Source organism: Salinivibrio sharmensis, assembly GCF_001995985.1.
In the GTDB taxonomy this organism is placed as follows: domain Bacteria; phylum Pseudomonadota; class Gammaproteobacteria; order Enterobacterales; family Vibrionaceae; genus Salinivibrio; species Salinivibrio sharmensis.
Window position 1 is genome coordinate 1 of the sequence record NZ_MUFC01000001.1, and the last position, 115,343, is coordinate 115,343.

Annotated in this window: 103 protein-coding genes, 8 tRNA genes and 1 pseudogene (1 of these 112 running past the window's edge); 34 read left to right on the forward strand and 78 right to left on the reverse strand. The window is 50.9% G+C overall.

Annotated features, from left to right (window positions below):
- Nucleotides 1-181, forward strand: a 181-nt coding sequence (locus BZG74_RS15785; RefSeq protein WP_235605682.1) for a hypothetical protein, incomplete at its 5' end; no start/stop codon positions are given.
- An 88-nt stretch (nucleotides 182-269) separates the two neighbouring features.
- A complete protein-coding gene (locus BZG74_RS00010) occupies nucleotides 270-980 on the forward strand; it encodes a hypothetical protein (RefSeq protein ID WP_201247338.1) in 711 nt (236 codons plus the stop codon).
- Here the strand turns inward: BZG74_RS00010 and BZG74_RS00015 are convergent.
- Nucleotides 958-1,863 carry a DNA adenine methylase gene (locus BZG74_RS00015; RefSeq protein WP_077770824.1) on the reverse strand — a complete coding sequence of 302 codons (906 nt, stop codon included), beginning with the start codon at nucleotides 1,861-1,863 and terminating at the stop codon, nucleotides 958-960. The genes BZG74_RS00010 and BZG74_RS00015 overlap by 23 nt on opposite strands.
- A 121-nt stretch (nucleotides 1,864-1,984) precedes the next feature.
- Nucleotides 1,985-2,185 (reverse strand): annotated as a pseudogene (locus BZG74_RS15725) (magnesium chelatase domain-containing protein); the annotation flags it as partial.
- Nucleotides 2,186-2,676: 491 nt separating this feature from the next.
- Between BZG74_RS15725 and ilvG the strand changes: the two are divergent.
- Genes ilvG through ilvA form a run of 5 tightly spaced genes read left to right on the forward strand, consistent with a single transcriptional unit; the run spans nucleotide 2,677 to nucleotide 8,958 of the window.
- The gene (ilvG, locus tag BZG74_RS00025) at nucleotides 2,677-4,323 is read left to right on the forward strand and encodes an acetolactate synthase 2 catalytic subunit (protein WP_077770825.1); all 1,647 of its coding nucleotides are present in this window, start codon (nucleotides 2,677-2,679) and stop codon (nucleotides 4,321-4,323) included.
- Entirely contained in the window at nucleotides 4,320-4,577 is a 258-nt protein-coding gene (gene ilvM, locus BZG74_RS00030; protein WP_077770826.1) for an acetolactate synthase 2 small subunit, read from the forward strand. The genes ilvG and ilvM overlap by 4 nt, the downstream gene beginning before the upstream one ends.
- A gap of 18 nt (nucleotides 4,578-4,595) precedes the next feature.
- Nucleotides 4,596-5,537 carry a branched-chain-amino-acid transaminase gene (gene ilvE / locus BZG74_RS00035; protein WP_077770827.1) on the forward strand — a complete coding sequence of 314 codons (942 nt, stop codon included), beginning with the start codon at nucleotides 4,596-4,598 and terminating at the stop codon, nucleotides 5,535-5,537.
- Nucleotides 5,538-5,554: 17 nt separating this feature from the next.
- Nucleotides 5,555-7,396: a dihydroxy-acid dehydratase gene (gene ilvD / locus BZG74_RS00040; protein ID WP_077770828.1), complete on the forward strand. Its 1,842-nt coding sequence runs from the start codon at nucleotides 5,555-5,557 to the stop codon at nucleotides 7,394-7,396.
- Between the two features lie 2 nt (nucleotides 7,397-7,398).
- Entirely contained in the window at nucleotides 7,399-8,958 is a 1,560-nt protein-coding gene (ilvA, locus tag BZG74_RS00045) for a threonine ammonia-lyase, biosynthetic (RefSeq protein WP_077770829.1), read from the forward strand.
- 48 nt (nucleotides 8,959-9,006) lie between these two features.
- On the opposite strand, the gene BZG74_RS00050 is transcribed toward ilvA, so the two are convergent.
- The 35 genes from BZG74_RS00050 to BZG74_RS00220 all read right to left on the reverse strand — a co-directional run bounded on the left by BZG74_RS00050 (nucleotide 9,007) and on the right by BZG74_RS00220 (nucleotide 35,108).
- Nucleotides 9,007-9,378 carry a helix-turn-helix domain-containing protein gene (locus tag BZG74_RS00050; protein WP_077770830.1) on the reverse strand — a complete coding sequence of 124 codons (372 nt, stop codon included), beginning with the start codon at nucleotides 9,376-9,378 and terminating at the stop codon, nucleotides 9,007-9,009.
- Nucleotides 9,379-9,564: 186 nt separating this feature from the next.
- Nucleotides 9,565-9,936, reverse strand: a complete 372-nt coding sequence (locus BZG74_RS00055) for a helix-turn-helix transcriptional regulator (protein WP_021022741.1) — start codon at nucleotides 9,934-9,936, stop codon at nucleotides 9,565-9,567.
- Nucleotides 9,937-10,215: 279 nt separating this feature from the next.
- Nucleotides 10,216-12,054: a glutamine--fructose-6-phosphate transaminase (isomerizing) gene (gene glmS / locus BZG74_RS00060; protein WP_077770831.1), complete on the reverse strand. Its 1,839-nt coding sequence runs from the start codon at nucleotides 12,052-12,054 to the stop codon at nucleotides 10,216-10,218.
- Nucleotides 12,055-12,075: 21 nt separating this feature from the next.
- Entirely contained in the window at nucleotides 12,076-12,840 is a 765-nt protein-coding gene (locus BZG74_RS00065) for a DeoR/GlpR family DNA-binding transcription regulator (RefSeq protein WP_077770832.1), read from the reverse strand.
- A gap of 152 nt (nucleotides 12,841-12,992) precedes the next feature.
- A tRNA-Leu gene (locus BZG74_RS00070) sits at nucleotides 12,993-13,077 on the reverse strand.
- Between the two features lie 45 nt (nucleotides 13,078-13,122).
- Nucleotides 13,123-13,209 (reverse strand) — tRNA-Leu (locus BZG74_RS00075).
- 41 nt (nucleotides 13,210-13,250) lie between these two features.
- Nucleotides 13,251-13,327 (reverse strand) — tRNA-Met (locus BZG74_RS00080).
- Nucleotides 13,328-13,336: 9 nt separating this feature from the next.
- Nucleotides 13,337-13,411: transfer RNA gene (locus BZG74_RS00085), tRNA-Gln, on the reverse strand.
- A 35-nt stretch (nucleotides 13,412-13,446) separates the two neighbouring features.
- Nucleotides 13,447-13,531, reverse strand: a tRNA-Leu gene (locus tag BZG74_RS00090).
- A 42-nt stretch (nucleotides 13,532-13,573) separates the two neighbouring features.
- Nucleotides 13,574-13,650, reverse strand: a tRNA-Arg gene (locus BZG74_RS00095).
- A gap of 2 nt (nucleotides 13,651-13,652) precedes the next feature.
- Nucleotides 13,653-13,727: transfer RNA gene (locus BZG74_RS00100), tRNA-Gln, on the reverse strand.
- Between the two features lie 118 nt (nucleotides 13,728-13,845).
- Nucleotides 13,846-15,204 carry a bifunctional UDP-N-acetylglucosamine diphosphorylase/glucosamine-1-phosphate N-acetyltransferase GlmU gene (glmU, locus tag BZG74_RS00105; RefSeq protein WP_077770833.1) on the reverse strand — a complete coding sequence of 453 codons (1,359 nt, stop codon included), beginning with the start codon at nucleotides 15,202-15,204 and terminating at the stop codon, nucleotides 13,846-13,848.
- Between the two features lie 155 nt (nucleotides 15,205-15,359).
- Complete coding sequence (locus BZG74_RS00110; protein ID WP_046074864.1) at nucleotides 15,360-15,782, reverse strand: F0F1 ATP synthase subunit epsilon; 423 nt, start codon at nucleotides 15,780-15,782, stop codon at nucleotides 15,360-15,362.
- A gap of 19 nt (nucleotides 15,783-15,801) precedes the next feature.
- Nucleotides 15,802-17,205 (reverse strand): F0F1 ATP synthase subunit beta, encoded by a 1,404-nt coding sequence (atpD, locus tag BZG74_RS00115; protein WP_077770834.1) that lies wholly within the window; start codon nucleotides 17,203-17,205, stop codon nucleotides 15,802-15,804.
- Nucleotides 17,206-17,241: 36 nt separating this feature from the next.
- Nucleotides 17,242-18,108 carry a F0F1 ATP synthase subunit gamma gene (gene atpG / locus BZG74_RS00120; protein ID WP_077770835.1) on the reverse strand — a complete coding sequence of 289 codons (867 nt, stop codon included), beginning with the start codon at nucleotides 18,106-18,108 and terminating at the stop codon, nucleotides 17,242-17,244.
- Nucleotides 18,109-18,154: 46 nt separating this feature from the next.
- Complete coding sequence (gene atpA / locus BZG74_RS00125) at nucleotides 18,155-19,696, reverse strand: F0F1 ATP synthase subunit alpha (protein ID WP_077579390.1); 1,542 nt, start codon at nucleotides 19,694-19,696, stop codon at nucleotides 18,155-18,157.
- 16 nt (nucleotides 19,697-19,712) lie between these two features.
- Complete coding sequence (gene atpH, locus BZG74_RS00130) at nucleotides 19,713-20,246, reverse strand: F0F1 ATP synthase subunit delta (RefSeq protein WP_077770836.1); 534 nt, start codon at nucleotides 20,244-20,246, stop codon at nucleotides 19,713-19,715.
- Between the two features lie 15 nt (nucleotides 20,247-20,261).
- Nucleotides 20,262-20,732 (reverse strand): F0F1 ATP synthase subunit B, encoded by a 471-nt coding sequence (gene atpF, locus BZG74_RS00135; protein WP_046074859.1) that lies wholly within the window; start codon nucleotides 20,730-20,732, stop codon nucleotides 20,262-20,264.
- 52 nt (nucleotides 20,733-20,784) lie between these two features.
- A complete protein-coding gene (gene atpE, locus BZG74_RS00140) occupies nucleotides 20,785-21,036 on the reverse strand; it encodes a F0F1 ATP synthase subunit C (protein WP_025672872.1) in 252 nt (83 codons plus the stop codon).
- 70 nt (nucleotides 21,037-21,106) lie between these two features.
- Entirely contained in the window at nucleotides 21,107-21,895 is a 789-nt protein-coding gene (atpB, locus tag BZG74_RS00145) for a F0F1 ATP synthase subunit A (protein ID WP_046074858.1), read from the reverse strand.
- 8 nt (nucleotides 21,896-21,903) lie between these two features.
- Entirely contained in the window at nucleotides 21,904-22,293 is a 390-nt protein-coding gene (locus BZG74_RS00150) for a F0F1 ATP synthase subunit I (RefSeq protein ID WP_077770837.1), read from the reverse strand.
- Between the two features lie 180 nt (nucleotides 22,294-22,473).
- A complete protein-coding gene (locus BZG74_RS00155; RefSeq protein ID WP_077770838.1) occupies nucleotides 22,474-23,364 on the reverse strand; it encodes a ParB/RepB/Spo0J family partition protein in 891 nt (296 codons plus the stop codon).
- An 8-nt stretch (nucleotides 23,365-23,372) separates the two neighbouring features.
- Nucleotides 23,373-24,170 (reverse strand): ParA family protein, encoded by a 798-nt coding sequence (locus BZG74_RS00160; RefSeq protein WP_046074855.1) that lies wholly within the window; start codon nucleotides 24,168-24,170, stop codon nucleotides 23,373-23,375.
- Between the two features lie 13 nt (nucleotides 24,171-24,183).
- Entirely contained in the window at nucleotides 24,184-24,810 is a 627-nt protein-coding gene (gene rsmG / locus BZG74_RS00165) for a 16S rRNA (guanine(527)-N(7))-methyltransferase RsmG (RefSeq protein WP_077770839.1), read from the reverse strand.
- Nucleotides 24,811-26,700, reverse strand: coding sequence for a tRNA uridine-5-carboxymethylaminomethyl(34) synthesis enzyme MnmG (gene mnmG, locus BZG74_RS00170; RefSeq protein WP_077771111.1), 1,890 nt, complete (start codon nucleotides 26,698-26,700; stop codon nucleotides 24,811-24,813).
- Between the two features lie 393 nt (nucleotides 26,701-27,093).
- Nucleotides 27,094-27,546 (reverse strand): FMN-binding protein MioC, encoded by a 453-nt coding sequence (gene mioC, locus BZG74_RS00175; protein WP_077770840.1) that lies wholly within the window; start codon nucleotides 27,544-27,546, stop codon nucleotides 27,094-27,096.
- 66 nt (nucleotides 27,547-27,612) lie between these two features.
- Nucleotides 27,613-28,713, reverse strand: coding sequence for a GGDEF domain-containing protein (locus BZG74_RS00180; RefSeq protein ID WP_077770841.1), 1,101 nt, complete (start codon nucleotides 28,711-28,713; stop codon nucleotides 27,613-27,615).
- A gap of 150 nt (nucleotides 28,714-28,863) precedes the next feature.
- A complete protein-coding gene (gene mnmE, locus BZG74_RS00185) occupies nucleotides 28,864-30,228 on the reverse strand; it encodes a tRNA uridine-5-carboxymethylaminomethyl(34) synthesis GTPase MnmE (protein WP_077770842.1) in 1,365 nt (454 codons plus the stop codon).
- A 98-nt stretch (nucleotides 30,229-30,326) separates the two neighbouring features.
- Entirely contained in the window at nucleotides 30,327-31,940 is a 1,614-nt protein-coding gene (yidC, locus tag BZG74_RS00190; RefSeq protein ID WP_077770843.1) for a membrane protein insertase YidC, read from the reverse strand.
- 2 nt (nucleotides 31,941-31,942) lie between these two features.
- On the reverse strand, nucleotides 31,943-32,203 hold the full coding sequence (yidD, locus tag BZG74_RS00195; protein WP_077456636.1) for a membrane protein insertion efficiency factor YidD: 261 nt from the start codon (nucleotides 32,201-32,203) through the stop codon (nucleotides 31,943-31,945).
- Nucleotides 32,155-32,526, reverse strand: coding sequence for a ribonuclease P protein component (gene rnpA, locus BZG74_RS00200; RefSeq protein ID WP_046074850.1), 372 nt, complete (start codon nucleotides 32,524-32,526; stop codon nucleotides 32,155-32,157). The genes yidD and rnpA overlap by 49 nt, the downstream gene beginning before the upstream one ends.
- A 13-nt stretch (nucleotides 32,527-32,539) precedes the next feature.
- Entirely contained in the window at nucleotides 32,540-32,674 is a 135-nt protein-coding gene (gene rpmH, locus BZG74_RS00205) for a 50S ribosomal protein L34 (RefSeq protein ID WP_025672864.1), read from the reverse strand.
- Nucleotides 32,675-32,883: 209 nt separating this feature from the next.
- On the reverse strand, nucleotides 32,884-33,630 hold the full coding sequence (locus BZG74_RS00210; RefSeq protein ID WP_077770844.1) for an amino acid ABC transporter ATP-binding protein: 747 nt from the start codon (nucleotides 33,628-33,630) through the stop codon (nucleotides 32,884-32,886).
- Nucleotides 33,627-34,298: an amino acid ABC transporter permease gene (locus BZG74_RS00215; RefSeq protein ID WP_077770845.1), complete on the reverse strand. Its 672-nt coding sequence runs from the start codon at nucleotides 34,296-34,298 to the stop codon at nucleotides 33,627-33,629. The genes BZG74_RS00210 and BZG74_RS00215 overlap by 4 nt, the downstream gene beginning before the upstream one ends.
- A 57-nt stretch (nucleotides 34,299-34,355) precedes the next feature.
- Nucleotides 34,356-35,108: an amino acid ABC transporter substrate-binding protein gene (locus BZG74_RS00220; RefSeq protein WP_077770846.1), complete on the reverse strand. Its 753-nt coding sequence runs from the start codon at nucleotides 35,106-35,108 to the stop codon at nucleotides 34,356-34,358.
- A gap of 367 nt (nucleotides 35,109-35,475) precedes the next feature.
- On the opposite strand from BZG74_RS00220, the gene dnaA reads away from it, so the two are divergent.
- From dnaA to gyrB, 4 genes are read left to right on the forward strand one after another with little or no spacing between them, the layout of a single operon-like run.
- On the forward strand, nucleotides 35,476-36,873 hold the full coding sequence (gene dnaA / locus BZG74_RS00225; protein WP_046074846.1) for a chromosomal replication initiator protein DnaA: 1,398 nt from the start codon (nucleotides 35,476-35,478) through the stop codon (nucleotides 36,871-36,873).
- 2 nt (nucleotides 36,874-36,875) lie between these two features.
- Nucleotides 36,876-37,976 carry a DNA polymerase III subunit beta gene (gene dnaN / locus BZG74_RS00230; protein ID WP_077770847.1) on the forward strand — a complete coding sequence of 367 codons (1,101 nt, stop codon included), beginning with the start codon at nucleotides 36,876-36,878 and terminating at the stop codon, nucleotides 37,974-37,976.
- A 3-nt stretch (nucleotides 37,977-37,979) separates the two neighbouring features.
- Nucleotides 37,980-39,059 (forward strand): DNA replication/repair protein RecF, encoded by a 1,080-nt coding sequence (recF, locus tag BZG74_RS00235; protein ID WP_077770848.1) that lies wholly within the window; start codon nucleotides 37,980-37,982, stop codon nucleotides 39,057-39,059.
- An 18-nt stretch (nucleotides 39,060-39,077) separates the two neighbouring features.
- The gene (gyrB, locus tag BZG74_RS00240) at nucleotides 39,078-41,495 is read left to right on the forward strand and encodes a DNA topoisomerase (ATP-hydrolyzing) subunit B (RefSeq protein ID WP_077770849.1); all 2,418 of its coding nucleotides are present in this window, start codon (nucleotides 39,078-39,080) and stop codon (nucleotides 41,493-41,495) included.
- Nucleotides 41,496-41,599: 104 nt separating this feature from the next.
- Here gyrB and BZG74_RS00245 read toward each other — a convergent pair whose 3' ends face one another.
- Genes BZG74_RS00245 through BZG74_RS15945 form a run of 3 tightly spaced genes read right to left on the reverse strand, consistent with a single transcriptional unit; the run spans nucleotide 41,600 to nucleotide 43,230 of the window.
- A complete protein-coding gene (locus tag BZG74_RS00245; protein WP_077600520.1) occupies nucleotides 41,600-41,791 on the reverse strand; it encodes a transposase in 192 nt (63 codons plus the stop codon).
- Nucleotides 41,792-41,798: 7 nt separating this feature from the next.
- On the reverse strand, nucleotides 41,799-43,013 hold the full coding sequence (locus tag BZG74_RS00250; RefSeq protein ID WP_077771112.1) for an ISL3 family transposase: 1,215 nt from the start codon (nucleotides 43,011-43,013) through the stop codon (nucleotides 41,799-41,801).
- Entirely contained in the window at nucleotides 42,955-43,230 is a 276-nt protein-coding gene (locus BZG74_RS15945) for a transposase family protein (protein ID WP_077770851.1), read from the reverse strand. The genes BZG74_RS00250 and BZG74_RS15945 overlap by 59 nt, the downstream gene beginning before the upstream one ends.
- A 128-nt stretch (nucleotides 43,231-43,358) precedes the next feature.
- Between BZG74_RS15945 and BZG74_RS00260 the strand changes: the two genes are divergently transcribed.
- On the forward strand, nucleotides 43,359-43,805 hold the full coding sequence (locus BZG74_RS00260; RefSeq protein WP_077770852.1) for a phage integrase N-terminal SAM-like domain-containing protein: 447 nt from the start codon (nucleotides 43,359-43,361) through the stop codon (nucleotides 43,803-43,805).
- Nucleotides 43,806-44,000: 195 nt separating this feature from the next.
- On the opposite strand, the gene BZG74_RS00265 is transcribed toward BZG74_RS00260, so the two are convergent.
- The 4 genes from BZG74_RS00265 to BZG74_RS00280 all read right to left on the reverse strand — a co-directional run bounded on the left by BZG74_RS00265 (nucleotide 44,001) and on the right by BZG74_RS00280 (nucleotide 48,798).
- Nucleotides 44,001-44,091 (reverse strand) — tRNA-Ser (locus tag BZG74_RS00265).
- A 139-nt stretch (nucleotides 44,092-44,230) separates the two neighbouring features.
- Entirely contained in the window at nucleotides 44,231-45,433 is a 1,203-nt protein-coding gene (gene fabV / locus BZG74_RS00270; RefSeq protein ID WP_077770853.1) for an enoyl-ACP reductase FabV, read from the reverse strand.
- A 211-nt stretch (nucleotides 45,434-45,644) separates the two neighbouring features.
- Nucleotides 45,645-47,945 (reverse strand): acyl-CoA dehydrogenase, encoded by a 2,301-nt coding sequence (locus BZG74_RS00275; protein WP_077770854.1) that lies wholly within the window; start codon nucleotides 47,943-47,945, stop codon nucleotides 45,645-45,647.
- A gap of 166 nt (nucleotides 47,946-48,111) precedes the next feature.
- On the reverse strand, nucleotides 48,112-48,798 hold the full coding sequence (locus BZG74_RS00280) for a TetR/AcrR family transcriptional regulator (RefSeq protein WP_077770855.1): 687 nt from the start codon (nucleotides 48,796-48,798) through the stop codon (nucleotides 48,112-48,114).
- Nucleotides 48,799-49,296: 498 nt separating this feature from the next.
- Here BZG74_RS00280 and BZG74_RS00285 point away from each other — a divergent pair, with 498 nt between their 5' ends.
- Nucleotides 49,297-52,011 (forward strand): DUF2339 domain-containing protein, encoded by a 2,715-nt coding sequence (locus BZG74_RS00285; protein ID WP_077770856.1) that lies wholly within the window; start codon nucleotides 49,297-49,299, stop codon nucleotides 52,009-52,011.
- A 316-nt stretch (nucleotides 52,012-52,327) separates the two neighbouring features.
- On the opposite strand, the gene BZG74_RS00290 is transcribed toward BZG74_RS00285, so the two are convergent.
- Nucleotides 52,328-53,182, reverse strand: coding sequence for an NAD(P)H-binding protein (locus BZG74_RS00290; RefSeq protein ID WP_077770857.1), 855 nt, complete (start codon nucleotides 53,180-53,182; stop codon nucleotides 52,328-52,330).
- 324 nt (nucleotides 53,183-53,506) lie between these two features.
- Between BZG74_RS00290 and BZG74_RS00295 the strand changes: the two genes are divergently transcribed.
- Nucleotides 53,507-54,361 carry a MurR/RpiR family transcriptional regulator gene (locus BZG74_RS00295; protein ID WP_046073477.1) on the forward strand — a complete coding sequence of 285 codons (855 nt, stop codon included), beginning with the start codon at nucleotides 53,507-53,509 and terminating at the stop codon, nucleotides 54,359-54,361.
- A 158-nt stretch (nucleotides 54,362-54,519) separates the two neighbouring features.
- Complete coding sequence (gene pyk, locus BZG74_RS00300) at nucleotides 54,520-55,965, forward strand: pyruvate kinase (RefSeq protein WP_077770858.1); 1,446 nt, start codon at nucleotides 54,520-54,522, stop codon at nucleotides 55,963-55,965.
- 131 nt (nucleotides 55,966-56,096) lie between these two features.
- Here the strand turns inward: pyk and BZG74_RS00305 are convergent, their stop codons facing one another.
- From BZG74_RS00305 to pspA, 7 genes are all read right to left on the reverse strand, one after another.
- On the reverse strand, nucleotides 56,097-56,720 hold the full coding sequence (locus tag BZG74_RS00305) for a GNAT family N-acetyltransferase (protein WP_235605683.1): 624 nt from the start codon (nucleotides 56,718-56,720) through the stop codon (nucleotides 56,097-56,099).
- Nucleotides 56,701-58,242 carry a transcriptional regulator TyrR gene (gene tyrR / locus BZG74_RS00310; RefSeq protein ID WP_077770860.1) on the reverse strand — a complete coding sequence of 514 codons (1,542 nt, stop codon included), beginning with the start codon at nucleotides 58,240-58,242 and terminating at the stop codon, nucleotides 56,701-56,703. Before tyrR ends, BZG74_RS00305 begins: the two co-directional genes overlap by 20 nt.
- 317 nt (nucleotides 58,243-58,559) lie before the next feature.
- The gene (locus BZG74_RS00315; RefSeq protein ID WP_077770861.1) at nucleotides 58,560-59,582 is read right to left on the reverse strand and encodes a YcjF family protein; all 1,023 of its coding nucleotides are present in this window, start codon (nucleotides 59,580-59,582) and stop codon (nucleotides 58,560-58,562) included.
- Between the two features lie 11 nt (nucleotides 59,583-59,593).
- Nucleotides 59,594-60,985 (reverse strand): YcjX family GTP-binding protein, encoded by a 1,392-nt coding sequence (locus BZG74_RS00320; protein ID WP_077770862.1) that lies wholly within the window; start codon nucleotides 60,983-60,985, stop codon nucleotides 59,594-59,596.
- A 50-nt stretch (nucleotides 60,986-61,035) separates the two neighbouring features.
- Entirely contained in the window at nucleotides 61,036-61,425 is a 390-nt protein-coding gene (gene pspC / locus BZG74_RS00325; RefSeq protein WP_077770863.1) for an envelope stress response membrane protein PspC, read from the reverse strand.
- A complete protein-coding gene (gene pspB, locus BZG74_RS00330) occupies nucleotides 61,422-61,652 on the reverse strand; it encodes an envelope stress response membrane protein PspB (RefSeq protein ID WP_077770864.1) in 231 nt (76 codons plus the stop codon). Before pspB ends, pspC begins: the two co-directional genes overlap by 4 nt.
- Before the next feature lie 21 nt (nucleotides 61,653-61,673).
- Entirely contained in the window at nucleotides 61,674-62,342 is a 669-nt protein-coding gene (pspA, locus tag BZG74_RS00335) for a phage shock protein PspA (protein ID WP_077770865.1), read from the reverse strand.
- Nucleotides 62,343-62,550: 208 nt separating this feature from the next.
- Between pspA and pspF the strand changes: the two genes are divergently transcribed.
- From pspF to BZG74_RS00365, 6 genes are all read left to right on the forward strand, one after another.
- The gene (gene pspF / locus BZG74_RS00340; protein ID WP_077771113.1) at nucleotides 62,551-63,564 is read left to right on the forward strand and encodes a phage shock protein operon transcriptional activator; all 1,014 of its coding nucleotides are present in this window, start codon (nucleotides 62,551-62,553) and stop codon (nucleotides 63,562-63,564) included.
- 124 nt (nucleotides 63,565-63,688) lie between these two features.
- On the forward strand, nucleotides 63,689-65,308 hold the full coding sequence (sapA, locus tag BZG74_RS00345) for an ABC transporter substrate-binding protein SapA (protein ID WP_077770866.1): 1,620 nt from the start codon (nucleotides 63,689-63,691) through the stop codon (nucleotides 65,306-65,308).
- A 3-nt stretch (nucleotides 65,309-65,311) separates the two neighbouring features.
- Complete coding sequence (locus tag BZG74_RS00350; protein ID WP_077770867.1) at nucleotides 65,312-66,274, forward strand: ABC transporter permease; 963 nt, start codon at nucleotides 65,312-65,314, stop codon at nucleotides 66,272-66,274.
- Nucleotides 66,261-67,148, forward strand: coding sequence for a putrescine export ABC transporter permease SapC (gene sapC, locus BZG74_RS00355; protein ID WP_077770868.1), 888 nt, complete (start codon nucleotides 66,261-66,263; stop codon nucleotides 67,146-67,148). Before BZG74_RS00350 ends, sapC begins: the two co-directional genes overlap by 14 nt.
- Nucleotides 67,148-68,155: a peptide ABC transporter ATP-binding protein gene (locus BZG74_RS00360; protein ID WP_077770869.1), complete on the forward strand. Its 1,008-nt coding sequence runs from the start codon at nucleotides 67,148-67,150 to the stop codon at nucleotides 68,153-68,155. Before sapC ends, BZG74_RS00360 begins: the two co-directional genes overlap by 1 nt.
- A complete protein-coding gene (locus tag BZG74_RS00365) occupies nucleotides 68,139-68,954 on the forward strand; it encodes a peptide ABC transporter ATP-binding protein (RefSeq protein WP_077770870.1) in 816 nt (271 codons plus the stop codon). The genes BZG74_RS00360 and BZG74_RS00365 overlap by 17 nt, the downstream gene beginning before the upstream one ends.
- Nucleotides 68,955-69,014: 60 nt before the next feature.
- Here the strand turns inward: BZG74_RS00365 and pyrF are convergent, their stop codons facing one another.
- The 9 genes from pyrF to gyrA all read right to left on the reverse strand — a co-directional run bounded on the left by pyrF (nucleotide 69,015) and on the right by gyrA (nucleotide 80,089).
- A complete protein-coding gene (gene pyrF, locus BZG74_RS00370) occupies nucleotides 69,015-69,713 on the reverse strand; it encodes an orotidine-5'-phosphate decarboxylase (RefSeq protein ID WP_077770871.1) in 699 nt (232 codons plus the stop codon).
- 88 nt (nucleotides 69,714-69,801) lie between these two features.
- The gene (lapB, locus tag BZG74_RS00375) at nucleotides 69,802-70,971 is read right to left on the reverse strand and encodes a lipopolysaccharide assembly protein LapB (RefSeq protein ID WP_077770872.1); all 1,170 of its coding nucleotides are present in this window, start codon (nucleotides 70,969-70,971) and stop codon (nucleotides 69,802-69,804) included.
- Nucleotides 70,972-70,974: 3 nt separating this feature from the next.
- A complete protein-coding gene (locus tag BZG74_RS00380; RefSeq protein WP_077770873.1) occupies nucleotides 70,975-71,262 on the reverse strand; it encodes a LapA family protein in 288 nt (95 codons plus the stop codon).
- 290 nt (nucleotides 71,263-71,552) lie between these two features.
- Nucleotides 71,553-71,837: an integration host factor subunit beta gene (ihfB, locus tag BZG74_RS00385; RefSeq protein ID WP_046073494.1), complete on the reverse strand. Its 285-nt coding sequence runs from the start codon at nucleotides 71,835-71,837 to the stop codon at nucleotides 71,553-71,555.
- A 72-nt stretch (nucleotides 71,838-71,909) separates the two neighbouring features.
- Complete coding sequence (gene rpsA / locus BZG74_RS00390; protein WP_069361506.1) at nucleotides 71,910-73,580, reverse strand: 30S ribosomal protein S1; 1,671 nt, start codon at nucleotides 73,578-73,580, stop codon at nucleotides 71,910-71,912.
- A gap of 102 nt (nucleotides 73,581-73,682) precedes the next feature.
- A complete protein-coding gene (cmk, locus tag BZG74_RS00395; RefSeq protein WP_077599353.1) occupies nucleotides 73,683-74,366 on the reverse strand; it encodes a (d)CMP kinase in 684 nt (227 codons plus the stop codon).
- A gap of 198 nt (nucleotides 74,367-74,564) precedes the next feature.
- Nucleotides 74,565-75,851, reverse strand: a complete 1,287-nt coding sequence (gene aroA / locus BZG74_RS00400) for a 3-phosphoshikimate 1-carboxyvinyltransferase (RefSeq protein ID WP_077770874.1) — start codon at nucleotides 75,849-75,851, stop codon at nucleotides 74,565-74,567.
- Nucleotides 75,852-76,115: 264 nt separating this feature from the next.
- On the reverse strand, nucleotides 76,116-77,198 hold the full coding sequence (gene serC / locus BZG74_RS00405; protein ID WP_077770875.1) for a 3-phosphoserine/phosphohydroxythreonine transaminase: 1,083 nt from the start codon (nucleotides 77,196-77,198) through the stop codon (nucleotides 76,116-76,118).
- A 215-nt stretch (nucleotides 77,199-77,413) separates the two neighbouring features.
- The gene (gene gyrA, locus BZG74_RS00410) at nucleotides 77,414-80,089 is read right to left on the reverse strand and encodes a DNA topoisomerase (ATP-hydrolyzing) subunit A (RefSeq protein ID WP_077770876.1); all 2,676 of its coding nucleotides are present in this window, start codon (nucleotides 80,087-80,089) and stop codon (nucleotides 77,414-77,416) included.
- Nucleotides 80,090-80,718: 629 nt separating this feature from the next.
- On the opposite strand from gyrA, the gene ubiG reads away from it, so the two are divergent.
- From ubiG to yfaE, 5 genes are all read left to right on the forward strand, one after another.
- Nucleotides 80,719-81,429, forward strand: a complete 711-nt coding sequence (gene ubiG, locus BZG74_RS00415) for a bifunctional 2-polyprenyl-6-hydroxyphenol methylase/3-demethylubiquinol 3-O-methyltransferase UbiG (protein WP_077770877.1) — start codon at nucleotides 80,719-80,721, stop codon at nucleotides 81,427-81,429.
- A gap of 23 nt (nucleotides 81,430-81,452) precedes the next feature.
- Nucleotides 81,453-82,109, forward strand: a complete 657-nt coding sequence (gph, locus tag BZG74_RS00420) for a phosphoglycolate phosphatase (protein WP_077770878.1) — start codon at nucleotides 81,453-81,455, stop codon at nucleotides 82,107-82,109.
- 396 nt (nucleotides 82,110-82,505) lie between these two features.
- A complete protein-coding gene (nrdA, locus tag BZG74_RS00425) occupies nucleotides 82,506-84,794 on the forward strand; it encodes a class 1a ribonucleoside-diphosphate reductase subunit alpha (RefSeq protein ID WP_077770879.1) in 2,289 nt (762 codons plus the stop codon).
- Nucleotides 84,795-84,843: 49 nt separating this feature from the next.
- Entirely contained in the window at nucleotides 84,844-85,977 is a 1,134-nt protein-coding gene (gene nrdB / locus BZG74_RS00430; protein WP_077770880.1) for a class Ia ribonucleoside-diphosphate reductase subunit beta, read from the forward strand.
- Nucleotides 85,974-86,264 (forward strand): class I ribonucleotide reductase maintenance protein YfaE, encoded by a 291-nt coding sequence (yfaE, locus tag BZG74_RS00435; RefSeq protein ID WP_077770881.1) that lies wholly within the window; start codon nucleotides 85,974-85,976, stop codon nucleotides 86,262-86,264. The genes nrdB and yfaE overlap by 4 nt, the downstream gene beginning before the upstream one ends.
- Nucleotides 86,265-86,295: 31 nt before the next feature.
- Here the strand turns inward: yfaE and BZG74_RS00440 are convergent, their stop codons facing one another.
- Entirely contained in the window at nucleotides 86,296-87,549 is a 1,254-nt protein-coding gene (locus BZG74_RS00440) for a CinA family nicotinamide mononucleotide deamidase-related protein (protein ID WP_235605684.1), read from the reverse strand.
- Nucleotides 87,550-87,775: 226 nt separating this feature from the next.
- Here BZG74_RS00440 and tyrP point away from each other — a divergent pair, with 226 nt between their 5' ends.
- On the forward strand, nucleotides 87,776-88,948 hold the full coding sequence (gene tyrP / locus BZG74_RS00445) for a tyrosine transporter TyrP (RefSeq protein WP_077770882.1): 1,173 nt from the start codon (nucleotides 87,776-87,778) through the stop codon (nucleotides 88,946-88,948).
- 73 nt (nucleotides 88,949-89,021) lie between these two features.
- On the opposite strand, the gene BZG74_RS00450 is transcribed toward tyrP, so the two are convergent.
- The 3 genes from BZG74_RS00450 to cysB form a co-directional block, all read right to left on the reverse strand.
- On the reverse strand, nucleotides 89,022-89,762 hold the full coding sequence (locus tag BZG74_RS00450) for a sulfite exporter TauE/SafE family protein (protein WP_316243039.1): 741 nt from the start codon (nucleotides 89,760-89,762) through the stop codon (nucleotides 89,022-89,024).
- A 118-nt stretch (nucleotides 89,763-89,880) separates the two neighbouring features.
- Complete coding sequence (locus BZG74_RS00455) at nucleotides 89,881-91,083, reverse strand: methyltransferase (protein ID WP_077770884.1); 1,203 nt, start codon at nucleotides 91,081-91,083, stop codon at nucleotides 89,881-89,883.
- Nucleotides 91,084-91,157: 74 nt separating this feature from the next.
- Complete coding sequence (gene cysB, locus BZG74_RS00460) at nucleotides 91,158-92,135, reverse strand: HTH-type transcriptional regulator CysB (RefSeq protein ID WP_077770885.1); 978 nt, start codon at nucleotides 92,133-92,135, stop codon at nucleotides 91,158-91,160.
- Between the two features lie 367 nt (nucleotides 92,136-92,502).
- Here cysB and BZG74_RS00465 point away from each other — a divergent pair, with 367 nt between their 5' ends.
- Nucleotides 92,503-93,261: a DNA repair protein gene (locus BZG74_RS00465; RefSeq protein WP_077770886.1), complete on the forward strand. Its 759-nt coding sequence runs from the start codon at nucleotides 92,503-92,505 to the stop codon at nucleotides 93,259-93,261.
- A gap of 88 nt (nucleotides 93,262-93,349) precedes the next feature.
- Here the strand turns inward: BZG74_RS00465 and BZG74_RS00470 are convergent, their stop codons facing one another.
- From BZG74_RS00470 to BZG74_RS00480, 3 genes are all read right to left on the reverse strand, one after another.
- Complete coding sequence (locus BZG74_RS00470) at nucleotides 93,350-93,838, reverse strand: low molecular weight protein-tyrosine-phosphatase (protein WP_077770887.1); 489 nt, start codon at nucleotides 93,836-93,838, stop codon at nucleotides 93,350-93,352.
- Between the two features lie 104 nt (nucleotides 93,839-93,942).
- Complete coding sequence (locus BZG74_RS00475) at nucleotides 93,943-94,245, reverse strand: Dabb family protein (RefSeq protein WP_077770888.1); 303 nt, start codon at nucleotides 94,243-94,245, stop codon at nucleotides 93,943-93,945.
- Nucleotides 94,246-94,260: 15 nt separating this feature from the next.
- Nucleotides 94,261-95,007: a dienelactone hydrolase family protein gene (locus tag BZG74_RS00480; protein ID WP_201247339.1), complete on the reverse strand. Its 747-nt coding sequence runs from the start codon at nucleotides 95,005-95,007 to the stop codon at nucleotides 94,261-94,263.
- Nucleotides 95,008-95,117: 110 nt separating this feature from the next.
- Here BZG74_RS00480 and cobO point away from each other — a divergent pair, with 110 nt between their 5' ends.
- Nucleotides 95,118-95,708 carry a cob(I)yrinic acid a,c-diamide adenosyltransferase gene (gene cobO / locus BZG74_RS00485; protein ID WP_077770890.1) on the forward strand — a complete coding sequence of 197 codons (591 nt, stop codon included), beginning with the start codon at nucleotides 95,118-95,120 and terminating at the stop codon, nucleotides 95,706-95,708.
- 48 nt (nucleotides 95,709-95,756) lie between these two features.
- Here cobO and BZG74_RS00490 read toward each other — a convergent pair whose 3' ends face one another.
- The 5 genes from BZG74_RS00490 to apbC all read right to left on the reverse strand — a co-directional run bounded on the left by BZG74_RS00490 (nucleotide 95,757) and on the right by apbC (nucleotide 101,754).
- A complete protein-coding gene (locus BZG74_RS00490) occupies nucleotides 95,757-96,836 on the reverse strand; it encodes a metal-dependent hydrolase (RefSeq protein ID WP_077770891.1) in 1,080 nt (359 codons plus the stop codon).
- A gap of 52 nt (nucleotides 96,837-96,888) precedes the next feature.
- A complete protein-coding gene (locus BZG74_RS00495) occupies nucleotides 96,889-99,027 on the reverse strand; it encodes an AsmA family protein (RefSeq protein WP_077770892.1) in 2,139 nt (712 codons plus the stop codon).
- A 124-nt stretch (nucleotides 99,028-99,151) separates the two neighbouring features.
- The gene (dcd, locus tag BZG74_RS00500) at nucleotides 99,152-99,739 is read right to left on the reverse strand and encodes a dCTP deaminase (protein ID WP_077770893.1); all 588 of its coding nucleotides are present in this window, start codon (nucleotides 99,737-99,739) and stop codon (nucleotides 99,152-99,154) included.
- Between the two features lie 110 nt (nucleotides 99,740-99,849).
- Nucleotides 99,850-100,494: a uridine kinase gene (udk, locus tag BZG74_RS00505; RefSeq protein WP_077770894.1), complete on the reverse strand. Its 645-nt coding sequence runs from the start codon at nucleotides 100,492-100,494 to the stop codon at nucleotides 99,850-99,852.
- 141 nt (nucleotides 100,495-100,635) lie between these two features.
- Nucleotides 100,636-101,754 (reverse strand): iron-sulfur cluster carrier protein ApbC, encoded by a 1,119-nt coding sequence (gene apbC / locus BZG74_RS00510; RefSeq protein ID WP_077770895.1) that lies wholly within the window; start codon nucleotides 101,752-101,754, stop codon nucleotides 100,636-100,638.
- 157 nt (nucleotides 101,755-101,911) lie between these two features.
- Between apbC and metG the strand changes: the two genes are divergently transcribed.
- Both metG and BZG74_RS00520 read left to right on the forward strand, forming a co-directional pair.
- Complete coding sequence (metG, locus tag BZG74_RS00515; RefSeq protein ID WP_077770896.1) at nucleotides 101,912-103,948, forward strand: methionine--tRNA ligase; 2,037 nt, start codon at nucleotides 101,912-101,914, stop codon at nucleotides 103,946-103,948.
- A 233-nt stretch (nucleotides 103,949-104,181) separates the two neighbouring features.
- The gene (locus BZG74_RS00520; RefSeq protein ID WP_077770897.1) at nucleotides 104,182-104,967 is read left to right on the forward strand and encodes a hypothetical protein; all 786 of its coding nucleotides are present in this window, start codon (nucleotides 104,182-104,184) and stop codon (nucleotides 104,965-104,967) included.
- Nucleotides 104,968-105,010: 43 nt separating this feature from the next.
- Here BZG74_RS00520 and serS read toward each other — a convergent pair whose 3' ends face one another.
- From serS to lrp, 5 genes are all read right to left on the reverse strand, one after another.
- Nucleotides 105,011-106,297 (reverse strand): serine--tRNA ligase, encoded by a 1,287-nt coding sequence (serS, locus tag BZG74_RS00525; RefSeq protein WP_077770898.1) that lies wholly within the window; start codon nucleotides 106,295-106,297, stop codon nucleotides 105,011-105,013.
- 188 nt (nucleotides 106,298-106,485) lie between these two features.
- Entirely contained in the window at nucleotides 106,486-107,748 is a 1,263-nt protein-coding gene (locus BZG74_RS00530; protein ID WP_316243040.1) for a replication-associated recombination protein A, read from the reverse strand.
- Nucleotides 107,749-107,819: 71 nt separating this feature from the next.
- Nucleotides 107,820-108,449: an outer membrane lipoprotein chaperone LolA gene (gene lolA, locus BZG74_RS00535; RefSeq protein WP_077771115.1), complete on the reverse strand. Its 630-nt coding sequence runs from the start codon at nucleotides 108,447-108,449 to the stop codon at nucleotides 107,820-107,822.
- A gap of 16 nt (nucleotides 108,450-108,465) precedes the next feature.
- Nucleotides 108,466-111,222 carry a DNA translocase FtsK gene (locus BZG74_RS00540; protein WP_077771116.1) on the reverse strand — a complete coding sequence of 919 codons (2,757 nt, stop codon included), beginning with the start codon at nucleotides 111,220-111,222 and terminating at the stop codon, nucleotides 108,466-108,468.
- A 233-nt stretch (nucleotides 111,223-111,455) separates the two neighbouring features.
- Nucleotides 111,456-111,950, reverse strand: a complete 495-nt coding sequence (lrp, locus tag BZG74_RS00545; protein WP_046073519.1) for a leucine-responsive transcriptional regulator Lrp — start codon at nucleotides 111,948-111,950, stop codon at nucleotides 111,456-111,458.
- Nucleotides 111,951-112,116: 166 nt separating this feature from the next.
- Between lrp and ald the strand changes: the two genes are divergently transcribed.
- The 3 genes from ald to cydD form a co-directional block, all read left to right on the forward strand.
- Entirely contained in the window at nucleotides 112,117-113,241 is a 1,125-nt protein-coding gene (gene ald / locus BZG74_RS00550; protein WP_077770900.1) for an alanine dehydrogenase, read from the forward strand.
- 119 nt (nucleotides 113,242-113,360) lie between these two features.
- Nucleotides 113,361-114,323 (forward strand): thioredoxin-disulfide reductase, encoded by a 963-nt coding sequence (gene trxB, locus BZG74_RS00555; RefSeq protein WP_077770901.1) that lies wholly within the window; start codon nucleotides 113,361-113,363, stop codon nucleotides 114,321-114,323.
- A 77-nt stretch (nucleotides 114,324-114,400) separates the two neighbouring features.
- A protein-coding gene (gene cydD / locus BZG74_RS00560) for a heme ABC transporter permease/ATP-binding protein CydD (protein ID WP_077770902.1) crosses the window boundary here: on the forward strand, nucleotides 114,401-115,343 show its 5' portion. It continues 827 nt past the right edge of the window; 943 of the gene's 1,770 nt are visible here — the first part of the coding sequence; it begins with the start codon at nucleotides 114,401-114,403; its stop codon lies off the right edge, out of view.

Here is a 115,343-nt window from a genome sequence, read left to right on the forward strand (position 1 = left end):
AGATAACAAAAGCAATAAACTAAAACATAAGGCAGTAAGAACAGCAATAAAAACATTGGAGAAAAATGATTTTTTAAAAAGTTGTGAATATAATCGAGAAAAAAAAGTTTTTAATATAAGGGTCGGAGATATAAAAACAAAAGAACTATCTAAAAGCTTAGATTTTGACCCTTTCTGTTAATGATTTTGATTATCATTTTCACCATAAGATTATGGTCCAAATTATAAAAAAAGTTTGATAAGCTACATTCTTTTGAAGGATGTTGCATATGACAAATATAGATCCAAGAATCTTGGCATTAGCTGAAAAAGTCACAGCTAAACGTGCCAGAATCGTAATTGACCATATAATTGCTCACGGTTATGTCTCTACAGAAGAATTGAAAGAGATTTATGGATATGACCATCCGCCCAGAGCAGCCCGAGATGTAAGAGAAAACGGAATACCTCTTGAAACATTCAAAGTATTAGATAAGCAAGGTAGAAAAATCGGAGCATATCGCTTTGGTGATCCAAGCAAAATAGAGGGGCATAAGTTAGCAGGAAGACAAACTTTCTCTAAAGGTTTGAAAAATAAACTAATTGAAATGTATGGAGAAAAGTGTGCAGTATCTGGGATCCCATTTGAGGGCAGATATTTACAGATAGACCATCGTATTCCTTACGAAGTTGCAGGGGATGATGCCGCAGGGGAAAACGCACCAGATAGATTTATGCTTTTAAGCGGATCAGCTCAAAGACAAAAATCTTGGGAGTGTGAAAAATGCCCAAACCTCAGAGGATCAAAAGATCAGTCTGTTTGTAGCTCCTGCTATTGGGCTTATCCAGAAAACTATACTCACGCAGCTACAAGACCGATTAGAGTCTTAAACCTTGGCTTTAGCGGTCAAGATGTAGATATCTATGACCACTTAAGCGAAGAAAGTAAAAGAACTGGAATAAGTATTCAGGATTTAGTTATACAGCGGCTGAAAGTTTAGTTGCTTCAATTTTTGCGACTAATGCAGGAGATAAATATAGAGACTCCAATGTCTTATCTTCTCTGCCTAAGAGTATTGCCTGTGAAGATCTTCCAGCATCTAACATCGTCTTTCTAAGTCTTAAATGCTCTGGAAGATCTTTACCATATGACTTATCACCGCAAACACCATCAAAAGATAGTAAATAAGGTACATCTCGCTTATTCAGCTCTTCAAGCTCACCTATCAATTCATCAATTTGTAGGGTAAAAGCATATCTTGTATCTTTTTTTGTACTTGTTCCTTGCCAAGGAGGATCCATATAAATCAGATCATTATTTGTTGCTTTTGATGTGACGCTCTTAAAGTCTTCACTAAAGAGACTACTCTTACCTTGTAATATTTTAGATGCACCAAAAATATTGGATCTCATTTTGCTTGGTGCAGTGCCCTTTCTTCTTTTATCTGGTGATTGATTAAACTCACCATTGGAATTAAACCTAACGGCATTTTTTACACAACGAGCCAAAAGATATAGAAGCTTCGCAGAGTCATTATCTCTATTAAAGAGTGTTCTTATCTCCATAAAATGATCATAAGAATAAGATATTGGCTCTACATCATTACTACTTGGTATTTGTCCCTCCCAAACAGCTTCATATCTATCAGCCGCTGACGCTGGTGAGTTAATGATTAGATCCCATAAATCCATTATTGGAGCGTATTTATCATTTAACACATACTTATTAGCAACCCCTTTCGCAGCAGCGGCTAACGTTATCGCACCAGATCCAGAAAATGGTTCATAAAACGTATCAATATCAATTCCCTCTACATGTTGGAGAATTGCATCTGCAAGTTTTCTTTTACTTCCTTGATAGGGCATAACATGGGGCACTTTCATAAACTTCAACCGTTAAGGACCTGTATATAAAAACAGTATTACATAAATTATCTCGATAGTATATCAAATTGACACTTAGTAAGGCATCTTCAGATACTTTATTCCTGTTTTTCTTGCATAGCACTGTGATACGACGAGAAGGGAACTCGAAATTCGATGTGACTATCGCACTTCTTACTCTGTCCCGCGCTTCTTTTACCGTGGTCTCCGGCAGCCCCACCAGCGCAAACCCAGGTAAGCCATTGGATATATGCACTTCCACCGTCACACTTGGGGCTTGCACGCCGACACAGGCTCGACTGTGCACTATCGCTAATGCCATTTTCTCTCCACGTTACCCTGTTTAACCACTATGAAACCCGACTCTTATAGTGCCGAGCCATTTTATGATTAAGAGTATTTTTTTCTTGTCATGCGAGTGAGGTCTGTGATACCACTACAAATGCACAACAATTAAACACAAGACTCGGCGACAGATCGGGTTCGTGACTGACCTGTAACAAGCAGGCATAAACAAAAAACACTATTAACAAAAAGCCCATAAAATGGGCTGACAACGACAAAAGACAGACAAATGCTTAACTTCGCTATCGTCCTAATTATTCGCCTCATCGTGGTCATTATTCCGCGAGGGGTTTAGGTACGCGAAATACAGCAACAACATCGCAACCAAGCCCCCGCAACCAACAGGTTCGGGGGCTTTTTTCATTCATGTGGCGATAGCCACGCGACAACGGAAGCAACAATGATGGAGAGCGCAGAGACAGATCATTTGCCCGCCTGCCCTCCCCGTTCATTCGGGGAGGGACGAACATGACAGGTGCACAATGGGTTGTGGAAGCCTTACGCCAACAAGGCGTTGAAACCGTATTTGGGTATCCAGGTGGTGCGATCATGCCTGTGTACGATGCCCTCTATGATGGTGGAGTTGAGCATATTTTATGTCGCCACGAGCAAGGCGCGGCGATGGCCGCCATCGGGTATGCCCGTGCCAGTGGCCGTCCTGGTGTCTGCCTTGCTACATCAGGGCCGGGCGCCACTAACTTAGTCACCGGGCTTGCCGATGCAATGATGGACTCAGTGCCTGTGGTCGCGATCACCGGCCAAGTTGCTAGCCCACTGATAGGAACGGATGCGTTTCAAGAGATCGATGTCCTCGGCTTATCACTCGCCTGCACCAAACACAGTTTTCTGGTCACTGATCCGACTGAGCTCACCAGCACCTTAGCGCAGGCATTCGAGGTAGCACAATCCGGCCGTCCAGGCCCAGTATTGGTGGATATTGCCAAAGATGTGCAGCAAGCACTGATCCCACACACAGAAGCTCAGGTTCGTACCGCAGACGCTGACGCTGTCGACAGTCAAGCACTCGACAAAGCCAACACCCTTATCCGCACCAGTCAGCGCCCTATGGTCTATCTCGGCGGTGGCGTGGTACTCGGTAAAGCCACCGAGGCATTACGCGATTACTTGGCGCGCAGTAAGCTCCCGGTGGTAAGCACACTAAAAGGCTTGGGCACGGTTGAATCAAACTATCCGCATTACCTTGGGATGCTCGGTATGCATGGCACTAAAGCGGCGAACCTCGCGGTGCAGGCGTCCGACTTACTGATTGTGGTTGGTGCACGTTTCGATGACCGGGTGACCGGCAAGCTCGATACCTTCGCCCCTCACGCCAACGTGGTGCACCTTGATATTGATGCGGCCGAAATCAATAAACTACGTCGTGCACAAGCGCCAGTATGTGCCCCGCTCAATCAAGTACTCCCTGCACTCGCATGCCCTGATACGTCACCAGCATGGCGTGAGCAAATCACTGAATGGCAAACCACTCACGCGTGGCGCTACGACCACCCTGGCGAGGCCATCTACGCGCCTGCTTTACTCAAATACTTATCCGATAGCATGCCGGCAAACACCGTCGTTGCCACCGATGTGGGTCAACACCAAATGTGGGTCGCGCAACATGTTCGCCCCTCTCGACCTGAGAATCTGCTGACCTCCGCAGGACTGGGCACCATGGGATTTGGCTTGCCTGCCGCGATGGGTGCCAAAGTGGCTCGCCCCGAGGATGAAGTGGTGTTGGTGTCCGGAGATGGCTCATTCATGATGAATGTCCAAGAGCTGGGCACGCTGAAGCGTCGCGGGATCGGGGTGAAAATTATCCTACTGGATAATCAGCGTTTGGGCATGGTGCGCCAGTGGCAACAACTGTTTTTTGACCAACGTTATAGTGAAACAGATCTGTCTGATAACCCGGACTTTCTCACCCTAGCGCGCGCCTTTGACATTCCTGGACACAGTATCCAGCGCAAAGACGAGGTCGAGGACGCGCTCAACACCTTGATGGCACATCAAGGCCCGTATTTGCTGCATGTTGCCATTGATGAAATGGAAAACGTATGGCCGCTGGTGCCACCCGGCGCGGCAAACCAACAAATGATGGAGCAAGACTTATGATGCAACACCAGTTTTCAATTCATGCGACCCACAGTCCTGAACTACTTGAACGTGTTTTGCGTGTGATCCGTCATCGCGGCTTTACGGTTTGCCAATTCAATATGTCTCAGCCCACGGACAACGGCCACGTAATTTTTGATGTCACCGTCGAAAGCCAAAGAGCGATCGAGACCTTGCGACCACAACTGACTAAGCTATGGGACGTGGCTGAGGTAATGATGTCCTCATCCCAGCAACAATCCCTACGCGCATAACCAAAAAGGAAGAAAAGAATGTCGACAAATACCGCTGATTACATTTGGTCTAACGGTGAAATGATCGCTTGGCAGGATGCCACCGTGCACGTACTCACACACGCGATGCACTATGGTACCTCGGTGTTCGAGGGGATCCGCTGCTATGACACACCGAACGGCCCAGTGGTGTTTCGCCATCGCGAGCACATGCAGCGCCTGAAAGACTCTGCCAAAATTTATCGTTTTCCGATTCCCTACAGCGTCGACGCGCTGATGGAAGCGTGCCGTGAAACCTTACGCGTGAACCAGCTACGTTCCGCATATATTCGTCCGCTTGGCTATGTGGGCAACGTGGGCTTAGGGGTCTGCCCCCCACCTGATACACAAATGGACATCATTATCGCCGCGTTTAGTTGGGGGAGCTACTTAGGTGAAGAAGCCCTCGCCCAAGGGGTAGATGCCATGGTATCAAGCTGGAACCGTGCCGCACCCAATACCATTCCGACCGCCGCCAAAGCCGGCGGGAACTATTTATCATCCCTCTTAGTGGGGGGGGAAGCGCGTCGCCACGGCTATGCCGAGGGCATTGCCTTGGATGTACGCGGCTACCTGTCCGAAGGGGCCGGTGAGAACCTCTTTATCATTAAAAATGGTGTGATCAGCACGCCACCGGCCACCAGCGCCATTTTGCCCGGGCTCACGCGTGACGCCATCATCACGCTGGCGAAAGAGAAAGGGCTCACCATTTGCGAAGAGCCAATTGCGCGTGAAGCATTGTATTTGGCCGATGAAGTCTTTATGACCGGCACCGCCGCAGAAATCGTGCCTGTGCGTAGCGTTGATCAGATCACTGTCGGTGAGGGTCAACGTGGCCCAATCACCGCCTCACTACAGCAAGCCTTCTTTGGCTTGTTTGATGGTACCACCGAAGACAAATGGGGCTGGCTTGACCCGGTTTACCCAGACCAGAGCGCATAAGGCAAAGGAGTCGTAATATGCCAACCTATCGTTCCAAAACTACTACCCATGGTCGCAACATGGCTGGCGCGCGTGCATTATGGCGCGCCACCGGCGTAAAAGATGATGATTTCGGCAAACCGATTATCGCCGTCGTCAACTCATTTACCCAGTTTGTGCCTGGCCATGTCCATCTCAAAGACATGGGTCAGCTGGTCGCAAAGGAAATCGAAAAAGCAGGCGGCATCGCCAAAGAGTTCAATACCATCGCCGTTGATGATGGCATCGCCATGGGTCATGGCGGCATGCTGTACTCACTGCCTTCCCGTGAGATTATCGCAGACTCGGTCGAGTATATGGTCAATGCCCACTGTGCCGATGCCATGGTCTGTATTTCTAACTGTGACAAAATCACCCCGGGCATGTTGATGGCCTCGATGCGCCTCAATGTCCCGGTGATTTTTGTTTCCGGTGGCCCGATGGAAGCGGGGAAAACCAAGCTGTCCGATCAGATCCTCAAACTCGATCTGGTCGATGCCATGATGCAAGGTGCCAACCCGGATGTGTCCGATGAACAAAGCGAGCAAATTGAACGCTCCGCTTGCCCAACATGCGGGTCATGCTCCGGCATGTTTACCGCCAACTCGATGAACTGCCTCACTGAAGCACTGGGGCTAAGTCAGCCAGGTAATGGCTCGATGCTCGCCACCCATGCTGACCGTGAGCAGCTGTTCATCAACGCTGGCAAACGGATTGTCGGGCTGACCAAGCGCTATTATGAGCAAGACGATGACAGCATCCTGCCGCGCAATATCGCCAACCGCGCCTCGTTTGAAAACGCCATGGCGCTGGATATTGCCATGGGTGGGTCAACCAATACAGTCTTGCACCTGCTTGCGGCCGCGCAAGAAGGCGACGTCCATTTCGACATGGATGATATTGATCGTATGTCACGCCAAGTGCCTCACCTTTGTAAGGTAGCGCCATCGACACAGCAATATCACATGGAAGATGTACACCGTGCTGGCGGGGTAATGGGGATCCTGGGCGAACTTCAGCGCGCTGGCCTGCTAAACGTCGAGCAGCAAACCGTGCTGGGAATGAGCCTTAAAGAGCAACTGGCACAATACGACATTGTACAAACCGATGATGAAGCGATTAAAGCCTTCTATCGCGCCGGACCAGCGGGGATTCGTACCACCCAAGCCTTCTCGCAAAACTGTCGCTGGGACACCCTTGATGACGACCGCCAGTCTGGCTGTATCCGTGCCCATGAACATGCCTTTAGCCAAGATGGAGGATTAGCGGTGCTGCAAGGCAACATTGCGCTCAATGGGTGTATCGTCAAGACTGCTGGGGTCGATGAAAGCATTCTGACCTTTGAAGGTCCCGCGGTGGTGTTTGAAAGCCAAGACCACGCGGTGGATGCCATCCTTGGCGGTGAGGTAAAAGCCGGTGATGTGGTTGTTATCCGCTATGAGGGGCCGAAAGGGGGGCCAGGCATGCAAGAAATGCTCTACCCAACCACCTACTTAAAATCGATGGGATTGGGCAAATCCTGTGCGCTGCTCACCGATGGGCGCTTCTCTGGTGGTACCTCAGGGCTGTCGATTGGTCATGTCTCTCCAGAAGCGGCCAACGGCGGCACCATCGCATTAGTGGAAAACGGCGATCGTATTCGTATTGATATCCCTACCCGCGAAATCAGCCTGCTGGTGGACGAAGCAACACTGGCCACCCGCCGCGCAGAAGTGAACGCACGCGGTTGGAAGCCCAAAGACCGTCAACGCCAGGTCTCTTACGCGTTAAAAGCCTATGCTAGCCTTGCCACCAGCGCCGATAAAGGTGCGGTACGCGATCGCCGTAAATTGGAGGAGTAAGCATGCAACAGGCGCAACCCTCAACTGCACAACCGATGGACGGTGCTGATTATCTTAGGGATATCTTGCGCGCGCCTGTTTATGAAGTGGCAATGACCTCGCCACTTCAAACCATGAAGCGCTTATCTGAGCGCTTTGATAACCAGGTGCAGCTCAAGCGTGAAGACCGCCAACCGGTTCACTCGTTTAAGTTACGTGGCGCGCACAACATGATGGCACAACTGACTGACGCGCAAAAAAACGCCGGAGTGATTGCGGCCTCAGCCGGTAACCATGCCCAAGGTGTCGCCCTATCAGGTAGCCGTCTTGGGGTGAAAGCCACCATCGTGATGCCTCGTACCACGCCGGCGATTAAAGTCGACGCCGTGCGCGGCTTTGGCGGCCATGTGGTGCTACACGGCAACAACTTTGATGAAGCCAAAGGCATGGCACAACAGCTCGCCGACGAGCACGGTTATACGTTCGTACCGCCTTTTGATCATCCGCAGGTCATTGCCGGACAGGGCACGATCGGGCTGGAGCTGGTGCAACAAAATGGTCACCTTGATTATGTTTTCTTACCCGTTGGTGGTGGGGGTATCGCTGCGGGCGTGGCGGTACTTATTAAACAACTGATGCCCAATATCAAAGTGATCGGCGTCGAAGCCGAAGACTCCGCCTGCCTGCGTGCCGCACTAGACGCTGGCTACCCAGTGACGCTCGACAGAGTGGGCACCTTTGCCGACGGCGTGGCGGTCAAACGTATTGGCGATGAGTCTTTCCGGCTTTGTCAGCAATACTTGGATGACAGTATCACGGTGTCGAGTGATGCCATTTGTGCCGCGGTGCAAGACATTTTTGAAGATACACGCGCTATCTCTGAACCTTCTGGCGCTCTGGCACTGGCGGGCCTGAAACACTATGTGGAAAAACACCAGCTCAAAGGTAAACAGCTGGCAGCGGTGTTGTCGGGTGCCAACACCAATTTCCATTCGCTGCGCTATGTGTCTGAACGGGCGGAGCTTGGAGAGAAGCGTGAGGGTTTGCTGGCTGTCACTATTCCAGAACAAACGGGCGCTTTCTTCAATTTTTGTCAGATTCTGGGCGATCGCGCCGTCACCGAGTTTAACTACCGCTACGGAGATCAACACCTCGCCAACATCTTCGTCGGTGTCAGGCTCTTGGGGGGGCAAGAAGAACTGGACAATATTTTGCGCGATTTACGCCAAGCCGGTTACCCGGTAGAAGATTTGTCCGATGATGAAATGGCCAAAGTGCATGTGCGCTACATGATTGGTGGCCGACCATCTGCCAGCCTCAATGAGCGATTGTATAGCTTTGAGTTTCCGGAGTACCCCGGGGCATTACTGCACTTTTTGCAAACCTTGGGCACCCATTGGAACATTAGCTTATTTAACTACCGCAACCATGGCTCAGATTATGGCCGCGTGCTGTGCGGCTTTGAGATTGGCGATAAGGACTTACTCGCCTTTACCGCCCACCTGCGCGAGCTCGGGTATGAGTGGAAAGACGAAACCGCTAACCCCGCGTACCGTTTTTTCCTTTCAAAAACAGCCAGCTAAACGGAAAGCGCTCAACGAAAAAGCCCGACGTCAAGGTCGGGCTTTTCTTTACTTGCGTTGCTGCTCTGGGGTCAGCGAGACCACGTAGTCGGCAATGGACAGCGCGTTGTCCATCACCGTCTGTCGTGCCACTTGAGGTAATTGGCTCAGCAAGCTTGTCAATGCGGCTAAATCATCACGGTGAGAAAAGGCGATGTCGCGCTCATCCGTTTCGCCATGCACAAACCAGTTAAAGGGTCGACCGGTAATTTCCGCAATCATGACCAGCGCGAGGATTTTAGGATCCGTCTTCCCCGACTCCATGTCCAAATACGTCTGACGGGCGACACTCAAACGCTTCGCCATGTCTACTTGGGTTATCTTACTAAATTCCCGTGCTTCACGGATCCGTTGCGCCATGCGCGCGGTCGAAATCACCATGGTTCATGCCTCATTTCTGCTACCCGAACTGTATTAAACACAGCCCGTCACAACACCAACCCTGCATTATGCATGGCTCGGCAGGCGTATCATGGTGGCGCACACCGATAGTGTGACGCTACGCTGCTGATGCCTACCTCAGTAAGCAAGCACTTACCCGCATATCTAGTCGAGCAGGCAGTGCTTTTATGCGCGCTGGGCCGCCTTAGAATAGTTCACCAAGAACGAAGCCATGTTCACGCTTTGATTCAAAATCGCCGTGCGAGCTTCGTGCGGTAAGCGAGAGAAATGCTCAAGCAGGCGATTCACATCTTGCTTATACTGAACATCGTGCATTTCGACATCTTCGTCACCGTAGACAAACCACACTAATGGACGCTCAGTCAGCTCAGCGATGTTGGAAAGCATACGGACGCGCGGTTCTGTTTTACCGTTTTCAATGTCCAAATAGGTTTGGCGTGCTACGTTAAGCAACTTCGCCATTTTTACTTGGGTGATGCCTTTCCACTCACGTGCTTCTTTGATGCGTTTTGCTACTTGGGTTTTAGAATCAATCATTGCTTCCTCTCTACAACTGGTCGATGTTAGTCGTTATACCCTGAGTATGCACAATGTAGGCCAAGTTATTAGGCACCCATAAAACCTATAACAATCAAAATCTTATAAAACAGAATGGTATTCTGTTTAATTTTCCAGGCGACATGCCTGAGATTAAATGCAAAATGATTTGCATTTTGCAATAAAGTCTATGCAGATCGCATTTTCGTAGCAAAACAGCAGTAATTGATAAAAGATCAACCACGCCCCTAGTCAGGGCGTGGTGAATGTTGGGCAAGATTACTCAACCGTTACGGCTTTGGCAAGGTTGCGAGGCTGGTCGACGTCTGTGCCTTTGATCAAGGCTACATGATAAGACAATTGCTGCATCGGCACGGTGTAGAACACGGGGGCGATAATCTCATCGGCATGGGGCATGGCGATTATATTCATCCCCTCTTCCGGCGTAAAACCAGCGTCTTGATCGGCAAACACGTAGAGCTGGCCACCACGGGCGCGCACTTCTTCAATGTTTGATTTGAGCTTCTCCAACAACTCGTTGTTTGGCGCAATCACAATCACCGGCATATCGGCATCAATCAGTGCCAACGGGCCGTGTTTTAGCTCACCGGCAGCATAGGCCTCTGCGTGAATGTAAGAGATCTCTTTTAGCTTTAGCGCAGCTTCTACGGCAATTGGATAGTACTCTCCCCGCCCCAAGAAGAGGGCATGGTGCTTATCCGCAAAGTCTTGGGCTAATTGCTCAATCGCTTTATCAAAGGTCAACGCTTGCTCGATGCTAGAGGGCAGGTGATGTAGAGCATCGACAATCTCGCGCTCTTTATCACGACCAATCGACCCCTGCATTTTACCCAGCGCGGTAACCAGCATTAGCAGCGCAGACAGCTGGGTGGTAAAGGCTTTGGTCGATGCCACGCCGATTTCTGTCCCGGCGCGGGTCATAAAGGCGAGATCAGACTCGCGGACCAGTGATGAACCTGCCACATTACAAATCGCCATGGTCGCCATATAACCACGTTCTTTAGCCAAACGCAGTGCCGCTAAGGTGTCTGCGGTCTCACCAGATTGCGACAAGGTGATCAGCACGCTATTAGGGCGGGTGACAAACTGGCGATAGCGAAACTCAGAGGCGATTTCCACATCACAGCTTACCCCTGCCAGCGATTCAAACCAATAACGCGCCACCATGCCCGCGTTATACGAGGTACCACACGCGATAATTTGAATGTGCTGCGCTTTGGCGAGGATATCGCTGGCGCCATTACCGATGGCATCGACAATCACATGGTCACTGCCCAGGCGGCCTTCCATGGTATTGGTGAGCGCGGTGGGTTGCTCATAGATTTCTTTTTGCATGTAGTGGCGATATTGGCCTTTGTCAGCGGCGTCATACTGCGCACTCGCTTCATGCACCTCACGTTCCACCAATGTGCCCTCTTGGTTATAAATCGCCACCTCGCGGCGAGAAATATCGGCCACATCCCCTTCTTCAAGGTAGATAAAACGGCGGGTGACATTGAGCAGCGCCAGCTGATCAGAGGCAAGAAAGTTTTCACCAACCCCTAGGCCAATGACTAGCGGGCTTCCCGATCGAGCCGCAATCAGACGCTCAGGTTGGTTTTTATCCATCACCACGGTGCCGTAAGCACCTTCAAGCTGGCTCACCGTACGTTGGAATGCTTCGAGTAAGTCAGACGTTTGCTTTAGCTCCCAATCAACCAAATGCGCAATCACTTCAGTGTCGGTTTGCGAATGAAACTGATAACCACGCGCTTGCAGCTGTTCGCGTAAGCTGTGGTGATTTTCGATAATGCCGTTATGCACAATGGCAATATCATCGCCAGACATGTGTGGGTGCGCATTGGCTTCGCTTGGCTCACCGTGCGTTGCCCATCGCGTATGCGCAATCCCTGTGCCTCCAGCAGGGTTGGTGTCAGCCACTGCGTCCGAAAGCGCCGCCACTTTACCAAGACGACGCACGCGCGTGAGCTGCCCGGTAGCCGCATCGCTGATCGCAACCCCTGCCGAGTCATAACCGCGATATTCAAGGCGACGTAGCCCCTCTACTAAGATCTCGGCGACATCACGCTGGGCGACCGCCCCTACAATTCCACACATAGTCTTTCCTTACTGGTCTTATTACTGGTCAGCACAGATCACATCTGTACCGGTTTGTTCTATGGCGTGTTTCAGATCATCATCAAGCAAACTATCAGTAATCAGGGTGTCGATGCTTGACCACGCAAGCTCTAGATTAGGGATCCGACGACCGATTTTCTCTGACTCAATCATCACCACCACCTCACGCGCGACCTCCGCCATCACCCGCGTCAGGCCCGTCATTTCGTTAAAGGTCGTGGTACCGCGAGCCACATCAATGCCATCGGCACCGACAAAAAGCTGATCAAAGTCGTACGCACGTAAAGTTTGTTCCGCCACTTGGCCTTGAAACGATTCAGAATGGGTATCCCAGGTTCCGCCGGTCATCAGCAGCGTTGGCTCGTGTTCCAGCTCTCGAATGGCATTGGCCACTTGGAGTGAGTTAGTCATCACCACAAGGCCACGCTTCTTATTCAGTAAAGGGATCAAGGCCGCGGTGGTGGTGCCACTGTCGACCACAATACGGTTGTGGTCCCGAATGCGCGCAGCGGCGGCATCGGCGATGCTTTGCTTTTGTTTTGACACTTGGACTGCGTGCTCTGAGACCATTTCTTGTGGTACGGGCACCGCACCACCGTAACGGCGCAGCAATAAGCCATTTTTCTCCAGCTCCGCGAGATCTTTGCGGATAGTCACTTCAGAGGTTTCAAAGCGTTGCGAGAGTGCATCAACACTGACTTGGCCTTGCTCGGTGAGCAAAGTGACGATGGTATGGCGCCGTTGCTGAGTGTTTCGTTTCGACATATAACAACCAAAGTTTCGAATCGAAACTTATGGTAAAGAAAACAAAACAAAGATCAAGATAACAAGGGAAAAAGTGTGGCTAAACGGCGAGAAACATCATTCGGTAGGCAACAACAAAAAAAGCCCACCAGCGAATGCTGATGGGCTTAGTATGGTGCGGAAGGAGAGACTTGAACTCTCACACCTTGCGGCGCCAGAACCTAAATCTGGTGCGTCTACCAATTCCGCCACTTCCGCAAATTTATATGATAAGTCGGCGGGCGGGCCGAATATCAATTGTCTTGGTGCGGGGGGAGGGACTTGAACCCTCACGTCCTTTCGGACACTAGCACCTGAAGCTAGCGCGTCTACCAATTCCGCCACCGCCGCAAATCGGTGCGATTTACTGCGTTAGCAACAAATCGGAATAATGGTGGCTACGACGGGATTCGAACCTGTGACCCCATCATTATGAGTGATGTGCTCTAACCAACTGAGCTACGTAGCCAACCTAAAGTGGCTGGGGTACCAGGATTCGAACCTGGGAATGACGAGATCAAAACCCGTTGCCTTACCGCTTGGCGATACCCCAATTTTCATGCCGCTTAACGCCACATGTTTCAATAATGGTGCGGAAGGAGAGACTTGAACTCTCACACCTTGCGGCGCCAGAACCTAAATCTGGTGCGTCTACCAATTCCGCCACTTCCGCATTCCAAGTTGTTCATCTCACTTCATGGTAGTTGAAGAAAGATGGCGCGTCCGGGAGGATTCGAACCTCCGACCGCCTGGTTCGTAGCCAGGTACTCTATCCAGCTGAGCTACGGACGCGTTGGCTGGGGTACCAGGATTCGAACCTGGGAATGACGAGATCAAAACCCGTTGCCTTACCGCTTGGCGATACCCCAACTGAGGCGCGCATAATAGGCTGGTTTTTATCGGGAGTCAACACCTGATTTTACCAACCGCACAACTTTTCGCCTTTCAAGCTAAAAAGCGGCTTGTGCGCGCTCAACAGTCAGTATTCTACTTTTTTTTCGGCCGTTGCCAAGCCTCAATTGTCCTTGGTTTAGCACGAGTGATGATAAGTTGACCATCGGCGACATCTTTGCTGATGGTGCTTCCTGCCCCGACAGTCACCCCTTCGCCAATCACCACCGGCGCCACCAGCTGAGAATCCGAACCAATGAAGGCATTATCTTTAATCACGGTTTTATGTTTATTGGCACCATCGTAATTGCAGGTAATCACCCCAGCACCAATATTCACCCCTCTGCCGACCTCAGTATCACCCAGATAAGTCAGATGATTGGCTTTCGAGCCTTCACCCAAGTGAGACTTTTTCATCTCCACAAAGTTGCCCACATGAGCATCTCGCGCCATCTCAGCGCCCGGACGCAACCGCGTGAACGGACCAACGGTACAGTCTTCTCCAACACTGGCCCCTTCTATCACGCTGTACGGGCGCACCAATGTATTGTCATCAATCTCGCAATCAATCAGTACACTCCCGGCACCGATAGTCACGTTATCCCCTAAGGTCACACTCCCTTCGATAATCACATTGGCGTCGATGGTGACATCCTGTCCACATTGCAGCTGACCACGCAAGTCAAAACGGGCGGGATCTTTGAGCATCACACCACTGAGCAATAACTGTTCAGCCTGCATTTTTTGGTACTCTCGCTCAAGGCGCGAAAGCTGAAGGCGGTTATTCACCCCCTCCACTTCCACCGCACTCACAGGATGAACGGCTTGAATCGAGCGCCCTTGTTGATGCGCCAACGCAATCACGTCAGTGAGATAAAACTCACCTTGTGCATTGTTGTTATCAAGCTGCGACAACCAATAGCGTAAATCGCGTCCAGTGGCCACCAGCACACCGGTATTAATTTCAGTAATCGCAAGCTGGGGTTCAGTGGCATCTTTTTGCTCAACTATCGCGACCACTTCCCCGTTTTCACGCACAATACGGCCATAGCCAGTCGGATCGTCCTGATGCACCGTTAATAGACCAATCCCGCCTTCAGGCTGCCCTTCTAGCAAACGGGTTAGGGTTTGCTCTGAAATCAAGGGCACATCGCCATACAGCACCAACACCTGTTCATCATCCGCGAAGTGCGGCGCGGCTTGTTGCACGGCATGGCCGGTACCAAGTTGATCAGCCTGTAAGCACCAATTTACCGGTGAGTGCGCTAAAACGCGCTGCATTGTATCGCCACCATGACCATAAACTAGATGGATTTGCGAGGCGCCAAGGCCGTGACAGGTATCAATAACATGCTCAACCATTGGCTTGCCCGCCAGGGTATGAAGCACCTTAGGGGTTTGTGAATACATGCGCGTGCCCTTACCGGCCGCGAGAATAACTGCACTATATTGCATAGTCTTTCCGTGATAAAAGAGAGAGTTGTCTATTAAGTTGCCCTTAGTGTAACGCGTTTTAGCTTTCGCGCGAATCACAGCCTACAAGATGACCTTTGCAGATAATAAAAAAGCGACGCCGAAGCGTCGCTTTTATTCTCACCGTAAGTGCCTGATTAACGCTTGTGCTTGGTCAGCTCGATCACTCGAAGCTTCGCAATCGCCTTAGCCAGGTCACTGGCCGCTTGAGCAAAGTCGACGTCTTTATGCTGATTGTGGATTTTATCCTCAGCGCGGCGCTTCGCTTCTTCCGCCTTAGCTTGGTCCAGTTCTTCACCACGAATTGCGGTGTCAGCCAGCACAGTCACTGTGCCAGGCTGCACTTCAAGCGTGCCACCAGAGAGATAAATAATCTCTTCGCTACCGCCTTGTTTGACGATGCGAACCATGCCAGGCGTAATAGCGGTCAGCAGCGGTGTGTGTCCTGCGTGAATACCCAGTTCACCTTCGCTACCGGTCACCTGAATATGCTCAGCACGACCAGAGAACAGTTGTCGCTCTGCACTGACCACATCCAGATGGAAGGTTATCGCTGCCATATCGCCTCCTACTCAAGCCTTACAGGTTTTTCGCTTTTTCGAGCACTTCTTCAATGCTACCGCAGTACAGGAATGCCTGCTCTGGGATATCATCGTACTCACCACTTAGCAGGCCTTTGAAGCTTGCAATGGTATCTTTCAGCGAAACATAAACACCTGGCTGGCCGGTGAAGACTTCGGCGACGTGGTAAGGCTGGGTTAGGAAACGCTCAATCTTACGTGCACGTGCAACCGTCAGTTTATCTTCTTCAGACAGCTCATCCATACCCAGGATAGCAATGATGTCTTTCAGCTCTTTATAACGCTGAAGGACAGACTGTACGCCACGCGCCACATCATAGTGGTCTTGACCAACAACCAGAGGATCCAACATACGTGATGTAGAGTCCAATGGGTCGATCGCCGGGTACATACCCATAGACGCGATGTTACGTGACAATACGACCGTTGCATCCAAGTGGGCAAAGGTGGTGGCTGGTGACGGGTCAGTCAAGTCATCCGCAGGCACGTAAACAGCCTGTACCGAGGTGATAGAACCGGTACGGGTTGAGGTAATACGCTCTTGCAATACACCCATCTCTTCAGCCAGCGTTGGCTGGTAACCTACTGCCGATGGCATACGACCCAATAGGGCGGATACTTCGGTACCAGCAAGGGTGTAACGATAGATGTTATCGATGAACAGCAGTACATCACGGCCATCATCACGGAATTTTTCCGCCATGGTTAGGCCAGTCAGTGCTACACGCAGGCGGTTACCTGGTGGCTCGTTCATCTGACCATAAACCATGGCCACTTTTGACTCTTCGGGCTTCTCAATGTTTACAACACCGGCTTCCTGCATCTCGTAGTAGAAATCGTTACCCTCACGAGTACGCTCACCTACACCAGCGAATACAGACAGACCTGAGTGTTGCAGTGCGATGTTGTTGATAAGCTCCATCATGTTAACGGTCTTACCAACACCGGCACCACCGAACAGACCGATTTTACCGCCTTTCGCAAACGGGCAAATCAGGTCGATAACCTTTACACCGGTTTCCAAAAGTTCGGTTGCACTTGACTGCTCTTCATAGCTTGGCGCTTCACGGTGGATAGAGTAACGCTCTTTCTCACCCAGATCGCCACGCTCATCAATCGCGTCACCCAAAACGTTGACGATACGTCCCAGTGTGGCTTCACCCACAGGGACTTCGATTGCTTTACCTGTATTTTCTACTTCGATTCCACGACGCAGACCATCAGATGAGCCCATTGCGATGGCACGGACAACGCCACCACCAAGCTGCTGCTGAACTTCCAGCACCAGACGCTCGCCTTCACGTTTCACATTCAACGCATCATATACCTGAGGTACTGCGTCTTGTGGAAACTCTACGTCGACTACCGCACCGATGATCTGAACGATCTTACCTGTAGCCATCGTTATTCCTCTAAACTAGTTCGTTAACCCTTGCCTTTACACCGCACTTGCGCCAGAAACAATTTCTGACAGCTCTTGGGTGATCGCAGCCTGACGGGCTTTGTTGTAAACCAACTGCAGATCATCAATCAGATTCCCCGCATTATCGGTCGCAGCTTTCATTGCCACCATACGTGCCGCTTGCTCACTGGCGAGGTTCTCTACCACACCTTGATACACTTGCGATTCGGCATAGCGAACCAACAAGGTATCGAGCAACGGCTTCGGCTCAGGCTCATAGATATAATCCCAAGCGTGGCTGCGCTGCATCTCCTCGTCGTCTGACTTTGGCAAAGGCAGCAATTGATCGATCACTGGGGTCTGCACCATGGTGTTTTCAAATTTGTTGAAAACCAGGTACAAGCGGTCCAGCTCACCTTCATCATATTTTTTCAGCATCACCCCAACAGTACCGATGAGGTCTTCCAGTACTGGGGTGTCACCCAGGCCAGAAGTTTGTGCGACTACATTGCCGCCGTAGCTGTTAAAGAAAGCGGTGGCTTTCGCCCCAACCAATGCCATGTCGATTTCGGCACCTTTTTGGCTCCAGCTTTCCATATCGTTGATGGCACTTTTGAACAAGTTAATGTTCAGGCCACCACACAGTCCGCGGTCAGTAGAAATGATGATGTAACCAACGCGCTTGGCTTCCCGCTCTTCCAAATAAGGATGACGGTACTCCAAGTTACCCAGTGCAAGATGACCGATCACTTTGCGCATAGTGACAGCGTATGGACGTGACGACTCCATGGCTTCTTGCGTTTTACGCATTTTGGAGGCTGCCACCATTTCCATCGCTTTAGTGATCTTCTGTGTGTTTTTCACACTTCCGATCTTATTACGAATCTCTTTTGCGCCGGCCATAGTTACTCTCCATTAGTGGGCGACCACCTAAGTGGTCACCTACGTGTTACCAAGTCTGGGTCGCTTTGAAGTCGTCCAACAGCTTTTTCAGCTGTGCTTCAACGTCATCGTTGTAAGCACCAGACTCTTCAATTTGAGCAGCCAGGTCAGCGTACTGGCTTTTCGCAAAGGCCAGTAAGGAACGTTCAAAGTCACCGATCTTGTTCAGCTCAACATCTTCCAAGTAGCCTTTTTCAGCCGCGAAGATCACCAGTGCCTGCTCGAACACAGACATAGGCGCATATTGCATCTGCTTCATCAGCTCGGTCACTTTCTGACCGTGATCCAATTGCTTCTTGGTTGCGTCATCCAGATCAGAAGAGAACTGCGCAAACGCCGCAAGCTCACGATACTGTGCCAGTGCTGTACGGATACCGCCTGACAGTTTTTTCATGATCTTGGTTTGTGCAGAGCCACCCACACGCGATACCGAAATACCTGGGTCAACAGCTGGGCGAATACCCGCGTTAAACAACTCGGTTTGCAGGAAGATCTGACCGTCGGTGATCGAGATAACGTTGGTCGGTACGAACGCCGATACGTCACCCGCTTGCGTTTCAATGATAGGCAGGGCGGTCAACGAACCGGTTTTGCCTTTCACTTCACCTTTAGTGAACTCTTCCACATAGTGGGCGTTAACACGTGCCGCACGCTCAAGGAGACGTGAGTGCAAGTAGAAAACATCACCCGGGAAAGCTTCACGGCCTGGTGGACGACGCAGCAATAGCGAGATCTGACGGTAAGCAACAGCTTGCTTCGACAAATCATCGTAGACAATCAGGGCATCTTCACCGCGGTCACGGAAGTACTCACCCATTGCACAACCCGCGTAAGGCGCGAGGTACTGCAGGGCAGCCGCTTCAGAGGCCGACGCCACCACCACGATGGTGTTTTTCAGTGCGTCATGCTCTTCTAATTTGCGAACCACGTTGGCAATGGTCGATGCTTTCTGACCGATCGCGACGTAAATAGAGTAGATACCAGAATTTTTCTGGTTGATGATCGCATCGATCGCCAACGCCGTTTTACCGGTTTGGCGGTCACCGATGATCAGCTCACGCTGGCCTCGGCCGATAGGGATCATCGAGTCAACCGCTTTATAGCCAGTTTGTACAGGCTGATCAACCGATTGGCGTGCGATAACACCTGGGGCAATCACTTCGACTGGCGAGGTGGTTTTTGCCTCGATAGGCCCTTTGCCATCAATCGGCTCACCCAGAGTGTTCACCACGCGGCCCAACAGTTCAGGGCCAGTGGGTACTTCGAGGATACGACCCGTACCCGTTACCTTCATGCCTTCTTGCAGGTCCGAATAAGGACCCATTACAACCGCACCCACTGAGTCACGCTCAAGGTTCAATGCAAGTGCATAGCGGTTGCCAGGCAGTTCAATCATTTCACCTTGCATCGCATCAGCAAGGCCGTGAATGCGAATGATACCGTCGCTGACTGACACGATGGTACCTTCGTTGCGCGCTTCACTCACAACGTCGAATTTTTCGATACGTTGTTTGATCAGATCGCTAATTTCCGTGGAATTAAGTTGCATGCTCCAATTCCCCAAATCAAGACTGCAATGCATCGCTCAGGCGGCGCATACGGCCACTTACTGAGTTATCGATGACCAAGTCTCCAGCTCGAATAATAACCCCGGCAACCAGGGTTTCGTCTACACTACAGTTCAGCTTTACTTTGCGCTCAAGACGCGCGGCGAGCTTGTCACTGATGGCTTGTTGTTGCTCTTCGGAAAGAGCCGTCGCTGAAATCACTTGAACTTCAACTTCTTTTTCCAGTTCCAAACGCATTGCGAGGAACTGTTCACAAACCTCAGGAAGAGCTTTTAAGCGCTTGTTTTCAGCCATTACCTTAATCAGGTTTTGACCAAAAGCATTGAGCTGATCACCGCCAACTGTGATGAACATCTCTGCCAATGTGTCGGCAGAGAAAGAGGCATCCAACATATGTTGAACACGTTCATCACGGGCAATCTCAGCAGTAAAGGCGAGCATTTCAGCCCATTGAGCTAACTCGCCCTTTTCTACCGCAAAATCAAAGGCTGCTTTCGCGTAGGGGCGAGCGAGTGTTGTCAGTTCAGACATTGCTGCCCCTCCTTGTTACAGTTCTGCAGTGATTTTATCGAGAAGATCTTTATGAGCGTTCTCATCAATAGAGCGCTCAATAATTTTCTCGGCACCAATAACAGCGAGCGATGCAACTTGCTTACGCAGCTCATCGCGAGCACGGTTACGCTCGGCTTCTAGCTCGGCTTTACCCTGATTGAGGATATTGTCGCGCTCAGCAGCCGCTTCAGCACGTGCCTCATCGAGGATCTGTGCTTTGCGCTTATTGGCCTGCTCGATAATGTCAGTTGCGTTGCGCTTCGCTTCTTTCAATTGATCAGAAGCATTCGCCTGGGCCAAATCCAGGTCTTTGGCGGCGCGATCAGCCGCCGCGAGACCGTCAGCGATTTTTTTCTGACGCTCTTCAATCGCTTGCATCAATGGTGGCCATACATATTTCATGCAGAACCACACAAAGATAGTGAACGCGATTGCCTGGCCTAGCAGAGTTGCGTTGATATTCACAACGGCGCCTCCTTAATCATAAGCTAAAGGGTCTGTTCAGCTATTAGCCAGTTTACAGTTGACCTACGAATGGGTTCGCGAACGTGAACAGCAGTGCGATTACGATACCGATCATTGGAACCGCATCAAGAAGACCCGCGATGATGAACATCTTAACTTGCAGCATAGGAGCCATCTCAGGTTGACGTGCTGCACCTTCAAGGAATTTACCACCCAGCAGGGCGAAACCAATCGCAGTACCAAGGGAAGCAAGACCTACAATGATGCCCACGGCAATTGCAGAAAAGCTCAATAAAGTTTCCATCACTATCTCCAGTTTTCGTTGTCGGCTTTGAGCCAATAATGACTAACAAATTGCTTTCTAAAAAATGTCATCAATGATCTGAGTCTTCGTGTGCCTGCGAGAGATACACGATGGTCAACATCATAAAGACAAAGGCTTGAATCGTAATGACTAGAATGTGGAAGATTGCCCACGGCACAGAGCCCAGCCATTGCGCCCACCACGGCAACAAGGCCGCGATAAGAATAAATACCACCTCACCGGCAAACATGTTACCGAACAGACGCATCCCGAGTGAAATAGGCTTCGCCAGCAGCGAAACTATCTCCAACAGGAGGTTGAACGGAATCATGATAGGGTGATTGAACGGGTGTAGCGCCAGCTCTTTGGCAAAGCCACTCACACCTTTAATCTTGATGCTGTAGAAAATCATCAAGAAGAACACGCCCAGCGCCATCGCAAGGGTGATATTTACGTCTGCAGTTGGCACCACTTTCAAGTAAGGAATGCCTAACCAGTGTTCCGCCGGATACGGTAGAAAATCGATAGGGATTAAGTCCATCGTATTCATCAAGAATATCCAGACGAAGATAGTCAGGGCCAAAGGTGCGATCAGTGGATTTCGTCCATGGAAGGTTTCGCGGACGTTGTCATCAACGAACTCAACCAAGATCTCAACGAAGCACTGAAACTTACCCGGGACACCTGTCGATGCTTTCTTTGCCACCGATCGGAAAAGGCCTAGGAAGACAATACCGATGAGGACAGAGAAAAACAGGCTATCAATGTGAACCGCCCAAAACCCCTCACCGCTTGACAAGTGTGTCAGGTGGTGAGTGATATAGCCAGACGGTGTAAGCGCATCACCTGACGCAGCCATAACTCATCCTATTTGTTGTTGTTAATGAATAAAACTGGCGCGAGGATATTCATCCCTAATGCCAGCAAATAGGCCAGTTTGAGGGGAAGCAATTCCACCTCGACATACAGGTAAGCAAGGACAAACAAGACGACAGTCAGTGAAATTTTCAACACTTCACCGCTAAAGAAGGACGCGACTACGAATTTCGCAGCTCTTGCCCCACTAAAAAGGAAAGCACACGCCGCAAACGCAGCATTGGCAACCACAAAGATGCCTCCACCGATCAGCGCGGATTTTCCCCAGTCGACATTGATAGCAAGCGCCATCACGATTGCCGTTGCTAATACGACGCCAGCTTGCAAAAGCACCAATTTTGTCGCGATTTCACGACCCGGCCGCGCGAGCGTCGATACCATGTATTTGTTCCTCGATTCCGTTCCACTTAGCACTGTTGCCGTGCTGGGAAAACAGCAAAAATTATACGTTTCGCCCCAACTAATGCAATCGCATCGATGTAAAAAAGCGGGGAAAATTTTACAACAGAGTAACCTGATCACAGTAAGCGCTTTTATGTAACAAAAAGCGACTGGCATAGGTCACATTTCTTCGTCGAAAATTGCAAGAATTTGCGCTAATTTTTCAGATTCTTCAAAATTAATCACCAATTTCCCACTACCGTTTTTCTGTTGTGTTAACGCGACACTGGCTCCTAGCTTATCGCCAAGTCGTTGCTGGAGCGCTTCGACTTCAGGTGATAATTTAGGCTTTTCCGTCTCAACAGGCGGCGAAAGCATCTTTTTTACTAGTTTTTCTATCTGGCGAACCGTCATCTTTTTATTGACGGCGGTCAGCGCCGCATCGATTTGTGCGTCGCCTTCGAGCGCCAGCAGGGCACGTGCGTGACCCATCTCGAGTTGTTTGTTAAGCAGCAGTTGCCGCACACCGGGCTCCAACCCATTTAATCTCAGTAGATTACTAATGGTGGCCCGAGATTTACCGAGTGACTCCGCCAACTGTTGGTGAGTCAATTCAAATTCGTCGACCAAGCGCGCCAATGCCTGGGCTTCTTCCATCGCATTAAGGTTCTCGCGCTGGATATTCTCAATCAAGGCCACCGCGCTGGCGACCTTATCGCTCATCTCGCGCACCAAGCAGGGGACATTGTTAAGCCCGGCTTGCTTAGCGGCACGCCAACGACGCTCACCGGCAATGATCTCATAGCGTCCGGCTGCCACTTGACGGACAACCAAAGGCTGAATAATACCTTGCGCGCGGATGGACTCGGTTAACTCTTCCAGTGCCTCTTCAGCCATACCTTGACGTGGCTGATAGTGGCCTGGCTCCAACGCAGTAACGGGCAACTGCTGCAACTCGCTGTTACTCGTATTGGTGGACTCAGGGGAAGCTTGGGTGGATGACTGTGCATGTGCACTGGTCGCCAACAAGGCATCCAGGCCCTTTCCAAGACCGCGTTTCGCTGAATTCATTGTTTTCCTCAGGCATTGACAGCGTCTGGCGAGGAGCGTGCTTGCTCTTCGCGACGCAAGATTTCACCCGCAAGGGCGAGGTAGGCTTTGGCACCGCTCGATAATTTGTCGTAGTACATGGCGGGTCGGCCATGACTTGGCGCTTCCGCTAGCCGCACGTTGCGAGGAATCACCGTACGATACACCTTATCACCAAAGTGTTTTTTGATCTGATCCGATACTTCGGTCGCTAATCGGTTACGCGGATCGTACATGGTGCGCAGCACCCCTTCCACGTGAAGCTCAGCGTTGACCACACTGGCCAGCTTGCTGATGGTATCCATCAATGCGGTTAATCCCTCTAAGGCAAAGTACTCACACTGCATGGGAACCAACACAGAGTTGGCAGCAGTCATTGCGTTAATCGTCAGCAAGTTGAGCGAAGGTGGGCAATCGATAAAAATATAATCATAGCGATCCACCACAGGCTCAAGCATGGTGCGCAGGCGAACTTCGCGAGCGAAGACTTCCATCAGCTTAATTTCCGCCGCGGTCACGTCGCCATTGGCGGCAATCAGGTGATAGCTGCCTGCCGTGTCTTCCACCACCACTTGCTCAAACGGTGTGTCTTCAATTAAGAGGTCGTAGGCGGTGGCATGGACATCGTATTTATCCACCCCACTGGCCATGGTCGCGTTGCCCTGTGGGTCTAAATCAATCAGTAGCACCTTGCGATTGGTGGCAGCCAGTGACGCTGCAAGGTTAACACTGGTGGTGGTTTTCCCCACGCCGCCTTTCTGGTTTGCTACCGCGATAACTTTACCCACGTGCTCTCGACCTCTATTCGTTACTCTTTGCTCTCAAGATTACTAGATGACGCGCCCCTTCCAATCCCGGTACCTTCAAAGCTTTGATATCGGTCACAGAACAAGCAGCAGGCAAGGCATCCAGCTCCTGCTGGTCCACTTGCCCTTTCAGCGCATAAAATTGTCCCTCAGCATGGGGAAGATGTTGGCACCAGCTCACCATATCGTTCATCGACGCAAACGCACGGCTCAATACGCCATCAAAGCCATTATCGGGGATAAAGTCCTCGACGCGGCTTTGCACCGGGGTGACATTGTCTATCTCTAGTTCGTGCAACACTTGGCGAATGAAGCGGATCCGTTTCCCTAAACTGTCTAGCAAGGTGAAGTGTTTATCCGGATTCGCGATAGCCAGAGGAATACCTGGTAATCCTGGACCTGTCCCCACATCGATAAAATGATCACCGTCAAGATGGGGAGAAACAACCAAACTATCAAGAATATGTTTCACCACCATGTCTTCGGGACGACGGACAGATGTCAGGTTGTACGCTTTGTTCCATTTATCCAACAGACGCACATACGCGAGAAGTTGCGCTTGTTGTTGCGAGGACAAAGTTAGGCCTGCCTTTTCAAGCCCTTGTTGTAGTTGTGATTCCATTTATGCGCCTTTCTTCAGCATGCCTTGTTTTTTCAAGTGCACGAGCAAAATGGAGATCGCAGCAGGTGTCACGCCAGAAATACGAGATGCTTTGCCCACGGTTTCCGGACGGGCATCGGCAAGCTTCCCTTTCACCTCATTAGACAAGCCTTTGATTTGCTCGTAATCAAGGTCAGTTGGCAGTGCCGTATGTTCATGACGCTGCGACTTGGCGATTTCATCCTGCTGACGGTCGATGTAACCGGCATATTTCACTTGGATCTCCACTTGCTCACTGGCTTGCGTGTCTTGATGCGCCGGCGCAAAGGTTGGTAACGCCACAATATCTTGATAACGCAGCTCAGGACGACGGAGTAAGTCTTCGCCATTGGCTTCACGCGCTAAGGGAGTTTTCAGCATGGTGTTAAGCGCAGTAACATCGTCCGAGTGGGGATGGATCCAAGTCCCACGCAGGCGCTGACGCTCTTGCTCCATGTTTTCCATTTTCTGGTTGAAACGCGCCCAGCGCGCATCGTCGACCAAACCAAGCTCTCGCCCTTTTTCGGTCAAACGCATATCGGCGTTATCTTCACGCAGCAGCAAGCGGTACTCAGCGCGAGAGGTAAACATGCGGTAAGGCTCTTGAGTGCCCATGGTGGAGAGATCGTCGATCAGTACGCCCATGTAAGCTTGATCGCGACGTGGGCTCCAGCCTTCTTTTCCTTGTGCTTGTAATGCCGCGTTGCACCCAGCCAGCAAACCTTGCGCGCCCGCTTCTTCGTAACCGGTGGTGCCGTTAATTTGCCCCGCAAAGAACAAGCCATCAATGAATTTGGTTTCTAGGGTTTGCTTGAGATCGCGTGGATCGAAAAAATCATACTCGATCGCATAGCCAGGGCGGATCACCTTGGCGTTTTCAAACCCTTTGATCGACTGGATAATCCCCATTTGCACATCAAACGGCAAGCTGGTGGAGATGCCGTTAGGGTAAAGCTCGTTGCTGGTCAATCCTTCTGGTTCCACAAAGATTTGATGTTTGTCTTTGTCGGCAAACCGCATCACCTTGTCTTCAATCGACGGACAATAACGCGGCCCAATACCTTCAATCACGCCAGAATACATCGGACTGCGAGAAAGGTTTTCGCGGATAACGTCGTGCGTTCTTTCATTGGTGTAGGTGATATAGCACGGGATTTGTTGCGGGTGCTGCTGGACATTTCCCATGAATGAAAATACCGGGCAAGGGGTATCACCATGTTGGGTTTGCATCACAGAAAAATCGACCGAGCGGGCGTCAATGCGCGGAGGTGTCCCGGTTTTCAATCGATCAACGCGAAACGGTAATGCACGCAAACGATCCGCGAGTTTGTTTGATGGTGGATCACCGGCACGTCCCCCTGAGTAATTATCCATACCGATGTGGATTTTCCCACCCAAAAAAGTTCCGACGGTCAGCACAACCGTGGTCGCGCTGAACTTCAGCCCCATTTCTGTTTCTACGCCTGTAACACGATCCTGCTCGACGATCAGGTCGACCACCGCTTGTTGAAACAAAGAAAGGTTTACCGTGTTTTCTAAGGTATGGCGGATCGCCGCTTTGTAAAGTGCGCGATCGGCTTGAGCCCGCGTCGCGCGTACCGCCGGTCCTTTAGATGCATTCAGCGTTCTAAATTGGATCCCACCTTTGTCGGTGGCTTGTGCCATGGCACCACCCAGGGCATCAATTTCTTTTACCAGGTGTCCTTTCCCGATCCCGCCAATCGCGGGGTTACACGACATCTGTCCCAAGGTGTCGATATTATGGGTCAACAACAGTGTTCTTTGATTCATCCGGGCAGCAGCCAGTGCCGCTTCGGTACCAGCATGGCCACCACCCACAACGATGACGTCAAAGTGATCCTGGTAAAACATGATTAAAGCCTCAACCTGGTTAAGTGTTTGCGCATGAACTAAGCAAAAGGGGCGACATTCTAGCGCTTTTTCTGCCAACAGGGAACCAAACCTTGATCCGGATCGTTAGAGCGCATTAGCTTTATATATATAAGATCTTTATATAGATCTTTTGTTAGATCTACTATTAGGGAAAGGGATGTTAGTGGATAACTAAAAAAAGATCATAGAGATCAAGGATCTTGAAACGATCACTTTCTGTGAGTGACCTTGGATCCGATCCTGTATCACCTGGGATCAAAATGGGTAGTTATCCACATAGGGGGCAGGGAGTGAAAAGTATTAAATGGATAACTAAAGGAAGATCACTGGGTTATTCCTTAGTTATCCACAGTTCGTTTGGTTGTTTTTTGTTCACTTGAGCGCGTGAAGTTGTGGTTCCCAGTCTGTTAACCAGCGTTCGGCTTCATCTTCTGGGACCGGATGCGCTTGAATATCGATATCAATGCGCTCCCCGACTTTGATTGCGCCTAAATCTTGTAATAGGGCATCTGCTTTCATCCCGGCTTCGCAAAACGTGTCGTAGCTCGAGTCACCAATCCCGACCACGCCATAGTGAACGTCGCGTAGCATCGGGCGCTCGGTGATTAGTTGCTCCATTAAGGGAGCTATGCTATCTGGAAAGTCCCCCGCGCCATGGGTTGACGTGACGATCAATAAGGTGGAGGCACTGAGCACATCATCAATGATCCCCTCGTTGACCACCTGAGGGTGATGGCCTTTTGCTTGCAAGAGATCCGCGAGATGATCGCCGACATATTCAGCGCCACCTAGGGTACTGCCGGTAATAATAGTGATAGTTGCCATGCTTTCCTCATCGTTAAGGTATTCACCTCTAGTATTTAGACCTTACCTCAAGGAGTCAATCTCCGCTTAAACCGCTTGACTCGCCGTCATCTGGCTAAGCTGGCAGACACATTGATTGCCGCCCGCTTGTTTCGCTTCCGTCATGGCTCGGCAGGCTTGGTCAATCAACTCGATCGCTTGACCGTTTCCGGAAAAGTGCTGAACGATGCCTATCGAGGCGGTGAATGAATGGGCACCGCCATGAAAGGTAAAGGGGTTTTCAGCAATGGCGTGATAACATTTAACCGCCCATTTTGGAGCATCAGCGCAATCATTTTCTTTTAGCATGACTAAAAACTGATCGGCGTGTGTACGGCTAAGTAGGGCATCCCGTGGTAGGTGACGATGAAGTAAGCCGGCAAGGAATTGTAAACTTTGATCACCAATAGAGTGACCATGTTGCGTGTTAAATTGCTGAAAATTATCAATATTAATACAAAGGATTGCGATCGGCTTATCGGCTGATGATTGGCACTCCGTGCTCAGTCGGCGATAAAACTGGGTTGCATTCCATGTTTGCGCTAAGGGTTCGCGCTGAATGTACTGCCGTGCCTGCCGGTTGAGGGTATAGAGATCATGGAGATAGAAGTCCATTAAAATCACTGATAAGGCAATAAATATCAGTACAACACTGAGGTAAATGGTTTTGCTGTTTAGGGTGGAAAGATTCACCAAGGGATCGGGTGTGGGTAGCACTTGGATGGAAAACATTAAGCCGATGGCTGTCAGTGAGAGTCCGTAACGCGCCAGACGCTCATTGGGGTCAAACAGCAATAAGACGATAGTGGGCGAGACCAGTAACAAGAGTTCGTTCTGGCTTTGTGCCGCAAAGACCCAGTAAGACATGATGAACTGCTGGGCAAAAAACATGAAAAAAAGGTAGTACCGGGCGATATACCAGCGTCCTGACCACATCAATAGCCAGGTTGCCGCGTACAAAAAGGCGTAACTGACGTTATGCCAAGCCGCGATCGGGGTTTGGAAAGCAAGCCAGTACATGGTGGAGAAAATGATCGTACCAACCACGCAGATCACCGTGAGTAAATTGGTCATGCGGATCTGATGCCGCATCAGTTGATTATGTTCGCTCAGGCCTATCGATAAGATCGGATTCAAACTTGCCAGCATATGACCTCCATCCACACCTCGTTAAAGCGTAGTTGATCATGGTGAAAACTACGTGGATAACTTACGATCAAATAATGAGGATAAAGGGGATCAGGCGAGGCATCACAAGGGATCCTCAGTAGAAGGATCCCGTGATCAGGTTGGGGATAATTACTTGCCGATACAGAATGAAGAGAAGATTTTCCCCAGCAAATCATCGGCACTGAACTCGCCGGTAATGGTGTTGAGATGCTGTTGGGTGAGGCGTAATTCTTCTGCCAAAATCTCACCGGCCATATAACCTTCAAGCTGAGCTTGGCCTATCTCTAGATGGTGAGCTGCGTTGGTCAAGGCATCCAGGTGGCGACGGCGTGCCATAAAGCCGCCTTCACTGCCGCCGGCGTAGCCCATACAGGCTTTGAGGTGCTGACGCAGTGCGTCTATGCCTTCTCCGGTTTTGGCACTTAAACGAATGAGTGCAGTATCATTGGTGTCGCTGTGCCCCATTGGTTCACCGGTCATATCCGCTTTATTGCGAATCACTGTCATGCCCATTGCTTCGGGTAAACGAGAGACAAAATCCGGCCAGATCTCTGCAGGATGGATCGCGTCAGTGGTGGTACCATCGACCATAAACAACACCCGATCGGCTTGCTCTATTTCATCCCACGCCCGCTCAACGCCAATACGTTCGACTTCATCGGCGGTATCGCGCAGTCCAGCGGTATCAATGATGTGTAAAGGCATACCGTCAATATGAATGTGCTCACGCAAAACATCCCGAGTGGTACCGGCGATATCCGTGACTATCGCACTGTCTTTCCCTGATAACGCGTTTAATAGGCTTGATTTGCCCGCGTTGGGGCGGCCTGCGATCACCACTTTCATCCCCTCACGCATAATTGCCCCTTGGTTGGCCTCTTTACGCAGTGTGGCAAGATGGTCGATGATATGGCTGAGATCGCTGGCAACCTTGCCATCAGAGAGGAAGTCGATTTCTTCATCGGGAAAGTCGATCGCCGCTTCCACATATATACGCAAGTGAATCACTTTTTCCACCAGCGCATTCACTTGGCTGGAGAAAGCACCTTGCAGTGACTGTAAGGCTGAGCGTGCGGCTTGTTCGGAGCTGGCATCAATCAAGTCGGCAATTGCTTCAGCTTGGGCTAAATCCAGTTTGTCGTTTAAAAACGCGCGTTCGGAGAACTCACCGGGACGGGCGGCACGCACCCCTGAAAAGGCACTGATACGCTGAATAAGCATGTCCATGATCACTGGGCCACCATGGCCTTGCAGTTCAAGCACATCCTCGCCTGTGAATGAATGAGGGCCTTTAAAGAATAAAGCAATGCCCTGATCGATAGGTTGACCTTCCTGATCGAGAAAAGGCAAATAATCCGCACGACGAGGCACTAACTCGCGTCCCGTCATTTTTGTACCAATCTCATGGGCGAGCGGGCCAGACACGCGGACAATCCCTACGCCACCGCGGCCTGTTGCAGTGGCTTGCGCCACAATTGTGTCGGTTTGAGCCATAATGCACACTCTTTTATTCAATAACAGGCCCGAAGGCCATAAACGACAAAAAGGCGACCGCCGGGTCGCCTTTTCATTATTACGTGACACGGCCTGAGTTACGAGCGTGAATGCAGGCCTTTTTTCTCCAACGACTTGTAAATCAGTGTCTGTTGGATAAGCGTGACCACGTTCGATACCAGCCAGTATAGAACCAGACCGGATGGGAAGAATAGGAAGAAGAACGTAAAGACCACAGGCATAAAGGTCATGATCTTCTGCTGCATCGGATCGGTGACCGTGGTGGGGCTCATCTTCTGAATCAAGAACATGGATGCACCCATCAACAGTGGCAGCACATAGTATGGGTCTTGTGCCGACAAGTCTTGAATCCAGCCAAAGAATGGCGCATGACGCAACTCTACCGACTCCATCAATGCCCAGTACAAAGCAATGAAAATCGGCATTTGTAGGATAAGCGGCAAACAGCCCCCAAGGGGGTTGACCTTCTCACGCTTATAGAGCTCCATCATCTCTTGGCTCATGCGCTGACGGTCGTCACCGATACGCTCTTTCATCTCTTGCAGCTTAGGCTGCAGCATGCGCATCTTAGCCATTGAGGTGTACTGCGCTTTGGTCAGCGGATACATGGCACCACGGACGATGAAGGTCAGCATGATGATCGCCAGACCCCAGTTCCCCACAAAGGTTTGGATGGTGGAAAGCAACCAGTGCAGAGGCTTAGCGATAAACCACAACCAGCCGTAGTCGACCACCAAATCCAGACTTGGTGCCACCGCGGCCATCTGCTCTTGCAGTTTAGGCCCTACCCACAAGGTCGCTGTCAGCGTCTTACTGGTACCGGCGGCAATGGTATCGCTGGTTTTGGTTTGGATATAGCCGTATTGGGCGGTGGTACGGGTGCTCAGCACATTGTTGTCCGCCCGTGGGATCCACGCGGTGGCAAAGTAGTGCTGGATCATCGCGGCCCAACCTTGGTTAAACGTCACGTTCAGATTTTTGCTTTGCATATCATCAAAGCTGTATTTCTCGTAACGCTTGTCGTCGGTGGAGTAGGCGCCACCGCGATAGGTTGGCATGGTCAAGCTGCCACCATCGTCCAGCAAGTTTTGCTTAAGCTGGGTATACATGGTGACACTGGCATTGTTGTCGGTTTGATTGTTGATAGTGTGTTCAACATCCACCGCATAGCTACCACGCTCAAACACGAAGGTTTTGGTGTAGGTAATGCCATCTTTCTCAACCGTCATTGGCACCCGTAAGGTGTCTTGATCGTCTGAGAGCGAGAAGTTGTTTTGCGTCACCTGGTATTGTGCGCGTCCCTCAGCCGTATCGATGCCGTCAGCACCAATTAAGCCGCTTTGTGCCACAAAGGTATGGTCAGGTTTGCTGTGCAACAGAGTGAAGGCATTGTCAGAATCCAGCTCCGCATCATATTGCGGGAGCTCGGCGTGGACAACATCACCGCCTTGCGTATCAATTTTCAGTGTTAAAACGTCAGTGTTGATGGTGACAAGCTTGTCAGAGACAGGCTGTGCATCAAGAGACGTGGTATCACCGTCATTGCTGCTTGGCACGTCACTGTGAGTAGTTTGCTGCTGCTCAACGCCCTGTCCCTGCGGTTGCGGGGAGTCTGGTTTGTTCCATTCCATGTAAAGCATGAAAGAAACGAACAATAGGGCAATCAACAGGATATTGCGTTGGGAATCCATTGTTAATTGTCTCTGTTATGGTGGTCGCAAGGCGGCACAGGATCGTAACCGCCATCATTCAAAGGGTGGCATTTTAATAGACGTTTGCCTGCCAACCAACACCCTTTTATCACACCATGGGATTGAATCGCCATGATGGCGTAGTGAGAGCAGGTTGGTGTAAACCGGCATCGTGGCCCAATTAATGGACTAATTACCAGTTGGTATCCCCGAATCAGCGCGATGAGCGCTTTTTGCGCGGCGGTCGCGACAAACGTTGCCATAACTTGTCCAATTCGTCTCGCAGCGCTTGATTGCTCAGGTTGTTAGCACTTTTTTTCGCGATCACCACAAAGTCTTTCGCCGGCAGCTGATGTTGACGTAAACGAAAGCTTTCGCGGACCACACGTTTAAAGCGGTTGCGATCAACAGCAAGTTTGATTTGCTTTTTCGGTACAGCTTGACCGAGACGTGGATGGCCGAGTGGGTTGTTTCTGGCGAGTATAGTTAAGTGCGGCGAACCGGCGCGATGCGGTTGCTGGAAGACGGCACTGAAATGTTCGGGAGTTAGCAGACGTAACTCCCGAGGATAAGCGAGCTTATTCACAAATCACTGCGGATTATTTAGAAAGCTGCTTGCGGCCTTTCGCACGGCGAGCGGCAATGACCTTACGGCCGTTCTTAGTCGCCATGCGCGCACGGAAACCGTGAGTGCGCTTACGCTTTAGAACTGAAGGTTGAAAAGTGCGTTTCATGGTTTCTACCTTTATTACTGATCAGTGTTAGGTTTGTTAACCCGACGTGGGAGGGTAGCACTAGGCTTATTTCCGACGCCTCTCAACAAAGAGGGCGGATTGTAGCCATTGACTAACGATTAGTCAATCACTAACCGACGCCACTCCGGGCGGTGAATTATAAGCACTTGGGCACAGATCGCAAGGATCGATCCCCAAGCGATCGCTGACTAGGGTGTGATCCCGACTTGATTCAAAAACTTATGCAAACGGGGATCGTCGCATTGGTTAAATAACCAATCCGGTGTCCCTTGGGCAATAATATGGCCGTCGTTCATAAATACCACCCGATCCGCCACATCGCGAGCGAACTGCATTTCATGGGTGACCACCAGCATGGTTTGGTGGCGAGTGGCGAGCTTTTTCATCAACGCCAAGACTTCGCCAACCCATTCTGGATCCAGAGCAGACGTGGGCTCATCAAACAGCAGCAGCTCAGCCTCCAGCGCCATTGCGCGTCCGATTCCGACACGCTGCTGCTGGCCGCCTGAGAGCGAAGCCGGGTAGTGATCGCCCTTGTCACTAAGACCGATATCATCGAGGATTTGCTGGGCACGCTTACGGGCTTTGTCTTTTGCCCATCCCTTAACGGTACGCAGCCCTTCAGCAATGTTGTCACGGGCATTGAGGTGAGCAAATAACGCATAATTTTGGAAAACAAAGCCGGTTTGACGCCGCAACGCCAGAATATCCTGCTTACGGGTGGCCATGTTGCCGCTATTAACGCGTTGCTCCCCGATTTCGATGATCCCTTGCTCGGCACGCTCGAGAAAATTAATGCAACGCAATAAGGTCGATTTACCGGTGCCACTAGGGCCAATAATGCAAACTATTTCACCTCGGTCGATAGTGAGGTCGATGCCGTCGAGCACTGCCACCCCTTGATAGATTTTTTTAAGCTTTTCTATCTTTATCATCGTTGATACGCCTTATTAAGGTGTGCCTCTGCCCAGTACTGAACGCGCGTTAATGCCACGACCACCGCCCAATAGATGAGTGCCACCGCTAAGTATGCTTCAAAGAACTTGAAGCTGGATGATGCTTCCATCTGCGCTTGTGCCATGATTTCCGCCACCCCGAGGGTAAAGGCCAGTGACGTGGCTTTAATCATATCGATGAAGTAGTTCATCAGCGATGGCAGGGCGATACGTACCGCTTGTGGCAAAATGATGCGTTGCATCGCTTGGCGAGTGGTCATTCCCACCGCTAAGCTCGCTTCCATTTGACTGCGATCGACCCCAGTGATGGCGGCGCGGATTGACTCGGCCATGTACGCAGAAAAATGCAGGCTAATCCCGATCACTGCGGCGGTAAAGGCTTCCATTCCTACTAAGGCGGGGATGATCTGAGGGAGACCGTAATAAAGTAGAAACAGTTGCACCAATAGCGGGGTGCCACGAAAGAAGCTAATAAAGATCTGTGCAATACCATTGAGCCCTGGGATGCGAAACACGCGAATCAAGGCTATCGCCACTGCCAAGGCGAGGGCGAAGATGAGGCCCAGTACCGCCATTTCCATGGTGATCCCCAAATAACGCAGTAGAAGGGGAAACAAGGAGGCCATGTAATCAAAATCAAACGCCATGATTGACCTTTAAACAAAAAGCCCGCCAACGCGGGCTTATTAAATGAAAGTAAACACTTACTTCTTAGTGATGTCGCCACCGAACCATTTGGTTGAGATATCCGCCAAGGTGCCGTCCTCACGCATCGCGTTTAGCGCAGCATTGACTTCATCACGTAAGCGTTGACCACGCTCTGAATCGACAAACGGCCATGCATTGGCAATGGTCTCAAAAGGTTGTCCTGCTAATTGTAGGGGCAGACCTGACTCTTTGATCAATTGTAGCGCGGAGAGGCGATCCATAATAAAGGCGTCAGCACGACCTAAGGCCACATCGTGTTCAATCCCGGTTTCGTAGGTTTTGATGTTGATGTCATCAGCGGCTGGGTGTTCACGCAACAACTGTTCAAAGTTAGAGCCTAAGTTAACGGCCACAGTCTTGCCCTTCAGGTCGGCGACTGAGTTGATGGCATCATTGCCTTTGCGAACCGTGATTTGCGCGCCATCAACTACATACGGGTCAGTGAATAGGTACTTCGCCTGGCGCTCTTCAGTGATGGTGATCTGGTTTGAAATGGTGTCGATGCGCCCGGTTTGTAACAGACCAAACAGTCCTGAGAAGTTAGCGGTGACATACTCGACATCGTAGTCGTTGCGCTTTCCAATCTCATCCCACAAATCAACCTCAAAGCCTTGCAGTTGGTCTTGTTTAACAAACGTAAACGGAAAGTAGCGGCCAGACATGCCCACTTTGACCGTCTCAGAGGCAAAGGCGGGGGCAGTGAGAATCATGCTCACGCTGAGCAGGGCGTTGATGAACCATTTAGTCATGAAAAGCTCCGTAGTAACCACATCGATATTGATAAGGTGCGTAATATAGAGGGTGGCAGCGGCAGGCGAGAAATACCTTCTTGTTATGAGTAATAACTTATTCACCGTCATTGTCGCGTAATACAGGGGATAAACCCCACATTGATCAAGATTATGCACAAGGAAAGAACAGGATCATTGGCCAATCTGATCCTAATCTTGTGAGTAAAACATGGGTTTGCTGTGGCGATCTCGCATATTTCTGTGGGATCTATGTGAATAACTCGGATCTTATTCACCGATTTCGGGAGCTTGTGGGTAGCGATCTGGGCGCGACAGGAGTACCATTGTGACCTTTCTCTTTCGGTACAACTGCGTGGAGTCAAACGTGTCATCATCGCTTTGGTTGCAGTGTCTTGAACGTCTTCAAGATGATTTACCTGCGACAGAATTCAGTATGTGGGTACGGCCACTTCAAGCCGAGCTCAATGACAATACGTTGACCCTCTTTGCCCCAAACCGTTTTGTGCTTGATTGGGTGCGAGATAAGTATCTGCATCAAATTAATCAATTACTGAACGAGTTTTGTGGTGTCGACGTGCCCATGCTGCGCTTTGAGGTAGGTAGCAAACCGGTTGCAGCAACGCCACAAGCTGCCCCTGCCGGCCCTGCCGCTGCGCCCGCTCCGCAACAAGCGGCGCCAGCGCCGCCGCAAGGACGAGTCTGGGAGCCTGCTCCCTCACCGGTGCAATCGGATGTTAATCATCGCTCTAACGTTAACCCTAAACACAAGTTCAATAACTTTGTTGAAGGTAAATCGAACCAGTTAGCCTTGGCAGCCGCGCGTCAGGTGTCGGATAACCCGGGTGCTGCCTACAACCCGCTTTTTCTGTATGGCGGCACGGGCCTCGGTAAAACGCACTTGTTGCATGCGGTGGGTAATGCGATCTCCGACCGTAAAGCGGATGCGCGCGTGGTGTACATGCACTCAGAGCGCTTTGTGCAAGATATGGTGAAAGCGCTGCAAAATAATGCCATCGAAGAATTTAAGCGTTATTACCGCAGTGTCGATGCATTGCTAATCGATGACATCCAATTCTTTGCCAATAAAGAGCGCTCGCAGGAAGAGTTTTTCCACACCTTTAATGCGTTGCTTGAGGGTAACCAGCAGATCATTCTTACCTCTGACCGCTATCCTAAAGAGATCAACGGGGTGGAAGATCGCTTAAAGTCGCGATTCGGGTGGGGCCTGACAGTGGCCATTGAGCCGCCTGAGCTGGAAACCCGGGTGGCGATTTTGATGAAAAAAGCGGAAGACCACGCTATTCGCTTGCCCGATGAAGTGGCTTTCTTTATCGCTAAGCGTCTGCGCTCAAACGTGCGTGAACTTGAGGGGGCGCTTAATCGCGTGATCGCTAACGCCAACTTTACCGGCCGTGCGATTACCATCGATTTCGTGCGTGAAGCGCTGCGGGATCTGCTCGCCTTGCAAGAAAAACTGGTCACCATTGATAATATCCAGAAAACCGTGGCTGAATACTATAAAATCAAGATGGCAGACTTGTTGTCTAAGCGTCGGTCTCGCTCGGTGGCGCGACCCCGCCAGATGGCGATGGCGCTAGCAAAAGAGCTGACCAACCACAGCTTACCGGAAATCGGTGATGCATTTGGCGGTCGTGACCATACTACCGTATTACATGCTTGTCGTAAGATTGAGCAGCTGCGTGAAGAAAGTCACGATATTAAAGAAGACTACTCTAACCTGATTCGAACCTTGTCGTCCTAATTATGAAATTTACTCTTACGCGTGAGCAATTACTTCAACCGCTTCAGCAAGTCTCTGGGGCGCTAGGCGGGCGTAGTACCTTGCCGATTTTAAGTAACCTATTGATTGAAGTTGCGGAGCAGCAACTCAAGCTGACGGCGACCGATATGGAGGTTGAGCTCAATGCCACCGCATTGCTGGACGGTGAGCATCTTGATGGGGCGATCACTGTGCCTTCGCGTAAGTTTATGGATATCATCAAAGGCTTACATAGCGAAGCCCGCATCACGGTGGCGCAAGAGGGCGACCGCGTGGTGGTGCGAGCAGGGCGAAGCCGTTTCACCTTATCCACCCTTCCAGCGAGCGATTATCCAAATATCGAAGACTGGCATGCCGAAGTGAGCCTACAGGTGCCGCAAAGCAAGCTGGGTCATCTGATTGACGCCACGCAGTTTTCGATGGCAAACCAAGATGTGCGCTATTACCTCAATGGGCTTTTGTTCGAGACAGACGGGCACACATTACGTACGGTCGGTACTGACGGCCATCGGATGGCGGTATGTCATTTGGCTATGGAAGAAAGTCTGCCGGCTCAACAAGTGATTGTGCCACGAAAAGGGGTAAGTGAACTCGCGCGCTTGTTGGATGACAGTGAGCACCTCGTTAACATCCAAGTCGGCGCATCGAACATTCGTGCGGTGGTGGGCAATGTCACCTTCACCTCTAAATTGGTGGATGGGCGCTTCCCTGATTATCGCCGAGTGCTGCCACAATCCACTTCTCGAACGCTTGAGGTCGACTGTGCTGAGCTCAAGCAAGCATTGTCATTAGCTGCGGTATTATCGAACGAGAAATTTCGCGGTGTGCGAATGAATATTGATGGTAGCGAGCTGCGTATCTCCGCCAATAACCCTGAGCAAGAAGAAGCGGAAGAGTTTTTGGAAGTCGACTACCAAGGCGAGCCCATAGAGATTGGCTTCAATGTCAGTTACGTGCTTGATGTGCTCAATGTTTTACGTTGTGACAAGGTGCGTTTTTCGATGACAGACGCGGTAGGCAGTACCTTGATTGAGGACTGTGATCGCGATGATGCCATGTATGTTGTGATGCCAATTCGCCTCTAGGTTATGGCGCTATCACGACTGGTCGTCCACGACTTTCGAAATATTGAAGCCTGCGATATTGAATTGTCGTCAGGCTTTAACTTTTTAATTGGCCCCAATGGCAGTGGTAAAACCAGTGTCTTGGAAGCCATTCACTTTCTCGGTCATGGGCGCTCTTTTCGCAGCGCCCTCAACAGCCGCGTAATCCGTCATCAGCAACCTAATCTTACGGTACATGGTCGCGTAAAAACCCAAGATGGGATCTTGCTTCCGGTCGGCATTCAAAAGCGCCGAGATGGCAGTGCAGATGTTAAAATCGGTCAAGAAAAAGGGCAAAAGCTGGTGGCCCTGGCCAAAGTGCTGCCATTGCAACTGATCACCCCAGAAGGTTTTGAGTTATTAACCGATGGGCCCAAGTTTCGTCGTGCGTTTATCGATTGGGGGGTGTTTCATTCTGAGCCGGGTTTCTTCGAGGCCTGGACGCGGGTAAAGCGTTTGACCAAACAACGCAATGCCGCGCTTAAAACCGCACGTCATTACGGTGATATCCAAGTATGGGATACGGAATTAGCGCGGCTTGCCGAGCAAATCAGTGCATGGCGGCAAGCATACGTTGATGCGGTTGCTGCGCGAGCAACCGCATTGTGCCAAGCATTTCTCCCCGAGTTTTCCATCCAGTTTCGTTTTTACCAAGGATGGGAGCGAGGCGCAGATTATCAGGCATTGTTGGCGGCGAATTTTGAGCGCGACCAGCAGATGGGATACACGGTGTCAGGGCCGCATAAAGCGGATTTGCGCATCAAGGTGGCAGGTACGCCGGTTGATGATGTGCTATCGCGCGGACAGTTAAAACTCATGGTGTGTGCACTTCGGCTTGCACAAGGCCAGTTGTATAGTGAGGGGCAAGGTATCGCGTGTATCTACTTAATCGATGACTTTGCCTCCGAATTAGACAGTCGCCGGCGAGCACTATTGGCCAGTGAGTTGACCCGTATCGGGGCTCAGGTTTTTGTTAGCGCCATTAGTGCCGATCAAGTCGCGGAAATTTGCGACGAAAATAGTAAGATGTTTCATGTGGAACATGGCAAAATTAACGCAGGATAAATAAGCGAGAGTAACTCAATGTCCAACGAATACGATTCATCGAGTATCAAGGTACTGAAGGGCTTGGATGCCGTGCGTAAGCGTCCGGGAATGTATATCGGCGATACCGACGATGGTACCGGCCTGCACCACATGGTGTTTGAGGTGGTCGATAACTCGATCGATGAAGCACTGGCCGGACATTGTAATGATATCGTGGCGACCATCCACGAAGATGGCTCGGTATCAGTGCGTGATGATGGCCGTGGCATCCCTGTAGATATTCATGAAGAAGAAGGCGTCTCAGCCGCGCAAGTTATCATGACCGTCCTCCACGCCGGCGGTAAATTTGATGATAACTCCTATAAAGTTTCCGGTGGTCTCCACGGTGTTGGGGTCTCTGTGGTTAACGCCTTGTCAGAGAAATTGGAACTGACCATTTGGCGTAATGGCCATGTCCACCAGCTTAATTTTTCCCACGGCGAGCCTTTAGGGCCGCTGGCTGAAATGGGCGAAACCGACCAAACCGGTACCCGTATTCGTTTTTGGCCAAGCGAAGAGACGTTCTCCGATATCAACTTTAACTATGACGTGCTTGCCAAGCGCTTGCGTGAGTTGTCTTTCCTTAATTCGGGTGTCTCCATTAAGCTGATTGACGAGCGCGAAGAAGACAAAGCGGATCACTTTAAATACGAAGGCGGTATCCGCGCGTTTGTTGAACACCTCAATAATAAGAAAACCTCCATCCACCCATCAGTCTTCCACTTTGAACATACCCGTGAAGACGGAGTGAGCGTTGAAGTGGCGATGCAGTGGAACGATGGCTATCAAGAAAACATCTACTGCTTTACCAACAATATACCGCAGCGCGATGGCGGTACTCACCTTGCTGGTTTTCGTGGCGCATTGACACGTACGCTCAACAGCTTCATGGACAAAGAAGGTTACTCCAAAAAAGCCAAAGCCGCGACGTCTGGCGATGATGCCCGTGAAGGCTTGACCGCGGTGGTCTCGGTGAAAGTACCGGATCCTAAGTTCTCAAGCCAGACCAAAGACAAGCTGGTGTCTTCAGAAGTGAAGTCTGCGGTTGAATCCGCCATGAGCAGCCACTTATCTGACTTTCTCATTGAGCATCCTGCCGATGCGAAAGTAGTGTGTACTAAGATCATCGACGCTGCTCGTGCGCGTGATGCGGCTCGTAAGGCACGTGAAATGACCCGCCGTAAAGGTGCGTTGGATTTAGCTGGCCTTCCCGGTAAGCTTGCCGACTGCCAAGAAAAAGATCCTGCATTATCTGAACTCTACATTGTTGAGGGTGACTCGGCAGGTGGGTCGGCTAAGCAAGGGCGTAACCGTAAGAACCAGGCAATCTTGCCTTTGAAAGGTAAGATCCTCAACGTGGAAAAAGCCCGCTTTGATAAAATGCTGTCCTCGCAAGAAGTGGCAACGCTGATCACGGCAATGGGATGTGGCATTGGCCGTGAAGAGTACGATCCGGATAAGTTGCGTTATCACAGCATCATTATCATGACCGATGCGGACGTCGACGGCTCACACATTCGTACCTTGCTGTTGACCTTCTTCTATCGCCAAATGCCAGAGTTGATTGAACGAGGCTACATCTATATTGCTCAGCCACCGCTTTATAAAGTGAAAAAGGGCAAGCAAGAGCAATACATCAAAGATGATGAGGCGATGGAGCAATATCAGGTGGCATTGGCGTTGGAGAACGCATCATTGTTCGTGAACCCAGATGCACCAGCAATGCACGGCGAGTCACTTGAAAAATTGGTGAAAGAGTACAACGGTGTGCTCAAGCTGATCCAGCGTATGAAGCGTCGCTATCCCGCCGCGCTGCTCAATGAGCTGCTTTATCAACCGCGTTTGTCAGTCGACGACCTACGGGACGAATGGGCGGCGAAGCAATGGGTAGAAAACATTGTTGGGATCTTGAATCGCAAATCAACGGGTGAAAGTCAGTACCAGGCATCATGTCGACTCGATGAAGAGCATCAAGTATGGGTGCCTGAGCTGGTGGTGCGGACGCACGGTGTTGATTACAAGTACTTGGTGAGCTATGACTTCCTGAACTCGAAAGAGTACGGGCGAATCGCAAGCTTATCGGAAACCTTAAATGATCTCCTGGATGAAGGGGCGTACGTTAAGCGCGGTGAGCGCACGCAAGCAGTAGACAGCTTCGAGCAAGCACTTAATTGGTTGATCAAAGAGTCAACCCGTGGTGTGTCTCGTCAGCGCTACAAAGGTTTGGGTGAGATGAACCCTGAACAGCTTTGGGAAACTACCATGGATCCTGAAGGTCGCCGCATGATGCAGGTGACCATCCAAGATGCGGTGGCGGCAGACGAGCTGTTTACCACCCTGATGGGTGATCAAGTTGAGCCACGTCGTGCCTTTATCGAGAATAATGCACTAAAAGTAGAAAACCTCGATGTATAAGCGATAAATCAACTACTTACCGACAACTAAGGCCAGCATTGCTGGCCTTTTTCATATCTCTTTGCGAGGCAAATCGCAATAGATGACTGTTTTTATATGGCTCTTCATCGTTCATGGTGGAAAGTCATATCAAGTCCCCCAAAATAGAACAGTATCGCTGTCTTGAACCTTTGTTTGTTTCTAAAGCCTTTAGCTCTAAGCTTCATGTATTGGATTTTGGCATTTATAGCCTCCGCCAAGCCATTCGATGCCTTAAGCCGCATTGCATTAAGGATTGCTGGTAAGTGCTTTTTCANTGGCTCTTCATCGTTCATGGTGGAAAGTCATATCAAGTCCCCCAAAATAGAACAGTATCGCTGTCTTGAACCTTTGTTTGTTTCTAAAGCCTTTAGCTCTAAGCTTCATGTATTGGATTTTGGCATTTATAGCCTCCGCCAAGCCATTCGATGCCTTAAGCCGCATTGCATTAAGGATTGCTGGTAAGTGCTTTTTCACTGTCGCTGCTGCTGTCATCAATGGTTTAATTCCACTTGCTTTAACTAAAGCAAGCCACTCTAGCCATTGATTCCTTGCGCTTCTGATCGAACCTCCGTACCAGATCAGTCTTGCTTGCTCTTTGAGCAACCAGCTAAGGCTTGTATCTATCATAAGCTTGGCCAATCTGTTTATACGCTCCCTCAGGCGACCTGTGAGGTTTCTATTTCTTTTGAGCCAGCCATAACGCGTTCTGTAGCACTCTCGTTTAAGGTATGGYGGTAGACGGTTAACCTCTTGCTTGYGAACATCGTCAACAGCTTTGGTGAGCACTTTTGCTACGTGGAAATGATCAACKGCAATCAGGCGTTTAGAGCRTGAGCCAAAGAAGGACTCGGTTGCATTCATAAAAGCTTGGCTCATATCCATCGAGACTGAGCGGACCTGTTGTTTAGCGATGTTAGGCAGCACTCGATAGCWGTTTGCTAAGCTTTGTTCACTTTTACCGTCGGCAACAGCGAGAACTTGGCCCGTTCGGCTCGACATCACAGTGACATAATCATGCCCTCGGCAAAAGGCAGTTTCGTCTACCAACAGATCTTCTACCTTATTTAAATTTCTCCGGGCGAGCCCTCGTGAAACAGCCCTTTTCATTATCCGATCAATGGCTCCCCAACTCAGTCGAAAGGCTTTAGATACAGAGTGAAGAGAAGTGAACTGAAGTGTTTCAATAATCTTTGTCTCGAAGAGTTCGGTATAGCGACTACCAGGAGATGCCCAAGGAACAGAAATGGTCTGAACCCCGTGCTTTGGACAGTCAGCACGTGGAACTTGGGCCTCAAGATATGTTTCGTATTGGCATGTATCCAAATGACGCCATATCCGCTTTCGAGAGTCATGCTTTCTTACCGCTTTCGAGCATGTTGGACAAGCAACGCCTGAAGGACTTTCGTACATGATGGTCACGGTAATACGTTGGCTCTTTTTATCCACCTGGACAGAGTCGACNTGGACAGTCAGCACGTGGAACTTGGGCCTCAAGATATGTTTCGTATTGGCATGTATCCAAATGACGCCATATCCGCTTTCGAGAGTCATGCTTTCTTACCGCTTTCGAGCATGTTGGACAAGCAACGCCTGAAGGACTTTCGTACATGATGGTCACGGTAATACGTTGGCTCTTTTTATCCACCTGGACAGAGTCGACMGTCCATGGCGGAGTCAGTCCAAGGATCGCTTGATAGAGTGCTGTATCTTTCATCTGATTCAGGGCTCAAGTGCAGAGTGTTTCCTCATTGTCCAATTAATCGGAAAACTTGAAAAGAAACACTTTCCACCACATCCGGTGAAGAGCCATTAATATACAGTGTTAGATGGAGGGAAAAGATCATGACCAAAAGTCCTTTTATGGCAAGCCTTCAGCATGAGATCAGGCGACGAGGCTATGCGATCAAAACTGAGAATAGTTACCTATACTGGGTGCGCCGATTTATCCTTTTCCATCATAAGCAGCATCCTAGAGAGCTCAGTGATGAGGATGTAAAAACGTTTCTGTCTTATTTGGCGAATGCAAAGCAAGTTTCACCGAACACACAAAAGGTTGCACTCAATGCGCTGGCCTTTCTATACAACCAGTTTTTAGACCAGCCGTTAGGTAAGATTGCATTTAGTCCGTCCAAAAAATCGCCGCGAATTCCAGTTGTGCTCAGTAAAGAAGAAGTTGCCAGAATTTTTACCTACCTTGGCGCAAGAGATAAGCTGATTTGTGGGCTTATGTACGGCAGTGGCCTACGCATCAATGAGTGCTTGAGGTTACGTATTAAGGATTTGCTTTAACGCCCACGCTACCGCCGTTGGTTAGCGGCGTCCAAAAAGCCATGTAAGAGGCAGAAATATTGAGGGTTAGCGTACCAGAGTGCAGAATAGCTGTTTAGACAGAATCGCCTAAAATGTTGGTGAGGTCAGGGTTTGGGAGTTTGCGGGAGTATAAACGCAAAAAAGCCGCTGACTAAGCAGCGGCTTTTCTATATGTGGCGGAGAGATAGGGATTTGAACCCTAGAAGGGCTATTAACCCTTGCCGGTTTTCAAGACCGGTGCTTTCAACCACTCAGCCATCTCTCCGGAACGCGGCGTATATTATTGGGTTGCGGTTGGTTTGTAAAGCAAAAAACCATGATTTGGGGCGCGTTTGGTCAGCTTTCAGCCAATAAAAAAGAGGCCAGCATTTGGCTGACCTCTTTTGGGTGTTTGCTGAGCAGTTTTAGATGTTTTCGACATCAAATTCCACTACCGGGCTCACGTCTGCGTCGTAGTCGACGCCTTCAACGCCAAAGCCAAATAGCTTCAAGAACTCGGCTTTGTATTCGTTGTAGTCGGTCAGCTCAGTGAGGTTCTCTGTGGTGATCTGTGGCCACAGGTCACGACAGTGCTGCTGAATATCCTCGCGCAGCTCTAGGTCGTCTAAACGCAGGCGACGCTCGCTATCTACCTCTGGCTCGCTGCCATCGGCTTGATACAGGCGCTGAGTAAACATGCGATAGATTTGCTCCATGCAGCCCTCATGGACGCCTTCTTCGCGCATTTTCTTGAACACCATGGCGATATAAAGCGGCATCACCGGGATCGCCGAGCTGGCTTGGGTGACCACGCTTTTCAGTACCGCCACGTTGGCGCTACCGCCTTTAGCGGCAAGTGTTTGGTTTAGCGCATTGGCAGCACGGTCTAAGTCCATTTTCGCTTTTCCTAGCGCGCCTTCCCAATAGATTGGCCAGGTAAGCTCTGTACCAATGTAGCTGTAAGCAACAGTTTTGCAGCCTTCAGCAAGGACACCGGCGTCATTAAGGGCGTTGATCCAAAGCTCCCAGTCTTCGCCGCCCATTACGGTAACGGTGTCTTGAATTTCTTGCTCGGTAGCCGGTTCAACGCTGGCTTCGATGATTTCATCTTTATTGGTGTCTACCGCGGTTGAGGTGTACGTCTCACCGATAGGTTTGAGTGACGAGCGCACCAGCTCACCGCTGTCAGGTAGCTTACGTACTGGCGAGGCTAGCGAGTACACCACCATGTCGATTTGACCCAAGTCTTGTTTGATCAAATCAATCGTTTTTTGCTTGGCCTCATGCGAGAAGGCATCACCATTGAGGCTTTTTGAATACAGGCCTTCTTGCTTGGCAAACTTGTCGAACGCGGCTGAGTTATGCCAGCCTGCGGTGCCAGGCTTTTTCTCGGTGCCTGGTTTTTCAAAGAACACGCCAATAGTTGCAGCGCCGCCACCAAAGGCTGCCGCAATGCGTGAGGACAAGCCATAGCCGCTGGAGGCACCCACAACCAGTACACGCTTAGGCGCATTGGCAATCGGGCCTTGCGCTTTGGTGTAGTCAATTTGCTCTTTTACGTTGGCTTCACAACCAACGGGATGTGTCGTCGTACAGATAAATCCACGAATTTTAGGTTTGATGATCATATTCAACGTCCCTCACAAAATTGAGGCTAGGATAAATACTAACGCCTGCCTATGCATCCCCTTTTACGGAAAAAGGGCAAAAATACCCAGTGGTTGGAGGTGTTGCAGGCAAGAATAGTGGGCAAGATCTCAGCATTGTGGCCCCAAGTGTCAGCGCCAATAAAAAAGCGCCTGCGAGGTGCAGACGCTTTTTCGCGCAAGTTAGCGACCTTTAAGCCGCTTTACTTGGATTGGGCTTGGCAATAGCACCGCCTTCTAGCTGGCTAGAGGTAAACCATTCGGCTTTAAAGTCATCCACTTGCACCGCATAAGCACGCAGTGCATCAGCCTCTAACAGTTTGTCACGCGCATCGGCAGTAATAAGATTTTGCTCAACTGCTTGTTGCGAGCGATCCGCCAAGCTGGCTTTGCCGTCAATCTGCTTGGCTTTCACCGCCTTGACCAGGGCTTTTTCGGTGTCACGACACGCCCACATTGCAGTAAACGCGCGCTCCATCACCGCCACCGGATCGTCGGCTTTGTCGCCTACGTAGCATAAGTGCGTCCAACGGTCGCGCTCTGCGCTCGGTGTCATTAACTGCTCGGCAATCTGATTAAGCAGCTTGTCAGAGGGCATTTTGTAGCGCATGCCAAGTGGGAACAAAAGCACCCGTAGGCTGCGGCCCACGCCTTTGGCAGGGAAGTTGTTAAAGGCGCCATCAAACGCTTTGGCACACTGGGCTAGGCAATATTGCAGCGCATAGTGCACCATCGGCAGATCTTGGCTCGGACGGCCTTCATCTTCGTAGCGCTTCAACGTCGCCGACGCCATGTAAAGGTGGCTCAAAACATCCCCCAGACGCGCCGATAGCATTTCTCGGCGTTTCAGCTCACCGCCAAGAGACAACATCGCCACATCGGTAGTCACCGCCAGTGCGCGACTCATGCGGGTAAGGTGACGATAGTATTTGGCCGTCTCGCCACTAACCGGCGCACGGTTGGTCAGCGATCCGGTCAGCGCATTAACCAGCCCCATCACGCTGTTTTTGGTGGCATGGCCAATATGTTTGAACAGCAATTTATCAAAGGCTTGGGCACCGGCCTCTTGGTCTGGGTTCGCCGCCGCTTCCATCTCTTTAAGCACGTAAGGATGGCAACGGGTCGCCCCCTGACCAAAGATCATTAGGTTGCGGGTAAGAATGTTCGCGCCTTCGACCGTGATGGCCACCGGAATGCCAAAGTAATGATGGCCGATGTAGTTTAGGGGCCCCAACTGAATCGCACGACCCGCGTGTACATCCATCGAATCATTCAAGATGGTGCGCGCAATTTCGGTCATGTGGTATTTGGAAATCGCGGTGATGATCGCCGGTTTTTCTCCCTGATCCAGCGCGGTGGTGGTCAGGGTGCGGGTCGATTCAATTAAGTAGTTCAACCCACCCATGCGGCCCAGCGCTTCTGCTACCCCTTCAAAGCGGCCAATGTGCATACCAAACTGTTTACGCACATAACTGTAAGCGCCTGTGGTACGGGTGGCGAGATGCCCTACTGCCGTCCCCAGTGCCGGTAACGAGATCCCGCGCCCCGCTGATAGACACTCCACCAGCATGCGCCAACCGCGGCCAACGTAGTCTTTACCGCCGATGACCCAATCAATCGGGATAAAGACATCCTCACCCTTGGTGGTGCCGTTCATAAATGCCATGTTGAGCGGGTTGTGGCGATCGCCAATTTCAACGCCAGGGTGTTCAGCCGGGACCAAGGCACAGGTGATGCCAAGCTCTTTTTTGTCCCCCAGCAGGCCGTCTGGATCGCCCAGTTTAAACGCCAAGCCCACCACGGTCGCCACGGGTGCCAGTGTAATATAACGTTTGTTCCAGCTTAGGCGGATCCCCAGCACTTGTTCACCATTGTGCTCACCCATGCACACCACGCCGCGGTCTGGAATACTACCAGCATCGGAGCCTGCTTCTGGGCCGGTTAAGCCAAAGCACGGCACTTCACGACCATCGGCCAAGCGTGGCAGCCAGTAGTCGCGCTGGTCTTGCGTACCATAATGGGTCAGCAGTTCACCCGGCCCTAATGAGTTCGGCACCATCACCGTCACCGCGGCACTTAAGCTACGGGTGGCAATGCGCGATACGATGGTAGAGTTGGCCAGCGCCGAAAACGCGAGGCCACCGTATTCTTTGGGAATGATCAGCGAGAAGAAGCGCTCTTTTTTCAGATAATCCCAGACTTCTTCCGGCAGATCTTTTTGCTCTTGGACAATTTTAAAGTCATCCAACATCGCCAGGAGGGTGTCTAGCTGGTTGTCGATAAACGATTGCTCTTCTGCTGTGAGTGTTGGCTTACCATACTGGTGCAACGTCTTCCAGTTTGGCGATCCGGAAAACAGTTCACCGTCCCACCACACACTACCGGCTTCCATCGCTTCACGCTCAGTGGCGGATAACGGTGGCAGCACTTTTTTGAAGAAAGTAAACGCTTTATCACTCACCAGTGAACGACGTAATGAAGTTTGAGAGCTCATGATTCAGGTCCTTTTGTTGATCATGGTTGCACTCTTTTTACTGTTATTGTGCGACCAGAACGGGTTTTTACATTGCACTTCACGCACCGTGATACACCTGTCGCTGCGCTGAGTGGTTCAAATAAGCGGGACGCACCGCATCCTCGCTTGATGTGTTTTGATTGCCCTACTCCGCTTGTGACTCCGTCGCGAAGGCGAGCACTTGCCCCTGCTGTGCCATTGCCGCCGGTTTGGCGTTCATCCCTGATGCTAGATACGGAATTAAGCGGTCAACGATCGCTTCGGTATCAAGGGTGCGACCAAAATCGTTTTCGGCAATATCACGCAACGCTTCGCTAGACGCCATGGTGAAAATCGCCGCCCCAAGGGTGAAGTGTAAATGCCAAAACACCGCCTCTGACGTCAGTGCGGGGTTGGCTTTGCGTACCGCTTGGTTAAACAGCGACAGCACGTGCTCGTAACGGGTGGTGATAAACCAACGTAAATGGCCTTGTACATCGGTATAACCGCGGCCAATCAGCTGCATAAAGGTGGCTGCGCCATGTGGCCGATACGCGTCAAGCGCAAGCACTGGCTGTTTTGCGCATGAGAATACTTGCTCCATCGTGCAATCTGGTCGCACTAAGAGTGCTTGTAGCTGCTCACCGAGCGCTGGCATAAACGCTTCGAGGTAGCGTCCGAGCACTGCCCGCACCAGTGACTTTTTGTCGCCAAAGTGATAGTTCACTGAGGCAAGGTTGACGCCAGCCTTGCTGGTAATCGTGCGTAATGACGTTTCTTTAAACCCGTGCTCGGCGAAGAGCTGCTCCGCGGCATCCAGAATTTTTGCTTTGGTGTCGCCTCGTCCTGCCATTGTTCATTCACCTGTATTAAACGCTTGTTTAACTTTATACCCAGACATGAATTTTAACAAGCCTGAAACACACACGCATCGCATGAGTAACATCACATTATTGAGTGATTTCACCGAGACAGACATCGGGTGGCGTTACACCAGCGTTTGCAGAGTGACCGTATATTGTTTGGTAAATAATGATGGCGCTTTGCGCGCTTGGCTGACTATGTAACGCGTTGAATAAAAATGGTTAAACAACCCGTTCAAGCACTGCTCAAGCCATGGCTACGTTTTTTTTGAACAAAAGTGGGAACCCATTCGCATTTCTGGTAGTCACACCTTGTGCCACTGCTTTTTCTAGAAGACTTTTCTTCTATGCCCACTCGCCGTTTGCTTGTGGGCTTTTTTATGCACTTGCTCCCAAGTTTTGACTTTTCTTGCCACCATAACGCCAATTTAATCGGCCTCGCTGTACAGTGTGCACGCATTTAGTGACAACGGGCTTGATTACGCGATATGGAATCCTTACTCCTCTTGGTGTTTGTCGCCAGTTTGGTGATGCTCATTGGTGGCATTTGTGGCCTCTCGGCCCTATTCAAAGTTAACGCACTCAATCGAGAGCTCTCGGAGGTGCGCCATACCCTCTCCCAGTTGCAATCGAAAGCGGACGCTGACGCGATGCCGACGTCCACTCATGCCAACCACACGGCTGAGGCTGATACGGAGCCGGCTGAGTCTGGCCGCGATACAGACGCTGCTATGGTATCGCGTGATAGCCACCCATTAACGCAGGAAGCGCTCACCTCATCGACCCGGCATGCGCCATCTAACACAGAGCCCAGTGATGCAGAGCCGGTCGCCACCAACGCAGCCCATACCGCCTCTGACGCGCAACCATCAGGCGATAACCGTCATCGTCTCGCTTGGCTTGAGCGCGCGAAACAACAGTGGCTGGTTTGGAGTGGCGCCGGTATTTTTACCCTCGGCGGACTTTTCTTAGTTTCCTATCTGATCAGCGAAGGTTATTTTCCTCCTCTGGCCCGCCTTGGCTTGGGAGCGCTGTTTGGCGTCGGCTTAATTGTTGGCAGTGAATGGCTGCACGATAAGTTGCGCCGCTATACGCAAATTGATTGGCCGAGCTATGTACCCGCGGCCATTGCGAGTGCGGGCTTTATCAGCTTGTTTGGCCTGACCTTGATGGCAGCGACGCCCTATCAGTTTATTTCCGAGCCTGTCGCGGTTGTGATGCTGGCGCTGATCTCGCTCGCTGCGACCTTCTACGGGCTTAGGTTTGGCCCGCTGCTGACCGTGGTCGGGCTCATCGGTGCCTATGGCGCGCCATTGTTCTCTACCAGTGCCACCCCCAGCTACGGGTTGCTCGCCAGTTATTTCTTACTGGTCGCTGCCGCCATCACCTATGTGGCGCAACGTGTCGAGCGCCGATGGCTATGGTATAGCTTGTGGGGGATGCATCTTGCTTGGCTATTTGCTTTTGCCCATTTTTCGGTGCCATTGCTTATCGTCACCGGGTTTGCTGTCGGCTCGGTCTACGTGCTGATTGCCGTACCCAGATTGGGTTGGTTGCTTAAACCAACATCTGACGCGCCACTGTCTTGGCGCACTCTTGTCGATATTCGAACTTGGCACCATCACGCACTCGACACCTGGCTGATGCTGGCGATTATGTTTATTGCCTCCACCGCAGCGTTTTCTTTACCGCTCACGGTCGGGATACCATTGATCGCCGCGTTGGTGGCTTGGCTTTATCTCGCGCCGCTTTTCTCCGCTCGCTGGGATGCATGGCCGGTGCTGGGCTTAGCTTGGGTCGCTCTCTGGTTATGGTTCGGTGACCTTGCCCGCGACCCGCTTGCCCAACAGGTTGGCTTGGGGATGGGTGTCATTACCCTGCTCTATGGCTTAGCCCTAGGTAAACGGCCACCGCAACGTCTCCATTTTATCTGGCTAGCGTGCCTGGCCACGCCCTTTATGGTGAGCCTCAACGCAATGGTCACAGGCGCGTTTTGGGGGGGAACGCTTGCGTACGCGTCTAGCGCACCGTTATGGGCAGCTTGCCTCGCCGGTGGTGGCGCGGTGTTAGCGGCCTATACGCGTCATTTTAAAGGTAACGATCAGGCCCATATTCTGGCACGATTAAGCCTGTGGTGTGGCGTCAATGCCCACCTGGCGCTCGCGTTAACGTTGCTGCTGAGCGATTACGCCCTGACCTTGGCCTTGACCGCGCAAGCCGTGGTGATGCTTTGGCTTACCCATCAATACCGGATAGCGCTCGCCAATTGGGTGATCCAAGCACTGATCAGCGTGGTGCTCGCACGCGCGACCTTGTTATTGCTCGCCACCCATCATATGGCATCACTGCCAGACACATTATGGCTTTATCCGTCGCTTGGAATGTTGATTTATGCTGGTCAGCGCTGGGTACAAAACCACACACTGCCCGCTTGGCTCACTGGCGCGCAACTGCAACTCGCTGCGCTGTGGCTAACCAGTGCATCACTGTGGCTCTGTGATCTTCAAGGACTGACCAGCGTGATGCACTCAGTTTCGGGCGCAGTGGTCATGAGCATGAACTGGTTATTATTGGCGTGTGTGTATCTTTATCGTGCTCGCGCCGCGCAGACGTTCGCGTTTTTGTACCGTATCGGTGGGATCGCCCTCTTAACCTTAAGTGCACTCATCCAGTTTGTTCTCTTTTTCGAGCATAATCCTTACATTGAGACGGTCTCGATTGGAGACTCGCCGCTTACCAGTTTGCTCTGGCCTTGGTGGGGTGTTCCCTTACTGGCTTGCGTATGGTTGGCGAAATGGGGGTATCCATCGCTCCCCGTGCCAAAGGCCCGAGTGCAAACAGCGGCCAGCACCTGTGCCGCGGTGTTTGGTTTTTTGCTGGTTAACGGTTTGATCCGTCAGGCTTGGCAAGGCGATACCATTGCCCTGTCACAACTAACCTCACATGCAGAGCTGTATACCTACTCATTGGTATGGTTGGCAATAGGGAGTTTGAGCTTGCTGGGGGGCTACTGGCAGCAATCGGTACGCATGCAGCAGGGCGCAATGGCGGTGTTGGCGCTAGTAATCCTGAAAGTGTTCCTGGTTGATATGGCAAGCTTAGAGGGACTGATGCGAGCATTGTCCTTTATTGGCCTTGGGCTTTGCTTGGTGGCGTTGGGAGGATTGTTCCAATGGCTCAAGCAACGGCAATGGGCCGCCTAGCCCGACGTCGGTGACACGCTAGGCCACCAACCTGTGTTGCAATAGAGTAAGATGGCGGCATAAATTGCCGCCATTTATGAGACAAACATCACACCTGTGTCGCCTATTGAATAAAAATCGCGACTTTTTTTAATTTGTAGGAACTTCTTTAAATTCGCCCAGTCCTAATGGGTGCATCGGTAAGAAATGCCTTATCCCCCTCAGAACGTGAGGGAGCATGATTCCTCTTTCTTTCCGACCTGCTGCTGCTTTTTCTACTTACTTTAGAGTTTGTTTGTCTCTACCTTTATTTTTGCCCACCTTGTGTGGGCTTTTTTTATTTTGGGGCCGGGTCATCCGAGGTCACCTGACCGTCGGCGATCATTTGGTACGGTGAGGCATAGCGTAAGTTAAGCCCCAGTTGCGCCAGCGTCTGCGAAGCATCAATCCATTTACCATCGCCAGCACTTGGCTGATATTCAGGCGGCTGTAACCCCATTTCACGCGCTGCCCAGCCGTAGTACACACTTTTCGCTGGGTGTAGTTCCGCGCACAAATGAAAGGTATGACCCCATTGGCGCTGATGAATAATCGCACTGATCGCCGCCATCACGTCACTGCGGTGGATCAAGTTTACCGGCTCATTGCCGCCTGATAAGCCTTGTCGACCAGCAAGCATGGTTGAGGGATGACGCTCACCACCAATCAACCCCGCGAGCCGCATGATTGTTCCTTTCTCTCCATACGTTTCGCGCAGATGCGCTTCGATATGTTCGTGTGCTTTGCCCGACGCCGTGGTGGCGGCAGTCGCGGTTTGCTCGGTCACCTGTCCTTGAAGCTCCCCGTATACGGAGGTGGTGCTGATAAATAGCACATGCTCAACGCCTGCTTGGGCTAGGCGGTCGATAAACGCGCACATGGCATCGCGGTATGCATCAAAGTCGGCGTGACGACGCCCCGCCGCGATATTGATCACCACGATGTCAGCCTCAAGCAATGGGGCAGCCTGATGGTAATCGGGTGACATCACATCAAACGGCACCACGGTGGTCGCCAGCGTCTCGCTCAAAGCTTGCGCCGAGGCTGGCTCACGTTTGGTCCCCACCACGTGGTGCCCAGCGCCAAGTAGATGTGACGCCAGCGGTTGGCCCAACCAACCACATCCACAAATTCCAACTTTCAATCCTGACACACGCGCTCCTTATCATTACGTAATTATTTTTCAATGTAATGGTTCCCACCGTCAATTTCGGCTGGTTTTTGAACATTTATTTATTTCACGCTGTAAATATATTCCTTAATTATGTAAGGAAATAACTAAAAGCGTGAATGGTGACAAAGTTTTTATGCTCAGACAGTCATAATAATGTCATTACAATCCGCGAGACGATAGACTATCTGTTACTAAACGGCAGTCAAAAGCCGTGGTGAATGACGCACTTAACACTTCATTGATGCTCGCTCTCACCGAGCGACAGTTTTTTAACTTTGGTCTTGAACGTAAGCGGTAACTCAGATGAATACTCTGGAAAAAATACAAAAAAATCTTGAAAACTTCAGCAAATCTGAAAGAAAAGTTGCTGAAATCATTGTCGCCTCTCCTCAAACCGCTATTCACTCGAGTATTGCGACGTTGGCAAAGATGGCTGATGTGAGCGAGCCAACGGTAAACCGTTTTTGTCGTCGCCTAGACACCAAAGGCTTCCCGGACTTTAAACTTCACTTGGCACAAAGCCTGGCCAACGGCACCCCGTATGTGAACCGCAACGTTGAAGAAAACGATGGGGCAGATGCTTACACGGCGAAGATTTTTGAGTCAACCATGGCCTGTTTGGATGTGGCGAAAAACAGCATCGACACGCACCAGATCAACCGCGCAGTCGACATGCTGACCCAAGCGAAAAAAATCGCCTTTTTCGGGCTGGGCGCCTCGGCGTCGGTGGCGCATGACGCGCAAAACAAGTTCTTCCGGTTTAACATTCCAGTGGTGTGCTTTAACGACATCGTGATGCAACGGATGAGCTGCATCAACTGTAATGACGGCGATGTGGTGGTGATGATTTCACACACCGGGCGCACCAAGAGTTTGGTCGATGTGGCTAATTTGGCGCGTGAAAACGGCGCCACTGTTATCGGCATCACCCAGCGTGACTCACCGCTGGATAAAGTGTGTTCACACACTATTCAGCTCGACGTGCCAGAAGATACCGATGAATACATGCCAATGGCCAGCCGTGTTGTGCAAATGACGGTGATCGATGTGCTGGCCACCGGTTTCACGCTTCGCCGTGGGCCTGGATTTAGAGATAACTTGAAGCGTGTCAAAGAAGCGATTCGTGATTCCCGCTTTCATAAAGAATCTCTGACCTAACTAAAAGGAGTGCGTTGGCACTCCTTTTTTGTGTCATCTATTCGACGTTTTTGATGCGCTACACTGGTGTCAGCACCTCGTCGAATCCACGACTTGGCGGTGATGTTGCCCTCTCTGCTTTATCCCTTAAAACATCACCCTGTATATAGGAGTTAATCATGTCTGCAAAACTGAGAAGAACGAAGATTGTTACCACCCTAGGCCCTGCCACCGACAAAGACAGTGTATTGGAATCGATTATTGCCGCCGGTGCTAACGTCGTTCGCCTTAACTTCTCTCACGGCAGTGCGGAAGACCACATTAAACGCGCCGAACAAGTGCGCGCGATTGCGGCGAAGCTTGGCCGTCACGTGGGTATTTTGGGTGATTTACAAGGCCCTAAAATCCGAGTTTCTACCTTTAAAGATGGCGCCATCACCCTAGCAGTAGGTGATAAATTCACCTTGGATGGCGAGCTTTCGCCTGGCATGGGCGACCAAGACGCGGTCGGCCTTGACTATAAAGCCCTGCCTCAAGACGTCACCAATGGCGATATTCTGCTGCTTGATGATGGCCGTGTTCAGCTCAAGGTGTTGGCGGTTGAAGGCGCCAAAGTGCACACCGAAGTCACGGTAGGCGGCAAGCTCTCTAACAACAAAGGGATCAACAAAAAAGGTGGTGGCCTGTCTGCCCCTGCACTGACCGAAAAAGACAAGCAAGACATTCTCACTGCCGCCAAAATTGGCGTCGACTTCTTAGCAATCTCCTTCCCACGTAACGGCCAAGATATGCACTATGCCCGCTCGTTGGCGCGCGACGCTGGCTTGGACGCACGTTTGGTGGCCAAAGTCGAACGCGCCGAAACCGTGGTCAGTGATGAGAGTATCGACGACATTATTGAAGCGTCTGACGTGGTGATGGTCGCGCGCGGCGATCTTGGTGTCGAAATTGGTGACCCAGAGTTGGTTGGGGTACAAAAGCAACTCATTCGCCGCGCCCGCAGCATGAACCGTTTGGTGATCACCGCCACCCAGATGATGGAATCAATGATAACCGCACCAATGCCCACCCGTGCAGAGGTCATGGACGTGGCCAATGCGGTGCTGGATGGCACGGATGCGGTGATGCTATCAGCAGAAACCGCTGCCGGTCAGTACCCACTGGAAACGGTACGCTCAATGGCTGAAGTGTGTGTCGGGGCTGAGAAGATGCCGTCGGTTAATATCTCCAACCATCGTCTCGATCGTCAATTCGATAGCCAAGAAGAAACGGTCTCTATGGCCACCATGTATGCGGCGAACCATATGCAAGGGGTGAAAGCCATGGTGTCACTGACCGAGTCTGGCCGTACGGCCTTGATGATGTCACGCATCTCTTCCGGTAAGCCCATTTTTGCCCTATCGCGTCATGAACATACGCTTAACCGTGCCGCCCTCTATCGTGGTGTGACGCCGGTGTATTTTGACAGCGACAGCGGTGCCGGCTTGCAAGTGGCGGAACGCGCCCTGCAAACCTTGAAAGAAGGTGGCTTTTTGGCCGAAGGCGATCAGGTGATCATGACCCAGGGCGACCAAATGGAAGTGATTGGTTCGACCAACACCATGCGCGTGCTGACAGTGAAATAACCGCGCTCGCAATCTGACGGTGTGAATAGCCCGCAGATAAACGCGCACTGAAAAGCAAAAGGCGACCTAACTGGGTCGCCTTTTGTATTTGTCGTTGAGGGCCGCGACTGCCTCAGTGAGGCGGTCGCAGGTCAAGCTGGTTTAGGTCGCCAGTGCGGGTTGATATGCGCCATTAAGAGATGATCTTCCCATTGACCATTAATCAACAAATAATCGCGCGCTCGCCCCTCATGTTCAAAGCCGACCGCCTCCAGCACCTTGGCACTACGCTGATTACATGGCATGTAGGAAGCGCACACACGATGGATGTGGACGTTATCGAAAAGCCACTGATTGGTCGCGGCAAGCGCCCGACGCATGATCCCTTGTCCTTGCGCCGCTTCATCAAGCGAATAGCCTACGGTGCACGAATGAGAAGGATACTGCATGATGCTGGTATATGAGATCACCCCTAACACCTGAGGCGAGTCTTGCTTGGCAATCAAAAAGTAATACGCCAGCTGATGCTTTTGTAGCTCCATCAGTTGCAATACCCGCCGTTTCCATCCTTGTTCGGTGTAAAAGCCCGCCGCACGTTCAGGCTCCCAAGGGGCGAGAAAATCACGGTTGCGCTGAAAATACTGCACCACCCGGGTTACATCTTCATGGCTGATGGCATCAATGCGCAGCTCATCAACGGACAAACGCGGAAAGTGGCTCACTGACGGCTGATACATACTGGCTTCCTGCATCGGCTTACTTTTTACCAATCCCATAGTCGCGCAGTTTATTGGCAATGGCAGTGTGCGAGACATCCAATCGCTTGGCCAGCTTGCGCGTTGAAGGGTAGCTTCGGTACAGGTTGTGTAAAATCCCCGACTCGTAACGCTTCATGATTTCATCCAATGAGCCATCCATCGACTCTTCACTCATAAACTGGGTGTTTTCAATCTCTGGCAGTTGAACATCATCGATGGTCATCACTTCTGCATCAATTTGCGTCATCGCATGAAGCAATACATTGCGTAACTGGCGAATATTACCCGGCCACGCGTAGTGGGTTAGATAATCGGCCAACGCTTCGTCGATGCGCGGCTTGGATTGCCCCAAATCGGCGGCAAATTGTTTGACAAACAACTCCGCCAGTGGCATTACATCGGCCGTTCGCTCTCTAAGTGGTGGCACTGTTAGCGATAACACATTGAGACGATAGAAGAGATCTTCACGGAACTGATGCGCGGCCACCAGCTCGGGCAAGTTTTTCTGGGTCGAACAAATGACGCGTACGTCCACCTGCATCTCGCGTTCTTCGCCCACGCGACGGAAGGTCCCGTCTTGCATAAAGCGCAACAGCTTCACTTGTAAGTGGCGGCTCATTTCGCCCACTTCGTATAGAAATACGGTGCCACCATCCGCTTGCTCTAAGATGCCTTTTTTAGCGCTACCGCCCTCTTCAGCCGCCGCCATGCCGAACAATTCGGTCTCGGCAGCGTTATCTGGCATAGACACGCAGTTAACGAGTAGGAAGGGCTTATCCGCGCGCAAGGAATGACGGTGGCAGGCACGCGCTATCATTTCTTTGCCCGTGCCTGTTTCACCTTGCACTAACAGCGGCGCATCCAACATCGCCAATTTTTTCGCCTGGCTAATGAGCTGCTTAAACTTGTTGGACTGGCCGACAAGATGATCAAAGCCATGATCGCTCGGGGTGCGGAACACGGTTTGTGGCGTGTTGTTCATCGCCACCTGCTTGAGCTGCACCACCGCACTTACCAATACTGGTTGCTCACTTTCATCATTAATGTGCACAGGCATCACTTCCATCAGGAAGTCGAGCCCGGCCATCACCACCATACGGCAGCTTTGGCTGGCCTCTTCTTTTTCCAACCAGTGGGCAAACTGAAAGTCAGGAAACACGCTGTTGGCATGTTCATCGATAAGTTGGTGCTCGCTCGAGCCAATCAAGTCTTGCGCCGCTTTATTGGCCATATCGATGTAACCATCGAGGTTAATCGACACCACAGGATCGGTGAGGCTTTCAACCAACGCGCGCAACTCTTTATGCTCACGCTCAGCCGGCAAGAACTGAACTTTGCGTACGTCGGTGACCCCAGAAATCAGTCGGATTTCTGACATCAACTGACTAAAGGCGTCGAATTCAATTTCAGGGCAGTTAAGGTATATGATCCCGACTTGGTCGATTTCAATGCCCCGTAGGTCGATGTCTCGGCGTACCAGAATATCGAGGAGTTCTCGGGTAAGTCCGATCCTATCTTCACAACAGACTTTCAGTCTCATAAAGGATTCCTGTAACTTGACAGTGATACCCAATACTGGCGGCAAACCCTTGGCGGTGACTAGGTTAAAATCGTGCCCCGTTCAAAGGGTTACTCGAATATTCACGCGCGCGTTTGCCTGCGCTGCATTAGCTGTCAGGATAAGTTGACACTGAAGCGGAGTTTGAGCGGGTTGGGGGGAACAGTCAAGCCCTGATGCGATTTTTGCCTTGCGCCGTCACGTTTGTAGCACAGAGAACACGCAATTAACTTACTGATTATTCGATGAATATGCGCGTGACTGGTGAGCTTACCTCCCAGCCACGCTGCTGGCGTCGATTATGACGCGTCTTGTTGGCGCTTGCCCGCCAAGCGTTTGATTAGCTCACGGCGAAGCTGCGACAGGCTGGGCGCGGCTTGACCGTGCCAAGGCAGAGGCCGCATGAGTGTCATGGTTTTAAGCCCTAATCGCGCGGTGAGCAGGCCAATACCGAGCCCTTGGGCAACACGGCCTGATACTCGACCCGCAATATTCACCGACAGCACATCAAAGCCCACGTCGGTCATCGCCTCACTGGCGCCAGCCAGCGCCATGTTGGTGAGCACCATTTTTAGTAAGCGAAAACGCGCTTTAACGCCCAGCTGAATGCCGTAAATCTGCGCGATACGCGTCATCAAGTGAAAATTACGCCATGCCACCAGCAGCATATCCGCTACCGCCAGCGGGCTGACCGCCACCATGAGTGCTGCTTCTTGCGCGTGTTTGGTCACCAAAGCACGCGCCGCTTTATCTTGTGCGCTGAGCACTTGCTGCTCATACAGGCTCAAAATTTCACTGTCGTTATGTGTGGCCGCTAATTGCTGCTGCCAGGTGGCAAAGGCTGCCGTTTGTGCCTGCCCGGTTTGCTCAGCCAATTGCTGACAAAACCGTTCTCCTTGCCCCACCGCATCACTGCTTAGCAGCTGCTCTGCTTGTTCTCGTACGGCTTCACGCTCAACCAAGCGACGCATCGCTCGCCATTCTTTGCCTAGCATCACCAGTCCAGTGGTGGCAACCGCGATCAGCAGGCCTTGCCAACCTAGGCTCAACCAATCTCGCGCCAACCAACTTTGGTACACGCTGTCCGCCGATTGCCACACCGCGAGTAATACGGTCACCAATAGCAAAAACGGCCATACGCGGCGACGTTTACGTGGTGTTGGCGTTAGGGTCGCTTCAAGTTCCGTATCCCACTCTTCACTCGGCGCAGGGGTAAAATCGGTTTCCGATTGGAACTGAATACCTTGTTGGATTCTGCTTTCCGTGTCGTGTTCTACGTCCACATTCTGTGCAAAAGTTTGCTTTGGCTTGTATTGCGTCATCGCGCTCTCACTTATCGAAATTTATCGCCCAGCAAGTAATCCAGTGCCTTATCCATACGGATATGGGGCAAGGGCGCATCCAGTGGCGCTTGCTGAGGACGGAAAGAAGGAAAGTCAAACCCTTGCGCTTGCCAAAATGCCTCATCAGGGAGCTGCGCCGGCACATCACCGGGGTATAGCGTCACCGGAGAGTTGTCTGCAAGAAAGCCTTTTAGCGCGCTCTGGCTTTCTCCTTTTACTGAGACATAACCTGGCGTGGTGGCTTCAATCGCGGCAACACTTTGGCAACGCATATCAATGCCCTCAAACGCCGCCTGCTGCCACGCCTGATGAACGATTTGTTGCAGCAAGCTCACCATATTCGGGTGTTGTTCCGGCGTAACGTGATCGGCTTTGGTCGCTGCAAACAACACCTTATCAATCCGCGGTGAAAATAGCCGTTTCATCAGCCCTGACTTGCCATATTTAAAGCTTTGCATCAGCTGCTCTACGGCAAGACGCATATCATGAAACGCCGCAGGGCCGGCATTCAGAGGTTGCAAGGTATCCACCAGGATCACCTGCCGGTCTATTTTGGAAAAATGCTCTCGATAAAACTTAGCAACCACGTGCTCGCAATAATAGTCGTAGCGCGCTTTTAGCACGCCGTAGTTCGACTCTTTTCCGGCTTTGGCTAGGTCTTGTTCATCTTGACGACCAACCCATGGGAAGAACTGCACCACAGGCGCGCCCGCGAGCTCACCAGGCAGTACAAATCGGCCTGGCTGCACCCAGTGCAAGCCTCCGTGTGCTTTACACTGATGCAAAAACGCGGTGTAGTCTTCGGCAATGTCCGCCAGCATTTTTTCATCAGCCGGGGCAAATGGGTCAAGCGCCGCCGCTTTGGTTGCCCAGGTGGAAGCCAGCTCGCCGCGACGACCGGTGAGTAGCCCAGCTTGTTTCGCTGACCAGTGCGAGTAGGTCTGGCTTAACAAGGGCAAATCGAGCAGCCACTCTCCCGGATAATCGACAATATCCACATATAGCGTGGCCATTTCATTGATTGCCCTCAGTGCCGCCGACTGGGGGCGATAGCGCACCGCGAGACGTACTTCACTGACATCACGTGTCGGTGACGGCCATACCGGCGGGGTTTGATGAAGCGCTTGCATCGCACTGTCGTAATCAAACGCGGGCAGATGCATGTGCGGGTGGGGTTCACGACGGGCACCCAGCCCCCGCCCCTGTTGCACCAATGACATCAACGGTAAATTGGGCTCGGTGCCCAAATGCGTTAGTTGATTAATGAGAGAAGTAATAAAGGCGGTTTTACCCGCACGAGAAAGACCGGTTACCGCGAGGCGAACATGACGGTCAGCCCCACGGCTCACCCACTGCTTCACACGCCTTTTCACTGATGGCATAGGTTAATAGCGCTCCTAGTTGGCCAAGCTGCCCAAACCGGGCAGCGAGATTAGAGTTTTTTGAAGGCTTGGTCGACGTTAAAGGTCGATGAGGTCACATACGCTTCCATGTGCGTCACCTTATCTTCCATTTGGCTAAACTCTCGGTCGAGATCGGCAATCAGTTGGCTCGCCGACTTTCCTGACTGCCAGGGCTTTTGCTTGACTTGATGGTCTTGTTGCGCAGCACTCGGCTCTTGACTCACTTCTGGCGGTTTTTTATCCAGGATCAATACCGCGGCGATATAGGCGACCACGACAAAAAAACCAAAACCGAGCAAGAAAGCCGAGACCGTCAGTATACGTACCAACCAGGTTTCCATGCCAAAGTGATTGGCAAGCCCGGCGCACACGCCGGCGATGCGGCCATTTTCTGGGTCTCTGTACAAGGTTCCACTCATGCGCGCTGCCTCCAGTGTGGCGCCTCAGCATCGAGTAAGCGCTCTAGGTTATCGACGCGTGATTGCAGCTTTTCTGCACGTTGCGCCAGCTGTTGTAGTGTCTCGTAATCTTGCCCACTTAAGCCTTGCGCCACCTGACGCTTGCTGCGGTAATGCAAGAACAGCCACAGCGGGGCGACAAACAGCAGAAAAATCGCCAGTGGGAAACCGAGAAATAATGATGACATGTCCGCTCCTTGTGGTATCGGTTACGATTGGTTGTCTTTCATTTTGGCTTTTAAAGACGCCAGCTCTTTTTCAATCTCATCCTGCGCTTGCAGATCGGCAAACTCGTCTTCCAGGCCTTTGCCCTTGCCAACTTGATAACTGTCCGCTTCCGCTTCAAGTTCGTCAATACGGCGCTCATATTGTTCAAATTTCGCCATCGCTTCATCAGCGCGGCCACTGCCAAGGTGACGACGCACATCGCGACGATTACCCGCCGTTTCACGACGAATTGTCAGTGATTGCTGACGTGCGCGTGTCTCACTGAGTTTGGTTTCTAGTGCAACAATCTCGCCGGCAAGCTTCTCTACGCTCTCGTTGATCAGCGACAACTCTTCATCCAGCGCGACTTTAACATCATGCGCTTTTTGCTTTTCGATTAAAGCGGCCCGCGCTAAGTCTTCACGATCTTTTTGCAACGCGAGTGAGGCTTTGTCCTGCCACTCTTGGATCTGACGCTCGATGTTTTCAATTTTACGCGCCACTTCTTTTTTATCGGCCAGCGCTTTGGCGGAAGAGGTACGTACCTCTACCAAGGTGTCCTCCATTTCTTGGATAATCAAGCGGATCATTTTTTGTGGATCCTCTGCCTTATCCAACAAGGCGTTGACGTTAGCATTCACAATATCAGCAAAACGCGAAAAAATTCCCATCATAAACTCCTTAATACGCTTCTTCGTTGATGAGCCCTGGAGTTAAGGCCAATGGCGCGTTAACCCGTGGTAATCGGCTCTGACACATTCACTCTATCCAAATCCCATGCCAACTTTTAATTCGTTTATTTTCAATAGTTTAAAATGGATTGCGTTACCCTACGAAAAAGGCCATGATGAAGAAAACCACTATTTGGTAAAAATCGCCATGCGTGAACAAGACAATTTATTGGGTGAATCGGACCGTTTTCTTGCCGTGTTGGATCATGTTAGCCAGCTCGCCCCGCTAAACCGTCCGGTACTGATTATGGGTGAGCGCGGTACGGGGAAAGAGTTGATTGCACAGCGCCTGCATTATCTCTCCGCCCGCTGGTCGCAACCGCTAGTGAGCCTAAACTGTGCGGCACTCAGCGAAGGATTGATCGATTCTGAGTTATTCGGGCATGAAGCCGGGGCCTTTACCAGCGCCAAAGGCCGACATGCGGGACGTTTTGAGCGAGCTGAAGGCGGCACTTTGTTTTTGGACGAAATAGCCACCGCTCCCCTGGGCGTACAGGAAAAGTTGCTGCGGGTGATTGAATATGGCGAGTATGAACGGGTAGGCGGCACGTCGCCTCTGCGTGCCGATGTGCGTCTTATCTGTGCCACCAATGAAGATTTACCTGGACTGGCGCATGAGAACCGCTTTCGACCCGACTTGCTTGATCGGCTCGCGTTCGATGTCATCCACCTTCCCCCTCTTCGTGAGCGCCAGCAAGATATTTTGTTGTTAGCTGAGCACTTCGCAATGAAAATGGCGGTGGAGCTTGGCTATTCTTTGTTTGCTGGCTTTTCGGCACAGGCTCAATCTCAGCTGCTGGCTTACACGTGGCCGGGTAATGTGCGTGAGTTAAAGAATGCCGTCGAACGAGCGCTCTCCCGTCATAATGATCCCAATACACCAATCGACACGATTTGTTTAGACCCTTTTTCACCGCCTTGGCAGCGGGCTGATTCTGTAGTTACTGCGACCACCGAGGCCGACTCACTGCCCTCTCTGCCACTCGACCTCCGTCAATGGCAAAGCATTCAAGAACGCGATTTGGTCACAGCGGCGCTGTCGCAGGCCAACTATCATCAGAGAAAGGCCGCGCAGTTACTTGGCCTAAGCTACCATCAATTTAGGGGACTGCTGCGAAAACATAACCTGGGGCAACACGACGCGCATAATCAAACGCGCTGAGTGTACGGACACAGGTACACCCCTTATGCAAAGAAACACCAGATAGCCCCTACTTTGCTTGGTGGTAAAGCCGTTTCGGTGGTAGATTACGGGGTTTACTTTGATAGCTGATTTTACTTGGTTTATGCGCGTTTTTTTCCAGTTTTTGATCCTGGGGGTGAGTGGTCTGCTCCTTGCAGGTTGTGACGCTGCCAGCGATCAACGTGCGGCCGACAATCGTGGCTTTGTGTTTTGTGGCCCTGGCCAGCCGAACACCTTTAATCCTCAGTTGACCGATGGCGGCCTTACGGCTGATACCTTGTCGAGTCAGCTTTATGATCGTTTGCTACGGCTGAACCCGAAGACCTACCAACCCGAGGCGATGCTAGCAAAAAGCTGGAAGGTGAGTGATGATGGTAAAACTTACACCTTCTCTCTTCGCCGTGGTGTCGCTTTCCACCGCAGCACCAAGTTTACGCCATCACGCTACTTGAACGCCGATGATGTGGTGTTTTCCTTCCGCCGCCTCATCGACCCTCGTCACCCGTTTCATCACCTCTCTGGTGGCCAATATCCATGGTTCGATAGCATGGACTTTGATGGTTTGGTGACCGAGGTAAAAGCGCTTGATACCTATCGTGTGCAATTCACGCTTTCTCGACCCGATGTGTCCTTTCTGTCGACCCTTGCCACCAACTTTTCAGTGATCCTATCAAAAGAGTATGGCAACCAATTGCTGGATGAAGGCAAACCCGAGCAACTTGATACTTATCCGGTAGGCACCGGCCCGTTTGCGTTAGCTGAGTATCAGCCGCGAGAGTTTATTCGATTGCGCCGCCATTGGCAGTACTGGCAAGGCCCTGCCCCCATGGAGCAAGTGGTCTTTGATGTCTCAACACGTGGCACAGGGACGCTTGCGAAAATGTTAACCGGCGAGTGTGATGTGCTGGCCTCCCCGGTTGCCAGCCAGCTGCCTGTGGTCGTGGACGATGAGCGCTTTAGTTTGTCGTCGCAAACAGGGATGAATGTGGCTTTTATCGCCCTCAATACCCGTCATCCTGCCCTTTCGGAAGTGGAAGTGCGTCAAGCGATTAACCTTGCGATTGACCGAGGGGCACTGCTCAGTTCAGTCTATTATGGTACCGGCGCGCCAGCCACCAGCTTGTTACCACCCATGTCATGGGCCTACGATCCCAACCGAAAAACCCAGCACGATCCCAAATTGGCCGCGGCACTACTTGCCAAAGCAGGGTATCGACATGGGTTCAGTGTTGACTTAACCGTGCCGCTTAAACCCACCGCGTTTAATCCCAGCCCGCGTAAAACCGCGGAATTGATCCAAGCGGATTTGGGAGAGATTGGTATCGACGTCAATATCATTCCGGAGAAAACCGTTAATCGCACGTCCATTCGCCAAGGTGATGACAGCCACGATATGGTGTTGACTGGCTGGGTCGCCGATAATGGCGATCCTGATACCTTCTTACGTCCTTTGCTCACCTGCAACGCGAAGTTTACTGGCTGGAACATCTCCAACTGGTGTAACCGCTTTTTCGACCAAACGCTGAATCAGGCGATTGCCACAGATAAGATGGCCGAGCGCAAGGCGTTATATCAGGAAGCTCAAACCATCCTCGATCGCCGTATGCCCGTCATCCCGCTTGCCCACGGCATTCAGCACCAAGTGCGTGACGCCAGCCTGACAGGACTGACAATGACACCCTTTGGTGCCGACAGTTTTGCCGATGTGTCGCGGGAGCGCTAACCTATGTTGATTTATACGTTACGACGCCTCAACTTATTCTTAATCACCCTAGTGATCCTCACCTTGGTCGCCTACAACATTATGTTGCTGGCACCCAATTCAAATTGGCACCAATTCGATTACTGGATAGGCTGGATTTACTACATTCGCCAATTACTTGATGGAAACCTCGGCTTAGCCGCCAATGGCTCGCCGGTTGTTGAGACACTGGCGCATGTGGCGCCCGCGACCTTGGAGCTTTGCTTTGCCGCGCTTTTTATCAGTCTGGTCGTAGGTGTGCCTTTGGGCACCATTGCTGGGATCCGCAGCCAAGGGCCGGCAGATAAGGTGATTTCTTCATTTGCGCTGGTGGTGTTCTCTATTCCAACATTCTGGTTGGCCATTTTATTTATTATGGTGTTCTCACTCGACTTACAGTGGTTTCCGGTATCAGGCCGCTACAACCTCTTGTATGAGATCCCGCATATTTCTGGCTTCGCGCTGGTGGATTTGTGGCTGTCAGATTTACCGCTACAAGGTAAGGTCGCAACAGATATTATCCGCCACTTAGTGTTACCGACCCTCACGCTTGCCGTGGTGCCCACCACCGAGATCATCAAAATGGTGCGCGACTCCATGGCCTATGTGATGCGGCAAAATTACATCAAAGCCGCCGCAACCAAGGGACTATCAAAAACGGAAATCGTGCTTCGTCACGGGATGAAAAACGCCATTCCACCCATCATTCCTAACTTTGGCCTATTGGTTTCCACCATGGTGACCTTTGTGATCATCGTTGAGTCGGTATTTAACTGGCCGGGGATTGGGCGCTGGCTCCTCGACGCCCTGATTGCTAAAGATTATGTGTCAGTACAAGGCGGTGTGTTGGTCATTGGTGGGTTTGTGTTACTGATTAATATCATCTCGGATGTATTAGGGGCCTTTATGAACCCGCTGGTAAGGAAAAAATGGTATGCCCTCAAATAGTGTTTACGTTGAACAGCATATCCCTACCCAATTTGAGCGCACCTGGAATGCGTTTCGTCGCAATAAGCTTGCGGTGATTGGTTTTTGGTGCTTAGTTGGGCTCATCCTGGTCACCTTGTTTGCGCCATTGTTGGCACCTTGGAGCCCACAGCATCAAACTGGCCACTTACTGATGGCGCCCTCTTGGGTACAGTCAGGACAGATTGAGTACTTTTTAGGTACCGATGACCTGAGCCGCGATATGCTCTCGCGCCTGATTGCCGGCTCTCGACTCACCTTTGGCTATGCGCTGATGACCGCATTGGCCGCGTCGGTGGTTGGTGTTGCGATTGGGGTGCTGGCTGGGATGACCAAGGGGCTCAAATCAAGTGTATTAAACCATATCCTAGATAGTATCCTTTCTATTCCATCATTATTGTTGGCCATTATCGTGGTGGCGTTTTTAGGTGTGGGTGAAACCCAAGTATTGCTCGCTATTTGGCTATCACTGATCCCACGTATCATTCGCGCCGTGTATACCGCGGTGCATGATGAAATAGGAAAAGACTATATCATTGCCGCGCGCTTGGACGGTGCCAATGATTTTTATCTGCTCTATCACTCGATTTTGCCCAATATTGTCATTGTGCTGAGTACCGAAATTACCCGCGCTATTTCTGTCTCTATTCTCGATGTCGCCGCACTCGGTTTTTTAGGCCTTGGGGCACAGCCACCGGCGCCAGAATGGGGTGCCATGTTAGGGGACTCTGTCGAGCTGATTTTCACTGCGCCTTGGACGGTCACTCTGCCCGGGATGGCGATTGCGTTTAGTGTTTTGGTTGTTAACCTAGTTGGTGAGGGGATCAGCCAAGCCATCAATGCAGGAACTGAATAATGCCCTTACTTGATATTCGACACCTGACCATAGAAATAGAAACCCCACAAGGTATGGTTAAAGCCGTTGACCGTATGAGCCTAACCATCAATGATGGTGAGATTCGTGGCTTGGTGGGTGAATCCGGCTCAGGCAAAAGCTTGGTGGCTAAAGCCATTTGCGGTGTGACCAAAGACCAGTGGCATGTCAGTGCTGACCGATTACGCTTGGGCAACATTGACCTATTAGAGCTCCCCGCGCGTGAGCGTCGCCATGTGGTCGGCAAAGACATTGCGATGATTTTCCAAGAGCCTTCCACCTGTCTTGACCCATCGGAAGTGGTGGGTCATCAGCTTGAAGAAGCGATTCCGCCCGCGTCATTTTCTGGCAGTTGGTGGCAGCGTTTAAATTGGCGCAAACAACATTCCATCGCCTTGCTGCATAAAGTGGGTATCAAGGACCACAAACGGGTGATGGAAAGCTATCCGTATGAGCTTACCGATGGCGAGTGTCAAAAGGTGATGATTGCGATGGCCATTGCGAACCGCCCTCGCCTATTGATTGCGGATGAACCGACCAACGATTTGGACCCCATTACCCAGGCGCAGATATTTCGTTTACTGAGTCGCACCAATCAGTTATCTAACACGACAATCTTGCTGATTAGCCATGACCTGACCTTGGTGACGCGTTGGGCTGATAGGATCACCGTGATGTATTGTGGCCAGTCGGTAGAGTCGGGTAACCGCGAGCAAATCTTGACTACGCCGCATCACCCTTATACCGATGCCTTGCTACGAACGATGCCTGATTTTAGTCGCGATATCCCCCACAAGAGCAAGCTCGAGACCTTGCCCGGCTCAATACCACCACTACAACATCTACCCATCGGCTGTCGACTGGGCCCACGTTGCCCGTATGCTCAACGTAAATGTGTGGAAACTCCCCACACGCAAAAAGTAAAAAATCATAAATTTGCCTGTCATTTCCCACTCAACATGGAGAACAAGCATGGCCGCTCTTCTTGAAATTGACGGGCTCACCAAAGATTATCATCACCGCACTGGGTGGCTGAGAAAGCGTGTCACGCATGCGGTAAAGCCGGTGTCTTTCTCATTAGATGTTGGGGAAACCATTGCCTTTGTGGGCGAGAATGGCTCAGGGAAATCAACCCTAGCACGCATGATTGCGGGTGTTATCGAACCGACTGCAGGACAAATTCGGGTTAATGGCGAGACGCTGCGTTACAAAGACTACCAAACCCGCTGTAAATTGATTCGGATGATCTTCCAAGACCCGAACACCTCGCTCAACCCACGCAACCAGATCGGTCAAATTTTAGAAGGCCCCTTGCGACGAAACACTAATATGACCCCGCAAGAGCGCGGCAAACGCATTAAGAACACCCTATTGCGCGTGGGCTTGCTCCCCGAGCACGCCTACTTTTATCCGCAAATGCTGGCCACCGGTCAAAAGCAACGGGTATCGCTTGCGAGAGCCTTAATTCTTCAGCCCAGTGTGATTGTCGCCGATGAAGCCTTGAATGGCTTGGATATGTCCATGCGCTCGCAAATCATCAACTTGTTGTTGGAGTTGCAAGATGAGATGGGGTTGTCTTACGTCTATGTGTCTCAGCATATGGGGGTGATTAAACACGTCACCGATAAATTGATGGTGATGCAAAAGGGTGACGTGGTAGAGGCCGGTAATACCGCGGATATTTTTGCCAACCCGCAACATAGCTTGACGCAAAGACTGATTGACAGTCATTTTACCGCGCCTGTCCTAGACCGGCGCTCACGTAAGTCAGCAGGCGCACGGCCATAGATTGAGCAAGAGCGGCATTGTTAGCCGCTCTTGGTTAGTACAACGTATCGTCTTGATCGCTTAGCTCGTTAACGTTTGGTTGATCGCTGCCAGCACAGCGGCAGGATCAGCCGCCTGTGTCACTGGCCGACCAATCACAAGATAGTCAGAGCCCGCCTGCACGGCTTCTTTTGGCGTCATCACGCGGCGTTGATCACCTTGGTCACTGCCAGCTGGACGAATCCCGGGAGTAATCAATTTAAACCCACCTCCGCACTCGGCCTTGAGTAGGCTGGCCTCATGCGCAGAGCACACCACCCCATCAAGTCCTGCCCGTTTGGTTAAACCCGCTAAACGCTGCACCTGTGCTTGCGGTGACGTATGAAGACCACTGTCCGCTAAATCGTTTGCTGTCATGCTGGTCAGTACGGTCACGCCGATTAACCAAGGGCGATTGCCGCCATAAGGGGCTAGGGCTTCACGTGCCGCAACCATCATTCGCTCGCCACCCGAGGCGTGGACGTTTACCATCCAGACCCCTAACTCCGCCGCCGCCGCAACCGCACGTGCACACGTATTCGGGATATCGTGAAATTTAAGGTCAAGAAACACCTCGTGTCCCCCCGCGTGCAACTGTTTAACCAATGCAGGCCCAAATAGCGTGAACATTTCTTTGCCCACTTTTAAGCGACATGAGCCCGGCTCTATCTTATCCACAAAGGCCAGTGCTTGATTCATGTCTGCGTAATCGAGTGCCACGATGACTTTTGGGTCGTGCATGTTGTCTCCTCGTTCCTTATATAGTGTTCAGCTAAGCGGTGAATACCGCAACGATAGATAAAAAAACGGCGATGCCAATGCATCGCCATTATTCGCCATCAAGCCCCCGGATTGGCTTGATTGCCCCCCAGCTTTTGCAGGACGGGCATTGCCAGTAGAGCGCGTGAGTGGAGAAGCCACATTTTCGACAACGGTAATGCGGTTTCACCTTCATCTGTTCAGCGACCAAGTCTTTTAGCGTGTTCAAACTGGTTTTCGCGCGGCCCTCTTCGGCTTGGTCGACATGGTATTCCATCAACTTATGGAAACCGCGCATGGTCGGATTGCGGGTAAGCTGGCGAGTGAGAAAGCTTTGCGCCATGGCGATATTTTCATTATTGCCAATCACTTCTGACAGCATCAGCTCTGCGCTGACGCCAGCGTTCTTTTCAATGCACTCTTTTAAAAACCGGACCAGATGCATTTCACGCCCCAACGCGCGATAGCTCTCCGCCAACAGTGGTAGCGCCTCACTGACAAAGTCCGCATCCTGCTCAAGGATGTTCTCTAGCTGCTTAATCGCCCCTTTGTAGTCTTCATGCTGGATATCAAGCTTGGCCAGCTTCAAACTGGCCCGCACGCAGCTCTTATCATACGACAAGGCGCGACGTAACCATTGCCGTGCCTTGTGTTCATCACCATCAGCGAGTTGTTGCATCGCCAGCTCACAATGAAAGTGCGCAATGTCTTTACGTAACTTGTGCTTGCCCATCTTGACCAGCTTTGCTGCAGTATCAATCGCGTTTTCCCATTCGCGGGTTTGCTGAAAGATGGCTAGCAACTGCTGAAGGGCAAACTCTTGATAATCGGGCTCATCGACCAGTTCGGAAAATATCTTCTCTGCGCGATCAAAAAAGCCAGCCACCATATAGTCTTTGGCCAGCTGTTGCATCGCGAGGTTGCGCTGATCAAGCGTTAGGTTGGGCCTTGCAATCAGGTTTTGGTGAATGCGAATAGCACGATCGACCTCTCCCCGAGAGCGAAACAGGTTGCCTAAGGCGAGGTGAGTATCAATAGTCTCATTGTCGACCTGGAGCAGCTCAATAAACAGATCAACCGCTTTATCTGATTGTTCAGACAGCAGTAGGTTGAGCCCCGCCACATACTGACGAGACAAGTGATGTGACTGTTCTTGCCGTCGATGACGAGCATTCCTGTTACCCATATACCAGCCGTAACCGGCGGCAATTGGCAGCAACAGAAACAACAGCTCTAGCATGAATTATTGTTCCTTAAGCGGGTCCGTGCGCAATTTATCAAGTTCTTTGCGTTGCTTATCCACCTGTTTACGTAGCCCTCGAGCGGTCACTCTCGCTTTCAGGTATAACGCACCGCAGACTAGCCAGCCAATGCCAAAACCAATGACAAAGACGATACCCAAGATAACAGAAAGACGAAATTCCCCTTGGGCAATTAGGTAATTAAAATTGACCACTTCTTGGTTTTGCGCTCCCAGCGCCAAGGTGATCAAAAAACATAACACCAGAAACAGAATGCCGAGTATTTTCACAAGTATTCCCTCATTGCGAAAGGCCTAGTGCCTCTTCAATTATGGCAGAACGACAAGGTGCGAGGCACTTGTCACTGTGAACGTTTGCTTGGTACCACGTAGAAACGTTACTGATGTACCCTACGCCTCGTATGCTCACTCGTATAAGGGTGAGCCCAAGGTTTTAGCTGTGGGTACAAGATCTTACACAGAAAGTATGATTATGCAGGAAATTCGCCACGCAAGCTATGATCGATAGACATAAAAAAACGGCATACTTACAGCATGCCGTTTTTTTCAGCGTCTATCGCTTAACCATAGATGTTAACGCGATCACGAAGCTCCTTACCAGGTTTGAAGTGAGGCACGTATTTACCGTCCAGCTCAACTTTCTCTCCTGTTTTAGGGTTACGCCCAACTCGGGGCGCGCGATAATGGAGTGAGAAACTACCAAAACCACGGATTTCAATACGATCACCGCTTTCAAGTGTGGTCGCCATATGCTCAAGGATTTCCTTGATCGCATCCTCTACCTGCTTGGCAGATAGATGGGCTTGCTGACTACAGAGCCTTTCAATTAACTCAGATTTGGTCATAGACACCCCGCTTTAGTATGTTTCTCAACAGTATAAATGCAGAGGGGGAAAATTTCCCCCTCAACTTATACATTATTCGCTCTTCGCTGCTTTAAACGCGTCAGCCATAGCATTACCGATAGCGCCTTCATCAGATTTGTTCAGGCTAGCCATCGCTTCTTGCTCATCAGCTTCGTCTTTCAGACGAACAGACAGGTTCAGAACGCGGTTCTTACGGTCAACGCCGGTGAACTTCGCTTCAACACTGTCGCCAACTGAAAGTACTTGAGTCGCGTCTTCAACACGGTCACGCGCCGCTTCAGAAGCACGCAGATAACCTTCAACACCTTCTGCAAGCTCAACAGTTGCGCCTTTCGCGTCAACAGCCGTTACCGTACCGTTAACGATAGCACCTTTCTTGTTCGCTGCCAGGTAGTTGTTGAATGGGTCTTCTTCCATCTGCTTGATGCCCAGTGAGATACGCTCACGCTCGGCGTCAACCTGAAGAACCACTGCTGAGATCTCGTCGCCTTTCTTGTATTCGCGAACGGCTTCTTCGCCAGCCACGTTCCAAGAAATGTCAGACAAGTGAACCAGACCGTCGATGCCGCCGTCTAGACCGATGAAGATACCGAAGTCAGTGATTGACTTGATCTTACCAGTTACACGGTCGCCTTTGTTCTGAGTCTCAGCGAATTGCTGCCATGGGTTGGCTTTACACTGTTTCAGACCAAGGCTGATACGACGACGCTCTTCGTCGATGTCCAGAACCATAACTTCAACTTCGTCACCCACGTTAACCACTTTAGATGGGTGGATGTTTTTGTTGGTCCAGTCCATTTCAGACACGTGTACCAGACCTTCAACGCCTTCTTCGATTTCAACGAAGCAGCCGTAGTCAGTCAGGTTAGTTACACGGCCAGTCAGCTTGTGACCTTCTGGGTAACGGTTAGCGATAGCTACCCATGGATCTTCACCCAGTTGTTTCAGGCCGAGTGATACGCGAGTACGCTCACGGTCAAACTTCAGAACCTTAACGTTGATTTCGTCACCAACATTAACGATTTCTGATGGGTGCTTAACGCGCTTCCACGCCATGTCAGTGATGTGAAGCAGGCCGTCAACGCCGCCAAGATCAACGAACGCACCGTAGTCAGTCAGGTTCTTAACGATACCTTTAACTTCCATGCCTTCTTGCAGAGAAGCTAGCAGCTCGTCACGCTCAACGCTGTTTTCTGACTCGATAACCGCACGACGAGAAACAACAACGTTGTTGCGCTTCTGGTCAAGCTTGATTACTTTGAACTCGAGCTCTTTGCCTTCCAGGTGAGAAGTGTCACGTACTGGACGAACGTCAACCAGTGAACCCGGTAGGAACGCACGGATGCCGTTCAGTTCTACGGTGAAACCACCTTTCACTTTACCGTTAATAACACCGTTAACGGTTTCAGCTTCTTCGTACGCTTTCTCTAGCTGGATCCAAGCTTCGTGACGCTTCGCTTTCTCACGAGAAAGCTGAGTTTCACCGAAACCATCTTCCACTGCGTCCAGGGCTACATCGACTTCACCGCCGATTTCAATTTCAAGTTCGCCAGCAGCGTTCTTGAATTGGTCAGCTGGAATAGACGATTCAGATTTCAGGCCTGCGTCAACCAGAACGAAACCGTTCTCGATAGCAACAACAGTACCCTTAACAATAGAACCTGGGCGAGTTTCGATTTCTTTTAGAGACTCTTCAAAGAGTTGAGCAAAAGATTCAGTCATTATATTTAAATCTTCAATTTGATAAACGTCCACGGGTATCCTACCGCATGGGGTTGTTAAATATGTTAGCTATCATCCTTGCAGCTAACGGTTATAGACTGCTTATGCAGCCGATAATTTGCTTTCAATAAACGCCAGTGCTTGTGCGATCACTTCGTCGATTGATAACGACGTTGAGTCTAGCACTAATGCATCTGACGCGGGGCGCAATGGTGCCACCGCTCGATTGCGGTCACGATCATCACGCTCTTGAATTTCGCTTAAAAGGCGGTCAAAGGTAACATTAACCCCCTTGCCTTGCAACTGATGCTGGCGTCGGCGCGCACGTTCTTCTGCGCTAGCATCCAGGAAGATTTTCGCCTCTGCTTGCGGGAACACCACGGTGCCCATATCACGGCCGTCAGCAATCAGGCCTGGCTCACCGACAAACGCACGTTGGCGGCGTAGCAATGCTTCGCGAACGCGAGGGAGCGCAGCGACTTTTGACGCTTGGTTGCCCACTTGTTCTGTACGTAAGGTGCCAGACACATCTTCCCCTTCGAGGATCACCTTAACCAGATCCCCCTCGGCGATAAATTGGACGTCTAGGTTAGCCGCCAGTGGTACTAGAGCTTCTTCCGATGAGGTATCCACATCATGATGGATTGCTGCTAATGCCAATACGCGGTAAATGGCACCAGAGTCTAGCAAGTGCCAGCCTAGTGTCTCCGCCAACCGCATACATAAGGTTCCTTTTCCTGCACCACTTGGGCCATCTACTGTAATTACAGGCGCCTGTGTCGGCATAAATCTCTCCACGTTCGTCTACTTCGCTCAATTCGCTGATCTATTAGCGTGAGGCTTAAAGCGGGTTTGACGAGCCTAGCGCAGCACTGTCGCTATTTGCCCAACAAACCATCGATAAATCGGCGCATAGTATAGAAGAAATGTGGGAGGAAATCATTGCTGCTGCGTCGATATCAGCAGCAATGTTGCGCAAACTGATTATTCAGCGGTGCTGATCGCGGCCAGCTTGTCGAAGTAGTCCGGAAAGGTTTTTGAGGTACAACCTGGGTCGTTGATAGTGACGGGCGTGTCACTTAACGCCACTAGCGAGAAGCACATCGCCATGCGGTGATCGTCATAGGTGTCGATGGCTGCGTGTTGCAACTGCTTTGGTGGCTCGACGTACAGATAGTCTTCACCCTCTTCAACCACAGCGCCCACTTTTTTAAGCTCGGTGGCCATCGCATACAGGCGATCGGTTTCTTTAACCCGCCAATTGTACACGTTACGTATCCAAGTGGGCCCCTCGGCAAACAACGCGACCACACCGATGGTCATCGCGGCATCAGGAATATGATTAAAGTCCATGTCAACGCCTTTAAGCGTCTTTCGACGGGCGAGAACATAATCCTCTCCCCACTCAATCTCGGCACCCATCGCTGCAAGTGCGTCAGCAAACTGGATATCACCTTGCACACTATGACGCCCGATGCCCGTCACTTTGACTTCACCGCCCTTAATCGCGGCCGCGGCGAGGAAGTAAGAGGCCGATGACGCATCACCCTCTACCATGAAGTGACCTGGCGATTGGTAGCGCTGCCCGGCAGGGATCACAAACGATTGGTAATGATCATTTTGTACCTCAACACCAAATTGCGCCATGATTGCCAGGGTAATATCGATATAAGGTTTAGAAACGAGCTCCCCTTTAATGGTGATCCGGGTTTCTTGCTCCGCAAATGGCGCGGCCATCAGTAATGCGGTGAGAAACTGACTGGAGATACTACCATCAATGCTGACATCTCCCCCCGCTAAGCCGGTGCCATGGATGCGTAGTGGCGGGTAGCCTTCAGTTTCAAGATACTGGATATCAGCGCCAATCGCATTGAGAGCCTCAACCAGGTGGCCTATGGGACGCTCTTTCATCCGTGGCTCACCCGTCAGGGTGACGTCACCCTCTCCCAAGCATAGTGCCGCCGTTAATGGCCGCATCGCCGTGCCCGCATTGCCAAGAAAGAGCGTGGTCGCCTCAGCGGTATTAAACGGTTGTCCCAGCCCTTGCACCACACATTCGGTGCGATCGCTGGACAGTTGATAGTCGACCCCTAACGCGGTAAACGCATTGAGCATATGCCGCACGTCATCACTATCCAGTAAGTTGGTTAATCGGGTGGTGCCTGAGGCTAACGCGGCAAGCAAAAGCGCGCGGTTAGACACACTTTTAGAGCCGGGAAGATTAATGTGGCCGTTCACATGAGAAATCGGGGAAAGTGTCAGTTGCTCCATTCTGGTTTATATCCGTGATGCTTAGTGCCCCCAGAGTAACCAAAATACCGGTAACCTCACAATTATTATTTTTGTCATTCTCGCCGCTCAAATAAAAAACCGCTTCCCCCGTAGAGAAGCGGCTTGATTTGCGCTCGACGTATTGCCAGATAACGCCAAGCGATGGCAGATAACACCAAGAGGTGGCCACAAGCGCCAATAATTTGGGAAGGTCCCCTGTGGCCCCTTAACGCAGCAGTCTAGCTTGACTGCCACGGCCCCTTGTTAGCCATATTTCTTTTCAAACTTGGCCATAAAGTCGACCAGCGCTTGCACTCCTTCGAGAGGCATGGCGTTATAGATAGAGGCACGCATACCACCCACATCTCTGTGGCCTTTCAGCGCATGTAGGCCTTGTTCCATGGCTTCGGCGAGGAAAGTCTCATCTAACTCGCTGTTCGCTAACTGGAAAGGCACATTCATCAAAGATCGGTTATCGCTGTGGATGTCATTGCGGTATAAGCTCGATTGATCGATGGCTTGATAAAGTAGCGCCGCCTTTTGTTGATTACGCGCGTAAACCGCCTCAATCCCACCTTGCTTTTTCAACCATTTAAAAACCTCGGCGGCCAAATACCAAGCAAAGGTCGGTGGCGTGTTAAACATCGAGTCTTTATCAGCCAACACTTTATAATTAAGCACGCTAGGCAGGACATCTTTTGCCAAACCGAGTAAATCATCACGCACAATCACCAAGGTCAGCCCGGCCGGGCCGATGTTCTTTTGCGCGCCAGCGTAAATCACACCATATTTAGACACATCAATCGGACGTGACAGGATGGTTGAAGACATATCCGCGACAATGGGTTTATTGGTCTCGGGCAGATCATTGATTTCAATACCATCAATGGTTTCATTAGGACAGAAATGAACATACGCCGCATCGTCACTGAGTAACCAATCTTTGGCTGGCGAGATAGCACGCTTGCCCTCTCGCTCACGGCGAACATTAATAACATTAGGCGTGCAATAACGTTTGGCTTCTTTGACCGCACTTTCGGCCCAATAGCCGCCATCGACATAATCGGCGATGGTGTGATTGCCCATGAGATTCATGGGCACCGCAGCGAACTGCGCGCGCGCGCCTCCCTGACAAAAAAGAATATGGTAGTTGTCGGGGATCACCAGAAGTTCACGCAAGTCTTGCTCTGATTGACGGGCAAGGGCCAGGAATGCTTGGCTGCGATGCGACACTTCCATCACCGAGGTACCAAAGTCTTGCCAGTTCATCAATTCTTTTTGTGCTTTTAGCATCACCTCGCGTGGCAACATCGCGGGGCCTGCGGAGAAGTTATATACCTTATCCATGTTGGGGAGGGGCTCCTGCTTATTTATCACTTGCGGCGTCGAAAGTCGCAAGGGTTTCTCTATTTTAAAAGGCGTGTGATTGATTTAACACGTTTCGCGAACAATTTGAAAGCGCCAACGCAGATCCGAACACAATTTCCGCCATCACTCCTGACAATAGGCATTAAAAAAGGGTGCAGTTCACTGCACCCTTAAAACGTTATCTCAGCGGCAATTTACCCGTTTTGATCGTCATCCGACTCTGGCGGCTGCTCTTGCGCATCGCTGTCGTGATCATCGGTCGCCGTAGGCGCCTCGCTGCCTTCAGACTGAGTCGTTGTCCCAGCTTCATTAGCCAAGGCTTCCATCTCGTCTTCGTCAGGCTCCTCGATACGCTGCAGGCCCACCACTTTCTCGTCATCACTGACGCGAATTAGGCGCACACCTTGAGTATTACGACTCACCTGGCTGACTTCTTCCGCACGCGTACGTACCAAGGTACCCGCATTGGTGATCATCATCAGCTCATCGCCTTCACACACCTGGATGGCACTGACAACATCGCCGTTACGCTCAGACACTTTGATTGAGACCACTCCTTTGGTGGCACGACTCTTGGTTGGATATTCAGCCAACGCCGTACGCTTACCAAAGCCGTTCTCGGTCACGGTCAAGATTTCTGCATTCTCTTGCGGAACAATCAACGAAACGACCTCATCGTTTTCAGCCAGCTGAATGCCTCGTACCCCCGCGGCGGTACGGCCCATCGCGCGAACGGTGTCATTGGATGCAAGGAAACGCACCACTTTACCGAATTGCGAGAACAGCATGACTTCACTGCTATCGTCAGTAAGCTGCGCACCAATCAGGCTATCGCCGTCACGCAAGTTTACTGCAATAATCCCAGCGCTACGTGGACGGCTAAAGTCAGTCAGAGGTGTTTTCTTCACCGTGCCGTGAGCTGTGGCCATGAAGACGTACTTGTCTTCTTCATACTCACGTACAGGTAGAATTGCGGTGATACGCTCATCTTCTTCCAGCGGGAGTAGATTAACAATTGGCTTACCACGCGCATTACGCGAAGCATGGGGTAGCTGATAGACTTTCAGCCAATACATACGCCCGCGCGTTGAGAAGCACAGTATTGTGTCATGGGTGTTAGCAACCAGCAGTCGCTCAATGAAGTCTTCATCCTTCATTCGCGTGGCTGATTTACCCTTACCACCACGGCGCTGCGCTTCGTAGTCACTCAATACCTGATACTTGACATAACCATCGTGTGACCAGGTCACGACCACATCTTCTTCATTGATAAGATCTTCAATATCAATATCGGCACTCGCGGCAGTAATTTCGGTAAGACGTTTGTCACCAAAACCATCACGGACGGCTTCGAGCTCTTCGCGGATCACTTCCATCAAGCGCTCGGTACTGGCCAAGATATGCAGCAGCTCCGCAATTTGCTCGAGCAGGCCTTTATACTCGTCCAGGATTTTTTCGTGCTCGAGCCCGGTGAGCTTGTGCAAGCGTAAATCGAGAATCGCTTGTGCTTGCTGCTCGGTCAGATAGTACGAGCCATCATCACGGGCACCAAATTCTGGCGCCAACCATTCAGGACGCGCGTTTTCGCCACCCACAGCTTCGAGCATGGCAGACACGCCACCGAGTCCCCAACCTTGATCTTGTAGCTCTTGTTTGGCTACCGCAGGCGTGGGGGCTTGACGAATGAGCTCAATCACTTCGTCGATGTTGGCCAGTGCAACCGCCAAGCCTTCGAGGATATGGGCACGGTCGCGCGCTTTACGCAACTCGTACACGGTACGACGTGTAACCACTTCACGGCGGTGGTTAACGAAGCACTCAAGCATCCCTTTTAGGTTAAAGAGCTTCGGCTGGTTGTTATCCAGCGCCACCATATTGATGCCGAATGACGTCTGCAATTGGGTTTGCGCGTAGAGGTTGTTAAGTACCACCTCGGCCACCGCATCTCGTCGACACTCGATGACAATCCGCATGCCCTCTTTATCAGACTCATCACGCAGCGCGGAAATGCCATCAATTTTCTTGTCTTTAACCAGTTCGGCGATCTTTTCAATCAGGCGCGCTTTGTTGACTTGATAAGGGATCTCGTTGACAACAATGGTCTCTTTACCATTTTTGTCGGTTTCGATATCCGCCTTGGCACGCAAGTAGATTTTTCCGCGCCCTGTTTTATACGCGTCTTCAATCCCTTTGCGACCATTGATCATTGCCGCGGTTGGAAAGTCTGGGCCTGGGATATACTCCATCAGCTCATCAATAGTGATATCTTCATTATCGATATACGCCAGACATCCGTTAACCACTTCGGTTAGGTTGTGAGGTGGGATGTTGGTTGCCATCCCGACCGCAATCCCGGAGCCGCCGTTAACCAGCAGGTTGGGGACACGCGTTGGCAATACGTCCGGGATTTGTTCGGTACCGTCGTAGTTCGGCACATAATCCACGGTTTCTTTGTCGAGATCGGCAAGCAGTTCATGGGCGATTTTCGCCATGCGCACTTCGGTGTAACGCATTGCCGCCGCTGAGTCACCGTCGATAGAGCCGAAGTTACCCTGGCCATCTACCAACATGTAGCGCAGTGAGAACGGCTGCGCCATACGCACTATCGTGTCGTATACCGCACTATCACCATGGGGGTGATACTTACCGATTACATCGCCGACCACACGGGCCGATTTCTTATATGGCTTGTTCCAGTCATTGCCAAGTACGTTCATCGCGAATAATACGCGGCGGTGTACTGGCTTTAGGCCATCACGCACGTCAGGAAGAGCTCGGCCAACAATGACGGACATTGCATAGTCGAGATACGAGCTTTTCAGCTCCTCTTCGATATTGACTGGCGTGATCTCTTTAGCAAGATCGCTCATGGAGCCAACATCCCTCAAATAATGTTTGCGTATTCAAATACGTGACCACGGAGGATAACACAAACCCTCTCTCGAGACACGCGAATATGGCTAAGATGTATCACGGATCTCGTTAGCAAACGCTCTGAGCGCGTCTACACGGACAAAAAGCCACCACTTCCGTACCTAACTATGATTTTTTTGCTAGATAAGCCCACAAGGTGGCTGAGCGCGAAAAAAGGATCCTTATCCTAACTTGGGCTCAAGATCACTTTCTTACGCAAAACTGGCGACATCAGCCATACTTGAAGCTGACGGCGCTTCCCCCTTTTCTGGGGTAGCCTTGATATAAAAGAGGAGGCCTTATGCTCACTCGTATCGTCAACGCCATTGGTGCCTGCCTTATCGTAGGCAAATACATTTTGGCTGGTATGATAGCGGCCAGTGCCATTTTAACCGCATCTTAATGGTATCGCCTAGGTACGGCGGTGGCTGGCCGTCGTGCCGTTTCTCGACTTCTATACGTTGACCCTCACTCAGCGCAGTCAATCCCCATTCATGCCACCCACCGGCCCCGCGAGAAGCACGGCTTCTTTTTATCGCGTTGGATTTCGTTATAATGCAGCAAAACCGATAAGGAAGCTGCAGTTATGAGCCAAGTACCGAATGTCGATCCGGCAGAAATTCAAAAATTCGAGGATATGGCCTCGCGTTGGTGGGATTTAGAGGGGGAATTTAAGCCTTTGCATCAAATCAACCCATTACGCCTCGATTATGTCTTGGACAAAGCAGGCGGACTATTCGGCAAAAAAGTCCTTGATGTGGGGTGTGGTGGCGGCATCTTAGCGGAAAGCATGGCGCAAGAAGGCGCAGAGGTCACCGGCTTGGATATGGGCAAAGAGCCCTTAACTGTCGCGCGCCTCCATGCCCTTGAAGCGGGTGTCGATGTACAGTATATCCAATCGACCGCTGAAGAACATGCCAGCAACTATGCACAGCAATATGACGTTGTCACTTGTATGGAAATGCTCGAACACGTGCCTGAACCCGCCTCAGTGATTCGAGCCTGTGCACAGATGGTCAAACCGGGTGGCCATGTCTTTTTCTCGACGCTTAACCGCAATGCCAAATCCTGGCTGTTTGCGATTGTAGGTGCCGAGCATATTCTCAAACTCGTCCCAAAAGGTACGCACGAGCATCATAAGTTTATTCGCCCCTCAGAGCTGATGAACATGATTGACGCCACGACATTGACAGCAAAAGACATGACTGGGCTACACTACAACCCGGTGTTTGATACCTACAAACTCTCCAACAGCAATGTCGATGTGAATTACTTGGTTCACACAGTCGCGCCCTAGTCGACAGGAAGGAGCTCGCTCGCATGACCCCATCAACGGTTCTGTTTGATTTAGATGGCACATTACTTGATACCGCGCCCGATATGGGTGAGGCGGCCAATCGTGTCCTGGCCGAGTTTGATTTGCCTCCGTTAACCCGTGAACAGATTTACACCCACACCAGTTTTGGTGCGCGGGGCCTCTTAACCGCCGGGTTCGGTGAGCAAGCGCAATATCAAGATCCTATCGCCCTACGTGCGCGTTTTCTTCACCATTATGGTGAAGCGATATGCCATGGTACACAGCTCTACGATGGCATAGACACGCTGCTCGATACGCTAGATCAGCTGCACATTCCCTGGGGTATCGTGACCAATAAGCCCGAAGGGCTCACCCATCAATTACTGACATTCTTCCCACGTCTTCAAAGCGCGAAAGTCATTGTCGGTGCCGATACTTATGAGTATGCGAAACCACATCCGATGCCACTGCTTGAAGCGGCAAAAAGCCTCAATTGTGTGCCACAACAAGGGCTGTACGTTGGAGACATTGAAAACGATATATTAGCCGCTCGAGCCGCCAATATGGGCGCGGCTGTTGCTGGATGGGGTTACACCGGTGATCAAGCCTTAGTTCATAATTGGAAAGCAGATCATATTTTCGCCAAGCCTGATCAGCTCAGTGCCATTCTTGGATCCTAGTCACACCCCACATTTTGTGGGGTTTGCTGTCTTTTCAAGCAGTTAAAAACGATCACTGATCATCAGTAAGATCAACCAAAATAAATTTTTTTTATTGCCGATTTTTACCTTTCAGTGATTGAAATTTTCACTAATCTTGTCGGCCTTGCGTCACTAGGTTGGTGATTACTAACTTTGGATATAACATCCCCAAGATATCCACACCCACCGTAACAAAGACTGGCTTGCAAAAAGCAGGTTATATCACTATCTTGTAACCGACTCGGACATCGCCCCCTATATATAGTGTATGAGCGACGAGATGTCCGCATAGAGGCCGACCAAAAAATCATCAGCATTTTATAAAGACTTGCGAAAAAGAGCAGTTTGGCAAGGGAATATTGGGAAAGCATACAAATGAACCAAGAAATTACCGTATTAAAGCGTGATGGACGCAAAGAAAACTTAAACCTCGACAAGATCCATCGCGTAGTGACTTGGGCTGCCGAAGGCCTCTCAAACGTTTCTGTTTCTCTGGTTGAGATGCGCTCTCACATCCAGTTTTATGATGGCATGCGCACGGAAGATATCCACGAGACAATCATCAAAGCCGCCGCCGATCTAATCTCCGAAGAAAGTCCAGATTATCAATATCTTGCGGCACGCTTGGCGGTCTTCCACTTACGTAAAAAAGCCTATGGCCAGTTCGAGCCACCTAAACTGGTTGATCATGTCAGAAACATGGTCGATAAAGGCAAGTATGATAAGCATATCTTGGAAGACTACAGCGAAGAAGAGCTCGACACCCTTGATAGCTACCTAGACCACTGGCGCGACATGAACTTCTCGTACGCGGCCGTTAAACAGCTGGAAGGTAAATACCTGGTACAAAACCGCGTGACCGGTGAAATTTACGAGAGCGCGCAATTTTTGTACATGATGGTTGCTGCGTGCTTGTTTGCATCATATCCGAAAGAGACGCGCCTGGACTATATCCGTCGCTTTTATGATGCTGCCTCGCAATTTAAGATCTCACTGCCAACGCCTATCATGTCGGGTGTGCGCACACCAACCCGCCAGTTTAGCTCATGCGTGTTGATTGAGTGTGACGACAGCTTAGATTCTATCAATGCCACATCTAGCGCGATTGTGCGCTATGTGTCACAACGCGCAGGGATTGGTATTAACGCAGGTCGCATTCGCGCTTTGGGTAGCCCTATCCGAGGTGGCGAAGCCTTCCACACTGGTTGTATCCCGTTTTATAAGTATTTCCAAACCGCGGTGAAGTGCTGCTCGCAAGGCGGCGTTCGCGGTGGCGCTGCAACCTTGTTCTACCCAATTTGGCACCGCGAAGTAGAATCACTACTGGTACTGAAGAACAACCGTGGTGTAGAAGAAAACCGTGTGCGTCATATGGATTATGGTGTGCAAATCAATAAGTTGATGTATACCCGCCTGCTTAAAGGTGGCAACATTTCCTTGTTCTCGCCGTCGGATGTACCAGGCTTGTACGATGCCTTTTTCGAAGACCAAGACGAGTTCGAGCGGCTGTATACCCAATATGAAGCGGATGCCTCTATCCAGCGCGAAACAGTCAAAGCGGTTGACCTGTTCTCACTGATGATGCAAGAGCGAGCCTCAACCGGCCGTATCTACGTTCAAAACGTTGACCATTGTAATACCCATAGCCCGTTTGACGCATCCGTAGCCCCGATTCGTCAGTCTAACCTGTGCCTTGAGATCGCACTGCCGACCAAGCCACTGAACAATGTTGAAGATGAGAACGGTGAAATTGCACTGTGTACGCTCTCAGCCTTTAACCTCGGCGCACTTGAATCACTCGACGAGCTGGGTGAGCTGGCCGACTTGACCATTCGTGCCTTGGATGCGCTATTGGATTATCAAGACTACCCATTGCCGGCCGCGCGAAAAGCAACCATGAACCGCCGTACACTCGGTGTGGGTGTGATTAACTTTGCCTATCATCTCGCCAAGCATGGTGTCCGTTATTCGGATGGCAGTGCGAATGGCCTCACCCACCGCACTTTCGAAGCGATTCAGTATCACTTGTTGCGTGCGTCGGTCGAGTTGGCAAAAGAAAAAGGCGCGTGTCCTGCGTTTAATGAAACCACATACTCGCAAGGTATTCTGCCAATTGATACCTACAAGAAAGACTTGGATGCGATTTGTGATGAGCCATTACATCTGGACTGGGAAACCTTGCGTAAGGACATCCAGACCTATGGCTTGCGTAACTCGACGCTGACAGCCTTGATGCCCTCAGAAACTTCTTCGCAAATCTCTAATGCCACTAACGGCATTGAGCCACCGCGTGGGTTTGTCTCAGTGAAAGCGTCAAAAGATGGCATTCTCAAACAAGTGGTACCTGAGTATCACAAGTATAAAGATAATTACGAACTGCTCTGGAACATTGGCAGCAATGAAGGTTACTTACAGCTAGTCGGTATCATGCAAAAATTCGTCGACCAAGCGATTTCTGCTAACACCAATTATGATCCGAGCCGACATGCAAGCGGTAAAGTTCCTATGAACCAGCTGCTTAAAGATTTGCTCACCGCGTACAAACTAGGGGTTAAAACCCTGTACTATCACAACACACGTGATGGCGCGAGCGATGGTCAATCGGAGTCTAATGCTGCGCAAGCCGCTGAAGATGATTGTGCCGGCGGTGCATGTAAGATCTAACACAATATGTTAAGGGCCTTTGGGCCCTTTCTTGAGGTTTATAAGATTCATGGCTTACAGTACGTTTTCTAAAATCAACAATGACCCGCTTAAAGAACCTATGTTCTTGGGTCAGTCCGTCAATGTTGCCCGTTACGATCAGCAAAAGTACGAGATTTTTGAAAAGCTGATCGAAAAGCAGCTTTCATTCTTTTGGCGCCCAGAAGAAGTCGACGTATCGAGCGATCGTATTGATTACAACAAGTTACCTGAACATGAGAAGCATATTTTCATCAGTAACTTGAAGTATCAAACGTTGTTGGACTCTATCCAAGGTCGTAGCCCTAACGTCGCCCTGTTGCCGCTGGTCTCTATTCCAGAGCTCGAGACTTGGATTGAAACCTGGAGCTTCTCAGAGACCATTCATTCACGCTCTTACACCCATATTATTCGCAACATTGTCGCTGATCCGGCGGTTGTGTTTGACGACATCGTGATGAATGAGCATATCCAAAAGCGCGCAGAAGACATTGCCCAGTATTATGATGACTTGATTCAGCTGAGTAACTACTACCACCAGCTAGGTGAAGGGACACATACGATTAATGGTCAAACGATCACCGTCAGCTTGCGCGCGCTGAAGCGCCAGCTGTATTTATGCCTGATGTCGGTCAACGCCCTTGAAGCCATTCGCTTCTATGTCAGTTTTGCATGCTCCTTTGCCTTTGCCGAGCGTGAACTGATGGAAGGTAATGCTAAGATCATCAAGTTTATTGCCCGTGACGAAGCCTTGCACCTGACTGGGACACAGCACATGCTCAACATTCTACGTAGCGGTCAAGACGACCCTGAAATGGCCGAGATTGCCAAAGAGTGCGAGCAAGAGTGTTTTGATCTATTCAAGAAAGCCGCTGAGCAAGAAAAAGATTGGGCAGAATATTTGTTCCGTGACGGCTCGATGATCGGTCTGAACAAAGATATCTTGTGTCAGTATGTCGAGTACATTACCAATCTGCGTATGTCTGCGGTCGGCTTAGCGCCTGCCTATGACAATGCGACACAAAATCCGATTCCTTGGATTAACGCTTGGTTGTCCTCAGATAATGTTCAGGTCGCTCCACAGGAAGCAGAGATTAGTTCATACTTAGTTGGTCAAATCGACAACGAAGTCAGCGTTGAAGACTTTGGTGACTTCGAGCTATGACCCGTATCACCATCGAAGTGAACGGCATAATGGTGGGTGGCAACACCCACCAAAACTTGCTGGAGCAGTTGGAAGATGCCGGTATTCAACCTGAATACCAATGCCGAAATGGCATGTGTGGCGCCTGCCGCTGTAAGCTTAATCAGGGGTCAGTCACCCAAGGTGACGCCATGGCCTTTGTGATGCCTGGCGAAATTCTTGCTTGTCAAAGCGCGCCACAAACTGACGTCTCCATCGCGTTTGACTACCAGCCTGCAGAAATCAAAAAGCAAGTTAACGAGGCGTAGAGCACCGCACCGCCTCGCCTTCCTGTCTACCCTATTCGATCCGCTCGGCATCAATAAAAATGTCATCGTGTCGCGTCAATGAGGCGTAGTCCGCAATCACCGGGTATCCATTTAAATAACGTCGTAGCATGTCTAGCAATACGGTCGACATGTAGCAACGCGCATCATCGTGAGAAAACTGCCGTTTAAAGCTTAAACGCTGCCCCCACTCTCCTTCTGGTGTCGAGATAGCCACACAAATCTGCCCATGCAACTCAGGACCACATGCAAGGCCAATTTGCTTTTGGTCAGGGCTAGTAGTGGCACTGGCCATCGCCAGCGATGCCGCTAACGGGTTTGCCACTGCCTGTTCAGGGACATGAGCATTAGACATCACCCAGCCTTGTTCAACCAAGTGAGCCGCTTGTCCATTGAGTATGCTTGACAGCCAACCACCGGTAAATTGCTCAGCAACTTTCAGGGCAATACCGTAACGACTAACATCAAACGCTAATGCTGAAGCCATTGGCTCATTATAAGACACAACATAATCAGCGAGCCGTTGTTTCAGCGCCTCAAGGATGGTGTCTTTTTGATCATGGTCCGCATCAATAAACAGCTTTACCTCAATAAAAGGCAGACTCGAGCGATAACCCAATGATGCTCCCTGTGGAAGCACTAATGATGCCATCACGTCACTGATCCCGGACTCTGACAAGCCAAATGTAAACAAGCGGTAACATGATCGCGCTTTTGCCGCGTAAATATGTAACAACTCAGGAAGAATTTGGTGCTCAACCATGTCGAAAAACTCAGAAGGCACACCAGGCGTAAAATAAAAATGACACCCATTAAGTTCACAATGAAACCCACACGCTGTTCCTTTCGGGTTTTCAATGAGTCGCGCACCATCAGGTAACATCGCCTGTTTAAGGTTGCTCTGCGCCATTGGTTTGCCATGACGCTCAAAGCGCTGCTTCAGCTCATCAAGCCATGCTTCATTGAGCGTCAGCTCCACCCCCATGGCCGATGCCATCGCCGCCGTGGTGAGATCGTCTGTGGTTGGCCCAAGGCCGCCATTCACAATCACCACTTGCTCTGTCTGTGATAACCGAACGAGTTCAATCGCCATATCATCAAGGTCATCCCCGATAGTCACACGACGAGACATGGTTAAGCCATTTTCAAAGAGAATGCTTGATAGCCATGTCGCATTGGTATCCGTGATATCTCCGAGCAACACTTCCTCGCCAGTAGAAAGCATCGCGATTCGTGGCATTGGGGCTTGATGTTGTTGATTATCCACCCTGCCGCTCCTTATCTGTCACAGTGGTTGACCTTTGATTATGACATTAGACCATCTGATTCACTACCCTAATGCATTCGTACACTTTACGTTACGGTCTCGTACCTTTATCATTACACTCATCAGTTTTTTTATCTGCATAGACAGTGCACAATGCGCATAAATTCACGTTATCTTTTGTGCGAACACAACAATTAACTTTTTATTAACACTGGTTAAACATAATATGAATAAAGTACTAGGAAGTTCGCTGATTATCGCAGGGACAACCATTGGCGCAGGTATGCTTGCTCTACCGCTTGCCTCCGCCGGTATTGGTTTTGGGGCGTCGATGGCATTAATGGGGGCGATGTGGGCATTAATGACTTACACCGCACTGTTAATGCTGGAAGTACATCAATATGCTGACGCTGATGCCACATTGCACAGCCTAGCGAAGCAGTTTTTAGGGGATAAAGGAAAGTGGCTGGCTTCCTTCGCCATGCTATTCTTGTTCTACTCACTCTGCGCTGCCTACATTGCAGGTGGCGGGAGCCAGCTTAATGAGAAGCTGGCACAGTGGTCAGCCATCGAGCTCCCCCCAGCCGCCGGAGCGGTGCTGTTTACGCTAGTGTTTGGCTTAGTCGTCACCTTAGGCACCAGCAAGGTGGATGTAATTAACCGTGGCTTATTTACCGTTAAAGTCTTATTCCTGATTTTAGCGTTAACCTTACTCACCCCACACGTTTCTAGCATTAACTTAGTAGAGATGCCGGTAGAAAAAGGACTCTTGGTCGCCGCACTGCCCGTTATTTTCACTTCTTTTGGCTTCCACGGGAGTATCCCCTCGATTGTACGTTATGTCGGGATAGATCTTCCTTCACTACGTAAAGTGATGATTGTCGGCTCTACCCTACCACTTGGTCTCTATATTTTCTGGCAAGTGGCGAGCTTGGGCACCGTTGCACAAGCGACGCTTGTTAAAAACGGCGAGCTGTCTCAGTTTGTTGCCATCATCCAATCCGTGGTGCAGCAAGATTACATAGCCTCAAGCATTTCGCTTTTTGCTGATTTAGCCTTAGCTACGTCGTTTCTTGGTGTTAGTTTAGGCTTGTTTGACTTTATCTCGGACAGTTTTAACCGCCAAGACAGTGTGCGTGGCCGCCTGCAGACCGCTGCCATTACCTACTTACCGCCTTTGGTGTTCGCACTTTTCTACCCTCAGGGGTTTATCACTGCGCTGGGTTATGCCGCGGTTGCTCTGGTGATTCTGGCGGTGGTGCTACCCGTGCTCATGGTGCGAAAAGCACGCCAAACCGTATCAACCGATGAACACTATCAGGTTATCGGTGGAAACCTCGGACTTAGCCTGGCCATGGTGGGAGGAATTAGTGTTGTGGTGGCACAGTTTATTGGCTGATCATCACTCGCGACGTACCCAATGATTCAATGACGCCCCACTGACTTTGGGGCGTCATTGCGTTTTACGCGTTTCAGCCACCCATCAAGCCGCGTACCAGCGTGCTGACCCCAGCTAACGTACACAGTAATAGCATCGCTCGACGAACCAGCAGAGGTTTGACCCGCGGTGCGACACGATAAGCAAGCCATGTTGCCGCAAGCACGGCAGGGATAGCAAAAACAGCCTGCTTGAAGTGCCACCAGGTAAGAAAGTCAGTGGCGCTTAATGCAATCAAAGACAAGATACAGCTAATGGCAAAGTAGCCGGCCAAGCATGCGCGCATCTTGTTGACATCAGCGTGTTGCAATACAAGAGCCATTGGCGGGCCACCAATACTCGTCGTCGTGCCCATCACCCCAGAGGTAAAACCTGCGACAAAAAAGTTTCGCCGATTAGGGGTGATATCGAAACGCATCACACTCGCCAGTACCGCGACCAAGACGGCAGCACCGATGATGATCTCCAGCATTTGTGTGGTCACCACCAACATCACGCCGCCGGCCACTGCCGTGCCTGGCACTCGGCCCATGTAAGCCCAACTAAGATCACGGAATGAAAGCTGATGCCGATATTGCCAAGCGTTAATGCTTGCCAACGTCAACCCGACCATCGAGATAGTCGTTGGCACCAACTTAGGATCGATCATTAATAGCAGAGGGGCGGCCACAATGGCCATACCAAACCCGACCAAGCTTTGTACAAAGCAACCCAACCCTAAGATCAAAGCCACAGCAATAGTGACACCAATATCTGGCATAGAAAATAACTTCAAGTAAAGATAGATATCCGCAGTGTAACTATTTACACCACGTGGGGCGAGAGTTTTACCGACAATACACTGACTTGACGTTGTTCATGACGCATTACACGCCACTCAGGCGCGATCTGCCCTAATTGATCTTTTCAGCGTGAATAAGAAGGTTACGAGGCGTCAACTCACGCTCACAAAATTGCACAAGACTCACCGCGTACTCGTGTTGCTCAAGAAACAGTACACGATCTAACACTAGCCATATTTCCATTGCTCGACGAAAGGCACTCTTTACCACATTGATTTGTTCCAGCGTGGTAAAGCGCGCCTCCCCACGGCGCAAATACCATCCTGCGTCGAAGTCAGCAGGTAGGGTAAGCCCTTTTTGTTTCGCACCCCAGCCGCAAAAATCCGCAAATCCCTGGCCTAACTGTGATTTTTTTATAGCTGGTAGCGGTAGGTAGTCATCTTGATGTCGCCAATCACGCTGCCATTCATCAAAGCCGAGCCGAAAAATAACTTCCTGCTCCCGTTGACGGCGCACCCGCTGTCCGCCTGTCACTGACTCTTGGACGGCAAGCTTAAGATCGGTTTTTGTCAATCGCATTCCTGTATTCTGAGCGACATCCGAGAGTGGCTGATACACCTCCCCCTGAATCAGCTGATAGCAACATGGAGAGACGGATAGACGCGGCATGCCGCACGTCACTGCTTTTTGCAGGAGTTGTATATGCAAATCCCCGCAGGCATGTAACGCTAATCCGTGGTCACAACCGGCCATCACAGCGGCCGCCTTCGCGCCCATGGCATCTAAGGGGTAAAACCGCATCGCGAGGGTGTTGCGCTGTGCAAACGCTTGTCCTTGATCACAAAGCGCTTTTTGCCATTCGACACTCTCAACCGGCTTACCGGTCACTGATGAGATGGCACGCCCGAGATACCCTTTTCCGGCACACCACTCTAGGTAGCGCTCGGCTCCCTTGCTGCTCGGTAGTGCGTTTAGATAAGCCTCAATTTGCGCCCATTTTCTTCCCGGCACCCCTACCGCCAACCGCGGATCCACATCTACCTTGGTTGTACGAGCCTGCGGCACAGCGGTCAGTTCGGTCAATTGCGCCAGCGCAGGCCACCAGCTCGACAACTGGGTAATCACGGCTTCAGGTTCTGCCTTTAGTTGCGTCATTTGGGCATGGTTTAAGCTTGTCAGCCAGTCGCACAACGCACTTTGCTCATGCCATGGCAGTGTTCGATGAGCCATTGGCATCGGTTGCCACAGCCAGTGGTAATGGGTAAGAAGCTGGGTTAATTGATTGAACTGTTGCTGAAAAGAGACGGATGACATGGTGGCTATCAAGGCTTAAGTGAACGCGTGATCAAAAAAGGCTGCTCAACGCAGCCTTGTCGTACCTGCACAGTCTAACGAATGGGTAACGGAATGTCCTTAAACATGGCATCAATTTCTTCGTTAGAACGCAGTGCCACCGCTTTATCTATCATATTGCGCGTCAGGTGTGGGGCAAAGCGTTCAATAAAGTCATACATGTAGCTGCGAAGGAAGGTGCCTTTACGAAACCCAATTTTGGTCGTGCTAGCACCAAAAATATGGCTCGCATCAATGGCCACCAAATCAGAGTCAGCTTGGCTATCCATCGCCATACTGGCAATGACTCCAACCCCTAATCCCAGCTTCACATAGGTTTTGATTACGTCCGCGTCTGTGGCGGTAAATACAATCTTGGGGGTGAGATTGGCGCGATGGAACGCTTCATCCAACTCTGAGCGCCCGGTAAAGCCAAAGACATAGGTCACGAGAGAATAGGCCGCTAAGTCCTCGATGGTGATATTGTCTTTTTTCTGTGCCAGTGGGTGATCAGGCGTGACAATAATCGAACGATTCCAGTGGTAACACGGCAGCATGACCAAGTCTTCATAGAGATGGAAAGCTTCGGTCGCGATAGCAAAATCTGACGTGCCTTTGGCGACCGAGTTGGAGATCTGCGTCGGCGTTCCCTGATGCATGTGCAATGACACTTTGGGGTATCGCGCGGTGAAGGCTTTTATCACATCAGGCAGTGCATAGCGCGCCTGCGTGTGGGTAGTGGAGATATTGAGATTCCCCATCTCTGGGTGCGTATGTTCACTCGCCACCGCTTTAATGCTTTCAACCCGAGACAAAATACTTTGAGAAATCTCCACAATGGCCTCACCAGCAGGAGTCACCTGAGTAAGATGCTTGCCACTGCGCTCAAAAATTTGCACGCCTAGTTCATCTTCTAGCAATCGAACTTGTTTACTGATCCCAGGCTGAGAGGTATACAAACTCTCTGCGGTCGCAGACACATTTAGGTTGTGGTTGACGACCTCAACGATATATCTAAGCTGTTGTAATTTCATAGTGCAGACGCGCGAGCCTCATGGGTTAAGTGACAGCATTGGGTTGTGATAGATTATTTATATACCCAAATTAGACTATTTAATAGGCTTTGGTTATATAAACGTTAGCGATTGCACATTCACTAAGCAATTTGATAAGTAACCTTGTTTTTATCGCCTCGCTAAAACCACATTATTACGGCAACTTTATCGCTAAGTGAGGGATTATAGGCCACACTAATAGCAGCGCATACGAATCGAGTGTAATGTGCAGAGTTAGAGGCGGATCACTCATGCTGCCTCCATCCTTGATTGATGCTATCTCTGTCGGTCGAGATCGTGTATCTTAACCCGTTGAGTTTATTACAAGGAACATCGTCGCTGAATTATGAATATTGCCTTGATAGCTGGCCTTTGTGTCATATTGCTCGGCCTGATTGTCGGCTACAACATATTGGCTCAACAACGTAAGCAAATTGAATCTCACAAGCGCCAAGAGATGGCTAAGCACATTGCAGTGATTGACGCCACTGAAGAGCTGATTGGTAATGCGCATAACCTGCCTTATAGCGGGACCTTGTTGGTTTGCTTAAATAAGAAGATCCTGGATTCCTTGAAAGCCATGTACGAAATTGATGATTCCGATAAATCGATCAAACAGCGTATCAGTGCGACTCAAGCGCAAATCGATGAAATAAAACAAAGCTACTCAAACCGCGAGTCTACTTCCTTTAAAGTGCCAGATAACGATCGACAAGCGATTTCGATGCTCAAGCTAGTAAAACGTCTGCGCTCGGTGGTGAAAGCGGAGCACTCTAAGGGACGACTAGCGACGCAAGCGTTTGTGGCTGAGAACGCACGTTTGGAGCAGATGCAGCTTAAAATCAATATTGAGAACGTGATTAAACGCGCCAATGATGCGAAGCAGAAAGGGCAAATGGGCACCGCACAACAGTTGCTGAAAAAGGCAATAGATGTCGTCTCACCGAAAACGGATGATTACTCACAAGAGATGAAAAAGCACTTAGAGCAAATGCATAGCGATATTACTCATACGCTAAATACCGGTCACGAAAAAATGCAGTCCGAACAAGAAGAAGAGAGAAGCGATTTGGACGAATTGTTTGCCCCGAAGAAGAAGTGGTAAGCAACGTAAGCGGTTTCCTGCAAAAGGCGCGTTCATTACGCGCCTTTTGTTTATTATCTGTTTATCCCCTAGACGCGCACTCTCTCAACTAACGAGGCAAGAGATGCGCCTCAATATGATCCAGTACTCCATCTGCCGCTTGCTCGAGCAAATCTAACACTTGCTCAAACCCCTCAGTCCCCCCATAGTAAGGGTCTGGAATAGGGCCATCAGTGCTCTCTCCCCAGCTAAGAAACAAAGAGAGTTTATCCTGATACTCATGAGGACACTGCGCTTTCAAATCCGCTAAATTGCTCTCATCAGCAGCCAAAATCATATCGTGGCGAACAAAATCTTGCTGGCCAACCTGACGGGCGCGAATACCTTCAAACGAGTAACCTCTCGCCTGCCCGGCCGCTTGGCTACGTTTATCCGGCGGGTTACCTTGGTGATAACCTGCCGTGCCCGCCGAATCAATATCGACTGCCAAGCCTCGCGCCTGTGCGCGAGCACGTAATACGGCTTCCGCGGTGGGCGAACGACAGATGTTACCCAAGCACACCACCAAAACACTGGGCTTTTGATTATCGGTTGTCATCAGCGTCAAACCTCCTTATTGATGAACTCTCAGGTTACCAATAAGGCTAAGCGCTGCCTATAGTGGGACAGGTAATACTCAATGATTCGGCAGTGTGTCAGCCCCTATCCAAGCACGGAATAATCCACAACAATAATGTCTTCCAGGATAGGACGAAATATCGCTTTTAATGCCTCATGCTCTGGGTGCGGTAAATAGTGCTGCCGCGCGGCATCATCACGAAACGTCATCATAATCACATGGGTGTAGCCTTGATCTTTACCCTCTGGGCTGTTGTTTTCTCCCCATTCGACCGAACTCACGCCGTCAATCACACTCGGCATTGATTCAAATTTATCTTTTAATGCTTGGATCTGCTCATCGCGCGCGTTAGCGATAAAACGAACAATCAATACATGACGAATCATCTCTTTCCCCTCGAGTCATTGTTCCATCCGATCCGTTAAAAACGTTTTAAACGCCCGCCAAGACTTTTTATCGGCTTTTTCACGGTATCTCTCCGAGCCAAATACGGTAAACGCATGCGGCGCACCAGCATACACTTGCGACCAATAATCGACACCCGCCTGCTCTAGCGTTTGTATAAAGGTCGCAAAATCTTCCATGGGCACCGCTTTATCCGCCCCACCATGGGCAATAAACAGCGGCGCCATATCCTCTGAATAACCTTGGCCGTCTGGTGTGCCCAAACCGCCATGAAAGCTGGCGTAGCCACTAACAGGCATATTGCCTGGATTGCGCGCCAGCTCTAACGTTACCGTGCCACCGAAACAATAGCCTGCCACTACTGGCTGCGTCACACCTTGTGATTGCGCAGCACTCATCCCTGCTTCAATCAGTTCGCGCATTCGCACTCTGTCTTTATACAGTGCTCCCGTGGCGGCTTTTTTCGCCTCTAGACTGGTCGGTCGATTTCCAGCACCAAACATGTCCAATGCAAACGTCCGATAGCCCAAGCTTGCCAGCATATCCGCTCGTTGACGTTCGTAGCCCGTTAGCCCATCCCAGTCATGAATAATTACCACACTGCCTTTCTCAAAAGAGGCAGGTGTGGCTAGGTAGCCGGAAAATGCCTCCCCGTCTAACTGATAATCTATCTGTTTACCCGCCACAACAGGCAGCGAACATAGAGCCAACAAAGTAATAAGACCGTGTGTTCCTTTTTTCATCATAGCGTCCTTTGATTGGGACCGTCGGTTTGCGGTCAGAATATCATGGGTGGCATCCACCCTATCGTCCCTTTACTATAGACCTAAGTTAAACAAAGTTTGGAAGTCCTATGTCAGAGCAAGGCCATCAACAACGCCAACAAAAGCTGAAAGAAAAAGTCGATGCCCGAATTGATGCGGCGCAAGAAGAAAAAGGGCTATTTCTTATTATTACTGGCAACGGCAAAGGTAAATCAACCTCCGCTTTTGGCACCGTTGCACGTGCCGCTGGCCATGGTTTTAAATGCGGGGTGGCCCAGTTTATAAAAGGAACCTGGGCATGCGGTGAGCGGGACTTACTCAGTCAACATGGCGTGGATTTTCATGTGATGAGTACGGGATTTACCTGGGATACCCAAGATAAAACGGCCGACACGCAAGCGGCGCAAAAAATCTGGTCAGCATGTAAAACCATGCTTAGCGATCCAGATTACGATGTGGTCGTCTTGGACGAAATCACCTATATGATCACCTATGGCTATATTGATCTGGACGATGTCATCGCTGCGATTAGCCAACGCCCAAGTGAGCAATCGGTGCTGGTCACAGGCCGCGGTGCGCATCGTCGTCTCGTTGAAATGGCGGATACCGTATCTGAAGTTCGTAATGTCAAACATGCGTTTGATGCCGGTGTTAAAGCTCGCCAAGGCATTGACTGGTAGACGTTATCGATAGCTTACAAAACCATAATGAGCGTGTCCTGTGCACGCTCATTGCTTTGACGTGTTGCTTTTCGGTACAGATGCAGAAGATAGCGTATCAACAGGCGTGTCATTGGTTTGACACGACTGCCGACAGAGTTTGGCATCGATGGACTGATCGCCCAGCAAGCGCTGCCACATCGAGGGTAACGCCGTCTCGGGTAAAGGGCCTGGTTCAAGTTGTTGAGGCGCGACCGGCGCCCACTCCCCGTTCGTCTTTTGCTCTGCCAGCAAGAACTGGAATGGCTGATAGGCGGCCACACCAAAACGCAAGTCGGTGACAACCTGCTGCCCGTTTCGGTTTTCGAAGCGAATAAAATTGCGTGAGAAAGTACGTAGTGCGTCGAGGGTATCAGTATTGGCTAGCGGCCATTGCCCTAACGGTTGAGCCACCCAATCAATGCTCTTGTTACTATCCAGCCGTGACGCAAGCCCTTCCCAATATTGCTCCTCACCAATAATCACCACACGCCAAAGCAGTGTGTTAAAAGGCGTTGGCATAATGATGGAAGGCTGGCCTTCCAGCAACGTTCCTTGTGTTTGCTCGGCAACCCGGTTTTTTATTTGATGGAGCTGATACACCGAACTGGCCAAATAAAGGGTCGACACCATCAACCCAACCCCACATGCCTTGGCCCCCATATGGCGCCATAGTAATGCGCTGATGAGCGCAACCAGTAGAGGCACCGTATAAAGGGGATCGATAATAAACAGACTCGCCACCGCTACCGATGGCACATCGAGTGGCCAGAATAGCTTAGTGCCGTATACCGTCATTGCATCCAATAACGGATGAGTCACAAGCACGGCGAGCACCAGCGTCATCACTTGCCAGAGCGGCCACTGACGCTGCCAGCGCCACCAGCACCATGCAATGAGTGCACCGACCCAAGGCAACACAAACAACGAGTGGCTGAAGCCACGATGATTCACGGTGTTTGCCACTGGGTCGCCGTAATCAATCAATACATCCAGATCCGGTAAGGTTCCGAGGGCCGCGCCCGCCAGTAGCACTTTCGGAGAGCAGCGTTTACCCGCAACCAATCCCGCGACCGTTGCGCCCAACGCTGCTTGCGTGACAGAGTCCATAAAACGTCCTTTAATGACTTTGCATTACATAGTCTGATGCGCTGTCAGTCGATCACTGAAATAGATTAAGGAGTTTATCTGCCGTCTCTTTGACTTTATCATCATCTGCTTTATCACCCAGTAGCTTTTTCAGCCCTCGTTGCGCCTCTTTGCGGGCTTTTTCTTCCAATGCGTTATTACTGCTGAGTAGCTGCTTAATGTCTAGTTTATAGCTCGGCGATTGCCAGGTACCGGCCACCGTCACTGGGATGGTGACATCACGCAGTTCATCAATATCTTTACCGCCCTGGCCTTTACTGGTCTCGACCACCGAGGTATACACATTAAAATCGAGCGTCTCTTTCAGCAGATCGGTTTGTCCATCACTACGTACCCGAAGCGCTGGCGCTTCCAGCAGTAAGTCGGTGGTGCGTGCCATGCCGTTGCCTAAGGTAAAGCTCGCAGTGAGTGCGCTAAAGTCGGTTTTACGTACTTCATTAGCTGCGGCTGCCGACTCGCCTTTCAGCGTCGCTTTCGCCTCTCTGAGCATCTGCGCCAAGTTAATACCATTAATGGCACCATCTTCGAAGAAAATAGCGACACTGCCTTGAATCGCTTGACGCAATGCATACGGTGACAAGCCTTTGCCTTGTACATTGATATCAACGTTCCCCTTACCTTCTAATAGGTCCACTTCAGCGGCATCTTTCAATAGCGGAAGCACTTGGATCCCTCGCGCTTTTTTGCTCACCTGATAGCGCGCTGGCGTTTGGGTGGCATCTAACATTCCTTGCACAGCGACAGTCCCTTCGTAGGCTTGGGTGGTCAGCTCTGACACATCGACCTTGCCACGGTCGATGGCCACCGTCGCGCGTGTTTGCCCTAAGGTAACGTTACTCACGGTAATCCCTTTCATTGCCAGTGAGCCGGCAATATCTAGCGTCTCCAACACACTCAAATCAGGCTCTTCTTTGCTCAGTGGCGCCGCTTGCGTACTCGGGCTGGATTTATCATTAGAGCCAGATTCACTATCGTTTGCAGATTGATTAGGCGATGCCTTGTCTGTCGGTAGCAGCGTATCGAGGTTAATATGGTTGGTATTCAGCGCAAAGCGAACTTGGGGGATCTCAGTCATTTTAACTGCTACTTTGCCATCCACCACAACATCATCGTCGTTTAATCGGCTGATCAATTCACTGACCGTCAACGTTTGCTGGTTGATGTCAAACACAATATCAGCGGCTAGCGCTTGGCTAAGCGACTGGTTGGGGATAGGCTCGCCAGACACCGTCGTGAGCATGTCTAACCCCTGAACCGTGATCTTATCTTGCGTCGTTGCGATAGTTACCTGGGCTTGCCCCGAGCTTTCAACGTCGATGTCTGCGGTTTGCGCGTTGATATTAAAGCCCAACTTCGCCGCCTCACCCAGCGCCAAACGATCGAGGGTGAGGTTCGCTTGTTCTAAGGTCAGTGCACCTTGCTCGGCGGAGAGCGTCAACGCCAGTTTGCGCAGCTGGCTTTGTATCAGGTCACTAGCCAATTTCAACTCACCTTGACCTTCCAGCTCAACGCGAGCGTCATTTTGCTCGCCGCGCAACGACAGTGAAATCGGCGTCCACACATCCGTCGCCAGGTTACCCACCTCAAGATCCACATCGCGCAACGCTGTCATGGTGCCCGCTTGGTCATCTTTGACGACCACACTCGCGTTGGCCACACTGAGTCCTTGCAACGATACGTTCCACGCCTTTGCCTCGGTACTCGAGCTATCAGCGGGTGACCCTGATTGCGGCGCCGGCTCAGCTTGAGGCTCAGCCGTTGGCGATGTCGCGATGAGGTTACTCTCCCCATTACTCAGGGTTTGAATAAACACATGTGGGTCTTGCAATGTAATTTCGCCGATCTGCAAGGTTTGCGACATCAAAGGCAACACATCGACAGAGAGGCGTGCTTGAGATAAGCGCATCAAATCGGGTTCATCAAAACCGGGGCGATTTTTTATCGCGACATCCTCGATTGAAAAACCCAAACTTGGCCAAAACTGCCAAGCAATGTCGCCACCGATCACCATGTCATAGTCTGTCTGTTTTTTTACTTGCTCGACCAACAGTGGCTTAAACTGGTTAGGATTAATGGTCGCGAGCAAAGCGGCGATGCCACCCATGACGACCACCACCAAAACAGCGAGAGTAAGGGCGATTTTTTTTATCATTGCAAGATGCTCCTTGTGCGTAACAGGCGATACCACTCGCGCGAGATACTCGCATTATCGACCATGATTTCACGATCGGGTTCTACGTTAGCAAAAAAATGCGCCCGTAGGCGCATTGCAATTGTTAAGCCTTGTCTTGGCTAATGCGAGAGGCAACCGCCCCTTGCTGATTTTTATACTTGGCATTATCACGTTTGTTATAGGGCTTATCGGCAGCGCCCGACATAGGCTCAAAGCTTAACGCACCAATCGGCATACCGGGTCGTAGCGCCAAAGGCAAACGACCATTGTTATAGAACTCGAGTACAATACGGCCCGACCAGCCCGGGTCAATCCGGTGCGCGGTCACATGCACCATCAACCCCAAACGTGCCAACGACGAGCGGCCATCTAACCAGCCAACAATGTCATCAGGTAGGGTTACCGCTTCATGAGTAACGGCAAGCGCAAGCTGGCCTGGATGCAGATAAAAAGCCTCACCATCAGCAATCTCTATTTCATCACTCATCACACGTTCGAGCTGGGCATTGACCTCTTCTTTCGGGCCGGACAGATCGATAAACGCGGCGCCGTGGTCGTTGAATACACGAAACTGATTGCCCAAAGTCACGTCTGCCGTTACACCAGAAATTGACGCTTCAGCTGGACGCGGCTCAATTTTGATGCGGCCATCATCAAGGTGTTCTTTGATATGCCTGTCGCATAGTCGCATCGGCTAGTCCTCACGATTAGTAGATGGCGCGATGCGCTCAAGCACCGCTTTTTCTTGTCTCATTACGCCTAGCAATGAGAGGCTAGGTCTCTATTATCAATAAGAAAACATCAAGCTTTCAATAAGCGTGCAATATGTGCTTTTAACACATCGATCGCAATGCGGTTTTTGCCCCCGCGAGGCACGATAATGTCGGCATATTGCTTTGACGGCTCAATAAACTGCATAAACATAGGGCGGACCGTCTTCTGATACTGCTCCATCACCGAATCCATGGTGCGGCCCCGTTCGGCCACATCACGCTTCATGCGGCGCAGCAGGCAAATATCAAGGGGAGTGTCCATAAACACGCTAGCATGAATAAGGTTGCGCAGGCGTGGATCGGTTAGCAACAAGATCCCTTCCAAAATGATCACCTTTTTAGGCGTCATGGTGGTGGTTTCATCCATGCGGGTATGCTCTGAGTAGCTGTACACAGGCACATCAACAGCCTGACCCGCCGCGAGACTTTCTAGGTGCTCGCAAAGCAAGTCATGGTCTAGCGCTTGTGGATGGTCATAGTTGGTTTGTACGCGCTCTTCCATGCTGAGATGGCTTTGATCTCGGTAATATCTGTCTTCCGTGATCACGCCGATTTGATGATCGCCGACTTTTTCCTTTAATTCCTTATAAATGGTGCTAGCGATCAGGCTTTTACCGGAAGCAGAGGCACCTGCTATGCCGATAATAACGCATTGGTGGTTGTTGTCACTCATAATATGAATACCCAGAGGAAGCTTGGCGGAATCTACATAAACCGCCTGATTATAGGGAGTTGAAGCCGCTGGCGCCAGAGAAAATCACGCTTCCCTGACTGACCCGCTGCTTTAAGCCTGCGATAGCTGCACGTTGCTCAATCAGGGCGACACCGTTTGTACGCTTATTTGTTCAGGGCGCGTTTCCCCTTGCCAATACAGCTGACTGGCCACAGTCGCCGCCATTTGCCGATAGACAGCAGCATGCTCACTGTCAGGGCGCGCCACCATACTCGGTGTGCCTGCGTCTATGTCCTCACGAATCGCTACATGAAGCGGCACTTGTGCTAACACTGGCACTCCCTGTTCACGGGCCATTTTCTCCGCGCCGCCGGTACCAAAAATCGCCTCATGATGGCCGCATTGCGAACAAATGTGGTAGCTCATGTTTTCTATTACCCCGAGAACCGGCACCTGTACTTTCTCAAACATCGCCACGCCTTTAATTGCATCAGCCAGTGCGAGATCCTGTGGCGTGGTGACCACCATCGCTCCCGTCACCGGGAACTGCTGCGCCAGGCTAAGCTGAATGTCACCGGTACCTGGTGGCATATCCACAACTAAATAATCAAGTTCGGGCCAGCGGGTTTCGTTGATCAATTGGGCAAAGGCTTTCGAGGCCATCGGCCCACGCCACACGGTGGCATTATCGGCGGGCACCAGGTATCCAATTGAATTAGAGGCAATGTCATGACGCATCACAGGCTCCATCAGTTTGCCATCATGGGTTTGCGGCTCGCTGTCTTTAGCGCCCAGCATAATCGGCAGCGATGGGCCATACACATCGGCATCGACAATGCCCACTGACGCCCCTTCCGCCTGCAGTGCCAGTGCCAAATTGACCGCCGTCGTCGATTTACCCACCCCGCCTTTAGCCGAGCTCACCACTAGCAGGTTTTTCACCCCTTTGACGGGCGCCTTATCACCACTTTTTAGCGGCGCCACTCTCTGTGTCAGTTGAAACTGCTGCGCCAATGTCGTCGACTGGGCACTCAGCCACTCATTGAGCGCCTGCATCACTGACGCCGCTGCAAATGGAAACGTCACCTTAAAGCCATCTTCACTCGCGCTTACCCAATATGGTTGGCTTGCCCACTGCTCCACCAAACGTGGATGTGAAAACTGATTCAATAGACTCACTGCATCGTCCACATTGGTCAGCGGGGCGGCCGTGTCTTCTTTTTGTTTTTGTGCTTTTTTCTTTTTAGAACCAAACAACATGCATCACCATCCCATTGATTAAAATATAGTAGGCCAGACTGGCAGCGTTTAACGGATAAACAGCCTCACTCACGGCCTGCACTAGGCAAGGCATATCGTATCAGGTAAGATTTCCGCAATCATTCCATTCATATCATAAGAGCGAACAAACAAGATTATGGCTGCAACCCCACGGAAAATTCTGGTGACCTGTGCGCTACCTTATGCGAACGGCTCGATTCATTTGGGCCACATGCTCGAGCATATTCAGGCAGACGTATGGGTGCGCTATCAGCGCCTGCGTGGCAACACCACTCATTTTATTTGTGCCGATGATGCTCACGGCACCCCCATCATGTTAAAAGCGCAGCAAATGGGTGTGGAGCCAGAAGCCATGATCGCTGGCGTGCAACAAGAGCACAAAACCGATTTTGATGGCTTTGATATCAGCTTTGACAATTATCACAGCACCCACAGTGATGAGAACCGCGAGCTCGCCTCATTTATTTATACTCAGCTACGCGACAAAGGTTACATCACCAGCCGCACTATCTCTCAACTGTTTGATCCGGAAAAAGAAATGTTCTTACCGGATCGCTTTGTCAAAGGCGAGTGCCCGAAGTGCCACGCCGACGATCAATACGGTGATAACTGCGATAACTGTGGGGAAACCTATACCCCAGCGGAGTTGATTAACCCTCGTTCAGCGGTAAGCGGCGCCACGCCCGTGATGCGTGACTCTGAACACTTCTTCTTCGATTTGCCGCAATTTGAGCAAATGCTGAATGAATGGACCAAATCCGGCTCACTGCAAAATGAAATTGCCAACAAAATGAACGAGTGGTTCGAAACCGGTCTTCAGCAGTGGGATATTTCTCGCGATGCGCCCTATTTTGGTTTTGAAATCCCCGATCAGCCCGGCAAATTTTTCTACGTTTGGCTGGATGCACCTATTGGTTACATGGGGTCATTTAAAAACTACTGTGACAAGCGCGGCGACATCGACTTTGACGAATACTGGAAAGCGAATAGCGACACCGAGCTATACCACTTCATTGGCAAAGACATTGTTTATTTCCATAGTTTGTTCTGGCCCGCCATGCTCGACGGTGCTGGTTTCCGCAAGCCAAACAACGTCTTCGTGCACGGTTATGTCACCGTCAATGGCGCGAAAATGTCCAAATCGAAAGGGACATTCATTAAAGCAAGCACTTACTTAAAGCACCTTGACCCTGAGTGCCTGCGTTACTACTACGCGGCCAAACTCAACAGCCGTATTGATGATCTCGATTTAAGCTTGGATGACTTCATCCAGCGCGTGAATACCGATATCGTCAACAAAGTGGTCAACTTAGCCTCTCGCAACGCGGGTTTCATTAGCAAACGCTTTGACGGTCAACTATCAACCGTTTGCTCCGAGCCTGAGCTTTATCAGTCGTTTATTGATAAAGCCGAGCATATCGGCGAACTCTACGAAGCGCGCGAGTTTAACCGAGCGATCCGTGAGATCATTGCGCTGGCCGATAAGGCCAACCAGTACGTCGATGAGAAAGCGCCTTGGGTGATTGCCAAAGAAGAAGGGAAAGAGGCCGAGCTGCAGGCGATTTGCTCAGTGGGTATTAACTTATTCCGTGTGTTGATGACCTACCTCAAACCTGTGATGCCAAAACTGGCGGAACGTGCGGAAGGCTTTTTAAACGATACTCTCACGTGGGAAAGCATTGCGACGCCACTGACTGGCCATCAGATCACCAAGTTCAAAGCGCTATTTAATCGAATTGATCCGAAAGCGGTCGATGCCATGATTGCTGACAGCAAAGAAGATGTTGCGACCGAAGAGGCAGAAAAAGCCAAAGCGCAAGGCCCTCTGGCTGATGAGCCATTGGCTGATGAAATTGAATTCGGTGACTTTGCTAAAGTCGACCTCCGCGTTGCCAAGATCCTTGAGTGTGAAGCCGTGCCAAAAGCGGACAAACTGCTCAAATTCAAGCTTGATATTGGCGGTGAAATACGCCAGGTATTCTCTGGGATCAAGTCGGCCTACAACCCCGAAGATCTGGTGGGCAAGCACACCGTGATGGTCGCCAATTTAAAACCAAGAAAGATGAAGTTTGGCATGTCAGAAGGCATGATTTTAGCGGCCGGTCCAGGTGGTAAAGACATTTGGATTTTAGAGCCTCACGAAGGTGCACAACCTGGCATGCGCGTCATGTAACCAGACTGAAACACCTCACAAAATCAAAAGAGCCCAACTGGGCTCTTTTTTTACCTGCACGCCACCTCAGCCCTGTTATTTGCACTGGCAAGGTGCAGCCACTCCCTAACACGGTGCGTAAAACGCCCATCAGCAGGCTCCGTTCAAGGCCATACAAGGCGTGATTAACCTCTCAATTTTGGCATGCTTCATGCTCTGCTCTGTGTAAGCGGAAGCCATAGCAAGGAGAGCATATGGAGTGGTTAGTCATGATAGGGATTTTAGCACTCGGGGTTGCTAGCGTTGTCGCTGTTATCATATATCGTCAACGCCCTGACTGGCGGTTACATCAATTGCATGAGTTACGTGCTCTACTTCAGCATGCGCGCTATCTTGCCACCCAACCGCGCGTCGACCCCGATGACTATCAGTTGCTGCTTGACCAAACCCGTCAGTTACACCACTTAGCCCCCCATGGGCAAAAGCCAATGTATCGGCTGTTTTTCCATCATTTGCACGCCTTACCTCAATATGATGATGTGACTCAAGCCAAAATGAAAAACCGCGCCTTGCAGCACCTGGCGTATTTGGTGGATGAAGCTATCCCCCCGGTGTTAATTGCCTGTGGTGATGACCACACCCTCGCGTCTTACCAACAAATCTGGTATGCCGTGTTAGAGCTACTTCAAGCTCGCCAACGCTTTTCCTACGCGTCAATACAGCTAGAGAACACAACGCCCAATGCGCACCAGTCCCTAAGCTTACAACAACAAATACTCACCAAGCGCTTAGCACAACTGCGCGACCTTGAACTGGGTGACGCATTTACCGATAAGATAGACCAAGTTATTTCTCAGCTTGATGGTGTACACGCCTTGTCACTCACGCGCCGCCTAGCGCTGGCACAGCAAGTCAATGCTGTGATGCTGGATGCACTCGATATTTTTCTGGCTGCGCTGCTCGCGCGCTTTCCGACACCAGAAGATGGTATCTTCAATACATTGTCACCCATCAATGATCCACACCATACACAGCAATAAAAAAAGCCGGCGCGAGGCCGGCTTGATAGCAATATGGTGACACTTACCCAATATGGGTTTGCCCGCCCATATAGGGGCGAAGTGCTTCAGGGATCTCAATGCGCCCATCCGCTTGCTGATAGTTTTCCAAAATAGCCACCAAGGTACGACCCACCGCTAAGCCTGAACCATTCAAAGTATGCAACAGCTCAGGTTTTTTCTCCCCTTTCCGGCGGAAACGCGCCTGCATACGGCGAGCTTGGAAATCCATAGTGTTGGAGCACGATGAAATCTCACGATAAGTGTTTTGTGCTGGCAACCAGACTTCGAGATCATAGGTTTTCGCCGCGCCAAAGCCCATATCGCCGGTGCAGAGCAACACTTTGCGGTATGGCAGGTTAAGCAACTGCAATACTTTTTCTGCATCAGCAGTCAATGACTCCAATGCTTCCATTGAGTCTTCTGGCTTAACCACCTTCACCAGCTCGACTTTGTCAAATTGGTGCATGCGAATAAGGCCACGCGTATCACGCCCGTAAGAGCCTGCTTCTGAGCGGAAGCAAGGGGTGTGTGCCGTCATGCACAACGGCAAATCCGCTTCATCAACGATTTCATCACGTACCATATTGGTCAGCGGTACTTCTGCGGTTGGGATCAACGACATCCCCACCCCTTCTTCCGTTGCCGGCTTGGTGTTAAACAAATCTTCACCAAATTTCGGCAGCTGACCTGTGCCATAGAGGCTGTCCGCATTAACCAGATACGGCACATACATTTCGGTGTAACCGTGCTCGTTGGTGTGCAAGTCGAGCATAAACTGGGTCAAGGCACGGTGCATACGCGCCATCTGCCCTTTCATCACGATAAAGCGTGAACCTGACAGTTTCACCGCACTGGCGAAATCAAGACCACCGGTGAGTTCACCAAGATCGACATGATCTTTGATTTCAAACTCAAATTGACGCGGCTCGCCCCAGCGCGAAACTTCTTGGTTTTCAGACTCGTCTTTACCGCTTGGTACTTCATCGGCTGGCAAGTTTGGCACCGCCATCACCACGTCGTTCACCTTCTGTTGCAGTTCAGCCAGCTCGGCTTTTGCAGCGTCCAGTTGGTCACCTAAGTTCGCGACTTCTGCTAGTAGTGGCGCAATATCCTCACCCTTCGCTTTAGCCTGGCCAATGGACTTCGATCGGGAGTTACGCTCTGCTTGCAATTGTTCGGTACGAATCTGCAGGGATTTACGTTGTTCCTCGAGTTCACGCATAGCGTCAACATCGAGCGTAAAGCCACGACGAGCGAGTTTTTGAGCCGTTTCTTCCAGCTCAGTTCGAAGTAATTTGGAATCCAGCATGCTAATCCTGTGCTTTTCGGGTTGATTAGTTGATTATCTCTTGTCATCACGATTTGAAGACAAGCTGCGATCGTGCGTATTGTATAACGCGATTGGCCGAGGGTGACCGTGGATGTCACCACTACTAGGCGACTGCGCCTCCATGGTGCCGCCGCACTCTAAACCTTACCCAAAAAGGGTGAAGTTGCCTAGCGCTTTTGCGGGCTTTTTGCGTCCAGCTCGTCCAGAAAGGCGAGCTTTTCAGCGATTTTAATTTCTAGCCCGCGATTAACGGGCTGGTAATAACGCACATCACCGACTTCATCGGGTAAATAACGCTCACCGGCGGCGTAGGCATTGGGTTCATCATGGGCATAGCGATAGCCATCACCGTGTCCCAGTTGCTCCATCAATGCGGTTGGTGCATTACGAAGGTGCATAGGCACGGGAGCGTTGGCCGTGTCTTTCGCATCGCGTAACGCTTGTTTCCATGCGGTATAAACCGCATTACTTTTAGGGGCGCTGGCCAAATACACCGCCGCTTGGGCAATGGCGCGCTCTCCTTCTGCTGGCCCCACGCGGGTAAAGCAGTCCCAGGCGTTCAGCGCGACCTGCATCGCGCGTGGATCGGCATTACCGACATCCTCCGAAGCGATCGCAAGTAGTCGCCTTGCGACATAGAGTGGGTCGCCTCCTGCACTGACAATCCGTGCGTACCAATACAATGCTCCATCAGGGCTCGAACCGCGCACCGATTTGTGAAACGCAGAAATCAAGTCGTACCACGCATCCCCCTGCTTATCGAACTGCGCCACTTTTTCGCCGGCTACGTCTTTAAGCATCGACATCGTGACTTGGCTATCGGCCATGTCTGCCAACATTTCCAACAGGTTTAACGCCATACGTGCATCACCACTGCACGCCGCCGTCAATGCCGGTTTAACCCCTTCCTCAAACGTCAAGGACTGCTCACCAAGCCCACGTTGTGCGTCGGCGAGCGCTTGATCAATCACCGCTTCCAAATCGCTCTCGTCAAGGCTGGTTAGTCGGTATACTCGGGCACGCGATAGCAAGGCGTTATTAAGCTCAAACGAGGGGTTTTCCGTGGTGGCACCAATAAACGTGACAGTCCCTGCTTCCACATGGGGCAAAAACGCATCCTGCTGGCTTTTGTTGAAGCGGTGCACTTCATCGACAAACAGGACGGTGCGAACACCCGCTTGCTTGTTTTGCTCTGCGCGTCCAATCGCCTCTCGGATCTCCTTGACGCCAGACGTCACGGCCGAGATTTGTTCCAACTCTGCGTTGGCTTGGCGCGCGGCAATATCGGCAAGAGTGGTTTTACCGGTGCCCGGCGGACCCCAAAAAATCATCGAGTGGAGGGAGCCAGACTCAATTGCTCGGCGAAGCGGTTTACCCTCAGCGAGAAGGTGACGCTGACCGATGTACTGATCAAGCGTGAGTGGCCGCATGCGTGCGGCCAGTGGGCGAAAATCATCTGCAAAGTCAAGCGGTAAGGTCGACACAGTCACCTCCGAGGCAATTATCTTGGTTGGCGCTGATCGTCGACCATCACTGCGTCTGGTGGCGTAAACGAAAACAGGTCTGACGCCGGTGCTTGTCGGCTAAATTGGCTCAGCGAGAACTGGCTCTGTTGCCCATCTTGCTCAACCACGGTAAAGCCGGTCAAGGTACCATCCGGTTTCACCGTGACTTCAAATTCGCCAATCGTGCCTGTGGTTTTTGGCGTTAAGGTAAAGGTATCAGCCTCTTGGGTGATTTGATACGCCTGCCAATCACTGGGCTGATTGCGTGTCAGTAGGACAAACGGCGTTTGTGCCGTGGCATCCTCCAACCACATCGCGGTCACTTGCTCAACAAACGGGCTGTAGTACCAGAGCGTTTCGCCATCGGAAATCATGATGGTTTCGTCGGGTGAGGTCGTGGTCCAGTTAAACAAGTTTGGCCGCTCAATTGCCAAACGCCCTTTGGCTTGATGAATTACCTCCCCTTCTGGACTTTGTACAGTTTGCGAGAACTGGGCACTGAACGCATCCACTTTGTTCAATCTTTCCATTAAATGCTGTTGCGCCTGCGTTTGTGCGTGCGCCGTGAATGCAACAACTAGCGATATCAATGCCACTACGTGGCGGACAGCAGAAAATCGAGTCATGAAACCTTCCATTCGATCAATCTTTGGGTGGCGGTGGCGCGATAACTTCGCGGTTGCCATTGTGGCCTGGTGAGCTTACGACACCGTGTGCTTCCAGTTGTTCCACGATCCGCGCCGCCCGGTTGTAGCCAATTTTGAATCGTCGCTGGACGCCAGAAACAGACCCTCGGCGGCTTTCGGTGACAAATTCAACCACTTGGTCAAAAAGCTGGTCTAGCTCCTCACCATCTCCCCCAGAGGGCGCCTCACCCGGCAACAAGCTATCGGAGCCTTGATCCCCTTTGGTAATTTCATCCAGATATTGCGGCTTACCGCGCGCTTTCCAATTGTTAACCACGCGATGCACTTCTTCATCGCTCACAAAGGCACCATGAACACGAATCGGGTGGTTGGAGCCATTAGGCATAAAGAGCATATCGCCCATCCCCAGTAACGACTCTGCGCCACCTTGGTCAAGAATGGTGCGTGAATCCGTTTTGGTCGATACCGTAAACGCCATCCGGGTTGGAATGTTGGCTTTGATTAAGCCTGTGATCACATCGACGGACGGACGCTGGGTGGCGAGCACCAGATGAATACCTGCGGCTCGAGCCTTTTGCGCGAGGCGTGCAATCAACTCTTCCACTTTTTTGCCCACCACCATCATCAGATCGGAAAATTCATCCACGACCACCACAATATAAGGCAGCTTTTCCAGCTTAGGCGCTGACTCATCCATCGAATCACCTGGCTTCCAAAGCGGATCGGGAATGGGGTTATTCGCCGCTTCAGCCGCTTTTACTTTCTCGTTAAAGCCTTTTAGGTTCCGCACCCCAAGCGCCGACATCAGCTTGTAACGACGCTCCATCTCACCAACACACCAACGCAGGGCATTGCCGGCATCTTTCATGTCGGTCACCACCTCGGTTAACAGGTGTGGGATCCCCTCATACACCGAGAGCTCGAGCATTTTCGGATCGATCATGATAAAGCGTACATCCTCCGGTGAGGCTTTATACAGCATGCTCACCAACATGACGTTCACGCCCACCGACTTACCTGAGCCTGTGGTACCGGCCACCAGCATGTGTGGCGCCTTACCCAAGTCGGTGATAATCGCTTCACCCGCAATATCGTTCCCCAGCACCACCGAAATAGGCGAGTGGCTATTCTTAAACCGCTCACTGCCAATCACTTCCGACATAAACACCGTCTCTCGGTGCTCATTGGGGAGCTCAAGACCAATGTAGGGCTTGCCTGGGATCACTTCGACCACACGCACAGCGGTGGTCGATAAGGCCCGCGCTAGGTCTTTCGACAAGCCCGAAATCCGCGAAACTTTGACCCCAGGCGCGAGATCGAGCTCAAAACGCGTGATCACCGGGCCTGGGTATACCCCAACCACGCGTGCCTGAACTTTAAAATCTTCTAATCGTGCTTCAACCAAGCGGGCAATCTTCTCGAGCTCTTCACGCGTGGCCTGCTCTGCGGTATGGCGAGCGGGGTCAAGCAGATCGATGGTCGGGAAAGGCTCAGCCGGCTTGGGAAGATCCGGCTCATCTTTGACTAAGAACGGATGATCCAGTCCAGCAGCCTGCTGCTGATTTTTTTGCGCTTGGCGAATGGTTTCTTGGAACGGGTCGTCATCCTCACCCGCGCCACTGTTCGCTTGTTCTGCACGCTCAAGCTCGGACAGCCCATCTTGATTGCCATAAGTTGTGTCGGCGTGGAGAGACGATGAGGCTAAAGGCTCTTCGTCCACTTGCAAGCGGTCACTTGTTTGCGCAGTGGAGGCGTTGGTTTCTTCTGTTTCATCGACCTTAACATGCGATGATGAAAAAGAAGGCGCTTCGTGCTCGATGGCGATATCCCACTGCCCTAATGTCGGCTCACTGGATTGCCCACTTTCATCGGCCACTGATACCGCATTGTCTGCCGATGTATCATCGTCCGCTGGTATATCGGTCGCGGTGCGCGCTTGACCACCAAAGACAATCGGTGATTCGGCCTGTTCGGACTGACTCTCACTCTTATCATCCATCGCGGCTTTATCGGGTGCGGACGGCGTCAGGCGGCGTAAGTCACTGAGCTCCATCGGCTCAGAGGTTTGGGTTTCCACATCTGGAGTCTCCGACTCTGCCGGGACGCCCAGTTCTGCCGGCCTATCGCCACGGATACGGTTCACCGCCCAAGTGACTGCGTTGAGTGTCACCGCACCAAGGTTATCGACAATGGTTAACCACGAGATACCGCTAAAAAGCGTAAAACCGGCTGCCCATCCAAATAACATCACCAAGGTGGTACCCAACACATTAAATAACGGTAGCGCCAAGCTATTGGTCACATCACCCATGACGCCGCCAGACGAAAAATGCCAAAAGTCGTCAAAGTTCAGATCCGCCAGTGAGCAGCTGGTGAGAAACAAAGTAAACAACCCGAGAATACGCGCGCCAATAATGGTGTAATTAATGGGTTCGTCGTCACCACGGCGACGTAAAAACACCCAACCACCCAGGATAACAGCCGGAGGTAAGGGGTAAGCCAAAATACCGAAAGAGAAGAACAGGCTATCGGCTATCCACGCGCCCATGGCGCCTGCTGCATTGTGAACATCACCATGCCAAGCAGTTTGCGACCAAGACGGGTCGGCTGGATTAAAAGACAATAACGCCACCGTGGCAAACACGGCAGCCGCGAGTACCAAGATAAACCCACACTCTTTTAACCGCTGAACACCATCTAAACGCGCTTTGGAACGAGCTGCTTTGGGCTCCCGACGTAAAGAAAACTCCATCATCACCTGTTTAATACCGTTCTTGAACCGCATTCCTCATCCTATTTTGAGGCTTGCTCATATTGTCCTGACTTTACCACATTCATGCCATGAGGGCAGGCATGATGCCTGCTTACGCTAAATCTTTACCGAGATATCACACAATCCTCAGTGATCCGTGCAAAAAATAAGCCGAGCACAATGCTCGGCTTGCATTCTGAGAGGAGGTGTACCGCCCTCCTTTAAACCACCGGCTATCGCGTATGAATAACCAGGTGATTGCTTTGCTTGACCTCTTCCATTACCACATAAGTGCGCGTGTCATTCACACCGGGCAAACGCAGCAAAGTTTCACCCAATAACTTGCGATATGCCGACATATCCGCTACTCGTGTTTTAAGCAGGTAGTCAAAATCCCCTGACACCAACGAGCACTCTTGAATGTCCTCAAGCGTTTGCACGGCTTTGTTAAATTGTTCGAACACATCAGGTGCACCGCGGTTGAGTGTGATTTCGACAAACACCAACAGTGATGCATCCAAATACTGGGGGTTAAGCAGTGCTGTATAGCCAAGGATATAGCCTTGACGCTCAAGACGTCGTACACGCTCTAGACAGGGGGTTGGAGAAAGACCGACACGTTTTGATAACTCAACGTTAGAGACTCGCCCATCCTTTTGGAGCTCGTTCAGGATGTTGCGGTCAATGCGGTCCAATTCCTTGGAGGGCTTTTTTTTGGTATCTACCATTTTTTATTCCACCTTGTTACTTCCTTGCAAAAAGATATACCAAATTTAATAACATCTAAATGATTTTCAGCATCAAATGCTGGTTTATTGCCTTTATACTAGCCTGAAAATTGACAATATCAATAACAAGCCAGCCGATAACACTGAATAAACAAGAGGTGACAGCATGATCATTGGCGTTCCAAAAGAAATCAAAAACCATGAGTACCGCGTTGGTATGGTACCCGCGAGTGTTCGCGAGCTTATTTCTCACGGCCACTCTGTCTACGTAGAGACCAACGCAGGTAATGGTATTGGTTTCTCTGACGACGACTATATAGCCGCCGGCGCGTCTATCCTTCCCACTGCTGCTGACGTCTTTGCTAAAGCAGAAATGATCGTCAAGGTAAAAGAGCCACAAGCCGTTGAGCGTGCGATGCTCCGTGAAGGACAGATTTTGTTCACCTATTTGCATCTTGCACCAGATTTTCCGCAAACAGAAGACTTAATTAAAAGTAAAGCCATCTGTATTGCCTACGAAACGGTAACAGATTCTAAAGGTCGATTGCCACTACTTGCGCCTATGTCTGAGGTTGCCGGTCGTATGTCTATTCAAGCAGGTGCACAAGCGCTTGAGAAATCACATGGTGGTTCAGGCATGCTGCTCAGCGGTGTGCCCGGTGTTGAGCCGGCTAAAATCGTGGTACTAGGCGGTGGCGTAGTTGGCTCTAACGCTGCACGGATGGCGGTTGGCCTGCGTGCTGACGTGACTATTCTCGACAAAAATGTCGACACCCTACGTCGCCTCGATGAAGAGTTCCAAGGGCGTGCCAAAGTGGTGTACTCCACCGAGGAGACCCTGGAGCAACACGTGCTGAACGCTGATCTAGTCGTGGGCGCAGTACTGATCCCAGGGGCTGCTGCACCTAAGCTGGTGAACGAAGATCATATCAAACGTATGAAGCCCGGCGCAGCGGCTGTGGATGTGGCTATTGATCAAGGCGGCTGTTTCGCGACTTCACATGCGACCACTCATGCCGATCCAACCTATATCGTCGACGACGTGGTGCACTACTGTGTCGCTAACATGCCAGGCGCGGTGGCACGTACCTCTACTGTCGCACTAAACAATGCCACACTGCCATATATTGTTAAGCTGGCTAACAAGGGCTATCGCGATGCCTTGGTGGAAGACCAACACCTGCGCAATGGCCTGAATGTTATCGGCGGTCAAGTCACGATTAAAGAAGTCGCTGAAGGCTTTGATTTGCCGTATGTTGATGCCATGGACGCACTGAGGTCTGCGCATTAATCGGCTGCGCCAATCATAGAAATCGAGGGCACCATCACGGTGCCCTTTCTTTACCTTTCTAATTTACCTACAATCAGTCCATTCAAAAAAACGAACCTCTTTCCTGCTCGGAGACGTGAATGAGTAACATTAAGCATGCGAACCTTTTGATCTTGGGTTCAGGCCCGGCTGGCTACACGGCCGCTGTTTATGCCGCGCGCGCTAACTTAAACCCAGTAATGGTGACTGGAATGCAGCAAGGTGGGCAATTGACCACCACCACCGATGTCGAAAACTGGCCAGGAGACCCAGAGGGACTGACAGGACCGGCGTTAATGGATCGCATGAAAGCCCATGCGGAAAAGTTTGACACCGAGATCATTTTTGATCACATCAATGAGGTGGATTTGTCCTCACGTCCGTTCCGCCTAAAAGGCGATAACGGCGAGTTTACTTGTGATGCATTGATCATATCTACCGGCGCGTCAGCACAATACCTCGGCTTGCCGTCTGAAGACGCATTCAAAGGACGTGGTGTCTCAGCGTGTGCGACCTGTGATGGTTTTTTCTATCGCAACCAAAAAGTCGCGGTGATCGGCGGTGGTAACACCGCAGTCGAAGAGGCGTTATACCTGTCTAACATTGCCTCAGAGGTGCATGTTGTTCATCGTCGCGACACCTTCCGTGCTGAAAAGATTCTCGTTGATCGCATGATGGATAAAGTGAAAAACGGGAACATCGTGCTACACACTAACCGCGTACTCGATGAAGTATTAGGCGATGAAATGGGCGTGACCCAAGCACGCTTGAAAGATACCCAGAGTGATGAAACCGAAACGCTGGATGTGATGGGCGTGTTTGTTGCCATCGGCCACAAGCCGAATACCGACATTTTTGCTGGCCAACTCGACATGGAAAATGGCTACATCAAGGTCGAGTCGGGTCTCAATGGCAACGCCACCCAAACCAGTGTTGAAGGTGTGTTTGCCGCCGGTGACGTGATGGATCATGTATATCGTCAAGCGATTACTTCTGCCGGTACTGGCTGTATGGCGGCGCTGGATGCCGAGCGTTTTCTCGACGCTTTAGCCGATAAAAAATAAGCCCATGCTCTCATGCAGGCTGCCATTCGGTGGCCTGCCCAGCCTATTTGTAGGCTCTCATAAAATAATAAGACGATATGGATAAATCTAAACAGCGGGCGCTAACCCAATGGCTCAAGTCGCAGAGCACGTTAGCCAAACCCTGGTTAGTTGCGACGATTAGTATTGCACTCCTCTCCGGTGTGCTTTTGATTGCCCAAGCAGCACTTCTCGCCCACCTGCTGCACCAATTGATTATTGAACAAACAGATAAATTCGCGCTGCTCCCAAGCTTTGTCGCCTTAGCTGGCATCGTGCTAGCACGTGCGGTATGCAGTTGGGCAAAAGAGCAAACGGGCTACCGCTGTGGTGAAGCCATTCGCCAACATATCCGTCACCTGATACTGAACCGACTCGATGCGCTGGGGCCGGTAACGATTCAAGGGCGCCCGGCGGGAAGCTGGGCGAGCCTTATTTTGGAACAAGTGGAAGAGTTACAAGATTTTTTCGCTCGTTATCTACCGCAGATGGCTATTGCCGTGCTGATCCCCTTGGTGATCTTGGTTGCCGTATTCCCAATCAATTGGGCATCAGGCGTGATCTTTTTAGTCACCGCCCCGCTCGTGCCTCTTTTTATGGCGTTAGTCGGCATCAAGGCCGCAGATGCCAACCGCAAGAATTTCAAGGCACTGCAGCGTCTGTCAGGCTATTTTTACGATCGCTTGCGCGGCCTTCCGACCCTCAAGCTGTTTAACCGGGTCGACGCGGAAGCCGACCAACTTCACCTCGCCTCACACACGTTTCGTCAACGTACCATGGAGGTGCTGCGTCTCGCCTTTTTGTCATCGGCTGTGCTGGAATTTTTTACCGCGATTTCCATTGCCGTTGTCGCGGTCTATTTTGGTTTTAGCTTTATTGGTGAGCTCGACTTTGGCCATTATGGCGCCCCTATATCGCTATTTACTGGGTTATTTGTGCTGGTGCTCGCGCCTGAGTTTTACCAGCCATTACGTGATCTTGGCACGTTTTATCACGCCAAAG

Coding starts and splice junctions, on each gene's coding strand:
- trxB (WP_077770901.1), top strand. CDS start 113,361: ATGAGTAACATTAAGCATGCGAACCTTTTGATCTTGGGTTCAGGCCCG.
- BZG74_RS00315 (WP_077770861.1), bottom strand. CDS start 59,582: ATGACGCAATACAAGCCAAAGCAAACTTTTGCACAGAATGTGGACGTA.
- BZG74_RS00540 (WP_077771116.1), bottom strand. CDS start 111,222: ATGGAGTTTTCTTTACGTCGGGAGCCCAAAGCAGCTCGTTCCAAAGCG.
- BZG74_RS00350 (WP_077770867.1), top strand. CDS start 65,312: ATGTTGATTTATACGTTACGACGCCTCAACTTATTCTTAATCACCCTA.
- BZG74_RS00050 (WP_077770830.1), bottom strand. CDS start 9,378: ATGGTGATTTCGACCGCGCGCATGGCGCAACGGATCCGTGAAGCACGG.
- BZG74_RS00110 (WP_046074864.1), bottom strand. CDS start 15,782: ATGGCAGCGATAACCTTCCATCTGGATGTGGTCAGTGCAGAGCGACAA.
- ald (WP_077770900.1), top strand. CDS start 112,117: ATGATCATTGGCGTTCCAAAAGAAATCAAAAACCATGAGTACCGCGTT.
- cobO (WP_077770890.1), top strand. CDS start 95,118: ATGTCAGAGCAAGGCCATCAACAACGCCAACAAAAGCTGAAAGAAAAA.
- lapB (WP_077770872.1), bottom strand. CDS start 70,971: ATGCTAGAGCTGTTGTTTCTGTTGCTGCCAATTGCCGCCGGTTACGGC.
- rpsA (WP_069361506.1), bottom strand. CDS start 73,580: ATGACTGAATCTTTTGCTCAACTCTTTGAAGAGTCTCTAAAAGAAATC.
- atpD (WP_077770834.1), bottom strand. CDS start 17,205: ATGGCTACAGGTAAGATCGTTCAGATCATCGGTGCGGTAGTCGACGTA.
- BZG74_RS00490 (WP_077770891.1), bottom strand. CDS start 96,836: ATGGACTCTGTCACGCAAGCAGCGTTGGGCGCAACGGTCGCGGGATTG.
- gyrA (WP_077770876.1), bottom strand. CDS start 80,089: ATGAGCGATCTTGCTAAAGAGATCACGCCAGTCAATATCGAAGAGGAG.
- cysB (WP_077770885.1), bottom strand. CDS start 92,135: ATGAAATTACAACAGCTTAGATATATCGTTGAGGTCGTCAACCACAAC.
- apbC (WP_077770895.1), bottom strand. CDS start 101,754: ATGTTGTTTGGTTCTAAAAAGAAAAAAGCACAAAAACAAAAAGAAGAC.
- mnmE (WP_077770842.1), bottom strand. CDS start 30,228: ATGGCTCAAACCGACACAATTGTGGCGCAAGCCACTGCAACAGGCCGC.
- sapA (WP_077770866.1), top strand. CDS start 63,689: ATGCGCGTTTTTTTCCAGTTTTTGATCCTGGGGGTGAGTGGTCTGCTC.
- pspF (WP_077771113.1), top strand. CDS start 62,551: ATGCGTGAACAAGACAATTTATTGGGTGAATCGGACCGTTTTCTTGCC.
- rpmH (WP_025672864.1), bottom strand. CDS start 32,674: ATGAAACGCACTTTTCAACCTTCAGTTCTAAAGCGTAAGCGCACTCAC.
- dnaN (WP_077770847.1), top strand. CDS start 36,876: ATGAAATTTACTCTTACGCGTGAGCAATTACTTCAACCGCTTCAGCAA.
- mnmG (WP_077771111.1), bottom strand. CDS start 26,700: ATGTTTTACCAGGATCACTTTGACGTCATCGTTGTGGGTGGTGGCCAT.
- BZG74_RS00360 (WP_077770869.1), top strand. CDS start 67,148: ATGCCCTTACTTGATATTCGACACCTGACCATAGAAATAGAAACCCCA.
- BZG74_RS00470 (WP_077770887.1), bottom strand. CDS start 93,838: ATGACAACCGATAATCAAAAGCCCAGTGTTTTGGTGGTGTGCTTGGGT.
- BZG74_RS00010 (WP_201247338.1), top strand. CDS start 270: ATGACAAATATAGATCCAAGAATCTTGGCATTAGCTGAAAAAGTCACA.
- BZG74_RS00465 (WP_077770886.1), top strand. CDS start 92,503: ATGAATATTGCCTTGATAGCTGGCCTTTGTGTCATATTGCTCGGCCTG.
- sapC (WP_077770868.1), top strand. CDS start 66,261: ATGCCCTCAAATAGTGTTTACGTTGAACAGCATATCCCTACCCAATTT.
- BZG74_RS00220 (WP_077770846.1), bottom strand. CDS start 35,108: ATGACTAAATGGTTCATCAACGCCCTGCTCAGCGTGAGCATGATTCTC.
- pyrF (WP_077770871.1), bottom strand. CDS start 69,713: ATGCACGACCCAAAAGTCATCGTGGCACTCGATTACGCAGACATGAAT.
- atpG (WP_077770835.1), bottom strand. CDS start 18,108: ATGGCCGGCGCAAAAGAGATTCGTAATAAGATCGGAAGTGTGAAAAAC.
- BZG74_RS00210 (WP_077770844.1), bottom strand. CDS start 33,630: ATGATAAAGATAGAAAAGCTTAAAAAAATCTATCAAGGGGTGGCAGTG.
- pspC (WP_077770863.1), bottom strand. CDS start 61,425: ATGAGTGGAACCTTGTACAGAGACCCAGAAAATGGCCGCATCGCCGGC.
- BZG74_RS00155 (WP_077770838.1), bottom strand. CDS start 23,364: ATGAATTCAGCGAAACGCGGTCTTGGAAAGGGCCTGGATGCCTTGTTG.
- yidC (WP_077770843.1), bottom strand. CDS start 31,940: ATGGATTCCCAACGCAATATCCTGTTGATTGCCCTATTGTTCGTTTCT.
- BZG74_RS00530 (WP_316243040.1), bottom strand. CDS start 107,748: ATGCGGCCACTCACGCTTGATCAGTACATCGGTCAGCGTCACCTTCTC.
- BZG74_RS00215 (WP_077770845.1), bottom strand. CDS start 34,298: ATGGCGTTTGATTTTGATTACATGGCCTCCTTGTTTCCCCTTCTACTG.
- nrdB (WP_077770880.1), top strand. CDS start 84,844: ATGGCTTACAGTACGTTTTCTAAAATCAACAATGACCCGCTTAAAGAA.
- atpE (WP_025672872.1), bottom strand. CDS start 21,036: ATGGAAACTTTATTGAGCTTTTCTGCAATTGCCGTGGGCATCATTGTA.
- ubiG (WP_077770877.1), top strand. CDS start 80,719: ATGAGCCAAGTACCGAATGTCGATCCGGCAGAAATTCAAAAATTCGAG.
- BZG74_RS00285 (WP_077770856.1), top strand. CDS start 49,297: ATGGAATCCTTACTCCTCTTGGTGTTTGTCGCCAGTTTGGTGATGCTC.
- atpB (WP_046074858.1), bottom strand. CDS start 21,895: ATGGCTGCGTCAGGTGATGCGCTTACACCGTCTGGCTATATCACTCAC.
- udk (WP_077770894.1), bottom strand. CDS start 100,494: ATGAGTGACAACAACCACCAATGCGTTATTATCGGCATAGCAGGTGCC.
- pspB (WP_077770864.1), bottom strand. CDS start 61,652: ATGTCATCATTATTTCTCGGTTTCCCACTGGCGATTTTTCTGCTGTTT.
- lolA (WP_077771115.1), bottom strand. CDS start 108,449: ATGACTCGATTTTCTGCTGTCCGCCACGTAGTGGCATTGATATCGCTA.
- BZG74_RS00520 (WP_077770897.1), top strand. CDS start 104,182: ATGGAGTGGTTAGTCATGATAGGGATTTTAGCACTCGGGGTTGCTAGC.
- BZG74_RS00015 (WP_077770824.1), bottom strand. CDS start 1,863: ATGAAAGTGCCCCATGTTATGCCCTATCAAGGAAGTAAAAGAAAACTT.
- serC (WP_077770875.1), bottom strand. CDS start 77,198: ATGGATAAGGTATATAACTTCTCCGCAGGCCCCGCGATGTTGCCACGC.
- ilvG (WP_077770825.1), top strand. CDS start 2,677: ATGACAGGTGCACAATGGGTTGTGGAAGCCTTACGCCAACAAGGCGTT.
- ilvD (WP_077770828.1), top strand. CDS start 5,555: ATGCCAACCTATCGTTCCAAAACTACTACCCATGGTCGCAACATGGCT.
- ilvM (WP_077770826.1), top strand. CDS start 4,320: ATGATGCAACACCAGTTTTCAATTCATGCGACCCACAGTCCTGAACTA.
- yidD (WP_077456636.1), bottom strand. CDS start 32,203: ATGGCAACGTTTGTCGCGACCGCCGCGCAAAAAGCGCTCATCGCGCTG.
- rsmG (WP_077770839.1), bottom strand. CDS start 24,810: ATGGAATCACAACTACAACAAGGGCTTGAAAAGGCAGGCCTAACTTTG.
- nrdA (WP_077770879.1), top strand. CDS start 82,506: ATGAACCAAGAAATTACCGTATTAAAGCGTGATGGACGCAAAGAAAAC.
- BZG74_RS00455 (WP_077770884.1), bottom strand. CDS start 91,083: ATGTCATCCGTCTCTTTTCAGCAACAGTTCAATCAATTAACCCAGCTT.
- metG (WP_077770896.1), top strand. CDS start 101,912: ATGGCTGCAACCCCACGGAAAATTCTGGTGACCTGTGCGCTACCTTAT.
- pspA (WP_077770865.1), bottom strand. CDS start 62,342: ATGGGAATTTTTTCGCGTTTTGCTGATATTGTGAATGCTAACGTCAAC.
- BZG74_RS00495 (WP_077770892.1), bottom strand. CDS start 99,027: ATGATAAAAAAAATCGCCCTTACTCTCGCTGTTTTGGTGGTGGTCGTC.
- BZG74_RS00280 (WP_077770855.1), bottom strand. CDS start 48,798: ATGGCAGGACGAGGCGACACCAAAGCAAAAATTCTGGATGCCGCGGAG.
- serS (WP_077770898.1), bottom strand. CDS start 106,297: ATGCTGGATTCCAAATTACTTCGAACTGAGCTGGAAGAAACGGCTCAA.
- tyrR (WP_077770860.1), bottom strand. CDS start 58,242: ATGAGACTGAAAGTCTGTTGTGAAGATAGGATCGGACTTACCCGAGAA.
- atpH (WP_077770836.1), bottom strand. CDS start 20,246: ATGTCTGAACTGACAACACTCGCTCGCCCCTACGCGAAAGCAGCCTTT.
- tyrP (WP_077770882.1), top strand. CDS start 87,776: ATGAATAAAGTACTAGGAAGTTCGCTGATTATCGCAGGGACAACCATT.
- BZG74_RS00180 (WP_077770841.1), bottom strand. CDS start 28,713: ATGCTGGCAAGTTTGAATCCGATCTTATCGATAGGCCTGAGCGAACAT.
- mioC (WP_077770840.1), bottom strand. CDS start 27,546: ATGGCAACTATCACTATTATTACCGGCAGTACCCTAGGTGGCGCTGAA.
- BZG74_RS00260 (WP_077770852.1), top strand. CDS start 43,359: ATGACCAAAAGTCCTTTTATGGCAAGCCTTCAGCATGAGATCAGGCGA.
- BZG74_RS00365 (WP_077770870.1), top strand. CDS start 68,139: ATGGCCGCTCTTCTTGAAATTGACGGGCTCACCAAAGATTATCATCAC.
- ilvA (WP_077770829.1), top strand. CDS start 7,399: ATGCAACAGGCGCAACCCTCAACTGCACAACCGATGGACGGTGCTGAT.
- BZG74_RS00480 (WP_201247339.1), bottom strand. CDS start 95,007: ATGAAAAAAGGAACACACGGTCTTATTACTTTGTTGGCTCTATGTTCG.
- fabV (WP_077770853.1), bottom strand. CDS start 45,433: ATGATCATCAAACCTAAAATTCGTGGATTTATCTGTACGACGACACAT.
- BZG74_RS00475 (WP_077770888.1), bottom strand. CDS start 94,245: ATGATTCGTCATGTATTGATTGTTCGTTTTATCGCTAACGCGCGCGAT.
- BZG74_RS00305 (WP_235605683.1), bottom strand. CDS start 56,720: ATGGGATTGGTAAAAAGTAAGCCGATGCAGGAAGCCAGTATGTATCAG.
- yfaE (WP_077770881.1), top strand. CDS start 85,974: ATGACCCGTATCACCATCGAAGTGAACGGCATAATGGTGGGTGGCAAC.
- cmk (WP_077599353.1), bottom strand. CDS start 74,366: ATGCCGACACAGGCGCCTGTAATTACAGTAGATGGCCCAAGTGGTGCA.
- aroA (WP_077770874.1), bottom strand. CDS start 75,851: ATGGAGCAACTGACACTTTCCCCGATTTCTCATGTGAACGGCCACATT.
- ilvE (WP_077770827.1), top strand. CDS start 4,596: ATGTCGACAAATACCGCTGATTACATTTGGTCTAACGGTGAAATGATC.
- BZG74_RS00275 (WP_077770854.1), bottom strand. CDS start 47,945: ATGAGCTCTCAAACTTCATTACGTCGTTCACTGGTGAGTGATAAAGCG.
- BZG74_RS00065 (WP_077770832.1), bottom strand. CDS start 12,840: ATGTCGAAACGAAACACTCAGCAACGGCGCCATACCATCGTCACTTTG.
- atpA (WP_077579390.1), bottom strand. CDS start 19,696: ATGCAACTTAATTCCACGGAAATTAGCGATCTGATCAAACAACGTATC.
- BZG74_RS00320 (WP_077770862.1), bottom strand. CDS start 60,985: ATGCCATCAGTGAAAAGGCGTGTGAAGCAGTGGGTGAGCCGTGGGGCT.
- gph (WP_077770878.1), top strand. CDS start 81,453: ATGACCCCATCAACGGTTCTGTTTGATTTAGATGGCACATTACTTGAT.
- BZG74_RS00295 (WP_046073477.1), top strand. CDS start 53,507: ATGAATACTCTGGAAAAAATACAAAAAAATCTTGAAAACTTCAGCAAA.
- glmS (WP_077770831.1), bottom strand. CDS start 12,054: ATGTGTGGAATTGTAGGGGCGGTCGCCCAGCGTGATGTCGCCGAGATC.
- glmU (WP_077770833.1), bottom strand. CDS start 15,204: ATGCAATATAGTGCAGTTATTCTCGCGGCCGGTAAGGGCACGCGCATG.
- lrp (WP_046073519.1), bottom strand. CDS start 111,950: ATGGTAGATACCAAAAAAAAGCCCTCCAAGGAATTGGACCGCATTGAC.
- recF (WP_077770848.1), top strand. CDS start 37,980: ATGGCGCTATCACGACTGGTCGTCCACGACTTTCGAAATATTGAAGCC.
- pyk (WP_077770858.1), top strand. CDS start 54,520: ATGTCTGCAAAACTGAGAAGAACGAAGATTGTTACCACCCTAGGCCCT.
- gyrB (WP_077770849.1), top strand. CDS start 39,078: ATGTCCAACGAATACGATTCATCGAGTATCAAGGTACTGAAGGGCTTG.
- BZG74_RS00150 (WP_077770837.1), bottom strand. CDS start 22,293: ATGGTATCGACGCTCGCGCGGCCGGGTCGTGAAATCGCGACAAAATTG.
- dcd (WP_077770893.1), bottom strand. CDS start 99,739: ATGCGACTATGCGACAGGCATATCAAAGAACACCTTGATGATGGCCGC.
- BZG74_RS00055 (WP_021022741.1), bottom strand. CDS start 9,936: ATGATTGATTCTAAAACCCAAGTAGCAAAACGCATCAAAGAAGCACGT.
- ihfB (WP_046073494.1), bottom strand. CDS start 71,837: ATGACCAAATCTGAGTTAATTGAAAGGCTCTGTAGTCAGCAAGCCCAT.